Source organism: Pseudomonas sp. LBUM1643, from assembly GCF_059716215.1.
The window spans coordinates 1,491,479-1,605,648 of the sequence record NZ_CP166813.1; the positions used below are offsets into that span (position 1 = coordinate 1,491,479).

Below are 114,170 nucleotides of genomic sequence, written 5' to 3' on the forward strand. Positions count from 1 at the left end.
CGATTTGCTGGCGTCGCGGCAGCCATTGAGCTTCGGGCATTTGCCCAAGAGCTTCCTGTTGCAGGGCCTTGAGCAGGCTGTTGAGCTGCATCGATGTCTGCTCCTGCCAATTCAACTGCAGCAGGCCTTCAATCAGCTGTTCCTGTTGTTCATCGAGCAGGAAGCGGTCCGCCAGGTCCAGATCAATGGCATCGCGACCATTCATGTGTGCACCGGTCAGCCCGAGAAACAACCCGAGCTTGCCGGGCAGGCGGGACAGGAACCAGCTGGCGCCAACATCGGGATAGAGGCCAATACTGATTTCCGGCATCGCCAAGCGACTGCTGGGCGTGACAATCCGGATACTCGCGCCTTGCAGCAGACCCATGCCGCCGCCGAGCACATAGCCGTGTCCCCAGCAGATCAGCGGTTTGGGATAGGTGTGCAGGTTGAAGTCCAATCGGTATTCCGCGGCAAAGAACTGCGCAGCCAGGGGCGGTACTTCACCTGGATGCGCGCGGCAGGCTTCTACCAGACTACGGACTTCGCCGCCGGCGCAGAATGCCTTGGCCCCGTTGCCGCGCAGCAGCACGCAGACGATTTGCGGTTCCTTGGCCCAGGCGTCCAGTTGATCGCTCAGGGCGTTGATCATCGGCAACGACAGGGCGTTCAGGGACTTTTCGGCATCCAGGCTTGCTACGCCGATGCGTGCGCCGTCGGTGCCGGTGAGTTCTTCGAAGTGCAGATTCATCGTGACCTCGATCGGGAATTTGAGCGTTCAGTATGATCGCTGTGCAAGAAAGTGCCGGTTCTGCGTCAGATCAATTGACAAGCGTGATGGGCCTTCTTAGGGTTCGCCCCATTGTTTTTGCCGGATGTAACCATGACTGCTGACGACCGTATCAAACTCGAACCGAGCTGGAAGGAGGCACTGCGTGCTGAGTTCGACCAGCCCTACATGACAGAGTTGCGCAATTTCCTGCAACAGGAACGTGCGGCGGGCAAGGAGATCTATCCGCCGGGACCGATGATTTTCAATGCGCTCAACTCGACGCCGCTGGACAAGGTGAAAGTCGTCATCCTGGGGCAGGATCCGTATCACGGCCCGGGCCAGGCCCATGGCTTGTGTTTCTCGGTGCAGCCGGGCGTGCCGGCGCCGCCTTCGCTGGTGAACATCTATAAAGAGTTGAAGCGCGACCTGAACATCGACATCCCCAGCCATGGCTACCTGCAAAGCTGGGCCGATCAAGGCGTGCTGATGATCAACACCACCATGACGGTGGAGCGGGCGAGTGCCAATGCGCACAAGGACAAGGGCTGGCAGTTTTTCACGGACCGGATCATCGAGGTGGTCAGCCAGCATCAGCCGCATCTGGTGTTCATGCTGTGGGGCGCACATGCCCAGAGTAAACAGAAACTGATCGATGCCACCAAGCACCTGGTGCTGACGTCGGTGCATCCATCGCCGCTGTCGGCTTATCGTGGGTTTTTGGGCTGCGGGCATTTCAGCCGGACCAATAAATTTCTTGAGCAGAATGGCGAGACGCCAATTGAGTGGCGGTTGCCACCGGTTTGAAAAGCATCGCCAGCAGGCTGGCTCCGACATTGGTTTACGGTTTTCACATAACCTGCGGGAGCCAGCCTGCTGGCGATGAATTCAACTCGGTCTTTACTCTGGACTGCGGTTCCAGTACTTGAACAACGGCTCTGCCAGAAACAACACAAACAACAGCCGCATCACCTGCATCGCCGTCACCAACGGTACCGACAGTTGCAGGGTCTCCGCCGTGAGGCTCATCTCGGCAATGCCGCCGGGCATCATGCCCAGTGTCAGCGAACGCAAATCCAGGTGGGTCAGCGCACTCAACCCCAGCGCCGCCAGGGTTGCGATCAACATGGTCAGCACCGTGCCGATCAAGGTGCGCCCCATGAACGATGGTGCGCGACGGAAAAACTGTCGATTGAAGTGACAACCCAAGCCGCTGCCGATCAGCCATTGGCCAATCTGGCTGCCGCCGTCGGGCAATCCGATGTGCAGATCCCAACCAATGCTCACCGCCGCACTCACCAGCAAAGGGCCGAACAGCCACGGGTTGGGTTGACGAAGACGTTCCCACAGCCAGGCAGCCAAGGCACCTGCCGGGAAAAGAACGGCCAGCCACCACCAGTTGACAGCAGAAGGGTGAAACACCGGTGCTCCGTCGCCCAGCAAATACTTGAACGCAGCCGGTACACACAGAACCACCACCAAGACCCGCAAACTTTGCCCGGCCGCGACACGACTGAGCACTGCACCGTTGCGGGCGCCGAGGTTGACCATCTCGCCTGAACCGCCTGGCATGCTGGAAAAAAACGCGGTGGCGCGATCTTCACCGGTACGGCGCATCAACCAGACCCCCACCACGGCGGACAGACTGGTGACCAACGCACCGAAGAAGATCAAACCGAAGTGGCTCAGCACCTGCTCCATCACCACCGGGGTGAAGTGCAGGCCGATACCGATACCGACCACCCACTGGCCGCATTTGCGGCCACCAGGGATTTCCGCCAGCTGCCAGGGTGTCAGGCAGCGCACCAGGATGATCGCCAGCAACGAGCCGACCATCCACGGCAATGGCCAGCCGATCAGACTGGCAAGGTAACCGCCCAGCGCGCCGACTAGCGGCGTACCCCACCAGGCGTTGAACGGTGTGCGATCAGACATCGGCGACAACGCGCCGGGCGACTGAACGTTTGCGCCAGATGCGCAGAAGCGGCATCAGCAACATCACTGCGGTCAGTACCCAGACACCGAACGTGATCGGGCTCGACCAGAGGATTTCCAGCGCACCGTTGGAAATCGACAAGGCGCGACGCAGGTTCTGTTCCATCAGGCCGCCGAGGATGAAGCCCAGCAGGACCGGTGACAGCGGGAAGTCCAGCTTGCGCAGGATGTAACCGAAGATACCGATCCCGATCATCAGGAACAGGTCGAACGTGGTGGCGTGCACCGCGTAGACGCCGATCCCGGTAATGATGGCGATCACGGGCACCAGTGCCCAGTTCGGCACGGCAAGGATGCGGGTGAAGATGCGGATCATCGGGATGTTGAGGATCACGAGCATGATGTTGGCGATGAACAACGACGCGATCAGGCCCCAGACGATGTCCGGTTGTTGTTGAAACAGCAGCGGGCCCGGGGTGATGTTGTACAGCGACAGCGCGCCGATCATCACCGCCGTGGTGCCCGAACCTGGAACGCCGAGGGTCAGCATCGGTACGAGTGCGCCGCAAGCCGACGCGCCGATAGCGGTTTCCGGTGCCGCGAGACCGCGCATGTCGCCCTGGCCGAACGTCCCTTTGGCGCCCGCGATGCGTTTTTCGGTCATGTAGGCCACGGCGCTGGCGAGGGTGGCGCCGGCACCGGGCAGCACGCCCATGATGAAACCCAGCAAGCCGCAACGAATGTTCACCACGAACACCGATGACGCTTCCTTGAAGTTGAACATCATCCGGCCGGTGGCTTTCACCGCTTCCTGGCCGCGATGGGTTTTTTCCAGCAGCAGCAGGATTTCGCTGATGGAAAACAGGCCCAGTACCAGCACGACAAACTGAATGCCGTCAGTCAGGTGGATGTTGTCTCCGGTGAATCGATACACGCCGCTGTTGGCATCGATCCCGACCGTCGACAGGAACAGACCGATCAAGGCGGCAATAAACGTCTTCAACGGACGATCGCCGGCCATGCCGCCCAGGCAGACAATCGCGAAGACCATCAGTACGAAGTATTCCGCCGGCCCGAAGGCAATCGCCCATTTCGCCAGCAGCGGGGCGAACAGCACCATGCCGCAGGTGGCAATGAACGCACCGATGAATGAGCTCCACGCCGACAGCGACAGTGCTACGCCGGCCAGGCCTTTGCGGGCCATCGGGTAACCGTCGAGGGTCGTCATCACGGTGGATGCTTCGCCCGGGATGTTCAGGAGGATCGAGCTGATCCGGCCGCCGTATTCACAGCCCAGGTACACAGCTGCCAACAAAATGAGCGCTGACTCTGGCGGCAAGCCAAGGGCGAATGCGATCGGGATCAACAACGCTACGCCGTTGATCGGTCCCAGGCCCGGCAACAGGCCGACGACCGTACCGATCAGGGTGCCGCAAAGTGCCGTTACCAGGTTGTACGGGCTCAGCGCGACGCCGAAACCCTGGCCCAAATAACCAAAAGTATCCATATCAGTTCTCCAGAACGTCGAGCAGGCCCAGAGGCAGCGGCACGTCCATCAACTTGTCGAACAGCAGGTAGAGACCAATGCTCATCAGCGTCGTCACGACGATGCTCGGCCCCCAGCGACCGCCATACAGGCGCGCCATCGGAATGCCGATCAGGATGCTGCTGAGAATGAAGCCCAGTGGCTCGAACAAGCCGGCGAAAATCAGTAGCAGTACGACGCAGATGCCGATTTTGGTCAGGGTTTCGCGGTCGAGTTTCGGGGCTTCTTCGCTGTGCACGATGGGCGTCGGGCGAAACAGCATGTACAGCAAGCCAACGCCCATCAGCCCGAGCATCAGCAATGGAAAGGCCCGCGGCCCCACCGGTTCGTAGGAAAAAGCGGCCTGGTACGGCCATGCCATCAGTGCCAGGCCGACGCAGGCCAGCAACAGCACCGAAGCAAAAATGCGTTGTAAGAGCATGAGGAACTCCTGTGCCGCGCCCCCTCGATCATCGGGGACGCAGCCGCTGGACAGAGGCGATTACTGAATCAGGCCGAATTCTTTGGCCAGCACTTTGTAATCCGACACTTGCTTCTTCACGTACGTGTCCAGTTCCGGACCGGTCATGGCGAACGGGAACAGTTCGCGCTGATCGCGCAGCTTGGCGAACTCTTCGGAAGCGAGCAGTTTGTCGAAGGAGTCTTTCCACCAGGCGTAGTCTTCATCGCTGACTTTTGGCCCGAGGTAGAAGCCGCGAACCACCGGCCAGACGATGTCGTAGCCTTGCTCCTTAGCCGTCGGAATGTCTTTCATTTCCGGCTCGTCCAGGCGTTTTTCGGAGAACACGGCCAACAGGCGCATGTCGCCGCTCTGGATGTGCGGCATGGAGTCGGAGATGTCCGTGCTGCCGACCTGGATATGGCCGCCGAGCAGTGCCGTGGCGATTTCACCGCCGCCTTCGAGGGCAACGTAACGCAGGTCGCGCGGATTGATGCCGGCTGCTTTGGCGATCAGCGCGGTTTGCATCCAGTCCTGACTGCCGACGGTGCCGCCGGAACCAATGACGACTTTGCTCGGGTCTTTTTTCAGTGACTGGACCAGGTCGTCCAGGGTCTTGTAGGGCGAGTCGTTTTTCACGGCGATGGCGCCGTAGCTGGTGCCGACAGCGGCCAGCCAGCGCACGGCGTTCTCATCGAAACGACCGAATTTGCCTTGCGCCAGGTTCAACAATGAGCCGCTGGACCACGCCACCAGGGTGCCGGCATCGGCCGGACGTTGAGCGACCACCGCGTTGTAGGCCACAGCGCCTACGCCGCCGGGCATGTAGGTCACACGCATCGGTTTGCTCAGCAGCTTTTCGTTGACCAGCGCGCTTTGCACCAGTTTGCAGGTGAGGTCGAAACCACCGCCTGGCGAGGCTGGGGCAATGCATTCCGGGCGTTTTGGTTCGGCCATCAGTTGGCCGGCAAAAAGCATGCAGCTCGCGGCGAGGGCGAAACGGCGCAGTGATCGATTCATGATGTCTCCACAGGAGTTATTGTTTTTCGAGATGGGTCAGGCGAGGCGGGTTCGCACCGTGCAACCGGTAGCGGCGCTGGCAAGCGGTGGAGATTCAGGGAAAGAGTAGGGCGGGACAGCCTGGCGCTGTAATAACGGCATGGTGCAGTACCTCGGTTATTGTTCTTATTGGCGAAAACGCATCGGGGCGTTTTTCGGGAGCTACATTTCAAAGCACGAGATGATGGCTTGCAGTCGAAACCATCCGTGGGCCGACTCTAACGGCTCAACCTTTCACTAACCTTTCAGCAGCCTTTCACGGTTTTCGGGCTTCACAGCGACGGATGCGGCTGTAAACTTCGCGCCAAAGAATGGCGTCGACCATCCCTGAACGAGGTAATGATCCATGCGTGTCCTGCTCGTCGAAGACCATCTGCAGCTCGCTGAAAGTGTCGCTCAGGCGCTTAAAAGCACAGGTCTGACTGTGGACGTTTTGCACGATGGCGTGGCCGCTGACCTGGCCTTGAGCAGCGAGGAATATGCCATGGCGATTCTCGACGTCGGTCTGCCGCGCATGGATGGTTTCGAAGTGCTGGCGCGTCTGCGTTCTCGGGGCAAAAACCTGCCGGTGTTGATGCTGACCGCGCGCAGCGACGTCAAGGATCGGGTCCATGGCTTGAACCTCGGTGCCGATGATTATCTGGCCAAACCTTTCGAGCTGACGGAACTCGAAGCGCGCGTCAAAGCCTTGTTGCGGCGCAGTGTACTGGGCGGCGAACGGCAGCAGACTTGCGGGGTGCTGGTCTATGATCTGGACACTCGACGCTTCACCCTCGGCGAAGAATTACTGACGCTGACTTCTCGCGAGCAAGCGGTACTTGAAGCGTTGATCGCGCGCCCCGGTCGGGTGATGAGCAAGGAGCAGCTGGCCTCTCAGGTGTTCGGGCTGGATGAAGAAGCCAGCCCGGATGCCATCGAAATCTATGTCCACCGTTTGCGCAAAAAACTCGACGGCCACCCGGTCGCCATCGTGACCTTCCGCGGTCTCGGCTATTTGCTGGAAAGTCGTGATGCATAAGCCCAGCAGCCTGCGTTGGCGGTTGCTGTGGAACCTCGCGCTGTTGCTGGTGGTGTTGATGCTGGCCAGTGGATTGAGTGCTTACTGGAACGGGCGCGAAGCCGCCGACACCGCTTATGACCGCACGTTGCTGGCCTCTGCGCGAACCATCGCCGCAGGTGTTTCGCAGCGCGACGGTACGCTCAGCGCCGATGTGCCTTATGTGGCCCTCGATACTTTCGCTTACGACAGTGCCGGGCGCATTTTTTACCTGGTCAACGACATCCACCAGAATTTGATTTCAGGTTACGAAAACCTTCCACCGCCGCCGCCGGGAACACCTCGCACGGATGACTATCCCGCACTGGCGCGCTTCTACAACGCCAAGTATCAAGGCCAGAACGTCCGTGTGGTCAGCCTGCTCAAGCCGGTAAGCGAGCCGAACATGAACGGCATGGCGGAGATTCGTGTCGCAGAAACCGATGAGGCACGGGTCAGCATGGCGCGCAGCCTGGCGGCGGATACTTTGCTGCGGTTGGGGATGCTGGCGATCGGTGCGCTGCTGATGGTGTGGTTTGCGGTCAGTGCGGCATTGCGTCCGCTGGAGCGTTTGCGCAACGCGGTGGAAGAGCGTCAGCCAGACGATTTGCGGCCGTTGCCGTTGGTGGAAGTGCAGCATGAGTTGTGGCCATTGGTGCGCGCGCTCAATCACTTTACCGAACGGCTGCGCGGACAGTTCGAGCGTCAGGCGCAGTTCATTGCCGATGCCGCCCATGAGTTGCGTACACCTTTGGCAGCGCTCAAGGCGCGACTTGAATTGGGTCTGCGCTCAACCGAACCGCAGACGTGGCGCAGCACGCTGGAAACGGCGGCCCAAGGTACAGATCGCCTGACTCACCTGGCCAATCAGCTGCTGTCGCTGGCGCGGGTTGAAAACGGGGCGCGTGCGATTGCCGAAGGTGGCGCGCAATTACTCGATCTCAGTCAGTTGGCTCGCGAGCTGGGCATGGCCATGGCGCCACTGGCTCATGCGCGCGGGGTGGCGTTGGCATTGGAGGCGGACGAACCGGTGTGGCTGCGCGGTGAGCCGACGCTGTTGAATGAGTTGTTGAGCAACCTGGTGGATAACGCGCTGGCTCACACGCCGCCGGGCGGCAACGTGATTTTGCGGGTGACGCCGCCTGCGGTGCTGGAGGTTGAGGACGATGGCCCTGGCATTCCACTCGAAGAGCGCGAGCGCGTGTTCGAGCGCTTTTATCGGCGCAATCAGCAAGTGGCCGGCTCGGGATTGGGGTTGGCGATTGTTGGGGAGATCTGTCGTGCGCACCTGGCGCAGATCAGCCTGCACGATGGCGAGCAGGCCGGGTTGAAGGTGCGGGTGAGTTTTATTGCGGGGTGAGGTTTAGTCAAAATCAGTGTGGCGAGGGAGCTTGCTCCCGTTGGACCGCGCAGCGGCCCCAGGACAACTCACTGCCTATATTCAGGGGGCTGCAGCTCAAAGATGACGACTGCTGCGCAGCCGAGCGGGAGCAAGCTCCCTCGCCACAGTGATCAGTAAAACATCGACCGCGATGCTTCCAGATCCTGGCAGACGGCCAAATTGTCCGGGTCGATCCCCAGCTTCTTGAAAGCCGGCACGTCGAACGCATTCACCCGCGCAATCGGATGGTCGGTGCCCTTGTGGCAGTACAAGCTTGCGACTTGCACCAGATCCACATAATCCACTCGCTCGGAATCGCGCTGGAAGTCCAGGTACTGTCCTGGCAAATTCACCAGCTTTTCCGGGAAGTCCCAGACCCTGAGCAGCTTGTCGCCGATCAACGGGTGAATCTGGTCGATCACGTGGTTGAGGCTGATGGAGTCAGCCAGCAGTTCGTTGTGATCTTCAGCGTACGTGAGGATCGGCAGTACGCCGATCTGGTGCACCAGCCCGCCGAGTGCTGCCTGATCCGGTTTGAGCTGGGTGTAGCGGCGGCACAGTGCATAGCTGATGCCGGCAATTTCCAGGCTCTTGCGCCAGACGTCGCGCATTTTCTGCTCAACCACGTCAGAGCGGGCATTGAAAATCTGCTCCATGACCAGGCCGATGGCCAGGTTGCTGCTGTAGTTGACGCCCAGGCGAGTGATGGCCGTGTGCAGGTCGGTCACTTCCTGAGCCGCGCGCAGCAGGGGGCTATTAACGACCTTGATCAGTCGCGCCGACAACGCGGTATCGCGGCCGATCACTTTGCTCAGGGCGCTGACGCTGATTTCCGGATCTTCAGCGGCCTTGCGAATCTGCAGGGCCACTTCCGGTAATGTTGGCAGAACCAGGTCATCATTGTTGATGGCCGCAACCAAATCCTGTTGGACCTTATCCGCCAGCTCGCTCATTTCGTCTTTCCAGGGGTATTGCGACAAGTGCTGCCTTCAACGCTGGATTTCGCGGTCGCGATCCAGTTGATAAGGCAGGTCGAGCATTTGCAAGGCAGGCCCTTCAAGCGCGCCGAGGTGGATATTGCCACCTTCTGCTGCTTCGGCTTGCAACACCGCCAGGAGTTCAATGTTTTGCTCGGTGCGTGCAGCAATGACCACTTCGCCGATGGAGCTGGCGTGGGTCGGCGAGAAAAGTTGTGCGCCGGGTTCGGGCAGTTCGCTGGCATCCAGCTGCAAGCGGTACAGACGGCGCTTGAGTTTGCCGAGGTATTGCATGCGCGCGACGATTTCCTGGCCGGTGTAGCAGCCTTTCTTGAAACTGACGCCACCGACGGCTTGCAGATTGAGCATCTGCGGGATGAACAGCTCGCGGGTAGCGGGCATGACCTGACCGATCCCTGCGCGGATCTGTCCGAGCAGCCATTGATTCAGATCGCGTTCGGGCAGAACGGCGGACAGCTTGCTTTTGATGTCATCAGCTTTATCGACGGCGACCCAGAGCTCGGCGCGGTTCGGCGAAACACGGATGGCGATCAGGCCGTCGTTGCGGACCACGCTGTCGGTGTCCGCTGGCAAGGCGAGGCCCAGTCCGGTAAGCGCGTCATCGCCATGATCAACGCCGAAACGAACCCAGGCGTGGCTTTCATCGGTCAGCTTTGATTTGGAAAACACCGCGTATTTTTTCAGATCCGCCAGTTGCGGCTCCAACAGCTCTGTCGCCATCGCCAGCAGAACGCCATCACCTTCGAGCAGGATGCGGAAACTCGACTGCATGCGGCCTTTCTGGGTACAGCGGGCGCCAAGGCTGGCTTGGGTGTCACTCAGGTAATTGAGGTTGCAGGTCAATTGGCCTTGCAGGAATTTGCTGGCGTCCGCGCCTCGAACCGCGAGAACGCCTTCGTGGGACAGGGTGCAGAAAAAAGCGGAATCGGCCATGGGTCATCGCAGGGTAAAGAGTCTGGGGGACATCATAAGGGCGCGCTCTTGAAATGGGTAGTTCACAAAAGCGGCGTATTGACCGACCAAAGCCGACTGTTCGCCCGGACACGGGGCTGTATACTTGCGGCCTATTTGAGGAGCGCTCCATGGTCGAAGATGTTGAACTGAATCGCCTCTACTGGCACAGCCGCCGCGGCATGCTTGAGCTTGACGTGCTGCTGGTACCATTCGTAAAGGAAGTTTATCCGCACTTGAACCAGGTTGATCGCGACTGCTACGTCAGGCTGCTGGAGTGTGAAGATCAGGACATGTTCGGCTGGTTCATGGAGCGGGCCGAATCGGAAGATCCGGAGCTTCAGCGCATGGTTCGCATGATCCTGGATCGTGTCCAGCCAAAGTAATTCGTTTGAATGCCGCTGGCATGCCTCACGGCAGTTGCTGGCGGCTTATCTGATCGCCCAGCTGCTCGCGCTGGGTTCGCTTTTCCTGCTTTTTATTCCCCTCTGGGCAAGTCTGCTCGGCGCTTTAGCCTGTCTGATACATGGCGCATGGGTGCTGCCTCGGCAGATTTTGCTCAGTCATCCCCAGGCTTTTCGCGGTTTGCGTCGTGACGCCGACGGCTGGCAGTTATGGAATCAGGCGGCGGGTTGGCAGTCGGTACAGCTACGGCCGGACAGCCTGGCATTGCCATTGGTGGTGGTGCTGCGTTTTCGTCTGAGGGGGGAGCGGCGTGTGCGGTCGGTCTGTGTGCCTCGGGATTCGCAGGCGGCGGATGTGCACCGACGCCTGCGGGTTCGGCTCAAGTTCAGTCGACGTAGGTGGGCGGCACCAGAATAGTGTCCAGGGCGACCGGCAGCATGTTCGGGTAGTCGAGCGTGTAATGCAGGCCGCGACTTTCCTTGCGTTCCATCGCTGAGCAGATCATCAGCTCGGCTACTTGGGCCAGGTTGCGCAACTCGATCAAATCCCGGCTGACCTTGTAGTTGCTGTAGAACTCGTCGATTTCATCGAGCAGCAGGCGCACGCGGTGTTGCGCTCGCTGCAAGCGTTTGTTGGTGCGCACGATGCCGACGTAGTCCCACATGAATCGCCTCAATTCATCCCAGTTGTGCGCAATGATTACGTCTTCGTCGGAGTCGGTGACCTGGCTCGCATCCCAGACGGGCAGGGCGATCGGGATCGATACGGCGGGCAACTGTTCAAGAATGTCCGCCGCAGCCGACCGCGCGTACACAAAACACTCCAGCAACGAATTGCTGGCCATGCGGTTGGCGCCGTGCAGGCCGGTGAAGCTGGTTTCGCCAATGGCGTACAGACCGGGCACGTCGGTGCGACCGTTCTGATCAACCATCACGCCGCCGCAGGTGTAGTGCGCGGCCGGGACCACTGGAATTGGCTGCTTGGTAATGTCGATGGAAAACTCGAGGCAGCGTTCGTAGACCGTCGGGAAGTGCGTCTTGATGAACGCCTCGGGCTTGTGGCTGATGTCCAGGTAGACGCAGTCAACACCCAAACGCTTCATTTCATGGTCGATGGCCCTGGCGACGATGTCCCGTGGCGCCAGTTCGGCTCTTGGGTCGAAGCGGTGCATGAAGCGTTCGCCATTAGGCAGTTTCAGGTGCGCACCTTCACCGCGCAGGGCTTCGGTGATCAGGAAACTCTTGGCTTGAGGGTGATACAGGCAGGTGGGGTGGAACTGGTTGAATTCCAGGTTCGCCACTCGGCAGCCCGAACGCCAGGCCATGGCAATGCCGTCGCCGCAGGCACCGTCGGGGTTGCTGGTATAGAGGTAGACCTTGGCGGCACCGCCGGACGCGAGAATCACAAAGCGGGCGCCGTAGGTATCGACTTCGCCAGTGCCGCGATTGAGGACATAGGCGCCGAGGCAGCGATCGCCTTCCAGACCCAGGCGTTTCTCAGTGATCAGGTCGACCGCAACCCGCTGCTCCAGCAGTTCGATGTTGGGTCGTTGCCTGGCTTTGTCGAGCAAGGTTCTGAAAATCGCGGCGCCGGTGGCATCGGCTGCATGGATGATGCGTCGATGACTGTGCCCGCCTTCGCGAGTCAGATGGAATTCGAATCCGCCGTCTTCGGTGCCGGATTGTTCGTCGCGGGTAAAGGGTACGCCTTGGTCGATCAGCCACTGAATGGCTTCTTTACTGTGCTCGACGGTAAAACGTACAGCGTCTTCGTGGCACAGGCCCCCACCGGCATTGAGCGTGTCGTCGACGTGAGACTCAACGGTGTCGGTGTCATCCAGGACGGCAGCAACACCTCCCTGGGCCCAGAACGTCGAGCCATTGGCGAGGTCGCCTTTGCTCAGAACGGCGATGCGCAGATGACCGGGCAAGGTCAGCGCAAGGCTCAAACCGGCAGCGCCGCTGCCAATTACCAGAACATCGTGTTGAAACTGTTGGCTCATTTCAGGATTCCGCTCAATGCGACCCGGGTCGGGGTTGGCGCAAAACTCCCGCAACGGCGAGTCAAGGCAGCCACACAGCCCACTAGTATATAGAGGGGGGGAGCGGCACAATAGCCGAGCCTATATGGCATTGTGAAACTACTGTGACGGAAATCATCGGACGCTTCGTCGGATGTTTTTTTGACCGGTTCGGCGACAGCTGGACTGTATCGTGGATTTAACAGTCTTTTTCTGTTCATATCCGCACAATGTCGGTTCGCATGGCTATAAATATTTGGAACTTTTGCCAAAGGGCCAAGATCAATAGACCGTTGCCCGAATCAAGGGACAGTGTCGGCTTCAACGCGGGATCTGTGGTTGGATCCTTGCCGGCGAATCCGATGAAAAGACTATTCGCGCAGCCGGGCTAGCCCGCGCTGCGCTTTTCGTGCGTGCCAAATCAGAGCCCGCAGGAAACTTGCCTGGAGGGGGAGAACTTTTGCGAAAAGCCCGAGTCTATGTTTGCAAGTCTGGTCGTTTAGTTATGCAAGCCTCCTCCGAGCTTATCGAGGAGTGTTCATGCTAACCCAGGAAGAGGATCAGCAGCTGGTCGAGCGCGTTCAACGCGGCGACAAGCGCGCTTTCGATCTGTTAGTGCTGAAGTACCAGCACAAAATTCTCGGGTTGATCGTGCGTTTCGTGCACGACACCCATGAAGCCCAGGATGTGGCGCAGGAAGCCTTTATCAAGGCTTACCGCGCACTTGGAAATTTTCGCGGAGACAGCGCGTTTTACACGTGGCTTTACCGCATCGCCATCAACACGGCGAAGAATTATCTGGTTTCACGCGGCCGCCGGCCGCCGGATAGCGATGTAAGTTCCGAGGATGCAGAGTTCTACGATGGCGATCATGGCCTCAAGGATCTCGAGTCACCAGAACGTGCGTTGCTGCGGGATGAGATCGAAGGCACCGTCCATCGAACCATTCAGCAACTTCCAGAAGATTTGCGTACGGCCTTAACTTTACGTGAATTTGATGGTCTGAGTTACGAGGACATTGCGGCAGTCATGCAGTGTCCGGTGGGTACCGTGCGCTCCCGGATTTTCCGCGCTCGGGAAGCCATCGATAAAGCCCTGCAGCCGTTGTTGCAGGAAAACTAAAGACAGCGGCGATAGCCAAGAGAGGAACGCCATGAGTCGTGAAGCCCTGCAGGAATCGCTGTCCGCAGTGATGGATAACGAAGCGGACGAACTGGAATTGCGTCGGGTACTAAATGCCTTCGACGATGTTGAAACCCGTGAAACCTGGGCTCGTTACCAAATCGCTCGGGCAGTCATGCACAAGGATCTGCTGCTTCCACGCCTGGATATCGCGGCGGCCGTCTCGGCAGCTCTGGCTGACGAAACCGTACCGGTAAAAGCAACCCGTGGTCCTTGGCGTAGCCTGGGTCGCCTGGCAGTTGCTGCATCCGTTACCGTTGCCGTTTTGGCCGGTGTTCGCCTGTATAACCAGGACGAAATTGCCGGTGTCGAACTGGCTCAGCAATCCAACCAGCCGACGTTGGCCGTTCCTCAGGTCAAGGGTCCAGCTGTTTTGGCAGGCTATAATGAGAGCTCGGAAGCGACTGGTCCGATGGTCAATGGCGTTCTGCAAGGTCAGCCAGGCTGGCACGATCAGCGTTTGCCAAGCTATTTGCGCCAACACGCGCAACAGGCTGCCTTGAAAGGCACTGAAAGTGCACTGCCGTATGCTCGTGCAGCAAGCTTGGAAAACCGTTAAGGAGGATCATGCGCGCCATACCTCTACTTTCGCTTCTGCTCAGTGGCTGGTTCGTTGTTCCAGCCCATGCCGATGAAGCCCAGGACTGGTTGACCCGCCTGGGCCAAGCTGAGCAACAGCAAAGCTTCTACGGTACTTTCGTTTACGAGCGTAACGGTAGTTTTTCTACCCACAACATCTGGCACCGCGTCCAGGATGGCAAGGTCCGCGAGCGTTTACTGCAGCTCGACGGTTCGGCTCAGGAAGTCGTGCGTGTTGATGGACATACTCAATGCGTCAGCGGCACCCTGATTGCGGGGCTTGGGGATTCTCCAAATTCCACCGCTCGTGCACTCGACCCTCAAAAGCTCAAGAATTGGTATGACCTTGCCGTCATCGGCAAGTCGCGTGTGGCTGGGCGTCCGGCGGTGATCGTTTCGCTGACGCCGCGTGATCAGCATCGATATGGTTTTGAGCTGCATCTGGATAAAGAAACCGGCCTGCCGCTTAAATCGTTGTTATTGAACGATAAGGGCCAGTTGCTGGAGCGGTTTCAGTTCACTCAGCTGAACACTGCAGATGTCCCCTCTGACAGCGACTTGCTGGCGGGGACTGATTGCAAGACCGTTAACCTGGACAGTGACAAGGCTTCGGCTGCCAAGGTGACCCAAGCCTGGCATTCGGATTGGTTACCTCCGGGCTTCGAATTGACAAGTAGCAGTGCTCGAAAAGACCCTGAAACCAAAACCCAGGTCAACAGCCTGCTGTATGACGACGGGCTTGCTCGTTTTTCGGTGTTCCTCGAGCCGTTGAACGGTGCAACTGTCACCGATACGCGCACCCAGCTAGGGCCGACCGTTGCCGTTTCTCGGCGCTTGACCACCCCTCAAGGCGAAATGATGGTGACCGTAGTCGGTGAAATTCCAATCGGCACCGCAGAACGGATTGCGCTGTCCATGCGCACCGATGCCACTGCAACCAAGTAGTGAGCCGATATCGAAATGTTTGGTGAGCATTTCAATTTGCAAATACCCCCAAAGTTTTTTATAGGTCAGGGCCTCTCGGCTCTGGCCTTGTTTGTTGTTCCCGGAACAAAAATACCGGCGTATCGTTCCCGGTGTTCCTTGCTCCATATCGCTTAACCATGCTCGTCGTAACGGGAGCCGTATGTCGATACCACGCTTGAAGTCTTACCTTTCCATCTTTGCTACCGTGCTGGTGCTCGGTCAGGCGGTTGCTGTCCAGGCGGCCGAATTGCCTGACTTCACGCAACTGGTCGAGCAAGCCTCGCCCGCCGTTGTGAACATCAGTACCACGCAGAAATTGCCGGACCGTAAAGTGTCCAGTGAGGATATGCCCGACCTTGAAGGCTTGCCGCCGATGTTGCGCGAGTTCTTTGAGCGCGGTATGCCTCAGCCTCGCACGCCTCGTTCACCAAGGGGTGATCGCCAGCAGGCCCAATCCCTGGGGTCTGGTTTCATCATCTCGTCTGATGGCTACATCCTCACCAACAACCACGTAATTGCCGATGCCGACGAAATTCTGGTTCGTCTCGCCGACCGCAGTGAATTGAAAGCCAAGCTGATCGGCACCGATCCACGTTCTGACGTGGCGCTGCTGAAAATCGAAGGCAAGGATCTGCCGGTACTCAAGCTCGGCAAATCCCAGGACCTGAAAGCTGGCCAGTGGGTCGTAGCCATCGGCTCACCTTTCGGTTTTGACCACACGGTGACGCAAGGTATTGTCAGCGCCATCGGTCGTAGCCTGCCGAACGAAAACTACGTGCCGTTCATCCAGACCGACGTGCCGATCAATCCGGGTAACTCGGGTGGCCCGCTCTTCAACCTGAATGGTGAAGTAGTGGGTATCAACTCGCAGATCTACACCCGCTCCGGCGGCTTCATGGGCGTGTCGTTTGCAATCCCGATCGACGTGGCCATGGATGTGTCCAATCAGTTGAAAAGCGGTGGGAAAGTCAGCCGTGGCTGGTTGGGTGTAGTGATTCAGGAAGTCAACAAGGACCTGGCCGAGTCGTTCGGTCTTGATAAGCCGGCCGGCGCACTGGTCGCGCAGATCCAGGACGATGGCCCGGCTGCCAAGGGTGACTTGCGAGTCGGTGACGTGATCCTCAGCATGAACGGTCAGCCGATCGTCATGTCTGCCGATTTGCCACACCTGGTCGGTGCGTTGAAAGCGGGCTCGAAGGCCAAGCTTGAAGTGATTCGTGACGGTAAGCGTCAGGATGTCGAGCTGACCGTTGGCGCCATTCCAGAAGAAGGAAAAGAGCTGGATGCCTTGCCGAAATCAGGTGTTGAGCGCAGCAGCAATCGCCTGGGTGTTTCGGTGGCCGAGCTGACCGATGAACAGAAGAAGACGTTTGATCTCAAAGGCGGCGTAGTCATCAAGGAAGTCCAGGACGGTCCTGCCTCCCTGATCGGCTTGAAGCCTAATGATGTGATCACTCACCTGAACAATCAGGCGATTGGTTCCACCAAGGAGTTCACTGAGATCGCCAAGGCATTGCCGAAGAATCGCTCGGTGTCGATGCGAGTCCTGCGTCAAGGTCGCGCGAGCTTCATTACCTTCAAACTGGCTGAATAAACCGGTTGTTGGCTCAATAAAAAACCGCCTCGAAAGAGGCGGTTTTTTTGTGTCCGGTGATCCCACTGTAGCCACGGCTACATCCGCTCAGCCCATCATGTCCTTGACCATGCGCTCCTGCTCCATCAACTCGCGTTGGCGAGCGTCGATTCGCGAAGCCAGCGGGAAGTTGCTGCCGGCCTTGCGTTTGGCAAAGTCCAGCTGCTGGATGGCCTGACGATAGTCGCCCACAAGGGCAAAGTATTCAGCACGTGCCTGATGCAGGCCGATGATATTGCCAGACAGGCCACGAGTCTCGGCCACCTGATACCACACGTCCGGATCATCCGGGCGCGATTTAAGCAGGCCTTCGAGGGCTTTTTCAGCATCGGCGGCGCGATTCTGTTTCAGCAACAGGTCGACACGCACCTGGTTCAGCGGATAGTTGCCGGGGTACTGGGCCAGCATGCGATCAACCCGCGACTGAGCATCCGCCAGACGATTGTTGGTGATGTCCAGGTCCACCTGCGCCAGGTTGTAGATGATCTCGTTCGGCGCCTTGTCCAGCAGCAGCTTGAGACTCTCCCGCGCTTCATTCAGCTGGCCACCCTTGATCTGGGCGATTGCCAAACCATAGCGCGCAACGTCGTTTTTCGGATTCTCATCAAGCTGGGCCCGGAAGCGTTTCGCACCAAGACCTGGTGTTTCTTCGTAGATCAGTTGAACCCGTGCACGAATCAGCTGATAACGCAGGGTGTCTTCTATACCGCCGGGCTTGGCCTGTTCTGCACGGTTTCGGGTGTCGGCAATACGCGATTCGGTGACCGGGTGAGTCAGCAGGAATTCCGGTGGTTTGGCGTCGAAGCGGTATTGACGCCCCAGACGTTCGAACATGCTTGGCATCGAGCGCGGGTCATACCCGGCTTTTTCCAGGTTGAGAATGCCAATGCGGTCGGCTTCCTGTTCATTCTGGCGCGAGAAGCGCCGCTGTTCCTGGATCGCCGCTGCCTGCGTGCCGGCAATCGCCGCGATACCGGCATCGCCGGCACCTGCCGCAGCAATCACGATCCCGGCCAGCAGTGCAGCCATCATTGGCACCTGCATGCGCTGTTGTGCTTCAACACCGCGAGCAAAGTGGCGTTGCGACAAGTGAGCCAGTTCGTGAGCGAGTACCGAGGCATATTCGCCTTCGGTCTGGGCATTGAGAAACAAACCGCCGTTGACCCCAACGATCCCGCCCGGCGCCGCAAAGGCGTTGAGCTGCGGGCTGTTGATCAGGATGAATTCCAGGCGCCGGTCATTGACCTGGCTGGTTTCGACCAACCGGTAGACGCTGGATTCGACGTAGTCCTTGAGCTGAGGATCGTTGAGCTGCGAGACCTGGCTGCGCAACAGGGCAAGCCAGGCGCGGCCCAGTTGGTATTCCTGTTGCGGCGAGACGATGGCAGAACTGGCGTCGCCGAGTGACGGCAGGTCGTCGGCGAAGCCCGGAGAGGCGAGCAGGCAAGCGAGCGTCAGCAGGGTAGGGCGCAAAAAAGTCATGCACAAAGCCTTAGTCGACAAAGACCTTACTGTAGCCGGACACTTCGCTTCGGACCAGATATTCTAATCCGCTCAATCGTCTGACCCGGAGTGACGCAATGACCGACGCTGTAGCCCATGATGCCGAACTGGACGCCAGTGGCTTGAATTGCCCGTTACCGCTGCTCAAGGCCAAGCTGGAACTCAATCGCATGGCCAGCGGCGCGGTACTCAAGGTGATCGCCACCGATGCGGGTTCACAGCGCGACTTCCGCACCTTTGCTCGTTTGGCCGGTCATACGCTGCTTCGCGAGGAAGATGAAGCAGGCGTATACCGCTACTGGTTGAAAAAAGCCTGAAAACCGCAGCGTTCGTTTCTAAGGATTTTTGATGTTCAAAGTGTTACGCGACTGGATCCAGCGCTATTTTTCCGATGAAGAAGCGGTGGTGTTGGCGGTCCTGCTGTTTCTGGCGTTCACCGCTGTATTGACCCTGGGCGGCATGCTCGCGCCCGTGCTGGCTGGCATGGTGCTGGCGTACCTGATGCAAGGGTTGGTGGTAACCCTCGAACGCCTGCGCGTGCCCGGTGGGGCGGCTGTGGGATTGGTGTTCGCGCTGTTCATGGGGGTGTTGCTGGTGTTCATCGTGGTGGTGTTGCCGTTGCTCTGGCATCAGCTGATCACACTGTTCAACGAGCTTCCCGGCATGCTCGCAAAATGGCAGTCGTTGCTGTTGCTGCTGCCGGAGCGCTACCCGCATCTGGTGTCTGATGAGCAAGTGTTGCGGGCCATAGAAGTGGCGCGAGGCGAGATCGGCAATTTCGGCCAGTGGGCGCTCACGTTCTCCCTGTCGAGCTTGCCGCTGCTGGTGAACATCATGATCTACCTGGTGCTGGTGCCGATCCTGGTGTTTTTCTTTCTCAAGGACCGGGAAATGATCGGCCAGTGGGTGCGCGGCTATCTGCCTCGCGAGCGGGCGCTGATCACCCGTGTCGCCCATGAAATGAATCGACAGATTGCCAACTACATTCGCGGCAAGGTCATCGAGATCTTCATTTGTGGTGGCGTGACCTACATCGGCTTCGTCGTTCTGGGGCTCAACTATGCGGCGTTGCTCGCGCTGTTGGTGGGTGTGTCGGTGGTCGTGCCGTACGTCGGCGCTGTGGTGGTGACCGTGCCGGTACTGCTGATTGCGCTGTTCCAGTGGGGCTGGAGCGATCAGTTCATCTATTTGATGGCGGTCTACGGAATCATCCAGGTCCTGGACGGCAACGTACTTGTACCACTGCTGTTCTCGGAAGCCGTGAACCTGCATCCGGTGGCAATCATCTGTGCGGTGCTGTTGTTCGGAGGGCTGTGGGGATTTTGGGGCGTGTTCTTTGCGATTCCGCTCGCGACGCTGTTCAAGGCTGTGCTGGATGCCTGGCCTCGGAAGGAACCGGTGGTGGCGCCGCTGCTTTAAGCGTCATTCTTGGTTCTTAAATGAGCCTGAGGGCCTCATCGCGAGCAGGTCGAATCGTCGCACCGTCGCTCCTACATTAGTTCGCGTATGAACGGACAACGCGATCAACAGTGGGAGCAAAGCTTGCCCGCGATGGCGTCCTGAAGGACGCCAGAAAACTCAGGCCTTGTTCAGCGCCTGAGCCGCCGCCAAAACGGCATCCACATGCCCCGGCACTTTCACGCCACGCCATTCCTGACGCAGCACGCCATCCTTGTCGATCAGGAACGTGCTGCGATCAACACCCATGTATTCCTTGCCATACAGCTTCTTCAGCTTGATCACATCGAACAGCTGGCAAAGGGCTTCTTCCTTGTCGCTGATCAGCTCGAAGTTGAACGCTTGCTTGGCCTTGAAGTTTTCATGGGATTTCAGGCTGTCACGGGACACGCCGAACACTTCAGTGTTGGCAGCCTTGAACGCGTCAAGCTGATCACGAAAACCTTGACCCTGAGTCGTGCAACCCGGCGTGCTGTCCTTCGGATAGAAGTAGATCACCACCTGCTTGCCTTTGAGACTGGCGAGGCTGACGGTCTGCCCGCTGGTGGCAGGCGCTTCGAAGTCGGCAACCGGTTGGTCGATGGCAACGGCCATGAAAAGCTTCCTTACATTGGGTTTTGTGGGCGCCACGGTTCGATCAGGGCATCCAGGTTCAGCGCGTCGGCAAAATCCAGGAACTGATCGCGCAACCAGCTGATCTGCACGCCGGCAGGCAACGTCACGGTAAACGTGGCATTGAGCATGGTGCCGCCGGTTTGAGGTGCCTGATAGGTGTCGCAGGTCAGGTTTTCCAGCTCGACGTTGTGGTCCATGAAGAACTGGCACAGCTCGTTGATGATGTCCGAGCGATAAGCCGAGCTGACATAAGCGACGTACGGCAGGGCCTGGGGACGATTCTCCAGGGCCGCACTGCGCACTACGTTGACGGTGAAAGCGTGCTTCTTGGCCAGGCTCGGCAGGCTGCCTTCCAGACGCGCCAGGGCGTCCCAGCTGCCGGAAATCTCGAGGACCAACGCGCTGCATTCGCCATGACGCGTCAGGCGAGAGGTGACCACGGCGCAGCGATTTTCATGGCTGGCGCGGCACAGGACGTTAGTCAGCTCCATAGGGTTGGCGCCGAGGGCACTGATGACAAGGAATTGTTCGCGAACTGTGGGGGTGGACATGCAGCATTCCTAAAGCGATGAGCGGTCGATACTTCGATGGGCTCTTATTACCGGAAACGGGCCTGCGGATGCGAATTCAGAAAACCCGAGTGGCAGGTTGCAACGTGCTCCAGTGTGGCAAGAGCGAAGGGTGGCAACGCTGGATCGGGGCTTGTGATGCCGAAAAAGGAGGCTGAAACACGGCGTACGAGCTTATCAGTACCGATCAAAGTCTGAAGGGTAGCGAAAAGCAGCGCCAAGGGGAATGGCAGCAGCGCAGTACTTCGCTTGTACAAGCATCTTGGCGCCAGTACCATTACCGCTCTCTTTTTCCGGCAGGAGCGGTTGCATGATTGCGGGCAGTATGGTGGCACTGGTCACACCCATGGATGCACAGGGTAGTCTCGACTGGGACAGCCTGAGCAAACTGGTGGACTTTCACCTGCAAAACGGCACCCACGCCATCGTGGCGGTCGGTACTACAGGTGAATCGGCCACCCTCGACGTGAACGAGCACATCGAAGTGATTCGCTTCGTGGTGAAGCAGGTTGCGGGGCGCATCCCGGTGATCGCCGGCACAGGTGCCAACTCCACGCGCGAAGCCATCGAGCTGACCAGCAATGCGAAGTCTGCCGGTGCCGATGCCTGCCTGCTGGTGACTCCGTATTACAACAAGCCGACTCAGGAAGGCCTTTACCAGCACTTCAAAGCCATCGCCGAAGCCGTCGACATTCCGCAGATCCTGTACAACGTGCCAGGCCGGACGGCATGCGACATGTTGACCGAGACGGTGATCCGCCTGTCGACAGTCAAAAACATCATCGGCATCAAGGAAGCCACCGGCGACCTGAAGCGTGCCAAAGCCATCATCGACGGCGTGAGCGACGACTTCCTGGTGATTTCGGGTGACGATCCTACGGCTGTCGAGCTGATCCTGCTGGGCGGCAAGGGCAATATTTCCGTTACTGCCAACGTTGCCCCGCGTGACATGGCCGACCTGTGCAACGCCGCGTTGAAAGGCGATGCCGTCACGGCCCGTGCGATCCATGAAAAGCTGATGCCGCTCAATAAAACCCTGTTTATCGAATCCAACCCTATTCCCGTGAAATGGGCACTGCATGAAATGGGCTTGATGCCGGACGGTATCCGTCTGCCGCTCACCTGGCTCAGCACTGCCTGTCACGAACCGCTGCGGCAGGCCATGCGCCAGTCCGGCGTCCTGGTTTAATTGAGGAAGCACTACGCATGAAGCGATTGGCCGGACTTTCCGCACTTGCCTTGATCATCTCCAGCACCAGTGGCTGCGGATGGGTCTGGGGCCCGGAAGGTTATTTCCGTGACCGTGGTAGCGATTACCTCGAAGCGCAACAGACTGCACCGATGCAATTGCCGCCGGATGTCACCACTGCCAAACGTCTGGATCCGCTCTTGCCGATCCCGCGCAACGTGGCTGATGACACCGTCAAAGGTGAATACATCGTTCCTCGTCCGCAACCGCTGACGGCATCGGCTGATGCCAGCGCCTACTCGCTGCAGAAGAGCGGTGATACGCGCTGGATCGTTGCCCAGAACCCGCCGGCCGAAGCTTGGCCAGTGGCGGTGCAATTCTTCCAGGACAACGGTTTCCGTCTGGACGAACAGCGCCCGCAAACCGGTGAATTCACCACCACCTGGCAGCATTCCGACGAACTGTCCGCCGCCATGGCCAAGCGCCTGAGCGCCGCAGGTGTCAGCACTGACAGCGAAACCCGCGTGCGGGTGCGCATCGAGCCAGGCGTGCAGCGCAACACCAGTGAAATCTATGTGGTGAGCGCCGAGCGTCCTGCTGGCAGTACCGCAGACGTAGACTTCCCTAACCGTTCGGTCAACACCGGGCTGGATGCTGCTCTGGTAGATGACATGCTCGCGAGCATGAGCCGCATTTCCGAGAAGGGCGGCTCCGTCTCCATGCTGGCCTCCCGTGATTTCGATACCCCTAACCGCGTCAGCCTGAGCGAAGACGGTAGCGGTAACCCGGTACTGAACGTCGGTCCTGACCTGGATCGCGCCTGGTCGAGCGTCGGCCGTGCGCTGGAACAAGGCGAATGGCGCGTTGAAGACATCAACCGCAGCCTGGGCCTGTACTACATCAACTTGTCTGAGAAGGCCGAGAAGAAGGACGACAAGCCTGGTTTCTTCAGCAGCCTGTTTGGCAGTGCGCCGAGCAAGGAAGAAGTTGAAGCCCGTGCCGAGCGTTATCAGGTTCGCCTGAGCAAGGTTGGCGAGAACGTCCAGGTCACCGTCGAGAAGAACATCAACACCGTCGCGCCTGCAGAGGTTGCGCGCAAAGTGTTGAGCGTTATTCAGGACAACTTGGGCTGATCACATGCGCTTTGCCGTTCTCGGCAGCGGTAGCCAAGGGAACGGCACGCTGATCGCCAGCGCTGACACGTATGTGCTGGTGGATTGTGGTTTCTCTCTTCGGGAAACCGAAAAACGCCTGTTGCGCCTGGGTGTAAACCCGGCGCAACTGAGCGCGATACTCGTAACCCACGAACATGCCGACCACGTGCATGGCGTGGGTTTACTGTCTCGGCGTTACAATCTGCCTGTCTACCTCAGTCGCGGCACCCTGCGCGGGATGCGCAAACCGATTGAACCTGCTGGCCTTCTGGCTGGCGGCGAGCAACTGCAGATCGGCGCTCTGAGCATCGGCGTCATTGCCGTGGCCCACGATGCACAGGAGCCGACGCAGTACGTCTTCAGCGATGGTGAGCGGCGCTTCGGCCTGTTGACCGACCTGGGCTCGTACTGCAACAAAGTGCTGGACGGCTATCGGGACCTCGATGCGTTGATGATCGAGTCCAACCATTGCCGTGACATGCTGGCTCGCGGTCACTACCCGTACTTTCTCAAGCAGCGGGTAGGCGGGGAATTGGGACATTTGAACAACCACCAGGCGGCATTCCTGGTGTCCGAGTTGGGCTGGCAAGGCCTGCAACACCTGGTCCTGGCCCATCTGAGCAGCAAGAACAACCTGCCGCAGCTGGCCCGGCAATGTTTTGTCGACACCCTCGGGTGCGATCCGGACTGGCTGCAACTGGCCGATCAAGATTCAGGGCTCGACTGGCGACATATCGCCTAGCCCACCTACTTAGCAAGCGGAGCCCATCATGGAAAAACGTGAAGAACTCTACCGCGGCAAAGCCAAATCGGTTTTCAAGACCGACGACGCTGACCGCTTGATCCTGCTGTTTCGCAACGACACCTCGGCGTTCGACGGCAAGCGCATCGAACAGCTCGACCGCAAAGGCATGGTGAACAACAAGTTCAACGCCTTCATCATGCAGAAACTCGAAGCGGCCGGCGTGCCGACCCAGTTCGACAAGCTGCTCGGCGACAACGAATGCCTGGTGAAAAAACTCGACATGATCCCGGTCGAGTGTGTCGTGCGTAACTACGCCGCGGGCAGCCTGGTCAAGCGCCTGGGTGTCGAAGAAGGCATGAAGCTCAACCCTTACACCTTCGAACTGTTCCTGAAGGACGACGCCAAGGGCGACCCGTTCATCAACGAATCCCACGTCGTGGCATTCGGTTGGGGCACCGCCGAGCAATTGGTTCGCATGAAAGAACTGTCGCTCAAGGTCAACGAAGTCCTGAATAAACTGTTTGACGACGCCGGCCTGCTGCTGGTCGACTTCAAACTCGAATTCGGCGTGTTCAGCGACGGCTCCATCGTCCTGGGCGACGAATTCAGCCCGGACGGCTGCCGCCTGTGGGACAAGGCTACCGGCAAGAAAATGGACAAGGACCGCTTCCGTCAGGGCCTCGGTGACGTCATCGAAGCCTACGAAGAAGTCGCCAACCGTCTGGGCGTACCGCTTTAATCGACGCAAGCATCTGATAGCACAGAAATATTTCGCTTAGGGGGTTCGCTTCCGGCAAAAGTGTTGTTATGATGCGCGCCGTTGGAGAGATGCCAGAGTGGCCGAATGGGACGGATTCGAAATCCGTTGTACCTTCACCGGTACCTAGGGTTCGAATCCCTATCTCTCCGCCATACATAGAAAAGCCCCATAGATCAAGGTCTTGGGGCTTTTTGCATTCTGCGATTCTACGTAGCGATTCTACGTAAATACTTGCCGCTACAGACCCTCCTGAGCGCTCCTGTAGCGCGTACCTTCCAGTCGTACACAGCCCCCAATTGATCGCCCTCAGCCCGCCTGTAGAGTCGTGGGGCGTAACTTCGTCAGCGCAATGGATGAGCTGGAAGCGCACAAGGGGACCACGAGTGAGAAGCCTGTGCAGCTCGTGCCAACCAAGCCGGGAGAGTGAGTCGTACAGCAGCGCGACATCTGTATTAAAGTCAAAAACTTCCAGTTCTACGAATAGACATCACCGGGTGCTCCCTGATGAATCAGCCTTCAATTTAGCAGCTTTTCTTGCTAATCGGACCTTGGCACTCGTCAAAGGACGTCGTACATAGGCAAGTGATGGCGGTTTGCAATAATTGCGGATAGTCTGAGGGTGCTACAGGACGTTACGGCATGACAATGTGCTGACTAGTTTGATTAAGTTGAGGGCGGGTATGGACAAGCTTTTGATTAACGGCGGTAAGGAATATATCTCTGTAGATGTACTACCAGATTTCTGTCCGATATGTCATTTTGGCGTTAATCCTAATTTCATAACAGGCTTCCGTTGCGATTCTAGTGAAAATGTGGATGTTTTGTACGTATGTCCCAAAACTGACTGTAAAAAAATGTTTATAGCGTCATATAGAATGGATTTTATGAAGGGGAGTTTTTTATTGAGGTCATTGCTGCCTCGAACACCCAAAGCCGTTGCTGTTGTTCAGGAGATTGCAGATATATCACCGCAGTTTGCGGAAATTTTTAAGCAGGCGTCTCAAGCTGAATCTTATGGCTTGGGGGAAATAGCCGGAGTTGGATTCAGGAAGTCTCTAGAGTATCTCATTAAAGATTATTGTACCGCTCAGAATCCCGAAAAAGAAGAAGATATTAAAAAGCGTCCGATTGCACAGGTGATTGAAGTTTTCGTTTCAAATGAGAATGTTAAGCAGTGTGCTAAGCGGGCGATTTGGCTGGGCAATGATGAAACCCACTACGTGAGGAAGTGGGGAGGTAAAGATATCAAGGATTTGAAGTTGTTGATTCAAGTTACTGTTAACTGGATTCAGCAGGAAGTGATTACAAAGAAACTACTAGAGGATATGCAATAGATTGTAATTGCTGCGGAGCGTTACGTATGGTCGTTGAGTTAACTTACACTGCAGTTTGCCGTAACAATAAACTATTCATATTTGATGGTCTGAGTGAAGGCGAAAGTCAGACTGGGCGTCGCCTGCATGAAGATGTTACTGACTTCGCAAACAGCATAGGTCGATACCAATACTGTACACGATACGTAATCAAAAATAGAACTATGCTGGTAGCCGTCTTGAAGGCTATGGAGAATGAATGCAAGGCCGGGGTTTTGCTGCCGGCTTTACATTTTGAATGCCATGGAGATGAGGAGAAAGGCTTGTTACTTGCTTCCAGTAATGAGTTTATACCATGGCCTGAATTAGCCGCCCTCATCGCTCCACTCAATGCTGTTACCCGGAATAACATTGCTGTTGTGCTCGCGTCGTGTCACGGCTTTACGCTTTGGAGGTCAGTAAATATAAAAGCTTCCTGCCCATTCCATTTCATGATTGCACCCAATCAAGAGATTAGTGCAGGTGCCATTCATGATTCTCTTCTTCCATTTTATAAGGAGGTCATATCAACCGGAGATCTGAGTTCGGCACTCCCACAGCTTGATAGTAAATTCCAACGCTTCATTGCAGGTGAATGGTTTTATTCAATAATCGCTTCTTTTTTTACTCACAACTACAGTTTGAAAGACAAGGAAGAGATCATGAGCCGGATGATTGACAATGAAGTGGCCAAAGCGGGCTACTCCAACCGCCAGTTGATTCGGAAAAGCAGGGTGAGAATCAAGAAGTTCCTTAAAGATCCCCGGGTTTTTTATCAAGCAGTAGAGAAGCTCTTCTTTTATGGGCAAATGCAAGTGCCCTACGAAGATTTTAAAAGATTCGTAGACTCTCAGAAAGGTACACCATAACCCGACCCGCGAGTTGTGAGTAACTTTGATGCTCGTCTGACTCTCAGTTTGAAAGAGTAATGCATAGCGATTAACGTTGGTATTTGGCACGATCACAGAAAATCTCTCCATCTCCTTTATTAAGGATGAGGAGGAGCTTGTTTCGGTAGTTTTATTGGGTGCAGTCGCGAGCGTTAGCGATGTAACTCACTCAATGCAATGCCTCTTGACAAAACAGGGTCAGCAGGCGTATAAAGGCCACTCTTTCCAGCAGTCCGCACCGAACGTTCTCGACATACCCAGTGTATTGTCAGGCGTCGGTTTTCTGCCGTCTGGAATTTGACCCTAATCAATCCACAACGGGGCATCTGCCTATGAATTGAACCGAATACAGGAGATACAAAGATGAGTAACCAATTGCACCTTTCGAAACAATGTCACACCAGCAATATTGATGGTTTCCAAGTCGATCAGGAGACCGGAGAAATCTACGGTGAGTACATCACCAATCCATACTCAGTTACAGCTGATCCGCTCAAGCCAGAACTTAGCAAATGCCGAAGCGTTGACGACTTTCGCGACTTTCTTGAACATGTCGATCTACGCACACTTCCCAGATTTTCCAGATTTGATCTCATAGATGCACAAGATCACGCTCTGGGTCAGTGGAAACGAACCGGTGTGGATTGTCGTATCACCCTTCCAATGATGAATACCCTTTGCACTCTTCATGGCCTTGTAAAGTACGCAAACATCATTGTGATGACTAAGGCAGCCTTAGCGAAGGTGTTAGGCGTCGCCGAATCCAACCTGACCAAGAAACTTTCACCTCTCGTCAATGCCAAGCTATTGAGGGTGTGTACCTCTCGTGACGGCATCCGCAAAGGTGAGATCAAGCTTCTGGTCAACCCTCGCCTGATCTTCCGTGGATTCGACAATGTTCGAGAAGCGTATGTAGAGGGATGGTACTTAGAAGAGGCGAGAAATAGCTGCCCACTCATTGGGCGAGTCAGCGTAGCCGCTGCTGCGTAAGAATCTTAAAAAAATTACGCGAAAAATGGGCTGCAAGCCTTTGTATTCAAGGGGTAGTCAAAAGTCCTCCTATATATAAAGAACTTTCTCAGTGCGGAGCACTACAGTTTAAACACGTTGATGGACAATAGCCGCATCGTCCCGATTCAGGATCAGCCCACCGTCAAATACAATAATATCAACACACATCAAAGCTCTTCGCTTTTGATCTGCTACACCGAAGAAGGTGACGTGCAATAGCTGTCAGCGACCGCTGACGGGGTGACTACTGAATGCGTCCGCGTTCGTTTATGCACCGAAGCAAAAGGCAAGATCAAAGGCAAGAGCTAGATTTTTGTTTATTTGTATTTGTGTCGAGGTACACCCGAAGGGTAGTCGGCGATCACGCCATAGCTGAGTCAAGATGAAAGCTAAACGCTTTCGGTGCGACCACTCCTAATGGGGTAACAGCCTATAGCAGAGCTATGAACCCGTACCGCCGAATGAAAATCCCTATTTGGTTGGGATTTGCTCTCGCTTTGCCGCTACACTCGAATCTCCTCAAAGAGGTGACACGGATGGCCAAGAAGAGTAACGAAGATGACAAAATCCCACGCGATCACTCTGTAATTGGCCGTGCTATTGGAGTGATCGACCATTTCACCATCAGTTACGATGCTGACACTGGTGTTCCTCATATCCACGAACTCGATCCTGCGTCTCTGCGTAGCGAGATTTCCTACCAGAAGAAAAATGGCAAAGACAAAGTAGTCTATTCAACACCAGTTGAAGACTTCTGTGCATTGGGCGAAAGCTTCATAGAACAGTTACAGAAGAAGTTCGATTACCTGATTGCCGTGGATACAAATACCATAAAAGAACCGCCACGCACCAACGGGTGCAGGATTAGCGTTGCTGCCAGTTGTGCAATACCGATTCCGTTGTCCGAAGTAACTGATCAGGTTGCATTCAATCCGGTAGGCGCTCATTTTATTTATGATTCTGGGCCTGTGGTCAATGCTGAGCCTTTGGGCTGGCATTTGATAATACAAAAGCTTTCGCATATTCCGTCTTTGAGTGCCAAGCGCATCGGTATCATTGTGGATAGTGAGCTGGGTCTACACCTCGATATCAACGCTCGTAACATCCCCTACTATGGTGCGCATATTCTCCCCTCCAACATGACCCTGATCTACGCTTCCAGCGATAAACCGGAGATATTCGCCAACGCCATGCTCAAGCATTGTGACTCCATGGCAGAAAGGATAATCGAGGATTTCAGGAAGAAAGACCCTGATTTAATCTTCCGCATGGAGGGTCAGAAGTTTGGTACTGCCACTTGCATCCCTATCAATGTTAAACCATCTTCCATGCCGATTATCTATGGGAAGGCGCCTGACCCTACCCAGAAATAATATTGCTCGCCGCCCATACTAACGCCGTCCAGCTGGAGCCTAGAGCAAGCATGAGCCAACCCAATTCATTCGCGCTCAAGGTGTTTCCTGCTCCAGTGAGCTGCTGGCCTCTGGTGATGAAGATGAAGGCAACAAAGTAGTAACGTCAGTATCGACAACACTCGGCGTAAACCACGCAAAGACACCCACACCGCTATCAGCCATAGCGCAGCAGCAAGCAACATGATCACGGCCAAGGTTCGGGTTTTCACGGTGTCCTCCTGTTGTCGATTGTGCCGACTGAGAGCGCTGGAGAATGATTTTAGTTCATGGGTGAAACCCCGACGGAAACCTCAGGGAAACCCTGATTAACCCCATGGAAACCATGCTCCTATTCCCGGTTATAACCACGCTACTGGTTAGACCATCGGCCTATATGCCAGTGTATACGCGGGGTCTGGTGAATTTACTAAGCCGGACTCTGAGATTCATCCCACATATTGGGACAATTATTAAAAATGCAGTTTTCCGCGCCGAATCACCAAATTCTGCAAAACGGCCACACCCACCGAGGACGACAGTCATGCCAGACAAAGACGAAGCCAACATCGCCACAGCAGATGCGCTCACATTGCTTTTGCAAAATCAACACGCCTTGGGCGGGGCTCTTGAAGAGATTACCAAGTGGCTTTCCGAGAACGGGGTGGGGAGTGTCGCCGCCAACGCTCTGTCCGCCATGGAGACATTGGACACAAACGCCAAGGCCCTCACCGATGCGATCAACCAACTACGCAAATCCTAGGTATCATCAAACGACCGTTAAACGATACCGTCTATCCGATACCTATGCCGGTATCATCAAGTGCGGGTTTACGCGTTGTTGATACCAATGCAATATGATCCCTCCATTGTTGATACCTCGGAGGGTGAGAAAATGAGCCGTCTATTCGGATACGGTCGTGTCAGTACGACAGAACAGAACACCGACAACCAACTAGTAGCGCTCACCTCCAAAGGTTTCGATATCCAGCCTGCTCGCTGGTTCTCCGAACAAATCAGTGGTGGTGTGCCAGCTCTCCAGCGTCCCCAGTTCAGCAAGATGGTCGAGCGCATGGAAGCAGGCGATACGTTGGTGGTGTTGAAGCTGGATCGATTGGGCCGGGACGTGCAAGACGTGCTCGGCACAGTGTCCCAGTTGGCTACTGCTGGTATCCATGTCCGTAGCCTCGATCTCGATGGCGTAGACCTCACCAGCGCAGCCGGGAAGCTCCAGCTAACCGTTCTCGCAGCAGTTGCAGCCTTTGAGCGTGATCGCATCAAGGAACGCACCAGAGAGGGCCTTGCACGGTCTGACAAGAAGGGTGGTCGTCCGGTGGCTGTAGACACTACGGAAGCAGTGCAGAAGCTCAAGGCTAAAGGCATGACACAGGCTCAGGCAGCAGCCGAACTGATGGTGAGCTTGCCAACGATCAAGAGACATTGGAACAAGGTTTGAAGTAGGCGTGTAGCCTCTTAACAGCCCGCCTAGAGCGGGCTTTGTCGTCTCTGATATCATGTGATTCAGATTGCTACAACGTGGCCTGTAGAGCCTTGGAGAGCGCCACAGGGGGGGTAGGTTATTTCTGAATTTCAGGTGTTTGGATAACCCATTGTCGTTCGGCGTTAAGCACCGCTAGCATTTCGCTGGAAAATCCGCTGTTGATACAATCCTTCCCTGTGCTCGCTTGCACCGTTATTCTGGGGACAGTCCAGAGGTGCAGGTGAGCCACCAGATTATTTTCCAGCGGTAAAACTCAAGTCAAAACGAAGTTGGTTGGTTTTTCCAGCAAAAATTTAACTTCTATGATTATTAATATTGAATGCGTGGTATGTTTTGGTATGAATTATCATTCAATATAGATTGTAGTTGAGTTTAACTTCTTTTAGTGTTGAGCTAAATTCTTGGTTTGATTTAAGATATTCTGTAGGTGGAAGTCCTGTAAATTGAGCGGAAAGCATAATGAGTCGTAGTAGAGAAAAATCTGTAAAGTTTATCAATGTAAGATAGTGAGACTTTCTATCCTCTGCAGAGAACTCATTGGCGTCGCTTAATTTTTCGGAGATAAGCTTCACAATGTTGTAAAAGGTCCTTGTGAGGCCATAAATTTGATCGGTAGGATCAGCCGCCTCTAAGTATGCGTTGACAATTTCGACATCAAAGCTTTCTCTCAAGCGTTCCACTTCTGTTTCAATAACGATAACCGCTTCAACTCCCATTCTTTTGGAAAGGGATTGATATGATACATCGTTAACTTTTAAAGAGTTAAATAGTTCTCTTTGAGAAGCGATCATATGGAATAGCTGGGTTTCAAATGATCGCAGTTTTTCAGTCTTTCTAGTATTTTTTACTTCTTCTCTCAAACCTATGTTCGCTTCATTCTGGAGGCTGAGAGATTTTATGATGAATACCAGCGACGTGAAGCTTAAAATAGGATTGATTAAGCCGCCTACAAAGTCTCCTAGCTGTCCCCATGCTTCTGGCTCATCTGAGATTACATAACTCAACTTTACGTAAAAATTAAGCACGTATGACAAGCAAACGATTGCAATAAGGGTGATCGCGATGAAGATGTATCTATTGGTCTTCATGGAGTCCGGCTACTACATATTTAATGACTTTGTCGTCAAAGCGTTTAATAGGATACACCTCGATTTCCAAATATTTCCAACGTTCTATCTCAATTCCATTGTTGTAGTCTAGATTTTCTGAGAATCTTTTTTTGGTGGCAAACCTAACTTCCCTGTAGACTTTTTCGAAGCCGAATGCGATGGTCTCTTCTTCGTCCTGAATTTGTAAACGTCCATTTCCGGTATTAGTGTTGAATCGTCGTACGGCTGCGATGATAGTTTCTCTCACATCCGAGCGTACCGCCTCCAATGCGTGTGCTGTGGTCTCGTCAAATTCGGCAATCAATATCTTTTGTACTGAGTTTTTTCGAAAGTTAACCTTGACGTCATATCCGAATTTTTTCGAAACTTCATGTGCGTCTTTCATAATTGAAGTTCGTAGTTGTCTGACAAGTCTTTCAGCATTGTCACCGAGACTCTCAACTATTTTTTCCGCTTTTGCGGATAGTTCCTTAGTTTCTAAGTCTAGAGCTTCGTTCATAAAGAAGGCCATCAGCTCTGCGAAAGCCGCATTGCCAATTTTTCGATACTCCTTTTTTAGCTCTTCATCAGAGATGTTCAGGCTGAAGATTTGACCGTAAGAACCCTCGAACGTTTTTTTTAGCATTGTCCGAACATTGCTCTTACTGTTTTTTCGCTGGGGAACATTGCCAGTGAGTAGCGTTTCCGCAATAGTTCTTGTCGCGTCAGAAACACCTTGTAAGGTGTCGAGGCCGGTTTTCATGTCTACTTCGTAGTCAGGTGTCTCAATTACGACGTCGAAATTTATTGCCATGATGCAGTTGTCCTCAGGTGCCAGCAATGCTCACATTGCCCCTAGCTAAAAATCCCGTCCTTGGAAGCCTCCATGCCAACTGTGGATCTCGGCTACCTCAGAAAATAATGGCGCTAGGCCATCTTTTCGTAGTTATACTTTAACCTTTACGTTAGCGCACGTCCGTTTTTAGATTTTACCTCTCAGCTTCAAACCCGTCGGTATGGCGGGCAGCTTCGCGACGGCGTCGAACTTCTGTTTCGGTGATGAACCATCCGAGTACACATCGAAAGTCACCGTGCCGGTTTCATGGCCCACAAGCTCCTTGATCAGCCTGTCTGCCACGTCTGCTCGCACCAACTGGGTGATTACCGTTGCACGGATCGAATGGAACACGCGGGTTCTATCAAAGCCCATGGCCGTCTTCAACCTACCGAATGCTTTGCTCAGTGCATCCGAACGAATCCCGTATTTGTTGTTGCTGTCGGTAGGCACCAGATAGCCGTCCGTGGAAGCTTTGGCGAGTCGATCCACGAGCGCCGTTAGCTTGGGATGCACTGGCACTTGCCGAATGCCTGCAACGGTTTTCGAATCCACGATATCGAACATCTTCACCCCATCGACGGAGATCAGGTGTTCGTTGCGAAGCTGGCACAGTTCCTCGATCCGAGCGCCGGTATATGCACCCAGCTGTATCAAGTCTGGGAGGGCGCCTAGATTCTGTTCCTTCGCTGCTTTGTACAGGGTGCCGACTTCCTCGATGGTGAAAGCCTTCCGTTTTGCGTCAAGCTTGGCCTTGCCTTTGAGTGTAGGTAGCGTGTGTTTCTCGAATGGGTTCACGTGCCCTTTGAAGGTCTGTCGCCACTGTGGCTCATGCTGCATCGCCCATTGCCAGAACTGACTACCGGCAAGCAAATACTGTTGCTTGGTCTTGCTGCTGAGCTTCATGCCCTGTAGCCATGCACTCGCAGAATCAAAGTCGAGCTTGGTGCTGGTGGTTTGCAGATGCTCCGACAGATTCAACAGCTTCGACTCTTGTTGATTCACCGTCTTTAGGGCTACGTGATGCTCAAGCCTGTAAGTGCGGAACGATGCTAAACGCGCTGTCGTGATTGGCGACCGAGCCTTGTAGCTAGCGGGGTCTTTGACCAGTGTTTCCAGTTCCTCGCCCTGCTCGCTGGTGAGCTTGTAGTCAGTGCCAAGGAGCTTTTGCAGCATTTCCTTGAGTCCTCGATTCAGTTCATCCTGAATCTTGATACGTCCCTCGATACCATCCTTGAGGTGATCGCCTACAAGCATCCGTATGGATTCCTTGAACCGGGGGCTGTTCATCAGCTTCGCTTTGAAAGCTGGATCGACATATGGCAAGGGTGGGGCAGGCTCGCCAACGAGTGCTCTCTTCTGGCCGAGCGTCAGCGCATCTAAATCCTCAACAGTCAGAACCACTTCTTCCTGCCAGCCGTCTCCCAGTTGCTTGCCTTCGCGTGCGGCTTTTATCTGGCTCTTCCATGCGTGCAGGATGGGCAATCGGCGGAGTAGGGCTTCTGGGCGTGATCCGGTTTTGAGCGACAGCGATAGAATGCGACGACCACCGAAAGCCTCTCGCACGTCCTTGGGAACATCCATACGCACGTGGTAGGTGCCGCCCTGAAGTTCGAGGTTGTTGGCTTTGGGCATGGTCGATTTCTCCGCTAGTTTCTACGTAATTATTCTACGTAAAATCACCGTGGAAGCCAGTAATTACAGAGTTTGTTGGGCTTCGTGTCTAAGTATGGTGAGTCCCTATCTCTCCGCCATTACATAGAAAAAGCCCCGTAGCTGAAAAGTTACGGGGCTTTTTCGTTTTCCGATGGTGCAGTTCTGATGCACTGGCAACACCTCTAAGCGTGAGATCGGGCGCCTGCCACCGCATCAGTGCCTGGCGCCAGAAATCACGCAAGCCCCATACTTGGATACTCACAAAGCTCGCGCAATTAACGGAGTAGTTGTCACGATGATTTTGGTTGTTGAAGGTATCAGCGCCAGCGGGAAAACCACCTGGTGCGCCAGGCATGGAGGGCAACAGGTCATTGCTGAAAACGGCCGTCTTGAAGATGTGCCGGATCGGAAAAAAGATCCCGTAGAAGCCGCCACTTTTTGGGCAGAGCGAAACGTGGAGCGCTGGCAAAAGGCGCTGGCGATGGAAGACATTTCTTCGTGGGCTTTGTGTGACAGCGACCCCCTCAAGCTCCACTACATTTGGTGTCTTTGGCAGATTGGCGAGGCGAGCGAACGCGACTGGCAATTCGAGTTGAACGCCACGAGAGAAACGATCGCGCAAGGACGAATTGGCTTTGCTGACTGTTACATTGTTGGTCGCATCGATCCTCAGCTTGCGCGCGAGAGAGCCAAAGCCGACACCACCCGTCGACGGAGTGGCTTCGAGCTGCACGTACGCCTGCAGCAAGCACTGCTGACCTGGTACTCAGCCATCAATGAAGTGCTTCCCGGCAGAGTGCGATTCGGTTTCCCTGCAGCAATGCCAACCTTGGAAAACCTTGATGGGCGATATGCATTGGCGGCCTTTGATCAAATGATTGAATTGCTCCCACAACCTGCTGACGTCGCTTAGCCGTACGAAAATTCAGCGCATCCCGAAGAAAACATACCTCCCCAAGACGCTTGATTTACCCACCTTCGTAGTCCTTGTTCTCCTGAGTAATCAACCCAAGCTCCTGGAAATATCCCCTGACACTGAACCCCGCTACCCGGACAGATCTTCATCTACTCTGGTTTTCGCAGATCACGCATCTGTCCTCACCAGTAATCGCAAGGAGCGAACAATGTATTTTGAGATCTACAGGCAGACCCGTGGCACAGAACAGACGGGCAAAGGCCAATGGCGGTGGCGTTTGAGGGCGGGAAACCATGAAACGATTGCCAGCGGGGAGTCCTATATCAATAAGGCTGACTGCGTGCATGCCATCAATTTGATCATCGGGACTGACGGTCAGACTCCGGTTAAGGAAATTTAGATGTCACTCGGTGGAGCTGCTCGATCAGAGCAGCTCCACTGCCAATTTTTTTGGCTTAAGGCTGCGTGTACCCCAGTTTCCTCTTGATCAGCTCGTACACGTCCTGATGGGTGGAGTTGTGCAAGGAGTTATCCTTGCAAGCAGACGCCAGGAAGGTTTTGACCTCTTCCTTCGCATGAGGGTAAAGCCCCGCCACGTAGTCGGCCTCGTGTGCCTGAGTGCAGTTGAAGTGCTTGTCGTCTTTTGCTTTGTCTCTAGCCATGATGAAACTCCTTTCAAGTTCTGATGATTGTTGATGCCAGGGCGTTTATGCCCCAAACGTTGCTGAGCTTAGGGGCAAATTTGAGTCATGTCTGGCGATCAGAAAAATCAGGAAGAAGATGTCAGAAGAAACTGGCGTTCGCCATAGAGTTAAACGAAAAAGCTCAGCAATTAAACAAATCATTGAGCTTTTGTTTCCCGCGATCGTTGCGATTTCCGAGCCTAGTCAAAGCTGCGCCCAATGGCTTCGCCCGTAAAAAAGAAGGTGGTAGAATGGAGTTGCCTCGTAATTTAAGTTAGCGTCTTTCCTATGTGTCGGAACACAATCATAGCAAAGATAAATAATAAACCGGCGATCCACGGCAGAATTAGCTTGTTTCTGAGATTGGTTGGCATATTCGAAAGTTCCTCTGCGTCGATCATTCCGCGTCTCTCAAAATATTTTGGTGCTAAAAACATCAGGGCTATCGGACCGTTTCTTGCGACTTTTCCAAATATTCCAAAGCTTTCGAAAGTTTTTCGATTGTTCTCTACGAATTTGCTTTTCTTTAAGTGACTTTCGGCTAGTTCAGTTAGTTTGTGTGCTGCAATAAAGATCCAAATGGCGGTCAACAGTTGTCCGGAAATTATAGATATCCCGGCGATGATAAAAGTTAAAATACTCATTGTGATGAGTTTTCATAGATAATCTCGCCGAGATTCTCTCCGTTTTCGGCACCGAATTCGCCTGCCGCCCAACCTCCCAAACCTCCACCGACCAATGCGCAGGCGAAAAGGCTACCTCCGAACGTGACTGGACTAAATGCGACAGCGCAACCAGCAATAGCCACTGTGGTTCCGATTGTGCCACCAAGTATTCCACCAGCTATGCCCCCCGCCAACTTGCCACCCTCCGTATATTTGGCCTTTCGGCACTCTTGTTCTCGACCACTGGAGCACGCTGTGTAGATAGATGTCCCGGCTGCTGCGACGTTTAGGCCAACTCCCAGGTATGTGCCTTTTTTTATCAGGCTCGAAGCTTTCGCCACACCGCTGATCGTGTCCGCGTAGCCCGTGATGATTCCCTTATGTAAAAAGCTCTTGGTAGAGATCCCAAGCATATTTTTGATTGGACCTTGGTTCCGCATCCCTGAACCATAGCCCGCAAAGCTTTTCAATTGTCTGTCGAGTTTGTCAAACAGCACTCTGCGCCTTGAGTAAAAATCATCTCTACTCTGCTTTGTACCACTCCTCAATTGTTCGTTATGTGCTGCTTCAATATCGAGCAGGGTGCTCTGGATGCCCTCAAGGTGTTTGCTCCATGCACCACCCACCGTACCAATACCAAGTGAAGAGTAGCCGAGCATTTTAGTCAAAAATTGGTGGTTTTCAATTAGGAAGCCATCACTTTGCATTCCGTTTGTCATTAGTGCGATATGGGTTTCAGAAGCTTTTCGCATATAAAAAGCTTCTTCAGTCGTACAAGACGGGGTCGAGTTATCCCCGATAATTACAATCTCACCCGGCAATACCACGGTGTTGAAAATATGCGCGTTCAGAATGTCGAATTTTCGGCTCGCATTTTTTCCAAGCTGTAGATTCGATTTCAAATACGAATAGGGTTGCACTCGTGGATTAATAAAGCTGTAGACCTCAGACATAAGTTAACGCCTCAGGAATATTTTCTGTTATTAATTCGGTCCCAACCACCTGCGACGTTACCTCCCCCAGCGCCATCCGCGCGTTTTTGCTGAGTGTAAGTCGTTTTGATACGCCCATAGTTCAAACTGATCGTTTCGGTTGGGACGCCATCGTTCGCAACTTGCGAGTAATTTGAAATAATCACTTCTTCAAGTGTGATCTCAAAATATTTTAATTTATCTCCGCCCGCCCTGTGTAGGGACAAAACTACTTCTTTCAGGTGCTCGCCTGCACAGCTGGCTTCGATCAGCTTGCAGCTGGATTTGTCCAGAAGTTTGGTAATGGTTAAATCGGTGACGGTCGTTCGACCTGAGGAAGCCCCTCCCGCGGAGCTTGCGGTAGCCGAAGTGCTCTGATGGGTGCCAAAGCTGTAACCTGTAGTTTCTATCCAGTCCTTGTGCTGCTCATCCAGAGCTTCACCGGGAATACCTTCTATCTTCAGGTATGCGTCGAATGCCATTTCCTTTTGTCCTTGTCGTGATAATTATTTAACAGTGAATCATTAGGATCTCGTGGGCGCAGATCTTAAGTGTTAAATAAACTCCCGCCAGTAGTTGGGAAAAATCAGGAAGTGACTGTAGGAAAAAACTTCGTTCCCCCATCTAAAAAAAAGCCCCGAAACTAACAAAGCTCCGAGGCCTTTCCATCGCATCCACTCCGTCAAAACGTAGGCGGCGTAATCACCCAAATCACCACCGCATCCACGTCCCCAGGATTGCCATACCGATGCGGCTCCTGACTGGAAAAACTGAAACTATCTCCCTCACTCAACTGAAAGTGCCGTTCCCCCACCCACAACTCAAAACTCCCCGACAGCAAATACCCGGCTTCTTCCCCTTCATGGCTGTAACTTTGCTGGCTGTAGGTGCCGGGCGGAAAACGTGAGTGCAGCATCTCCAATTGCCGGTTCGGTTGCGGTGTCAGCAACTGATCAACAATCCCGTCTTCGTAATGCACGCTCATTCGCGTGTTCTTGCGCACCACCACACCATTGTCCTCCGGCGCGGTGTTGGCTTCGCTGGCGAAGAACCACTGGATGGTCACGCCCAGGCTGCGGGCGATATTGAACAGGGCAGGGATGGAGGGGTAAGCCAGGTTGCGTTCTAGCTGGCTGATGTACCCCGCCGTCAGTTCGCTCATTTGCGCCAGTTCAGCCAGGGTCATGCCCCGGCGTTTGCGCAGGCCGCGAATGCGCGTACCCAGGAACTGCGGCTCTGCCGGGGAGCTGTCCTGTGTGGGCGCGCTGCGGGCAGGCGGCATCTTGCTGCTGTTGCTCATGGCGTGCTCCGAACCGGGGTGAGGCTCGCGCGCGAGCCTGCGTGTAAAAGCCCCGGAGTATAAAACAGGCTCAAAGCTCCCAGGCGACTTTCAAACCTTCGTAAATCGCCTCTTCGGCGGTGCGCGGTGCCAGGCAGTCGCCGATGCGCCGAATCTCCACCAGGCCTTGCAGTTCTGCGCCGAGGGTATCGACGGGTTGATGTCCCTGACAGAGCACCAGCGTGTCGACGTTTTCGAACAGCATCGGCTCGCCGCTGGCGGTGTGCTGCAGGTAAACGGTGTTGTCGTCGCAACCATACAGTCGCGCATACGGCGTAATCGGAATGCCCAGTTTGTGCAGTTCGCCAGCCAGTTGATCGCGCACGTACAGCGGCAGGTTTTCCCCGCAGTGCGTGCCGTTCACCGCGAGTTGCACCTGATGCCCTGCGCGGACCAATCGTTCGGCAATACCGGGGCCGATCCAGTCGCAACGCCAATCGACCACCACCACCGAACGCCCGATCTGCACGTCATCGCGCAGTACTTGCCAGGCGTCTACAACCTGCAACTCGCCGCCGCGTTCGAAGGCCGGCCAATAAGGCTCGGCGCCTGTCGCGACGATCACCATGTCGGGGCGCTCGCGCTCCACCAATGCCCGGTCGACACGGGTGTTGCGCACGACGCGTACGCCGGCCAATTCCATCTCCCGTTGCAGGTTGGTGCTGGCGCCGCCGAATTCACTGCGCCGGGGTAAAAGCTGCGCCAGCAGAACCTGGCCGCCCAGCTGCGAACTGGCCTCATAGAGGGTGACGTCGTGCCCACGCTGAGCGGCGACCGCAGCGGCTTTCATCCCGGCAGGTCCGCCGCCGGCAATCATGATGCGTTTACGCTGCCCCGTGGGTTGCTGCTGGCCAAAGATCAGCTCGCGCCCGGTCTCCGGAGCTTGAATGCAGGAGATCGGCAGACCTTTATGGAAGTGGCCGATGCACGCCTGATTGCAGGCGATGCACGCCCGTACATCCTCGACGTGCCCGCTGTCGGTCTTGTTGGGCATTTGCGGGTCGCAGATGAGTGCGCGGGTCATGCCGCAGACGTCGGCCTGACCGCGCGCCAGGATCAACTCGGCTTCCTGAGGTTGATTGATGCGTCCGGTGACGAACAGCGGGATCGACAGGCTGGCCTTGAACGTCCCTGCCTCCTTGGCCAGGTAGGCGGCTTCGATGGCCATTGGCGGCACGATGTGCACTGCGCCACCCAGCGACGCCGATGTTCCCGCGACGATGTGCACGTAATCCAGCAGTGGTTGCAGCGACTGTACGGCGGCCAGGGATTCGTCCTCGGTCAGCCCTTCGGGATCCCGCTCATCGGCGGAGATGCGCAGGCCAATGATGAAATGTTCGTCGGTGCTGGCGCGCACTGACGCAATCACTTCACGCAGGAAACGCAGTCGCTGTTCCAGCTCGCCGTTGTAGCCGTCGGTGCGACGGTTGACCCGCGGGTTGATGAATTGCGCCGGCAGATAGCCATGGCTGGCGACCACTTCCACGCCATCGATCCCGGCCTGATACAGACGTTTCGCCGCAGCACCGTAACCGGCGACGATCTCGTCGATCATCACCTGATCCAGCGCCCGTGGCATCACCCGAAACCGCTCGTTGGGCACCGCTGAAGCGGAGTAGGCAACCGCCAGCAGGCCATCACTGGATTCCATGATCTCACGCCCCGGATGGAACACCTGCGACAGCACCACCGTGCCGTGTTCATGACAGGTTTGCGCCAGTTTGCGGTAACCCTCGATGCACGCGTCATCGGTGGCCATCAGCACGTGGGAGGTGTAACGGGCGCTGTCATGCACACCGGCCACTTGCAGCACGATCAGCCCGGCACCGCCTTCAGCTCGCGCTTTGTGGTACGCGATCAATTGATCATTGACCAGATTGTCGGTGGGCATCGAGGTGTCGTGACCGCTCGACATGATGCGGTTTTTCAGGCGTTTTCCACGCAACTGCAACGGTTCGAAAAGGTGCGCAAACGCGCTGGACGAGGTCGGCATGGTGCAGGTACTCCAGGCAGGCTGAAGCCGAAAGGCCGTTTTTCGGCAATTATTATTTTTCTATAAGAATTTACCTCCAGTAAAAAATCAACAGATTTCTTTACTGGTGGCTTTTTGTCGGATCAACGGGCAGAAGTGTTCGAGCGGGTTGTAATAACGAACTTACATGCTGTTACTTGACTTACACAGGACGATCAAATCTCAACATCTTAGTGCTATTCATGACAAGAACAGCCTGCCTAACATTGTCGGGTAGAGGCGTGACAGACAACAATAATAAACAAAGCCCTGAGGTCTACAATGAAGCTGCGTTCCGTATTAGGTGTCGTTGTCTTTTCGGTGTCCGGAAGTTATTTGAAAGTGCAGGCGGAAGAATCCTCTGGTGGTTTTATTGAGGACAGTACGGCAAAAATTATCGCAAGAAACATGTATTTTAATCGAAACTCGCTGTCCCATTATCCCGATGCTCGAGGATGGGGGCAGGGTTTCCAGATGGACTATCAATCCGGATTTACCCAAGGGCAGGTCGGATTCGGCATTGATGCAAGTGCCTACACCGCTTACAAACTGGACGGTGGTCGCGGTACGGTTGGAACAGGGATGTTTCCTGCTGACGGTGACGGTGAAAGAACCGAGTCATCAACATTCAATGCGTCGGTAAAAATGAAAGTGTCGAACACGGTTTTAAAGTACGGCGACTTGCGTCCTTATAACCCGGTGTTCGCAACGCCCGACCTGCGACTGATGCCCATGACCACCCGAGGCATCCAGTTGTTAAGTGATGATATCGACAAGGTCAGCATTGATATCGGGCACTTTTACTCCTCAAGAGGCTATACAAGCACTGGCCACGACGGTGGTTTCATTGCCGGCTACGCCGGGGTAGAAGCCGGCGATGTGGATTACGCCGGTTTCACTTACACGCCTGTGGAAGAAGGCAGCGTCGGCTTCTATACCTCTCGTGCGCAGGATCTGTGGCGCCAGTACTACGTCAACGGAAATTACAGCCTGGCGTTGGGTACCGAACAATCCCTGAGCTTCGACTTCAACCTGTATCGCTCTCTGGATGAGGGCCAGGCTCGCGCCGGAGACATCAACGTAACGGCCTGGTCGCTATCGAGCGCTTACGCCAATGGTCCGCACACGGTCACGGCGTCTTATCAAAAAATTCATGGCAGTCAGCCGTTCGACTATTTGGCGGCGTCGGATGGTACTTTCATGGACTCTATCTACCTGGCCAACTCTTCGCAGTACGGGGATTTCAACGGTCCCGGGGAACAGTCGGTTGGATTAGCGTATGAATATGATTTTGGCTCGACGGGTTTCTTACATACCACGTTGTCGTTCAAATATATTTATGGGTTTGATATTGATAACGAAAAAGTCGATCCGGATGGACTCTATGCATACTTCGCTCATGCGGATAAGCAAATAGAGCGAGATGTGGACCTTAAGACCGTTGTTGAAAGTGGTCCGTTGAAAGATCTGTCTGTTCGAGTGCGGTATGCCGATCACGCTTATACGGGTGACAGCGTCAAACAGCTAAGAATCATCACCCAGTACCCGATCGATATTTTTTGATGTGTGTGGCTGCGTCCTATAAAAATAAAAGAGGTTTCACATGAAGAGCTTTCAGATCAAATCCATCGCATTGGCGATAACGCTCTCGTCGCTGGCGTTATCCGCGCACGCCGATACCCTATACATCCATGCCGGTCGCTTGATTGATGTAGAGCGGGGCAAGGTGCTCAACGATCAGCGCATCAAGGTGGATGGCGATCGCATCGTGGCCGTGGAACCGTGGAGCGCGCCACCGGCCGACAGCCAGGTGATTGATTGGTCGACCAAGACTGTCTTGCCGGGACTGATCGATATGCACACGCATATTTCCGACTGGGACATGACCAACAACGTGGCTGAACCGCTCCTGCACTCGCCTCAGGATGTAGCGTTGATGGGCGCCAAACATGCCTACCAGACACTGCGCGCAGGCTTCACGACGGTGCATGACCTGGGCACCTACCGGGCATTTACCGACGTCGCACTGCGCGATGCGATCAATGCCAACCGCGTGTTGGGCCCACGCATGAACGTCGTCGGGGCTTACATCACAGTGGCGGGCGGCGGTGGCGAGGTGACAGGTTTTGCACCCGGCGTGGAGATCCCAGCAGACATGCGAGTCGGTGTCTACAAAGATGCCAACGACGCAAAACTCAAGACCCGGTATATGTTTCAGCACGGCGTAGACACCATCAAAATGATGGGCACCGGCTCTGTGCTGGCCGAAGGTACCGAGCCGGGCCAGATGGAAATGACCGAAGAAGAAATGCGCGCCGTGGTGCAGGAAGCCAAGGTTCACAAGAGCTACGCCACCGTCCATGCCCATGGCGCAGAGGGTATCAAGGCCGCCATTCGCGCCGGCGTGAAATCTGTTGAACATGCCTCGCTGCTGGATGATGAAGGCATAAAAATGGCGAAAGACAACGGCACTTACCTGGTGATGGACATCTACAACGGTGACTACATCGACGAAGTGGGCCACAAGGAAAACTGGCCTGAGAGTTACCTGCGCAAGAACACCGAAACCACCGATGTGCAGCGCCAGGCCTTTCGTAAAGCCGTCAAGGCCGGGGTGAAAATCGCCTACGGCACCGATGCCGGTGTGTACCCGATTGGCACAAACGCAAAACAGTTTGCGTACATGGTGAAGTACGGCATGACCCCTATGCAGGCTATCCAGTCCGCAACCGTGGTGGCCGCTGACCTGCTCAATTGGCAGCAGGATGTTGGGGCCATCAGTGCCGGTCGATTTGCCGACCTGATTGCCGTGGACGGTGATCCAATCGCAGACATCTCGATCCTTGAGAAAACGCCCGTTGTCATGAAGGGCGGTGCGATTGTTCCTCCAAACATACTTCCCGATATGTAAACACGATCAACATCTGGAGTCGGCGAGGGTAGTTGCTGTACAGTCGTTCAGTTCGTGAACGGCTCGCTCAGGGCTCAACTCTCGCCTCCAGGAACGTCCTCCAATGACACAGGAAGTCCGATTCTCCAGAATGGCGCCAGAACTGCGCAAAACCAATCTCATCGAGGCAACGCTCGTTTGCCTCAAGCGCCATGGCTTTCAGGGCGCCTCCATACGCAAGATTTCCGCCGAGGCCGGTGTCTCCGTCGGCCTCATCAGTCATCACTATTCCGGCAAAGACGAACTGGTCGCAGAAGCCTATCTGGCGGTGACCGGCCGGGTCATGGGCTTGTTACGCGCCGCGATGGAGCAGGCAGCACCTAATGCCCGCGAGCGTTTTTCGGCCTTCTTCCGGGGCTCGTTTTCCGCTGAACTGCTGGACCCGCAACTGCTCGATGCCTGGCTGGCGTTCTGGGGCGCGGTGAAGACGGCGGAGGCGATCAACCTTGCGCACGAACACTCCTACGGCGAGTACCGCGGCATCCTGCGCAAAGTGCTGAACGAACTGGCACAGGAGGAGGGCTGGGAAAACTTTGATTCCGACCTGGCGGCCATCAGCCTCAGTGCATTGCTCGACGGCTTGTGGCTGGAATCCGGACTGAACCCCGGCACCTTCACCCCGGAACAGGGCATCCAGATTTGTGAAGCCTGGGTCGATGGATTGCAAGCCGGCGGTCGACAGAGATTTTGCGTCCAGACGACGGGCTGTTGATCGATCGTTCAGCAGTGGATACTCTCTGGCGCCAGTGCAGGAAAAAACTCTAATAAGAAACACGCCTTCGGGCATAAGCAGGACACCTAGCGATGACTCCTCGGGTATTGATCGTCGACGACGATCCGCTGATTCGCGAACTGCTGCAGGCCTACCTGTCCCAGGAAGGTTATGAAGTGCATTGCGCCGCCACCGCGGAACTGGCCGAAACCTTTCTGGCGAGCCATTCCGTCGACCTGGTGATGCTCGATATCCGCTTGCCGGGCAAGGACGGCCTGACCCTGACCCGAGAACTGCGGGTCCGCTCGGAGGTCGGGATCATTCTGATCACCGGTCGCAACGATGAAATCGATCGTATCGTCGGCCTTGAGTGCGGCGCCGATGATTACGTGATCAAACCCCTCAATCCACGCGAACTGGTCTCCCGGGCGAAGAACCTGATTCGCCGGGTTCGTCATGCCCATACGCCGCAACCGGTGACGAGCATTTCCCGGCCCGTCAAACAGTTCGCGGCCTGGGCGCTAGACACCGATCGCCGACGGTTGATCGACCAGACCGGCTGCGAAACCCTGCTCACCCACGGCGAGTATCAGCTACTCAGCGTGTTCCTGCGCAACAGCGGCCACACCTTGAGCCGCGATCAGTTGATGGACCAGATCCGCAACCGGGAATGGGTGCCCAACGACCGCTCCATCGACGTGCTGGTCGGACGCTTGCGCCGCAAGTTGCACGACGACCCGGCCGAGCCGCAATTGATCATTACCATCCATGGCGCCGGTTATCTGTTCACCGCCAGCGCGGCGGCCTGAGCACCATGTGGCGATGGTTTTGGCTGCTGTTGACGCTGGCGACTTGCAATGTGATGGCTGCGCAAACAGTTCGCTATTGCGACTACCCGGTGTACCCGCCAATTTCCTGGAGCGATGGCACACACGTGCGTGGCGTCGCCCCCAATGTCATCAAGAAACTGTTCGGGGAATTGGGTTACGACGTCGAGATCGTCGAACTCGACAACTGGAATCGCTGCGTGCTGGACGCTGCCGAGGGCCGGGTCGACGTGGTGCTGATGTACCAAACCGCGGAGCGCGAGCAGCGCATGGTTTTCTCGACAGTGCCGGTGTTGCGCGAAGACGTCGCCGTGTTCATCAACCCCCAGCACCCGGTAAAGATCGAACGCCTGGAAGACCTGGCCAACTACCGGGGCGGGATGTTGTTCGGTGAAAGCTACGGTGTGGCTTTCGACCGCTTCGTCGCCGAGCATCAGAACTTCGAAAGGGTCTCTGACAGCCGGCAGAACTTCGGAAAACTGATTCGCGGACGCATCGACTTCATCGTTTCCGAGCGCCGCACCGGACAGATGCGTGTGGAGACCTTGCCGGGGGCGCAGGACATCGTCGCCTTGCCCGAATCCTTTGGCGTGGATTATCTGCGCGTAGCCGTATCACGCCGTTCTCCACTGGCCAGCCGAATGCCGGACATCGACACACAGTTGCAGCGCATGGTCGACTCAGGAGAGATCGACCGTTTGCTTCATGAAAGTGAAATCACCTACCGCGACATGATCAACCTGCCGGCAAACTCGCCATGATTCGAGTGCGGCCGGTCGGACTGCTACGGCGTCTCCTGCTGTTTATTCTGTTGTTCAGCCTGTGCTTCACCGTGCTGGCGAGCAGCGTGCAGCTGTACTTCGAATACCGCCGCGAGATGCGTGAAATCGACTCGCGAATGGAGCTGATCCGCGCGGGCTACCTGGCCAGTCTCGAGCGCAGTCTCTGGGACCTGAACCAGGATCAACTGAATGTGCAATTGCGTGGTCTGGTGGACTTTTCCGACGTGGCGCGTGTTCGCTTGATCAGCCCTGATTTTGATTTGTTGCAAGGTAACCCGAACCCGGTGGGGCCATTACGTATCGAGCGTTTTGAACTGGACTACCAGCCTCCGTCAGGGCCGTTGCGCCATTTGGGTCAGCTGGAAGTCAGCACTGACCTTGGCGCGGTGCACGAACGCCTTTACACCACCGGGTTGACCAGCCTGTTGTGGATGAGCGTGTTTCTGTGCGGACTGGCCGTGACGCTGTCGGGGTTGTTTTATCGTTTGGTCACGCGGCACCTGCAAGTGATGGCCGACTTCGCCCGCCGTATCGCGGTAGGTGAATGGCACGAGCCATTGCATCTGGATAAAGCGCGCCACCCTGACGAAGACGAAATCGACACCGTGGCCTACGCGCTGGACGACATGCGTCGAGCGATACTCAGCGATATCGCCCGGCGCGAAACCGATCGATTGGCCCTGCAGACCAACCGCGATGAACTGCAGCGAAGGGTCGAGCGCCGAACCGCCAGCCTGATGCGCGCCAAGGACGAAGCGGAAGCGGCCAATCTCGCCAAGTCGCGTTTCCTCGCGACCATGAGCCACGAACTGCGCACACCGCTTAACGGCATTCTTGGTATGGCCGAATTGCTGCGCGACGCCCGTCTGGACGAGCGCGACGGCAAACGTCTGGATGCGTTGTACAAGGCTGGCGAAGGGTTGCTGTCGATCCTCAACGAGGTGCTGTATTTCGCCCGGCTGGAAGAGGGCGAAAGTCATCCCGAGCCGGTCAATTTTTCCCTGCGGCAATTGCTCGACGAAGTGTTGACGCTGCTTGAGCCACGGGCATCGAGCAACGACACGATGCTGCAATGCCGGGTCGATCCCCAGGTGGCGGACCGACATCTTGGGGCCGAGCAATTCCTGCGTCAGGTGCTCAGTAACTTGCTGGCGAATGCGATCAAGTTCACCGAAGGCGGCGAGGTCACGGTGGAGGTCATCCTGCTGCCTGCCGTTTCTGATCACGCTGCTCAGTGGCTGCGCGTGAGCGTGACCGACAACGGTATCGGCATCGCGCCGGCGATGCAGGAAAAGATCTTCGAACGCTTCACCCAGGCCAGTGAAGAAGTCGCGCAACGCTTCGGCGGCACGGGGCTCGGGCTGGCGATCAGCAAGCACCTGGTGGAGCAGTTGGGCGGGCGGATCGGCGTTGACAGTGAAGTCGGGCGGGGCAGCTGTTTCTGGTTTGAACTGGCGTTGCAACCGACCGCTGCGGTGGCCAGTGTGAGGCTGAGCAGCGTCCCGGGCCGCGCGCTGAACATTCTGGTGGTCGAGGACGTGGCGCTGAACCGCGAAGTGGTCAACGGATTGTTGCGGCGGGACGGGCATCAGGTCTGGTTCGCCGAAGAAGCCCGGCAGGCACTGACGCTATGCACTGCGCAGAGGTTCGATTTGATCCTGCTCGACGTGCATTTGCCTGGCATCAGCGGCGTCGAGTTGTGCAAACAGCTGCGCAGTGAGGACGGGCCCAATCGCCACAGCCGAATCTTCGCCCTGACCGCCAGCGTGCAGCCGGCCCTGGTGCGCGGCTACCTGGATGCCGGCATGGACGCCATCCTCGCCAAACCGCTGAAGCTCGACAATCTGCGTCAGGCATTGTCCGGTCAATTGCCGTTGCCGGTGCCGCAACGTGATGACGACGCGATGGATTGGCCGCTGCTGGACACGCATCGCACCTTGCTCGGAGAACAGAAACTCCTGGGCTTGCTGGAGGTGTTGCGCGACTCGATCAAGCAGCACAGCGAAGCACTGACGGAAGCCATTGATGCCGGCGATTGCACCGAGGTCGCGCACCTGGCGCACCGGTTGGCCGGCAGCAGCGATTCGCTTGGGTTCCGCGCATTGGCCAACGTACTGCGAGCGCTGGAGGAGGCGGCGATAATCAATGACGAAGCGGCGTTGCGAGTGCTGGCACCGCAGGTTCATGAGCAACTGCGGCACTCCCGCCAGACCTTGCGCGAACTGTTACACGCCTGACGTACAAGTTTGTTACGACTTTTTACATCTTTGATCCTTGCGTACAACTCCAGCTTACATGGTCTTCCAATAATCGACGGCAACCGCCGCAAGCGGTCTTCGAAGCTTATTGGAGATAATAATAATGAAACGCCGTAATGCTGACTCTTCCCCGCGCCGTGACGTCCTGTCATTCGCCATGCACCTCGTCAATTACTGAGGTGCCGATATGAGCAAAACTATCGAACGCGAAGGCATCCACCTCACCCGAGCCCTGAAAAGCCGGCATATTTTCATGTTGTCGCTGGGCGGCGTGATCGGCACCGGATTGTTCATGGGGTCTGGCGTCATCATCAATCAAAGTGGCCCGGTGGGCGCAATTCTGGCTTACCTGGTCGCCGGTTTCCTGATGTACCTGGTGATGGTCTGCCTGGGCGAACTGTCCGTACAAATGCCAGTGTCGGGATCCTTCCAGACCCACGCCACCAAATTCATCGGACCGGCCACAGGCTTCATGATTGGCTGGGTGTACTGGATGAGCTGGGCCACCACCGTCGGCCTGGAATTCACCGCCGCAGGCATGTTGATGCAGCGCTGGTTTCCAGACATCCCGATCTGGTACTGGTCAGCATTGTTCGTGGCAGTGTTGTTCGGCCTGAATGCGCTGGCGACCCGTGCCTTCGGTGAGGCGGAGTACTGGTTCTCCGGCATCAAGGTCGCGGCGATTCTCGGGTTCATCGTGGTCGGTATCCTGGTGATCTTCGGCGCTATCCCGTTGACCAGCGGCGCACCGGCGCCTCTGTTGACGAACCTGATGGGCGACTCGCTGTTCCCCCACGGCCTGTCGGCGGTGTTCGCGGTGATGATGACCGTGGTCTACGCGTTCCAGGGGTGCGAAATCATGGGGGTGGCGGCTGGCGAAACCGATCAGCCGGAAAAAAGCATTCCCCGTGCGGTCCGCAATGTCGTGTTTCGTGTGTTGATATTCTATGTGCTGGCCATCGTGGTGCTCTCGGCCATTGTTCCGTGGGAGCAGGCGGGGCTGATGGAAAGTCCGTTCGTGCAGGTGTTCGACATGGTCGGCATTCCGTACGCCGCCGACTTGATGAACTTTGTGATCCTTACCGCGATTCTGTCGGTGGGTAACTCGGGTCTGTATGCGTCGACGCGCATTTTGTGGGCCATGTCGAAAACCGGCATGGCGCCAAGAGGCCTGTCGACGTTGAGCAAACGTGGCGTGCCATTGCGGGCGCTGAGCATCACCCTGTGCTTCGCGCTCGTGTCACTGATGACCAGCTTCATTGCGGCGGACACGTTGTTCATGGTGTTGATGGCGGTCAGTGGCATGTCGGGCACCGTGACCTGGATCGTCATCGCGCTGGCGCAGTACAAATTCCGCAAAGCCTTCCTGCGTGATGGCGGAAAACTCAGCGACCTGAAATACCGTGCGCCGTTGTTCCCGCTGATTCCGCTGACGTGTATTGCACTGTGCTGCTCGCTGTTTGTGTTCCTGGCACTGGATGAGACGCAACGTCCTTCGCTGTATTGGGGCTTTGGTTTCATCATGGTCTGCTACAGCGCTTATTTCCTGATCTACCGTAAACGCCAAGGCGTGCTGGCGCCGAGCTTGCCGACCGTGTAACTGCGCAAGCGCAAACTGAAAAACGCGACGGATGACCGTCGCGTTTTTTTATGTCCGCAAAATCGAGATGACCCTCTCTCCCAACCCAACCCAACCCAACCCAACCCAACCCAATCCCCTGTAGGAGCTGTCGAGTGAAACGAGGCTGCGATCTTTTGACTTTTGCCGTTCCGTTCGCAATCACAGCAACCACGGTATCGACCGCAGAAAAGAAAGTTCAAAAGATCGCAGCCTCGTTTCACTCGACAGCTCCTACAGGGGGGAGGCGCAGGTATCAGCAATCGGGGATTTGGCCCCTTGGTGTACCCAGTTGTTCAAAGTTGTAACAAACCCATCCCTGATTTCGCCTTTTCAAATAAAAAAGCCTTTAAAAACAAAAACATAGTTTATTAGCGCAGCTGTTACAGCCGTTCATCCCCCCAATTGCCGCCTTACTGAACACTCGTTTAGTATGGCCGCAAGTCGCATCACCTCATTCCAATCAAAATAATTCGAGGACTCGCAATGACTACTCAACCTTCTTTGCTCAGCCAGGTCGAAGCAGGCGTTGCCTGGATCACCCTCAATCGCACCGCTCAGCGCAACGCGCTGGACATCCCGACCCTGAAAAACCTCCACGCCCTGCTCGACGAATTCAACGCCGATCCTGCCGTGCGTGTTGTCGTTTTGACCGGCAGCGGCCGCAGTTTCTGTGCCGGTGCCGACCTCGCTGAATGGGCCGAAGCGGAAGCCCGTGGCGCGCTCGAAAGCTACGGCTGGACCGAAACCGCCCACGCCCTGATGAGCCGGCTGTACAGCCTGGAAAAACCGACCATTGCTGCGATCAATGGCACCGCTGTGGGCGCCGGGATGGACCTGACGCTGTGCTGCGACCTGCGCATCGCCGCGCAAACGGCACGCTTCAAGGCCGGCTACACCAGCATGGCGTACTCCCCGGACGCCGGTGCCAGCTGGCACCTGCCTCGCCTGATCGGTACCGAACAAGCCAAGCGCCTGCTGTTTCTCGATGAGTTGTGGGGGGCAGACCGTGCCCTGGCGACCGGACTGGTGGGTGAAGTGTGCGCCGACGAGCAACTGCTCGACGTCGCCGGTGAGTTGGCAACCCGCCTGGCCCACGGCCCGACCTTCGCCTTCGTCCAGACCAAAAAACTCATGCGCGAAGGCGACCGGCGCAGCCTGCCGGAACAACTGCAAGCCGAGCTCGCCGCCGGCCTGCTCTGCGGTCGCAGCGAGGACGGCGCCGAGGCCTTGCGCGCTTCCGTGGAAAAACGCCCGGCCCGGTTTGTCGGTCGATAAAACCGCTTCTGCCTTGCACCTCTAACCCGCATACGAACAACAGGTAGCACCCATGAATTTCCAACTGACCCAAGAACAAGAAATGTTGGTGGACGCAGTACGCAGCTTCGTTGCCAAAGAGCTGCTGCCTCACGAGGATGCGGTTGATCGTGCCGACGAAGTCTCCCCGGAATTGGCGGCCGAGATCCGCGGCAAGGCCATCGCCGCAGGATTCTATGCCTTCAACATGCCGGAAGAAGTCGGCGGTGGCGGTCTCGATTACCTGTCCCAGGCGCTGATCGAGCGGGAGCTGTCCAAGGTGTCATGGGCGCTGCACGTGTTCGTTGCACGTCCTTCAAAAATCCTCATGGCGTGTACCGGCAGCCAGATTGGCGACTACCTGCTGCCGTGCATTCAAGGCGAGAAAATCGACTGCTTCGCGCTCACCGAACCGGGTGCCGGTTCTGATGCCAATGCGATCAAAACCCGTGCCGTGCGCGACGGTGATGACTTCGTCCTGAACGGCAGCAAGCACTTCATCAGCCACGCTGGCCACGCCGATTTCGCCATCGTTTTTGCGGTCACCGACACCTACGAACACAACGGCAAAAAGCGCAACGCCGTGACCTCGTTCCTGGTGGATCGCGACACGCCGGGCATGACCATCCGCCGTGGCCCCAAATGCGTGAGCAACCGCGGTTACCACACCTTCGAAATGTTCTTCGACGACTGCCGCGTACCCGCGAGCAAAGTCCTGGGTGAAGTCGGCAAGGGCTGGGAAGTGGCCAACGCCTGGCTGACGGCCGGGCGCGTGATGGTCGCCGCCAACTGCGTCGGCCAGGCCCAGCGGGCACTCGACGTGTCGCTGCAATGGGCGGCGGATCGCAAGCAGTTCGGGCAGCCGATCGGTAGCTACCAGGGCATCTCGTTCAAGCTCGCGGACATGGCCACGCAGATTCGCGCGGCAGAGCTTCTGACCCTGCACACCGCCTGGAAAATGGACCAGGGCACCATGACCGACGGCGAGGCCGGCATGGCCAAACTGTTCGCCAGTGAAGTGCTCGGTCGCGCGGCTGATGAGGCGGTGCAGATCTTCGGCGGCATGGGCCTGATGGATGAAGGACCGGTGGAGCGTATCTGGCGTAACGCGCGGATCGAGCGGATCTGGGAAGGCACCTCGGAAATCCAGCGTCACATCATTTCCCGCGAGCTACTGCGGCCGCTGCTGCGCTGACCGGCCTGGAGAACAAGCATGTCGCAGACTATTCGTGAAAACCTCAAACGCCTGCTTGCGCCGCGCCACCTGGCGTTCGTCGGTGGCCGCAGCATGGCGCGCGCGCTCAAGCGCTGTGCCGAAGGTGGCTACCAGGGGCAAATGTGGCTGGTGAATCCGCAACATGAAAGCCTTGAAGGTGTGCCCTGTGTGCGCAGCATCGCAGATCTGCCCTGTGGCCCGGACGCGGTGTTCGTCGCCACCAATCGCGAGCTGACCCTGACCGCCGTGGCGCAGCTGGCGGCAAAGGGCGCGGGCGGCGCCATCTGTTACGCCTCCGGGTTCGCCGAGACCGGCGCGCAAGGTCAGGCCCTGCAGCAACAGTTGCTTGAGGCGGCCGGCGACATGGCCCTGCTCGGTCCCAACTGCTACGGCCTGCTCGACTACCTGCACAGCTCGGCGTTATGGCCGGTGGCCCATGGCGGCAAGCCGGTGGAGAAGGGTGTCGCCGTGCTGACCCAGAGCGGCAACTTTGCCTACAACCTGTCCATGAGCGACCGCTCGCTGCCGGTTGCGTACATGGCGTCGGTGGGTAATCAGGCACAACTGGGCGTCGCTGAATTGATGGACGTGCTGCTAGACGAACCTCGGGTCACCGCCATCGGCCTGCACATGGAAGGGCTGAAAAACGTTCCGGGATTTGCCCGGGCCGCGCACAAGGCGCTGGAAAAGGGCATTCCGATTATTGCCCTGAAAACCGGTGTGTCGCAGATCGGCGCCGAACTCGCGCTCAGCCACACCAGTTCGCTGTCCGGTTCCGATGCGCTGTACGACAGCCTTTTCGCACGTCTTGGCGTGATCCGCGTCAGTGGCCCGGTGAGCTTTGTCGAAACGCTCAAGGCCGCTGCGTGCGGAAAATTGCCCTCGGGCAATAGCCTGATTGCACTGGCCTGTTCCGGTGGCGACGCCGGGCTGATTGCCGACTATGCCGAACGCAACGACCTGACGTTGCCCAAGCTCGATGAAGCTCAGCGCGAAGAGCTGGCCCAGGTTCTGCCGAGCTACGCCAACCTGGTCAATCCGCTGGATTTCACCACGGCGATCTGGGGTGACGGCGAAGCCCTGAACCGCATGCTCGACAGCGCCCTGCGCACCGAGGCCGATGCGGCCATGCTGGTGCTCGATTACCCGACGGAGTCCACCGGTGAACGCAAGGAATGCGACCTGTTGCTGGAGCTTTACTGCGCCGCGCTGGTCCGTCACGGCAAGACTGGTTTTGTCACCTCGGCCTTCCCTGAACTGCTGCCAGCCAGCGCGCGTGAATTGCTGCATGCCCGAGGCGTCGCTGCGCTGCAAGGTGTGGAAGATGGGCTGACCGCCTGGGGACTGATCGCCGGTTATCAGCGCAACCGTGAGGCGCTGCTCGCGCTGGGTGAATCGGCACTCGTGCCGTTGTGCCCACAGGCACTGGAGGGGGAGGGTCGCTTGCTCAACGAGTGGGACTCCAAACAGGCGCTGCGTGCCTTCGGCCTGCCGACACCCAACGGTGTACTGAGCACGCCGGAAAAGGCACTGACCGACGCCAACGCGTTGGGTTACCCGCTGGTGCTCAAAGCCGTCAGCGCGCAGCTGCCGCACAAAACCGAAGCCGGTGCCGTCGCACTCAATTTGAAGGATGGCGCAGCCCTGACCGCCGCGCTGGAAAAGATGCGCGCGAGCATCGCCGATTACGCGCCGCAGGTGCCCTTCGATCAGGTGTTGCTGGAACCCATGGCGTCAGCGCCACTGGCTGAATTGATCGTCGGCATCAAACGCGAAAATGACTTCGGCCTGGCGCTCGTGATCGGCGCTGGCGGCATTCTGGTGGAGCTGCTCAAGGACAGTCGCAGCCTGCTGCTGCCGACCACCGATGGTGCCATTCGCGCCGCGTTGCTGAGCCTGCGCAGTGCCGCATTGCTGCAAGGTTTTCGCGGTCGTGAAGCGGCTGACCTGGAGGCGCTGGTCGGGGCCATTCGCGCGGTGGCCGATTACGCCTGCGAGAACGCCGATCAATTGCTGGAACTCGATGTGAACCCATTGTTGGTCGGTGCCCATGGCACGACTGCGGTCGACGCGTTGATTCGCCTTGGCCACGAGTGAGGATATGAACATGCAAACCACGACATTGACCGGCGGCCAGGCCCTGGTCCGTCTGCTGGCCAACTACGGCGTCGACACCGTGTTCGGCATTCCCGGCGTGCACACGCTGGAACTGTATCGCGGCCTGCCGGGCAGCGGCATTCGCCACGTCCTGACCCGCCATGAACAAGGCGCCAGTTTCATGGCCGACGGGTATGCCCGCGTCAGTGGCAAACCGGGTGTGTGCTTCATCATCACCGGGCCGGGCGTGACCAACGCCGCGACCGGTATCGGCCAGGCGTACGCCGACTCGATTCCGATGCTGGTGATCTCCAGCGTCAACCACACGGCCAGCCTCGGAAAAGGCTGGGGATGCCTGCACGAAACCCAGGATCAGCGCGCCATGACCGCGCCGATCACGGCGTTCTCGGCGGTTGCGTTAAGCGCCGAGGACCTGCCCGAGCTGATCGCCCGTGCCTACGCCGTGTTCGACAGCGAACGCCCGCGCCCGGTGCACATCTCGGTACCGCTGGACGTGCTGTCAGCGCAAGTGACCCGCGACTGGAGTAATGACGTTGTGCGCCGTCCGGGTCGTGGCCCGGCTTCGACCCGCGCATTGGACGAAGCCGTCGCCACGCTGCAAAACGCCAAACGGCCGATGATCATTGCCGGTGGCGGCGCACTCAATGCGGCGCAGGAACTGCAGACACTGAGCACCCAGTTGGCCGCGCCATTGTTCACCAGCGTTGCAGGCAAAGGCTTGCTGCCACCGGACGCGCCGCTCAACGCCGGCTCGTCCCTGTGCGTGGAGCCTGGCTGGAACCTGATCGCCGAAGCTGATGTGGTGTTGGCAGTCGGTACTGAAATGGCCGATACCGATTTCTGGCGCGAGCGCTTGCCGCTCAACGCCCAACTGCTGCGCGTGGACATCGACCCGCGCAAGTTCAACGACTTCTACCCCTGCGCGGTGGCGCTGCAAGGCGATGCGCAGCAGACCCTCGCGGGCTTGATTGAGCGCCTGCCCTCCGCACCCCGCGATGCCTCGGCGGCGATTGACGCGGTCACCCGGTTGCGTGAGGCCGTCAAAAACGGCCACGGTCCGTTGCAGTCGATTCACCAGGCCATTCTCGAGCGCGTCGCTGCCGAGTTGCCGCTCAATGCCTTCATCAGCACCGACATGACCCAGCTCGCCTACACCGGCAATTACGCCTTCGACAGCCTGGCGCCGCGCAGCTGGTTGCACCCGACCGGCTACGGCACCTTGGGTTATGGCCTGCCGGCGGGTATCGGCGCCAAGTTCGGTGCGCCAACGCGACCTGGCCTGGTGCTGGTCGGCGACGGTGGTTTTCTCTACACCGCACAGGAACTGGCGACGGCGGTGGAGGAACTGGACAGCCCGCTGGTGGTGCTGCTGTGGAACAACGACGCCCTGGGGCAGATTCGCGACGACATGCTGGGCCTGGACATCGAGCCGATCGGCGTGCTGCCACGCAATCCGGACTTTGCCGCCCTGGGCCGCGCGTTCGGTTGCACCGTGACCCAGCCGCAAAGCCTGGCCGAACTGCAAACCGATTTGCGCCATGGCTTCAAGCGTAACGGCGTCACGCTGATCGAACTCAAGCATGCCTGTGCGCATTGATTTCCATTTTTCGGCGCTTTTCAAAAGGAGCAGGCCATGCGCTTTTCCGATCTGACACAACGAATCTCCGGTGACGGTGCTGCCGCGTGGGACATTCATTACCGCGCCCTGGCACTGCAAGAGCAGGGCGAAGACATCCTGCTGCTGTCGGTGGGCGATCCGGATTTCGACACACCGGTGCCGATCGTTCAGGCCGCCATCGACAGCTTGTTGAACGGCAACACTCACTACGCCGATGTCCGTGGCAAACGTGCCCTGCGTGAAAGCATCGCCCGGCGTCATCAGCAGCGCAGCGGTCAGGCCGTATCTGCCGATGAAGTCACGGTGTTGGCCGGCGCCCAATGCGCACTGTTTTGCGTCGCCCAGTGCGTGCTCAACCCCGGGGATGAAGTGATCGTCGCCGAGCCGATGTACGTGACCTACGAAGCGGTGTTCGGGGCGTGCGGGGCGGTGGTGATTCCGGTGCCGGTGCGTCCGGAAAATGGCTTTCGGGTGTTGCCCGAAGACGTCGCGGCGCGCATCACTCCGCGCACTCGCGCCCTGGCGCTGAACAGCCCGCACAACCCGTCCGGTGCCAGCCTCCCGCGGAGCACGTGGCAGGCACTGGCCGAACTGTGCATCGCCCACGACCTGTGGCTGATTTCCGATGAGGTCTACAGCGAATTGCTGTTCGAGGGTGAGCACATCAGTCCGGCCAGTTTGCCGGGCATGGCTGAGCGCACCGCGACGCTCAACAGCCTGTCGAAATCCCACGCCATGACTGGTTGGCGCGTGGGTTGGGTGGTCGCGCCGCCAGCGCTGTCCACGCACCTGGAAAACCTCGCGCTGTGCATGCTGTACGGCTCACCCGACTTCATCCAGGACGCCGCTATCGTGGCGCTGGACAGCCAGCTTCCAGAGCTCGACGCCATGCGTGAAGCCTATCGCCAGCGCCGCGACCTGGTCTGCGAAAGCCTCGCCGATTGCCGGGGTCTGCGTGCCTTGAAACCTGATGGCGGGATGTTCGTGATGGTCGACATTCGTGACACCGGGCTTAGCGCACAGGCCTTCGCCAATCGCCTGCTCGACCGTCATGGCGTCTCGGTGCTGGCCGGTGAAGCGTTCGGCCCGAGCGCGGCCGGGCATATTCGCTTGGGGCTGGTGGTGAACGCGCAAGCCTTGAGTGATGCCTGCCAGCGCATCGCACGTTGTGCCAGTGAACTGATGGAGACGCCGATTTATGCATGACTACACCACACTGTTTATCGATGGCCGCTGGCAGACCCCGTCTGGGCAAGGTATCGCCGAGGTCATCAACCCGGCCACCGAAGCCGTCGCAGGGTCGGTGCCGCTGGGCGATGAGCGCGATGTCGACCACGCGGTAGCCGCCGCCCGTCGCGCCTTTGTTTCATGGTCGCGCACGCCTTCGAACGTACGCGCCGGCTACATTCGCGCCCTCGCCGAGCAACTGCGTCAACGTGCCGACGAGATGGCCTCGGTGATCACCGCCGAGCTGGGGATGCCGGTGCAATGGTGCCGTTCGGTTCAGGTCGACGGGCCGATCGAAGGGCTCGAGCAATACATCGAACTCGCAGGCCTGATGGACGAAGTGCGCGAGGTCGGCAACTCGTTGGTGATTCGCGAAGCGGTGGGCGTGTGCGCGTTCATCAATCCGTGGAATTACCCGCTGCACCAACTGATCGGCAAACTCGCCCCGGCACTCGCCGCCGGTTGCACCGTGGTGGTCAAGCCCAGTCAGGAAACCCCGTTGCACGCGTTTTTGCTGGCGCAGATGATTGAAGCGATCGGCTTGCCGGCGGGCGTGTTCAACCTGGTCAGCGGGCCCGGTTCGAAGGTCGGTGAAGCCCTGGCCAAACACCCGGACGTGGACATGGTGTCGTTCACCGGCTCCACCGGCGCGGGCGTACGGGTGGCGCAAGCTGCGGCACCTTCGGTCAAGCGCGTATGCCTGGAACTGGGGGGCAAGTCGGCGCTGCTGATTGCCGAGGACGCCGACCTGGCCGCCGCCGTGCGCTACGGCGTGCAGGACGTGATGATCAACTCCGGGCAGACCTGCACCGCGTTGACCCGCATGTTGCTGCCGGCCAGTCGCTACGCCGAAGCCGTGGAACTGGCGATTGCCGAAACCCAAAGCTTGAGCATGGGTGATCCGCTGGACCCGCAAAGCTTCCTCGGGCCGATGTGTTCGGCGGCCCAACGGCGCACGGTACTCGATTACATCCAGACCGGTCTGCAGGAAGGTGCGCGATTGGTGTGCGGTGGCGAAGCGGCGCAAGAATTCGAGCGCGGTTTCTATGTCAGTCCGACGGTGTTCGCGGATGTCGATAACCGCATGCGCATCGCCCAGGAAGAAATTTTCGGCCCGGTGCTGTGCCTGATTCCCTACGACGACGAAGCGCAGGCAATCCAGATCGCCAACGATTCACCGTTCGGCCTGTCCAGCGGTGTCTGGGCCGGCAGTCACGAGCGGGCCTTGAACCTGGGGCGGCAACTGCGCGCGGGGCAGTGCTTTCTCAATGGCGCGGCGTTCAATTATCAAGCGCCGTTCGGTGGCTACAAACAATCGGGCAATGGCCGTGAATGGGGGGAGGAGGGGCTCAACGAATTCGTCGAAGTGAAGGCGATTCAGGTGTGAGTCCTGATGAGGTAAACGATTGACGCACCGGGCCAGGGCCCGGTGCTTTGCGTGGTTTCGAACCGATATTTCATTACTTTTGGCAGCGTTTGATCAGGGGCAATGCAATGAGCGATAACAACAACAAAATTACTCAAGCGAACCAGACTTTCAGTTTTCCTCGCAGAGACTTTCTGAAATACAGCGCCACGGCAGCAGCAGTCGCCGGCGCGTTTTCCATGGGCTTGCCGATGGGGGCCTTCGCCGAGGAAGCAACGCCAAAACCAGGCGGCGTCTTGCGCCTCGGGCTGGCCGGTGGCAGCACCACGGACTCTCGGGACCCCGGCACCTGGGTCGATACCTTCACCTTCGTCGGCTTCTCCGCGATCTATAACACCCTCACCGAAATCGCCGTGGACGGCACGGCAATTCCGGAACTGGCCGAGAGCTGGACCTCGACACCGGACGCACGCATCTGGACCTTCAAGTTGCGTCCGGGCGTGACCTTCCACAACGGCAAAACCCTGACGGCCGAGGACGTCGTTGCTTCGATCCAGCATCACCTCGGTGAAAAATCCACGTCCGCCGCCAAGACTGTATTGGGCGACGTCGCCAAGGTCAGCGCCCAAGGCACCGACAGCGTGGTGTTCGAATTGCACTCGGGTAACGCCGACTTCTCGTATGTGGTCGCCGATTACCATCTGGTGATCATGCCGAGCAAAGACGGCGTGCCGGATTGGCAGGCCGGCATCGGTACCGGTGGCTATCGCCTCAAGGATTTCGAACCGGGTGTGCGCATGGGCCTGGAGCGCAGCCCCGACTACTGGAAACCTGGCCGCGCGCATTTCGCCAGTGCCGAACTGCTTGGGATTGCCGACGGCGCCGCGCGCATCAATGCGCTGGTCACCGGGCAGGTCGATGTGATCAACAAGGTCGACCTGAAAACCGTGGCATTGCTCAAGCGCAATCCAAACCTGGTGATCGAAGAAACCAAAGGCGCCCAGCACTACACCTTCCCGATGCTGTGCGACGCCCAGCAGTTCCAGGACAACAATGTTCGCATGGCCATGAAACACGCCGTCAACCGCGAGACGCTGCTGGCGTCGGTGCTGTATGGCTATGGCCTGGTGGGTAACGATCACCCGATCCAGCCCGGCAGCCGTTTCATCAACACAGCGCTGGAACAACGGACCTACGACCCGGACAAGTCGCGTTTCTACTTGCGCCAGGCCGGTGTCGATTCTCTGAAAGTCCGCTTGCAAGCCTCCGACGCCGCTTACTCCGGCGCGGTGGATGCATCGGTCCTGTTCAAGGAGCAGGCACGCCAGGCAGGGATCGACATTGATGTGGTCCGCGAACCCGTCGATGGCTACTTCTCCAACGTCTGGATGAAACAGCCGTTCACCACTTCGTTCTGGTACAGCAGCCTGACGGCCGACCGCATGTTCAGCATCGGTTACGCCAAGGGCGCCGCCTGGAACGAAACGCACTGGGACAACTCGCGCTTCAACCAGTTGCTCAACGCTGCCCGGGGCGAGATGAACGAGCCGCTGCGTCGCGAGATGTACAACGAAATGCAGTCGCTGTGCCGGGATGACGGCGGGGCGATCGTGCCGTTGTTCGCCAGTTCAGTGGCGGCGCGTTCAAAACGGGTCGCGCATGGCGGACAAACCGCGCCGTATGGCGAACTGGACGGCCTGCGCGTCATCGAGCGCTGGTGGCAGGCGTAAAGATCTTCCGACCACCGAAGATCAAATGTGGGAGCGGGCTTGCTCGCGAAGCGGTGTGTCATTCAACGCCCATGTTGAATGTAAAACCATCGCGAGCAGGCTCGCTCCCACATTAGAAATTTGCTGTGTGCAATAGCGTGCCCACTTCAAGGAACTGCACGATGAACAGTATTTTAAAATTGCTGGCGCAACGTCTGGCACTCGGCCTGTTATCGCTGTTCGCGGTATCGGTCATCATTTTCCTGGCCGTCGGCATGCTCCCGGGAGACATCGCCCAGGCCATGCTCGGCCAGTCCGCCACGCCGGAAACCGTGGCGGCCTATCGCACTCAACTGGGTCTGGACCTCCCACCGCTCACCCGCTTCGGGCACTGGATCTGGAACGTGGTGCAAGGTGATCTTGGCGTCTCCCTGGCCAATCAACGGCCCATCGCCGATCTCGTCGCTTCGCGCCTGGGCAACACCTTCAGCCTGGCGCTGCTGGCCGCGCTGGTGTCAGTGCCGCTGGCCCTGTTGCTGGGCATGCTCGCAGCGCTCTATCGCAACAGCTGGTTCGACCGCGTGCTCAACACCTCGGCCTTGAGCGCGGTGTCGTTTCCCGAGTTCTTCGTTGCCTATCTCCTGATCCTGGTGTTCGCGGTAAAGCTCAACTGGTTCCCGAGCATCTCCAACCTCGCGCCCGACGCCTCGCTGGGCACGATACTGGAACGTTCGGTGTTGCCAGTCGCCACCCTGAGCCTGGTGGTGATTGCGCAGATGATGCGCATGACGCGCGCCTCGTTGATCAACCTGTTGGCCAGCCCCTACATCGAGATGGCGCGGCTCAAAGGCATCAGCCAGTCCCGCATCATCTTCCGTCACGCTTTACCCAACGCCCTGGCGCCCATCGTCAACGTGGTCGCGCTGAACCTCGCGTACCTGGTGGTGGGCGTGGTGGTGGTCGAAGTGGTGTTCGTCTATCCGGGCCTCGGCCAATTACTGGTGGACTCGGTGGCCAAGCGCGACATCCCGGTGGTTCAGGCGTGCAGCCTGATTTTCGCCGCGACCTACATCCTGCTCAACACCTCCGCCGATGTGCTGTCCATCGCCAGCAACCCACGCCTGATGCATCCGAAGGGGTAGTACATGAGCCTGCTCAAACAGATATTCCGGGCGCCTGCGAGCGCCAAGTTCGGCCTGCTGGTGATCGTCCTGTACATCCTCGTCGCGCTGTTCGCCCCGATCCTGGCGCCCTATGGCGAAACCCAGGTGGTGGGCGAAGGTTTTGCGCCCTGGAGCAGCCAGTTCCTGCTGGGCACCGACAACCTCGGTCGCGACATGTTGAGCCGCCTGCTCTACGGTGCGCGCAATACCCTGGGCATCGCCTTCCTGACCACGACGCTGGCGTTCCTGCTCGGCGGCTTGAGCGGGTTGATCGCTGCGATCAAGGGTGGTTGGGTGGATCAGGGATTGTCGCGGGTGGTGGACATCCTGATGGCGATTCCGCAGTTGATCTTCGCCTTGCTGATCCTCAGCGTGGTCGGCACCACGGCTACGTCGCTGGTGCTGGTGATCGCCCTGCTGGACGCCACTCGGGTGTTCCGCCTGTCACGGGCAGTGGCGATGAACGTGGTGGTGCAGGACTTCGTCGAAGCCGCGCGCCTGCGGGGTGAAGGCCTGTGGTGGCTGGTGACGCGCGAAGTGTTGCCCAACGCCGCCGCCCCCTTGATTGCCGAATTCGGCCTGCGATTCTGCTTTGTGTTTTTGTTCATCAGCGCGCTGTCCTTTCTCGGCCTGGGCATTCAACCGCCGACCGCCGATTGGGGCAGCATGGTGCGCGACAACGCGGTGCTGATTACCTTCGGCGACATCAGTCCATTGCTGCCAGCCCTGGCGGTGGCGTTGATCACCGTCAGCGTGAACTTCGTCGTCGACTGGATGCTGCATAAATCCAGCGGCCTCAAGGAGTGCTGAACATGACCACGCTCAACAATGAAAAGCCGCTGCTGGAAATACGTGATCTGCACATCGAAGGTCATTACGAGGATGCATGGCATCCGCTGATCAAAGGCATCGACCTGACCCTGCAACGAGGTGAAGTGCTGGGGCTGATTGGCGAGTCGGGTGCCGGCAAATCGACCCTGGGTCTGGCCTCCATGGGGTACACCCGGGACGGTTGCAGGATCACGGGCGGCTCGGTGCATTTCGATGGCATCGACCTGCTGCAGGCCAAACCTGAAGCGCTGCGCAAATTGCGTGGCCTGCGCATTGCTTATGTGGCGCAAAGCGCGGCGGCGTCGTTCAACCCGGCCCATCGACTCATCGACCAGCACGTCGAAACGGCAGTCAAGAACGGCGGCATGAGCCGGGCACAGGCCATGGCGGAAGCGGTGGAGCTGTATCGGGCACTGCGTTTGCCCAACCCGGAACAAATCGGCCAGCGTTATCCGCACCAGGTCTCCGGCGGGCAGTTGCAGCGGGTAATGACGGCCATGGCGATGGCGTGCCACCCGGACCTGATCATCTTCGACGAGCCGACCACCGCCCTCGACGTCACCACACAAATTGAAGTGCTGGCGGCCATTCGCGATGCCGTGGCGACCTTCGGCAGCGCGGCGATCTACATCAGTCACGACCTGGCGGTGGTGGCGCAGATGGCCGACCGCATCATGGTTCTGCGTCACGGCAAGCTGGTCGAAGAAGCCGAAACGCGCACCATGCTCGCCGATCCTCAAGAGGACTACACCAAATCGCTGTGGGCGGTGCGCAGTTTTCACACCGAACCCAAGCCATGCCCCCAGCAGGAAAAACCGCTGCTGGAATTGCGCATGAGCTGCGCCAGTTACGGCCATCAACCGGTGCTGCACGATGTCTCGTTGAGCCTGTACCGCGGCCAGACCCTGGCGGTCATCGGCGAGTCCGGCAGCGGCAAGAGTTCCACCGCACGGCTGATCACCGGCCTGCTGGCGCCGACTTCCGGCCAGGTGCTGTACGACGGCGAAGTGCTGCCGGCAGACTTTCGCCAACGCAGCAAAGAGCAACTGCGGCGCATCCAGATGATCTACCAGATCCCCGATACGGCGTTGAATCCGCGTCAGCGCATCGTCGACATCATCGGCCGGCCATTGACGTTTTACCTGGGCCTCAAAGGCAAGGCGATGCGCGCGCGGGTGGCCGAGTTGCTGGAAATGATCGAACTCGATCCTGCGACGTTCATGGAGCGCCAACCCCGGGAGTTGTCCGGCGGGCAGAAGCAACGGGTGTGCATCGCCCGCGCGTTGGCGGCCGATCCGCAATTGATCATCTGCGATGAAGTGACGTCGGCGCTGGATCAACTGGTGGCCGAAGGCGTGCTCAAACTGCTCAACCGGATTCAACAGCAATTGGGCGTCTCCTACCTGTTCATCACCCATGATGTCGCCACCGTGCGGGCGATCGCCGATGAGGTACTGGTGATGCAGCGGGGCAGGGTGGTCGACCACGGTTCGCGCAGTGCGATTTTCACGCCGCCACACAAGGATTACACCGGGCTGTTGTTTTCATCCGAACCGCAAATGGACCCCGACTGGCTTGACCGGTTGCTGGCCTCGCGGGCGGAGTTATCTACTCAGACACTCTCTTCCAACACCAAGCTTGAAAGCGTTTAAGGAACTGCCATGAAAGTACTGATCGTTCACGCTCATCCGGAGCCGAACTCCTTCACCGCCGCCCTGCGTGACCAGGCTGTCGCCACTCTCGAAGCCCAAGGGCATGAGGTCAAGGTCAGTGACCTGTACGCCATGAACTGGAACCCGGTAGCCAGCGCCGAGGACTTTTCCTCGCGGGAAAACCCGGAGTACCTGGTCTATGCCCTGGAGCAACGCCTGGGCGTCAAGAGCCAGTCGTTGGCGCCGGACATCCAGCAGGAACTCGACAAGCTGCTGTGGGCTGACCTGCTGATCCTCAACTTCCCGATTTTCTGGTTCTCGACCCCGGCGATTCTCAAGGGCTGGATTGATCGCGTGCTGGTGTCCGGTGTCTGCTACGGCGGCAAGCGCTTCTACGATCAGGGCGGCTTGAGCGGCAAGAAAGCGCTGGTGACCGTTACCTTGGGCGGACGAGAGCATATGTTCGGCGACGGCGCGATTCACGGTCCGCTGGAAGACATGCTGCGCCCGATCCTGCGCGGCACGCTGGCGTACGTCGGCTTCGACGTCCTGCAGCCATTCGTGGCCTGGCACGTGCCGTACATCAGCGACGATGCTCGCAAGGGGTTTTTGCAGGATTACGCGCAGCGTCTGGATCACTTGAGCGACGAGCAACCGCTGACGTTCCCGCGTCTGTCGCAGTTCGATGAGGCGCTGTATCCGCTGCCTGTCTGAGCGGGAAATCCCCGAGCTGCAGTGAGGCGAGTTGCACTCCGGTGATCATGCCGATGGACGTTACCCCCCGGCCTTCCTAAACTGGCAACAGTCTGGGGACGGGGGGCAATGGATGAATCGCAATGAGCTACGCAAGGCCGACATCAATCTGATGGTGGTGTTCGAGACATTGATGCTCGAGCGCAACGTCACCCGGGTCGCCGAGAAACTGTTTCTCGGCCAGCCGACCATCAGTTCGGCACTCAACCGTTTACGGGCCATGTTCAACGATCCGTTGTTCATCCGCGTCGGTCACCGCATGGAGCCCACGGCCCGAGCGGAAGAGCTGATCAAGTACCTCTCGCCAGCCCTGGATTCACTGTCGATCGCCCTGAGCCTGACCCACGATTTCGATCCTGCAATCAGCACCATGACCTTCCGCATCGGCTTGTCCGATGACGTCGAGTTCGGCCTGTTGCCACCGCTGTTGCGAGTCTTGCGCCAGGAAGCACCGAAGGTGGTGTTCGTGGTTCAGCATGTCGATTACTGGCGCATTCCCGACCTGCTGGCGTCTGGTGACATTACCGTCGGTATCAGCCAGACCCGCGGCCTCCCGGCCAATGCCAAGCGCAAACTGTTGCGGCACATCCAGCCCAGCATCTTGCGCGCCGATGCCTCCGACACACCGCTGACCCTCGATGAGTATTGCTCACGTCCTCATGTGCTGGTTTCCCACACTGCCAACGTCAGTGGCTACGCCGATGAATGGCTGGCAGAGATCGGGCGTACGCGCCAGGTCGTGCTGTCCGTGCCGCAATACAGCGCACTGCCGGCCTTGCTGGCCGGCACCGACCTGATCGCCAGTTTGCCGGACTACACCGCCGAAGCCATGGCGGCATCCGGACTGCTGTTCAAAGAGCCGTTCCCGTTCAAGACACCCACCCTGGACCTGTCGATGGTGTGGCTCAGCCACGTCGACACCGACCCTGCCGAACGCTGGCTGCGCAAGCGCCTGGAAACCTTCATGAGCGATCGGGAACTGGTACCCACCCCGCCTTGAGTCGGACAACTCTGTGATATACGTAGGACCTTTCCGCCACCCTTCAGGAGCACCGTCATGCCCCACCTGCACATGGAATACACCGCCAACCTGCCCGGCCTGAACGCCGATGTGGCCCTGATCCGGCTCAACAACACCCTGGTGGGTTCCGGTCAGTTTGCGTCTGAATTCGACATCAAAAGCCGCGCGGTGAAGGTCGACACGTTCAAGGTGGGCACGGCAATGGGTGAGCGAGCGTTCGTGCACGTGAAACTCGCGTTACTCAGCGGACGTTCGCCGCAGATCAAGCTGCAATTGTCCGAGAGTCTTTTGGCGGTGGTGCAGGATCTGTGTGAATGGCCGGCGGGGGTGGAAGTGCAGGTGTGTGTGGAGATTCTGGATATTGATCGGGAGTCGTATACGAAGATGGCGATCAGTCTTTAACTCTGCTTTTCAGAGCATGCCCAGACGATTTGCTCACGCAACCAGGCGTTCGCGTTGTCTTTATCAACGCGCTGACACCACTGCATATCGAGGCTAAACCCCGGTAACCCTGGCGGGGCTTCGCAGACAGCAAATCCCGAATCACTCGCCAGCAATTGCTGTATCCGCCGCGGTAACGTCACCACAAAGTCCGTCCCGGTGATCATCTTCAATGCCGCGCCATAGCTATTCGCCCGCGCAACGATCTGCCGTTTCTGCCCTTGTTGCGCCAACCAGCCATCGACCATGTTGGTGGTGGATGTCCACGGCGTTGGAAACACATGCCGGCGTTCGACGAACTCGTCCAGGCTTAAGCGCGATCCATTGCGTGCTGCGCGACTATCAAAGACACACACCAGATCATCTTCCAGCAAGGTCTCGGATCTGAAGTCGCCGTGGCTGCGATGAAAGTCCGGGCCGAAGCACATCACCAGGTCGAGGCTGCCGTCACGTAGCGCTTCGACCGGAATGTCGGTGTCGAACTTGTGCATGTTGACCATCACCGGCCAATCCGCGGAAGCAAAACGCTTCAACAGCCGTGGCAGGATCAACTGCTCGAAGTATTCCGGTGCGCAGAGGTTGAACGTGACGGGTTGCGATGTCGGGTCGAAGGTGGCGTCGCCGGCGTGGCACAGGTTGATGTGTTCCAGGATCTTAAGCACGTGTGGGTACATGCGGTCGGCTTTGTAGGTGGGGTGCATGCCCGTGCGGGTGTTGACGAACAACTCGTCGTCGAAACTGGCTCGCAGTTTTTTCAGGCAGTAACTCACGGTCGACTGGCTGACGCAGAGGGTCTCGGACGTACCCGTGACGTGCTTCTGCTCATACAGGGTGACGAACACCATGAAGTCCTGCATGTCGAGTTTTCTAAGCGCGTTACTGTTGAGCATCCATTGCCTCTCGCTGCGCGTCCTGCATTGGTGAGCGCATGACTGTGCGAAAGATCCTAACGGAACGAAGGAGTCAGGTGAACGCTTTGTCGGAATTCAGCTGTGAGCGACGGCTGGACAGCAACAACGCCAACATGCCAGCGGCTACCAGCACTGCACCGACGATTTCCTGAGGCAGCGGCGACTGACGCAGCCACAGCCAATGGAAAAGCGTAATGAACAGTGTGCTCAGGTAAATGTAGGAAATGACCGAGGAGGGCGCGATGACGCCAATGGCCCGGTGCAACAGCCAGAAGGTGGCAAGGGTGGCGAACAGCGCCAGGTAGATAAGCCAGTAAAGGTCATTGAGGGTCAATAACGGCGCCGTGCGCCAACCGCCGCTGAAGCCACACAACGCCAACAAAAATACGGCGCCGAACAGCATGTTCCAGAAGGTCATGGCCACCGGCCCGCGCCCCTTCAGATTGTTGGCCTTGAGCCGCTGACTCAGGGGTGAGTAGAGCGCCATCGCCAGGCAACCCACGCCATACACCAGCATCGCGTAGAGCGACGGCCATTCGCCGGGACCGGACCCCTTGAGCACCAGCAACACCGCGCCGCCGGCCGCTATCAGCATCGGCAGTACTTGTCGTTTCTGGCGCTCGTCGGGCATCAGTACGGCTTCAAACAGCAGGGTCAACAAAGGCACCAGCGTGTACATCGTTCCGGTATTCACCGCCGAGGTGTAGCGCAGCGCTTCGAACAGCGAACCGAAATACACCGCCAGCAACAAGCCGAGCGCGGCATGGCTGATCAGTCCTCGGACGGTCATGGCGGTGTCGCCCTTGAACAGCAACAGCGGCAGGAACACCACGGCGCAGAGCAGCAGGCGCAGGGCGGTGAGCAGGATCGGGTCGATGGCCTGACTGACCTGCGCCGCCGCGGAAAACGAGCCTGCGATCAGCAGCGCCCAGAGCAGCATGCCGAAGTGGGCGCTGGCGAAAGAGTGTTTCATGCAGGTGTGCCCCGGTCAGTGAATGTGGCGGGCGTAATGCCGCGGATCGAAACGCAGGACCATCAGGATCATCAACGCCATGACCCCGGTCAGCGACCACCAGGCCCATTCGAAACTGCCAAGCTGATCGCGGATCATGCCGGCGATCAGGGGGGACAGGCCGGCGATCAGGTAGCCGATGCCTTGTACGAACGCGGTCAGGCCACCAGCGCGCTGCGGGCTGTCCAGGTGATCCATCGACACGATCAGGCTCATCGGGAACAGCCCGCCGATACCCAGCCCCAGCAGGCAGGGCCACAGCAGGCTCAGGTATTGCGGGCTGAGGATGAGTCCACAGAAACCGGCCATGATCAGCACCAACAACACCACCAGCACCCGACGTCGGTCACGACTGCGGTTGGCAATGGCGGGCGTCACCAGGCCGGATATCACTTCCATGGCGGTGAGAAATCCCAGCAGCAATCCGGCGTTTTGTTCGCTCCAGCCTTTTTCCATGTAATACGGTGCAAGCCAGGCCAGCACACAGGTGTAGGACGCTGTGCCCAGGCCGAAAAAAATGGCGAGTAGCCAGGCGCGGGAATTGCCGAAAAAGGAGGCATTGCTGGAGGGTTTCGATTCCAGCGCGGGCCTCTGTGCAGGTTGTGCAATCCAGAACAGCAATGCCACCAGCGCCAGCACGGCCCAGATCGCCAGGCCCGCGCGCCAGCTGCTGGTGTGCGTCATCACCAACGGCGCGAAGGAGGCGGCGATGGCTGCGCCGCCCATGATCGAGGTGACGTAGAGGCCCATGCACAGGGCAACGTTATCGCGGAAACGGGATTTGATCAGCGCCGGCATCAGCGCCTGGATCAAGGCGATACCGACGCCTGCAATCACGGCGCTGAGGATCAGTTCCGCCGCAGAGTCGAGGAACAGCCGTGAAGCGGTGGCCAGGCCGATGATCAACAATGACAGCACCACCGTGCGCTGCTCGCCCAGTCGCTGGCTGACTTTAATGCCGAAGAACATGGCCAGCCCCATCGCCATCACCGGCAACATGGTGAGTAACGACGCCAGGCTGAAGCTCAGTACGATGTCGCCGCGAATGGCTGACAGCAGAGGACCGACGGCGGCCATGGAAGGGCGCAGATTAAGGGCGACCAGAACAATGCCAAGCATCAACAAGACGGCGGGGCGGGTGATTGCGCGAACGTGTTCCATCAATCGGACCTTGAATGAAAGGAAACGATTAGGCGCGCGAGGGCCGAAACGCCGCAAATCAGAAAGTCCGCACCACTATTTAAAAACTAAATACCGCTCGGGAAAACACCGCCATCTATGAAAACCACACCGACCCTGTAGCAGCTGCCGAGCCTGCGAGGCTGCGTCCGGCTGCGAAGCAGTCGTAATCCAGGTGACGCGATCCATCTGAATTACGCATCGTCTGATTTCACGACTGCTTCGCAGCCGGACGCAGCCTCGCAGGCTCGGCAGCTGCTACAAGGGCGAAAAGGCTCCGATTGTTTAGCCAATCCGCACCCAAAGTTCTTCAAATGCCGATTGAACGACGCAACCGCCCGTGTGACGCTGCTGCATCTGTTCTCTGCGGTCTCTTCTATGGACGGTTGCGCCGTCACACTTCCATCCGATCTAGCCTTCTGGGCGCTGTGGCACTGCCGTCACGCGCGCCCGCCGGATTCCTGCGTTTCCCGTTGATTGTTCTTACAGGTCTCGACTGATTCGTCGGGATCAACAGGGCAGCGCTTGCGCGTTTGCCTGACACGGAAACAAGAGAATTCCCATGAGCAGTGCCACGATTCCCTTCGCCACAAAACAAGAAGCCCTGACCTTTCTGGAACAGAACCCGGATATCGAGATGTTCGAACTGTTCATCCTCGACAACAACGGCGTCCCTCGGGGCAAGTTGCTCCATCGCGATGAACTGCTGGCGGTGTACGACAGCGGGCGACCGTTGCCGAGCACCATTCTGGGACTGACCATTAACGGCGATGACGTTGAAAACTCTGGCCTGGTGTGGGACGTGGGCGACATCGATTGTCGGGCATACCCGGTCAGTGGCAGTTTGACGCGCATGCCGTGGCGTTTGATCCCGACGGCGGCGGTGCAGGTCAGCATGCACCCGACAGAAGGGATGCCGGCGACCATTGCCGATCCGCGGCATTTACTGGCGAAGGTCATCGATGGCCTGCAGGCTGACGGTTACTACCCGGTCATGGCGGCGGAACTCGAGTTCTATTTGCTGGATCAGCAACGCGACAGCAACGGTCGTCCGCAACCTGCGCGAGACGTCGATGGTGGTCGCCCGCGTGGCACTCAGGTGTATGGCCTGCGTGAACTGGAGCAGATCGAGCCGTTTCTGGCCGACCTCTACAGTGCCTGCAAACTCCAGGGCATTCCCGCCCGCACGGCGATCTCCGAGTACGCACCGGGGCAAGTGGAAATTACCCTCGAACACCGCACCGACGCGTTGCAGGCGATGGACGAAGCGGTGCGTTACAAGCGCCTGGTCAAGGGTGTCGCGCACAAGCACGGGATGACAGCGTGCTTCATGGCCAAACCCTTCGATGACCTCGCTGGCACCGGCATGCACATGCACGTCAGCCTGGCGGACAAGGACGGGAACAACCTGTTCGCCAGCGAAGCCCCGGACGGCACGCCGCTGCTTAAACACGCGGTCGGCGGAATGCTCAGTACCTTGCTCGACTCGTTGCTGTTGTTTTGCCCGAACGCCAACTCTTACCGCCGCTTCCAGACCAACAGCTATGCGCCGCTGGCGGCCACCTGGGGCGTGGACAACCGCACCGTCAGTTTGCGCGTGCCCGGCGGACCGGCGTTCTCCCGACACATCGAGCACCGCATCTGTGGGGCCGACGCCAACCCTTACCTGGCCGCTGCAGCGATTCTGGCCGGTATTCATCGAGGCATTCGTGAACAACTCGACCCTGGTGCGCCAGTGGAGGGCAACGGTTACGCCCAGGCGACGGAACTGCTGCCGACCGATTGGCTGACCACCCTGCGGGCACTTGAAGGTTCGACGTGGGCCCGTGAAGCATTCGGCGGCGAGTTTCTCGGTGTTTACCTGGCGGTGAAACGTGCCGAGTATCGGCAGTTCATGGGCGAGGTAGGGGAACAGGACTGGCGTTGGTACTTACATCAAGCCTGAACAAAAGCTGAACCATTCTCAAATAAGTTAAAAGTTTTGGCCTAGTGCCATCAGCCAACTAATCGTTGGCTTCTTTTTCACAAAAAATTGATGGTTGGCTGCCTAAAGTTAGTGTTGTCGCGGTAAATGAAATTTTCACATTTACCGCAGGCACTTCTTTCAGGAACAGCCAACCATCATGTTGAAGTTAAAAGCCGTTCGCCCCGAGTGGGTGACTCTGATTGCCAGCGCGTTTTTATTAACGGGTTTCAATTTCGTGCTCTGGCAGCACCTGTTCGACATCACCACCGCAGACGGCAAGGGCATCGTCATGCGCGTGGCGTTCGGGCTGATGATCCTGGCGGCGTTCAACATCGTATTGACCCTGCTGGCTTTCCGGCCGGTCTTGAAACCCGTGTTGACGCTGATTTTCATGTGCAGTGCCGGCGTGGCTTATTTCATGAGCCAATATGGCGTGCTGATGGACATCGGTATGCTGCGCAACTTCGCACAAACCAACGCCACAGAAGTGCGTGACTTACTGTCGGTAAAGTTGCTGGTCTATATATTATTTCTCGGTGTTTTGCCGTCCTGGTTGTTATGGAGAGTTCCGGTTAGTTACCGTCGTTGGCACCGTGAGTTAGTCAGCAAAGTTCTGGTGAGCGTTGCGTCGGTTGCCGTCATCGGCGGTGTCGCGCTGATTAACTATCAGGGCCTGTCCTCACTGTTTCGCAATCACCATGAATTGCGCCTGATGGTCGTACCGAGTAACTACATCGGTGCGTCAGTGGGCTTTCTGCGTGAGCAAGTCGTGTCGGCACGGCAACCCTTTGTCAAGATCGGTGAAGACGCCCAGCGCAACCCGGCCTGGGAAACCCATGGGCGCAAATCCCTGACGGTGCTGGTCGTGGGTGAAAGTGCTCGTGCGGAAAACTTCGGCATCCTCGGTTACGACCGCGATACCACGCCAACACTGGATAAAGAGCCGGGGCTGATCGCTTTCACCGATGTGCATTCCTGCGGTACGGAAACAGCCGTTTCGGTGCCCTGCATGTTTTCCAATATGGGCCGCAAGGACTACAACGCCAGCAAGGCGAAAAACGAGGAAGGCCTACTGGACGTGCTCAAGCGGGCGGGCCTAGACGTGATCTGGCGTGACAATCAATCCGGCTGCAAGGGTACGTGCGACCGCGTGACCCTTGACGATGTGAGTAATCTGAAAGACCCGGTGCTGTGCGCCAATAGCGAATGTCGCGATGAGATTCTCCTGCAGGGTCTGCAGCATTTCATCGACAACCTGGACAAGGACACCGTGCTGGTCCTGCACCAGATGGGTAGTCACGGTCCGGAATACTTCAAGCGTTATCCGAAAGAATACGAACGCTTCACACCGGTTTGTGAGAGCAATGCGCTGAATAATTGCAGTCGCGAAAGTATCGTGAACGGGTACGACAACACGCTGGTCTATACCGACCATGTGCTGTCGTCACTGATTGATGTGCTGCGTAGCAACCAGGACAAAGTTGATACCGCCATGCTCTACCTGTCGGACCACGGAGAATCCCTGGGCGAGTACAACCTGTTCCTCCACGGCACGCCCTACATGCTGGCGCCGGAACAACAGAAGCGCGTGGCGATGCTGGCCTGGTTCTCCGACAGTTATCAAAAATCGTTCTCGGTAGATACCCATTGCCTGCAACTGAGTCGGGAAAAACCCTTGAGCCAGGACAACCTGTTCCATTCGATGCTCGGGCTGCTGGAAGTCAGCAGCAAGGTCTACAACCAGGACCTGGATATGTTCGCCGGTTGCCGTGGCGCCGTGATCGATGGCGTCCTGGCCAAAGAGTAAGTGCTCGACCTTTTTTCACGCGACGGCCGCTAATCGGCGGCCGGTACTTATTTCCCGAAGAGTCATGCACATGTCCGCGTTGCCACCCTCTGCTGTCGAGCTTGAGTTCGCCCGGCGCTACGACCAGGAACATGCCCGCGTCTGCCGACAGGCGCAACCGCGTGGTCTGGCGGAGCGTTTGACGTTCTGGCGGTCCGAGCAACTGGTGCGTCACGCGTTGAAAGTGGCGGGCGAACCGGGACTGATCCTGGATGTGGCCTGCGGTGCGGGGCGGTTCTGGCCAGTGTTGGCCGAACATGCCAACCGGGTGATTCTTGCCTGCGATCCGTCCCAGGACATGCTCAATCACGCCCAGACCCACCATCCGCACGACGTGCTCAAACGGATCAAGACGTTTCAGAGTTCTGCGTTTTTGATTGGCTTGTCAGCGAATGCGGTCGACAGCATTTTTTGCATGCAACTGTTTCAGCATATCGACGGTGCCGAGTATCGGCTGGCCATGCTCAAGGAGTTTCATCGGGTCGGTCGCGATACGGTCATTGTCGCGGTGCGGGTCGAAGCCCGATTCAAGGGGCTGCGATCCCGCTCGCAGGTCTCACCCGCACAAGGACCGGTCAGCCGGGCCGAGGTAGAAGCCCAGTTCAAGGAAGCCGGTTTGCGCATCGTCAGTCATCAGGACTATCTGCCCGGTTGCATGGGGATGCGGGTCTACGTCCTTCGTAAGGCTAGTTAACGCCCGCCTGTCAGACATTTCTTGCTGCCAGGTGCGTCTTTTCGCTAAAGCTCTTGTTCAGTGGATGCGCGGAAATCGCCGGTCGCGATATATACTGCGCGCCATTCTTCAAGGGAGAGCCGTGTGGCCATCGATATTCACTGGATTCGCGACAACGATAGCCTCGGTCAGTTTTGCGCCGAGTGGCAGAAACTGCCATTCGTTGCCCTCGACACCGAATTCATGCGGGTCGACACCTTTTATCCGATTGCAGGCTTGCTGCAGATCGGTGATGGCGTACGCGCTTACCTGATTGACCCGCTGACCATCGACAACTGGCAGCCGCTGGCCGCGTTGCTGGAAAACCCGGCCGTGGTCAAAGTCGTTCACGCCTGCAGTGAAGACCTCGAAGTGTTGCTGCGCCTGACCGGCAGTCTGCCGGCTCCGCTGTTCGACACCCAGCTGGCCGCCGCCTACCTGAACCTCGGGTTCTCCATGGGCTATTCGCGGTTGGTGCAGGAAGTGCTCGGCATCGACCTGCCCAAGGGCGAAACCCGTTCCGACTGGCTGCAACGCCCGCTTTCCGACACTCAGATCAGCTATGCCGCCGAAGATGCCCTGCACCTGGCGGAAGTTTTCGTACGCATGCGTCCGAAGCTGTCTGACGACAAGTACAACTGGGTGTTGGAAGACGGCGCTGAACTGGTCGCCAACCTGCGCCGCGAGGTGGACCCCTACGAGCTCTATCGCGAAGCGAAGCTGGCCTGGAAACTGTCCCGCGCCCAACTCGCCGTATTGCGTGAACTGTGCGCCTGGCGTGAGCGCGAAGCCCGCGCCCGCGATCTGCCGCGCAACCGTATCGTCCGCGAACATTCCCTGTGGCCATTGGCACGTACCCAGCCGGATAGCCTCGGTGCCCTGGGGAAGATCGAAGACATGCACCCGCGTACCGTGCGTCAGGATGGCGAGTTTCTGCTTGATCTGATCAAGCGCTCTGGCAGTGTGTCGCCTGATCAGTGGCCGCCCGCCGTGCCTGAGCCGTTGCCGGTGGATGCTGCTGCGTTGATCAAGCAGTTGCGCGCGATCGGTCAGGCTGAAGCCGAGCGCCTGAACATCGCGCCGGAATTGATGCTGCGCAAGAAAACCCTGGAAGCGCTGCTCAAGAGCGGCTACCCCGATGGTCCTTACCAATTGCCTGATTCGCTGCGTGGCTGGCGCCGCGAATTGATGGGCCAAGCGCTGCTCGACAGCCTGGCCACGCCCGGAGAACAGCCTTGAAACGTATTTGCTCCATCTACCGAAGCCTGAAGAAAAACGAGATGTACCTCTATGTGCTCAAAAGCGATGCACTGGAGCGTGTCCCGGAATCGCTGATGGCCGCCTTCGGCAAACCCCATCATGCGTTCGACCTGGTGCTGACCCCCGAGCGCAAATTGTCGCGCGAGGACATCACCGTGGTCCTGGAGAATCTCGAGAAGCAGGGTTACCACCTGCAGATGCCGCCGGCTGAGGACGAGTACATCGAACACCTGCCGGAAGAGTTGCTGCGACGCAACGATCCGATGTGATCGGCTGGGGCGCTTCACATCACCTGTGAAGCGTCCTCTCTTGAAAGACTGGAACTGAATTCTTGCCGATGGCCGCGATGACGGAGCACGACTCCGCCGACGGTCGTCTGCGCTGCTTTTGAAAGGTTTGAACCATGCGCGTTCTGATTGCTGAACACGACCACCCCGTGTATGCCCAACTGTTGCGTCAGGCTGCGCCTGAGCTGGAAGTACTGACCAGCGGTGACTCTGCCGAACTGGCCAGCCTGGCGGCGGATTGTCCGATCTGGCTCGGACAGCCGGATCTGCTGGCCACCCTGTTGCGTCAGGGGCATGAACCTCAATGGCTGCAATCGACCTGGGCGGGCATTACGCCGTTGCTGGCCGACGGCTTGCCACGCCACTATCGCCTGACTCGCGCGGTAGGGATTTTTGGCCAGGTCATGGCGGAATACGTCCTCACCTACATGCTCGGCCACGAGCGTGAAGTGCTGCCCCGGCTGGTCAGCCAGGTCGAGCGCAAGTGGGATAACCGCCAGGGCCAGAGCCTGGCAGGTCGCAAGGTATTGATCGTCGGTACGGGCGACATCGGCCAGACGGTGGCGCAGTTTCTGCAGCCATTTGGGGTGGAGCTCTACGGCATCGCCAGCGAGGCTCGCGAGCAGGCCCCGTTCAAGCAAGTGGGCGTGCTGGCGGACTTGCCGCGCCTGGTCGGTGAAGTGGATTACGTGATCAACCTGCTGCCAAACACCCCCAATACCCACGACCTGTACGACGCTGCGCTGTTCAAGCTGTTCAAGCCAACCGGCTTGTTCATCAACGTTGGACGCGGCGTGGCGGTGGTCGATGCGGACCTGGTCGAAGCCTTGAAAGAAGGGCATCTGGCCGGCGCCGTGATCGATGTCTGCCGTCAGGAACCGCTGCCGCAACGTCATCCGTTCTGGACGGCGTGGGGGCTGTTGCTGACCGGGCACAGCTCGGCACCGACTTCGCCTTCGATGATGGTGAATCTGTTTGTCGAAAACCTGCGGGCGTATCAGGCGGGCGAAGCGTTGCGCGGGGAAGTGGATTTCGATCGCGGATATTGAATCCTCACGGAGCCCTGTGGGAGCGAGCCTGCTCGCGATTGCGGTCGAACAGGCAACTTAAATGTTGAATGTGCTGGCCTCATCGTGAGCAGGCTCACTCCCACATTTCGTTTTGCGATGTGATTAAAGGCTGAAATCACCCTCGGCAACCAGCTCGCTCAACGGACGACGCGGGCTCGGTACTTCACGCGCTTGCAGGTAGTCCGCCAGGGTCGACTTGTCACCCAGCTTGCCCACCGCAACCGCCGCATGCAGCGCATAGCCCTCGGGAATGTTCAGCTCCTTGCGGGTCAGTTCCTGATCAAAACCGGCCATGCCGTGGGTGTGCCAGCCGCTGATGCTCGCCTGCAGCGCCAGATGGCCCCAGGCCGAACCCGTGTCGAAGGTGTGCCACAAGGCTGGCGTTTCTTCGGTTGCGCCGGGTGCGGTAAAGGTGGTTTTCGAGATGACAATCACCAATGCCGACGCATGTTGCGCCCAACCCCGGTTGAATTCGTTCAGCAGACCCAGATAACGCTCCCAGTTTGGCGTGTCGCGACGGGCGTACAGAAACCGCCACGGCTGAGAGTTGTAAGCCGACGGCGCCCAGCGAGCGGCTTCGAAGAAGCTCAGCAGGGTTTCTTCAGGAATGGCTCCGCCGGTAAAGGCACGGGGCGACCAGCGATCAGTGAACTGTGGGTGGATGACGTAATCGGCAACGCGAGGGTTGTTACTCATGCAGAGATTCCTTGCTACGTGTGAGTCAGAAAATCGAATGAAAACCGGCGGGCGCAGTTGGGCTGGGCGATGAGGTTTTTCGTGAGCCTGGCACTTCATCTGAATGCAACGCGGTCGGGCGTTAATGGCACGCAGATCTGGCTCGATGCGATTCGCAAAACTACTTGGCGGCGCCCTGGCTGACAAGTCCCGATCTACCGGCAGTCGCCAATGCTTGGCCCGCGAGGCTGCGCGCACTAGACTGGCGGCCTTTTCACCACCTGATGTCGATGCTCGAACCCATGGCCACCCACGTCGAACCGTTCTGGAAACACAAAACCCTCGATCAACTCGATCAGAAGGAATGGGAATCGCTGTGCGACGGTTGTGGCCTGTGCTGCCTGCAAAAGCTCGAAGACGAAGACGACAACAGCGTTTATTACACCCGAATCGCCTGCAAACTGCTGGATCTGAAAACCTGCCAGTGCAGCGATTACCCCAATCGCCGTGAGTCGGTGCCGGACTGCATCCAGCTCACGCCGGGCAAAGCCGACGAGTTCAAATGGCTGCCACCCACTTGCGGTTATCGCCTGGTCAGTGAAGGCAAGGACCTGCCATTCTGGCATCACCTGGTGAGCGGTGATCGCGATGCGGTGCACCACGAACGAATTTCACAATCGGGACGCATGCTCGCCGAAGGCAGCGTGGCCGAGGACGATTGGGAAGACCATCTGATTTTTCGCGCAGGGTAAGGTCAAGCGCCGGATGTTTTAACCTTTCACGAAGGAGTGTGTATGGCTGTGGGATTGCGGCTGGCGTTGGCGGTTGGGTTACTGGCCCTGAGTTCGTCCGTGTGGGCAGCGAAGAAGGTCGATCTGGATTATCACGTACGCCTGTTGCCACAAAGCGATCAGGCGGAGGTGCGGTTGACCCTGGCCCAAGGCTCGGCGGTTCGCAGTCTGGATTTCGATCTCGGTGATGGCAGCCATTACAGCGATTTCAAGGCCGACGGCCAATGGCAGCTCAGCCCTGGCAAGCACACGCGTGGCGTCTGGCGCCCCATTGCGGACAAGGCCAGCCTGACCTACCGCGTGCGCATCAGCCACGGGCGCAAGAGTGGCAGCTTCGACACACGCATGACGCCGACCTGGGCACTGATGCGCGGCGATGATCTGGTTCCCGCCGCGAAGCTCGATCAGCAGGACGGTATCGAACTGGTTTCGCGCCTTGAATTCGAATTGCCCAACGGCTGGAAAAGTGTAGAAACCTCCTGGCCGAGGATCGGCAAAAACAAATTCCGCATCGATAACGTCTCCCGCCTGTTTGACCGACCCACGGGCTGGATGCTCGCCGGCCACCTCGGCACGCGTCGCACACGCCTGGGGGAAACCGAAGTGACGGTTGCTTCGCCTCAGGGGCAGGGCATGCGGCGCATGGATGTGCTGACGTTGCTGACGTTTGTCTGGCCGCAGGTACAGGCTGTATTTCCCCGTCATCCCACCAAGCTGCTGATTGTCGGCGCGAACGACCCGATGTGGCGCGGCAGCCTTGCCGCGCGGGAATCGATCTACCTGAACACGCGTCTGCCGCTGGTCAGCGAAAATGGCTCGAGCGCGCTGGTGCGCGAGTTGGCCCAGGTGTTCGGACGCATCAACGACAAGCAGCGCAGCGACTGGATCAGCGAGGGGTTTGCCGAGTATTACGCCATCGAACTGGTGCGGCGCGCCGGCGGCATGAGTGATGAGCGGTATGCGAACTTGCAGAAGAAATTGGCCAGGGATGGCCAGAAAGTCTCGACCTTGCGGGGGGAACAGGTCAATTCGGCACAGGTTGGCAAAGCGGTGTTGTTGCTGAGTGAGCTGGATCAGGAGATCCGGATCAAGACGCGTAACAAGCGGTCGCTGGATGATGTGCTGCGCGGGGCGATGCGTCTGGAGAGTGTCGACACCAGAGAATTTGTGCAACTTGCCGAAAGCGTCATCGGCGAACCTTCCAAAGTCCTCGATAGCGAGTTGCTCGAGTAAAAATCAAAAGATCGCAGCCTGCGGCAGCTCCTACAGGGGTTCGAGTACTCACCTAACTGTAGGAGCTGCCGCAGGCTGCGATCTTTTGATCTTAAAAAATCAAACCCCGGTTTTAGGGGATTTCAACGAATCATTTCCGGTGACCGTCGCGGTGTTGGTCGCCGCCTCGGCATTCGCCTTCAATCGGCTCAACTCTTCCCCGGCCCGCTCAATCTTCGCCCGCACGTTGTTCATGTCCTGACGGCTTTTTTCCAGCAGGCTTTTGGCCGAACTGTGCCCGGTAATGCCACGTGCCAGCGCCACGCCGCCAATCGCCACTTGAATCAGACCGAAAATACCGCCACGGCGCAGGCCTTTGCCCATCATCACGACACCACCGGCGAGGGAACAGATGCGCTCCCAGCCATGGACGTTCTGGTCCGGGTAGGTCTGGAACGGGGTGGATTCGATGCGTTCTACGCGTTTGAGTTCGCTCATGATCTGTCTCCTGGCGGAAATGGCTGCTTCAAGAATAGATAATTAAGCTGACTGCCGAAGCGGCCGGCTTGTTCCATTGGATGTGCGGCGATTCAGCGGAATTTCGGCCCCGAGCGGGTATTCAGGCCCTTGGCCATGCGGTCATAGAGCACGACATTGACCGTGGCAGCGAGGTTCATGCAGCCGGTAGTCGGGATGTACACCACGTCTTCGCACCAGTCGCGAATCTCTTTATCCAGCGAGCCGTCTTCCGGGCCGAAGATGTACAGCGCGCGGTCCGGGTGGGTGTATTCGGGCAGCGGGCGGGCGCCTTCAACCAGTTCCACGGCGACCGGTACGCAATTGAGCGGCAGGATTTTCTTAAGGTCATCGATGCCGATCAGCGGGATGTCGTAATGGACGCGCTTGGTGTCGGTAACGAAGTCGGCGGCGCGTTCATAACGCTTGCCGGTGTAGAACACTGAGGCCACGCCATAGCAGCCGGCGGCGCGCATGACCGAACCGACGTTTTCCGGTGATTTGGGGTTATACAAACCAATGCAGCTGTACCGTTTGTCTGCCACGAGCGGGGTGCCTTCGGGGAAAAAACGGCGATTATACGGGGATTGGGGGAGGGGTGTTTGGTTTGAGATTGATGGTGTCTGGCCTGCCCTCATCGCGAGCAGGCTCGCTCCCACAATGGATCTTCAGTGCTCACAAATACTTTGGGCACAGGTGATTGCCTGTCGGGACAGGCAGGTCCCCAGTGGATCTTCAGTGTTCGCAAATATCCAGGTCACAAAAGATCCCCTGTAGGAGCGAGCCTGCTCGCGATAGGGCCCGCCCAGGCACTGAAGATATTAATCTTCCTTCTTCATCAACCCAGCCAACGCCGAAAACGGGTTATGCGTCGCCTTGGCAATTTTCGGCGAGCCCAACGACCCCTCGCTGAAATACTGCTGGTCGGTGTAACGCGAGTGCTCGTTATCGTGGCAGTACAGGCACAGCAACTCCCAGTTCGAACCGTCCTGCGGGTTGTTGTCATGGTTATGGTCGCGGTGATGCACGGTCAGTTCGCTCAGGCGCTTGCCGGAAAACTCACGGGCGCAGCGGCCGCACACGTGCGGGTACATCTTCAGAGCCTTGTCGCGGTAACCCATTTCCTTGTCGCGCTGGTTATCGGCAAGGATGCGGTCCAACTTCGACGTGTTGGTTGGAGGCGTTGACGAACTCATGGGTTCACCTTTGTAAAAAGACTAATGACGGTTATAGAGGGAGTTTAGCTCAGCCCTTGAGCTTCTCGGCAATCCAGATGGTATGGCGGGTCCCTTTGTTTCCGTGGGCGAAGACCTGCACTTCCTCGGCCTTGAAGCCGGCTTTTTTCAGTTTGTCGGAAAACTGCCGATCGGCGCTTGCCGACCAGACGGCCAGCACGCCTTTAGGGCGCAGTGCCTTGGCGCAGGCACTCAACCCACCCGCAGAGTACAGCCAGCTGTTGGCTTTTTGGGTCAGGCCTTCAGGGCCGTTGTCGACGTCGAGCATGATCGCGTCAAAGCCCTGGGGTTCGGCTTGCAGGACCTTGGCCACGTCTTCCATGCGGATGACGGTGCGCGGGTCGAGCAGCGGGTTGCCGGCCTTCTCGCCGAGCGGTCCGCGGTTCCATTCAACGACACCGGGCACCAGTTCGGCGACGACCACTTGCGCGGTTTTGCCCAGGTGCTTGAGGGCCGAGGCGAGGGTGAAGCCCATGCCCAGGCCACCTATCAATACCCGCGAGTCCGGCCGGCCGGCGACCTTGCGGCAGGGAATCTCCGCCAGGGCATCTTCCGAACCATGCATGCGGGTATTCATCAGCTGCCCGCCATCGCCGCCCTGGATCTTGATGACGAAATCCTCACCGTATTCGAACAGGCACAGGGCACCGCCATTTTCAGGAATCGGAGTGGTGTCGAGCAGTACGAAACGTTTCATGAGGCTCTCTTGAGAAGATTGGGCATTGGGGAGGGCAAACACACGCAGTTGGGAGTAGCCTGCAAAAAGACAACAAGGCTAACGGAGCCATTGATGAAGCGCACCATTCTAACGGTCATTGCCTTGGCCGCGCTCTCGATTCCTGCAGTGCAGGCCCAGGAGCTGCAAGTCATTCCCACCAGTCCCGCGCCGATGTCCGGTTCACCTGGCACCGCGACACCGACACCGTACCCGCAGATTACCCCGACCAGTGTGCCGAGGGCCGGTCCTGGCAGTGGCAGCGCGCCCTTGTTGCCGCGGATTGAAATGCCCAATCCGCCCAAGGACCAGACCTTGCCGGGGCTTGAGCAGAACAACACCAGAATCAAATCCCCTGGCGGTTAAATTTGCTGGGACAGCAGCTGTCCATCCGCCATGCGCAGGCGTTTGGAAAGTGAAACGGCAAGGGCGCGGATGATCTTGGCGGCGATTTTTGGCGAATCGTTGAGCATCTTCTCCAGCGAATCCTTGCCCAGGTTAAGCAACTGACAGTCGCTCGCCGCCACGCAACTGGCCGAGCGGCGTTCACCATCCAGCACAGCCATTTCGCCGAACGCCCGGCCGCTGCGCAAGGTGGCCATGGTCACGGCTTGCCCGTCACTGTTGGTCTTCTGTACGGCCACCTGGCCGCTGTGGATGATGCACATGAAGCTGCCGGCATCGCCCTCGTGGAAAATCACTTCGCCCTCGGGGACGGTACTGATACTGAAGTAGCCGGACGCCGCCGCGAAGTCCGCTGGCAGCAAGTGATCGAAGAGGCCGCAATCCATCAGCCAGTAGCGGATTTCGTTGTTCAACTGAGTGTTTTCTGACATGTCGTTGTGTCTTTATCGGGTTCTATTGCGGGTTCAGGCCTGACGACACCAATGATGCGGAGTACCACAACCCTGTAGCAGCTGGCGAAGCCTGCGTTCGGCTGCGCAGCAGTCGTAAAACCAGTCACCGTGGTTTTCCATTTACACCGCGTTATCCGAATTTACGACTGCTGCGCAGCCGAACGCAGGCTTCGCCAGCTGCTACAGGGGTTGCGTCAGGCAGGGCTTGGTGTGCGGGTATTAACACCCGCACGCCGGGCCAACTTCCTCAGGCAATCCCCAGCACCTTGAAGACAAATGCGTATTCCAGCGCGACGTCACGCAATCCCTGATAACGCCCGCTCATCCCGCCATGTCCGGCGCCCAGTTCGGTCTTGAGCAACAGCGGATTCGTGTCGGTTTTGGTCGCGCGCAACTTGGCCACCCATTTGGCCGCTTCCCAATACTGCACGCGGCTGTCGTTGTAGCCGGCGATCACCAGTGTCGCCGGGTAGGCTTGGGCGGTGACGTTTTCATAAGGAGCGTAAGCCTTGATCCGCTCGTAAACCTCCGGCTCTTCGGGATTGCCCCACTCGTCGTATTCGGTGACGGTCAGCGGCAGGTCCGGGTCGAGCATCGTGTTCAGCACGTCGACGAACGGCACTTCAGCAATCGCAGCGCCGAACAGATCCGGGCGCTGATTGAGCACCGCACCGATCAACAAGCCACCCGCGCTGCCGCCACTGATCGCCAGTTGCGGGGCGGTGGTGTAGCCGTTGGCGATCAAGTGTTCGGCACACGCGATGAAGTCGCTGAAGGTGTTGTGCTTGTGTTCCTGCTTGCCTGCGCGATACCAGGCTTCGCCCAGTTCACCGCCGCCGCGCACATGCGCAATCGCAAACGCCACGCCGCGATCCAGCAGGCTCAGGCGTGCGTGGGAGAACCAAGGGTCGAGACTTTCGCCGTAAGCGCCGTAGCCGTAGAGATAAAGCGGTGTCGGGTTGCCCAGCGCTTCGCGTTTGACCACCAGGCTGATGGGCACTTGCGTCCCGTCGGGCGCGGTCGCCCATAGGCGCTGACTGACGTAGGCATCGGCATCGAACGGACCCAGTACCGGGGTTTGCTTGAGGACTTTCTGCTCGCCATTCGCCAATTCCAGCTGGCGGATTTGCGCCGGTCGGTTCAACGCTTCATAGCGCAGGCGGATGCGCTCGCTGACGAACTCCAGGCTGTTCTGTACATGCAGGCTGTAGGCCGCATCCGGCAGGTTGACGCGGTAGCTTGGCAGGTCTTGCGGGTGAACCTCGATGATGGGCAAACCGCCTTCGCGCAGGCTCAGGGTCAAGGCCCCCGCGTTGAGGCTCATGCCCTCGATCATCGTGGTATCGCTGTGCGGGATCAGTTTCTGCCAATCGGCCTCGGTCGGTGCAACGCCGGTATCGACGGCGCGGTACAGCGCGAAGTTGATCCCGTCGCGGTTGGTGCGAATGAACCAGGTCCATTCACCGTCGAGCGCGCCGTGATCGACATCGTATTCATGATCTTCCACGCGTGGTGCAACACAGGTGAACGCTTGCTGGGGCTGAGCAGCGTCGAGGACCCACACTTCACTGGTGGTCTTGCTGCCCAATGCCAGCAGCAATTGCAGCTCGGAACTCGAGCGATAGCAATGGAGGAAGAATCGACCGTCCGTCTCATGGAACACTTCTTCGGCCGCAGTGCCATCCAGTCGATAGCGGAACAGCTTGTGCGGGCGATGGGTGTCGTCCAGTTCGCCGAAAAACAGCGTCAGGCTGTCGTTGGCCCAGGTCATGCTGCCATCGCAGTCCTGGAACTCCAGCTCACTGACCCGGCCACAGGACAGTTCCTTCACGAACAGCGTGTACACCTCATCACCCGTGGAATCGATGCTGTAGGCCAGGCGCTGGTGGTCCGGGCTGATGCTGAACGCCCCAAGAGAGAAGAAACCGCCGTTGGCCAGTTCGTTCGGGTCCAGTAGCAGCTGTTCCTGACTTTCATCCAGCTGCAGGCCGTCATCGGCCGGGCGCGGGCAGCGGTAATGGCGCGCGTACTCGTCGCCAGCGGTGGTGCGGGTGTAATACAGATACGGACCCCACGGGGAGGGCAGGGACAGGTCAGTCTCGAGGATCCGGCCCTTGATTTCTTCGAACAGGGTTTCACGCAGTTCGGCTTGATCGGCGGTCTGCGCTTCCTGATAGCGGTTCTCAGCCTTCAAATAGTCGAGCACCGCGTCGGTGTCCCGCTCCTGCAACCAGGCATACGGGTCGGAACCTTCAGCCCGGTGGGCTATGGGTGCATCGGAAACGTTGGCGGATAGGGGCATGAAGGGCTCTCGGGCAATTAGCGCAATAGGGTTTCGCAACCTGTGGGAGCGAGCCTGCTCGCGATGGGGCCAGCACAATCAACATTGTCGTTGACTGACGCACCGCCTTCGCGAGCAGGCTCGCTCCCACAGGGATTAAGCTTGGGACAAGCCTGATGGGTGAAAAGTCGTTACTATAAGCGCCTCTTTGCCTCCCTTGCCATGGACACCATGACCGAGAACGACTATCTGATCGCTTGGGGCCTCTACGCCTTCGCCGCTATAGGCTGCCTGTTGGTGTGGATGCGCCTGACCCGCTGGATGTGGCGCTGGCTACGCGAGCCGCTGCGGCTGCTGGTGGCCGTGTTGCTGTTCAGCCCGACCATTATTGATCCCGTGAAGGAAAAAGTTGCACCGGCGATCGCCATTACCGCCCTCGACCTGATGTTCAAAGTCGGTAATAACGCCTGGCGGGCGATTTCCGACCTGTTCATGTACGGGATGATCGCCTTCGCCATCTACCTCATCTTTGTGGCTATACGCTTCCCTATCGAGCGCGCCGCCAACGCTCGCAAGGAACAGGCCGCCGCTGCACGGGAAGCTGCCCGGGCGGAAGAACCTGAAGATGAGCATCTGTTCGGCGGTGCCGGGGATGATCGTTACGGCCGTCCACCGCTACCGAGCAACCCTCAGCGTATGCGGGTTGAACCGCGTTTGTAATACTGGCCCCAGCTTTTCATCGAGAGACCGAGCATGTGTGAGTTATTGGGCATGAGCGCCAATGTCCCGACCGATATCGTGTTCAGCTTCACGGGGCTGATGCAGCGCGGCGGACGTACCGGCCCGCACCGTGACGGTTGGGGTATCGCGTTCTATGAAGGTCGCGGGTTGCGCTTGTTTCAGGATCCGGCGGCGAGCTGCGAGTCTGAAGTGGCGAATCTGGTGCAGCGCTATCCGATCAAGAGCGAAGTGGTCATCGGGCACATTCGCCAGGCCAACGTCGGCAAGGTCTGCCTGTCCAACACTCACCCGTTCGTCCGCGAGCTGTGGGGACGCAACTGGTGTTTCGCCCACAACGGCCAATTGGCGGATTTTCAACCGATCACCAGCTTCTACCGTCCCGTGGGCGATACCGACAGCGAAGCGGCGTTCTGTGACTTGCTTAACCGCGTGCGCGCCGCCTTTCCTGAGCCGGTCGACGTCGAAGAACTGTTGCCCGACCTGGTCGCCGCCTGCGCTGAATACCGCAATAAAGGCGTCTTCAACTGCCTGCTCAGTGATGGCGACTGGCTGTTTTGTTACTGCTCGACCAAACTTGCCCAGATTACCCGCCGCGCACCGTTTGGCCCGGCGCGCTTGAAAGATGTCGATGTGATCGTCGACTTCCAGGCCGAAACCACGCCCAACGACGTGGTGACCGTGATTGCCACCGAACCCTTGACCGAAAACGAAACCTGGACCCGGTACGAACCGGGCCAATGGAGCCTGTGGCGACGCGGTGAATGCGTCAGCCAGGGCAAGACCCAATAAGGACCGTCCCGATGTTGCTCAGTTATGTACGACTGGTATTGTTCGCGGCGGGCCTGTTGATCGGCGTGCAGGTGCCGGGTTTCATCAGCGATTACGCCAAGCGGGTCGAAGCGCATCTGATTGAGGCGCAGACCGGCTTGAGCGGTTTTCAAGGCACCGCCAATCAGTTCTTCAAAGGCGACATGCAGGCACTGGTCGCGCATTACCGCGCCAGTGAAGACCCGATATTCCGCAGCGACGCCGACAGCCTGAGCACCTTGCTCACCCGCCAGATCGCCCTCGATAAACAGTTCCAGGCCATGCAGGGCCCGTGGTACATCCGCGTCCTGCAAGTGGCCCTGGCCGCCGATCCGGATATCCGCAAGGAAACCTGGAATGGTTACAGCTACCAGATTCTGCTGACCCCGGAAGCGATGATCTGGGGCATGAGCGGCGCCTTGCTGCTGTCGTTCGGAATCGAATGCCTGTTCCGCCTGATCGACTGGGTGGTGCTGGGCGGCAAGCGCCTGCGCCAGAGTCGGCCGATTGAAGATCGGGATGTGCGGGGGTTGTAACTAGATTGCACCAGATACACCCAATTCCCTGTAGCAGCTGGCGCAGCCTGCGTTCGACTGCGAAGCAGTCGCTGTCCAGGCACCGTGATACCGGTTTGAAAATCAGGTCCGCTTCGCGCCCCAACGCAGGCTTCGCCAGCTGCTACAGGTTGTCGTGAGGCTTGACTGATCGGCATGCCTGCTTAACTTTCACCAATCTACCGAATAACTCATGCTCAGCGTCCGGCCTTGAGCGTTCGCGTAAGGCGCTCGCGCATTGGCTTGAGCAAACAGGTTTTTGTACGTGCGGTCAGTCAGGTTGTACACCCCGCCTTCAAGACGCCCGACCGGCAAGTGCACCGAACCGAGTAAATCCACCAGCGTATAGCCATTGATGTCTCGCCCGTTGTTGTCCTTGGCGGCGGCATCGTAGTTGGCCAGGCGCATGCCTTGCAGACGCAGGGCGTAATCATCCTTGGCGTAGCCGGCAAACAACGTGGTTTTAGCGGGTGAAATACGGGTGGCCGGCAGGTCGATCCATTTGCCGTTCTGTTCGGTTTCCCCTTTGGCCCAGGCGTATGTGCCGCCGAGCGACCAGTCATCAGTGACACGATACGTCAGGCTGCTTTCGATACCTCGAACCCGCTCTTTCTGATTGATCAGACGTAAAACCCGATTATTGGCATCGTAGAACTGGGTCACATCCGACGTGTTTTCATACGCCGTGACATCGGCTTGCCACTGGCTCCAGTTGCCACGCCAGCCCAGTTCATAACTGTCCACTTTGATTGCTTGAGCATTGAGGCTCTGGATGTCGAATGTGCTGCTGACATCGCGCATGAAGCGCTGGATGTCTGGCAGCGAAAACCCCTGGCTGTAATTGACGAAGAGGTCCTGGTTTTCGCTCAGGTGATACACCGCGCCCAGGTTATACAGCGTGGCGCTGTACTGAAGGGTGTCGCCGGGCAACGTAGCGCGTACTCCCGTCTGAACGATTTCACCGTAAGCAATACTGTCGGCGACCTCGCTTTTGATCCATTCACGGCGAATACCGCCACGCAACGTCCAATCACCGATTTCCCATGACATCTGCCCGAAAAGCGCTTTGGTGGTGGTTTCGATGTCAGGTCCCATTTCGTAGGTCGTGCCGGTTTTTGTGTAGGTCAAACCATTGAGCGTGTACTGGTCGCCACGCTGGCGCGAACGCTCGTGATCGTAGTCGGCGCCCCACACCAGATTACCCGTGGCATTGCCAATTGATGGAAGCGCCGAGTCAATGGCTGCACGCAGGCCGTAGACATCCTGCACGCTGTTGTTGTCGGCTATGCCGGCCTTGCCCCGCGACAGGTCCGGAAAAAACAGCGCGTCGGCCTTGCGCCAGTAGCTTTCCAGTTGCAGACCCTGGTTGTAGAAGTCCTTGTCGGTGTAATTGAGGTTGACTGCCTGATTATGGGTATAAGGCTGATCGCCCAGTTTCAGTCCCTTGACCGCAACGGCTTGCTGCCGGTTTCTCGGGTCTTTGGTGTAGTCGGTATCTTGCTGGTCCTTGTAGTTCTGCAGCGACAGGCTGAGTTTCTTGTCAGCATCCAGCTCATACCCGAATCGACCTTGCAGGTCATAGGTTTCGGTGTCCATGTTGCTGCCCTGGGACGTGTCCTGAGGGATACGCTTGCCGCTGCCGTCGTATTGGTCGTTGCGCTGGGTCAGGTCGGCGGACACGTACCAGTCCAGCGCATCCCTGCGCCCGGTCGCGCTCTGGAAGACTTCATAGGCGAGGCCTTTTGCATTGAAGTGGTTGCCGCTGCTCAGGCCCAACTTGCTGCTATAGGCGATGTCCTGACCCTGATTACGCTTGGTGATGATATTGATGATGCCGCCTGAGGCACCGGCACCGTAGACGCTGCTGGCGCCGGAGATCACTTCGATGCGTTCGATGCTCGCCGGCGCAACGCTGTTGAGCTGACGAAAATTATCGCGCGTGGCGTTCTGTGACACGCCATCGATCAGCACCAGCATGTTGCGCCCGCGCAGGGTCTGTCCAAAGTTGCTCATTCCGCCGCTGGAAGGTGCAAGCCCGGGAACCAGTTGCCCGAGAATGTCGGAGACCCGACGACCTGCGCCGCTTTGCTCGCGGACCTGCTGTTCATCGATGACCTGCACAGAGCCAGGAATCGAGGCAATGCTCACTTCGTTGCGTGTAGCGGAAACGACGGTGGCCTGAATGTCCAGGGTGCCGGGCGGCGGCTCGATCTCCTCGGCGAGGCTGGAGGGGCTGAAAGCGCCGAGCAGGGGAATAAGGTACGAAAGTCTGGATTGGGTCATGTTGTGGTCTTTTTTTATGATTGAAGTGGTAGAAAGCGTTTTGCTGCCGGGTGCTGAGGCGAGCTAACGAATCCAGCGAATCCCGAAAGCAGCCAGTGCGTAAGCCACCGCTACCAGCCAGAAACTGTGAGCCAGGCCGATCACACCCATGCCGACGCCGCCGACAACAACGCCTAGCAAGGCACCGGCTTTTGCCGCGCTGTTTCCAAGGCCCAAGGCAAAACCGAGTTGATTTGGGGTGACGGTGCAGGCGATCAATGCATAAGCGACGGGAAGCAGGGCGCCTTGCCAGATGCCCCAGATGAGCCGGCTGACGAGAAAACCCATCCATTCGTTAGCCAGTGCTGTCGCGGCGAGCGTCAGGGCGCAAAGCCAGGCCACACTTTCGATAACGCGCAAGGTTTGAGCCGGCGCCCAACGATCGAACAAGCGCCCCCACATCGGTGCGGACAGTGCAAGGGTCGCGGCGCTTGCCGCGTAAGTGGCCCCGATCAGCCAATTGGGTGCTTGTAAAATGTCGGCGACATACAGGGCGTAAAACGGCTGCGGTATCGTCTTCGCGGCCTGGATCAGTACGATCACCAGCAGCATCGAGCCGAGCCAGCCTTTGGGCAGATTCACGGGCGCAACAGGTTTTTCACGCGAACCTCGAGTGGTGTCGGCCGGCAGGAAAAGACTTCCCGCCGCGCACACGAGGCACATCGCCGTGGCGCCATAAAAAAGAAGGGCAACTGCACATATCAGGGTTGATCAGTTTCTCTCGAAACAGCGCCTGCATCAGGCGCTGAAAGCTCCGTTGGATGGCGGGTTCCAGCGCTTTCATCAGATGGTCAAGCGTGATGCGATGGCTCTGAAACGCCTCTGTTTCGAGGGCTTCACTCCAGTGCGTGAGCAATTGCTGCTGTAGTTGCGTGTAGGCGCGCATCGAGTTCGACTCCTTGTCGACAGTCGTTAGCTGAAAGCGCGCAAAGAGTATTATTTTTCGAAAACAATGGTAATGAAGACGATTCCTATTATCGTGTAGGAGGCTTCCTGTTCATACGTTTGGTAACGGTTTGCTCAAGCGGACATACCCTTCACCCACCTGCTGCGCATACGCCTCCAGCACCTGCTGACACAACGCCACAATCTCCTCGACCCATTCCACGCCCACCCGCCACGACACCACCACCTGCAAGTTCGGCGGCCGTTGATCGACGTTCAACAGCGTCAGTTCACCCCGCGCCAATTCCTCGGCGACCAGCACCGGCGGCAATGCACCGATACCAAAGCCATCGCGCAGCAAACGGGTGATGGCCGACACCGAATTCACGCAATTCAGCCGCGGCGCCATCACTCCATTCGCTTGCATCAGGCTCAAAATATCCTGATGCGGATGGGAGTTTTTCGAGTAGGTGATGATCCGTTCCCGCGCGAGGTCGGCGATGCCCGAATACTCCCGGTTGTAGAGGGAATTGCTGGCCGCGATCCAGCCAATGGGATGACTGGCCAGCTCCAGGCTGCGTACGCTTTCCTGGCGCAGCAGATCGGTTTGCAGGATCACGTCTAGAAAGCCTTTTTGCAGCTGATCGCAGAGATTGAGCGAGGTATCGGCGACCAACTCGATTTCCACCAGCGGATAGTGGTCCGTCATCTGCGCCACCAACGGGCTGAGCCAGGTGTGAATCACCGTGTCCATCACGCCGATGCGGATCCGTCCGACTTTGCAGGAACGGGTCTCGATCGAGTGCTTGAGCGCCTGCATGGTGTCCATCATCTGCTCGGCGTATTCGAGTACTTTCAGGCCTTCGGGCGTCAGGCTGACGCCGCGAGAATCGCGCAGGAACAATTTCACGCCAAGCTCGGTTTCGAGCACCGCGATCCGGCTGGAAATCGATGCTTGAGTGGTGAACAGCTTGTCTGCCGTCAGGCGGAAACTCTTGAGTCGGGCAACCCAGACAAACGTCTCGAGAAACTTCAAGTTCATGGAATCAACTCGCGGGCTTGAATCGGGGGATAAATTTTTCTTATGCCTAAGGCGGGTTTTTATTAGTTGGACGCAGTAGGGGCGGGCGTCCAAAAATCGACGCATCCGGTTCCCACGATAGGCGTCGTCGGGGCTCAGAACAATACCAATAAAATTTGCGCGGAGATTCGCCATGAGTGCGCCCGACACGCTCGATACCCCGAAGGCCACGGCTCGCCCGGGACCATTCGACTGGTATCACAACATCAATCAGCAGGAACGTCGCACCTTCTGGAGCTGCAAGATCGGCTATGGCCTGGACGGCATGGACACCCAGATGCTCAGCTTCGTGGTGCCCACCCTGATTGCCATGTGGGGCATTACTACCGGTGAAGCCGGGCTGATTCACACCAGTACCTTGATCGCTTCGGCCATTGGCGGCTGGGTGGCGGGGATTCTGTCCGATCGCATCGGTCGCGTTCGCACCTTGCAGCTGACGGTGCTGTGGTTCGCCTTCTTCACCTTCCTCTGCGGCTTTGCGCAAAACTACGAACAACTGCTGATCAGCCGCACGTTGATGGGCTTCGGTTTCGGCGGCGAATGGACCGCTGGCGCGGTGTTGATGGGCGAAGTGATTCGCGCCAAGGACCGTGGCAAAGCAGTGGGCATGGTGCAGTCGGGATGGGCGCTGGGATGGGGCCTGACGGCAATTCTGTATGCGTTGCTGTTCTCGGTATTACCGCCAGAGGACGCCTGGCGCGCGTTGTTCATCCTGGGGATTGTGCCAGCGATTTTCGTGATTTTCGTTCGACGGCTGGTCAAGGACCCGGAGATTTATCGCGAAGCCAAGGCCAGGCAGGAACCGGGTAATCAGGCGAAGTTTTACGAGATCTTCGCTCCCGGAATCCTGTTCACCACGATTCGCGCTTCGGTGCTGACCACGGGCGCACTCGGCGGTTACTACGCCATCACCTCCTGGTTGCCGACTTTTCTGAAGAACGAGCGCGGCTTGAGCGTGCTCGGTACGGGCGGCTATCTGGCGATGGTGATCGTCGGCTCCTACGTCGGCTATGTCATCAGCGCGTATTTGACTGACATCCTCGGCCGCAAGAAAAACTTCATTCTGTTTGCCGTCGGCTCTTTCACCATTGTGCTGCTCTATACCCAGTTGCCCGTCAGTAATGGCGTGATGCTCTGGCTAGGCTTCCCGCTGGGCTTCTTTGCCTCGGGGATTTTCAGCGGCATGGGGGCGTTTCTCACGGAGCTGTTTCCGACACGGATTCGCGGTTCGGGCCAGGGCTTTTGCTACAACATCGGCCGGGCGCTGGCGGCATTGTTTCCGCTGTTGATCGGCTTGCTAAGCCAGAAGGTACCGTTGAGCGTAGGTATCGGGGCGTTTGCGGCAGTGTCCTACGGGGTGGTAATACTCGCGGCATTGAGTCTGCCGGAAACACGTGGCAAGCAATTGGATGCGCAGTAATCTGCCTGCATCTGAAAAGAATAAAGCCTACAGGAGTGTTCACCGTGAGCCGCCTGCTATTGAACTGCGACATCGGCGAGAGTTTCGGCAACTGGACCATGGGTCTGGACGCCGAGGTCATGCCCTTCATTGATTGCGCCAACATTGCCTGCGGCTTTCACGCCGGCGACCCGAGCATCATGCGCAAGACCGTCAGCCTGGCCGTGAGCAATGGCGTGCTGATCGGTGCGCATCCGGCTTATCAGGACCTGGTGGGTTTTGGTCGGCGTTCCATGGCTTACACCGCCGAGGAACTGCAAGACATCCTGCATTACCAGATCGGTGCACTGGATGGCATTTGCCGCGCTCAGGGCGGGCGGGTGAGCTACGTCAAACCCCACGGCGCGATGTACAACGACATGATGGCCAACCCCGCGCAATTGCGAGCGGTGCTGCAGGCGGTAGCCGCGTATGACCGGACGCTGCCGCTGATGCTGATGGCGACTCGTGACAACAGCGTCGCGCAGCAGCTTGGCAATGAATACGGCATCACGCTGTGGTTCGAAGCGTTCGCCGATCGCGCCTACGACAGCGCGGGCAGGCTTGTTTCGCGTCAACAGCCAGGCGCCGTGCACCATGACCCGGAAAAAATCATCGAACAGGCGCTGACCATTGCCCGGGGCGGCGACCTCACTGCCAGCGATGGCAGTGCCTTGCATCTGCAGGCCAACACCCTTTGCGTTCATGGCGACAACAGCAGTTCTGTCGCTGCCGTGCGACGTATCCGCGAAGCCCTCGATCAGCAGCGTGCGTCATGAAGCTGCGGGTGGAAGTGGTGGCGCTGGATTGCCTGATGGTCCGCCTGTTCGATGAGATCGCAGAGGCCAACATGCCCTGGATGCTCGCGGCCAGCGAAAGTCTGCGGACGGCGTTCGCCGGGCATCTGATCGACCTGGTGCCGTCCTACACAACCTTGATGGTGCATTACGACCTCAGCGCATTGAATCCGTCCCAGGCTCGAGAGTTGATCAGCGCCGCGTTGATCGATCTGTCGCCCAACGCGCGCACCCGCGGCACCTGTCATGTATTGCCGGTCTGGTATGACCTGATCGTCGGCCCGGAGTTGAACCTGTTATCGCAACGCAGCGGGTTGGCGGTGGCTGACGTGATCCGCCGTCACAGCGAGCATGAATATCAAGTATTCGCCCTGGGCTTCGCGCCGGGATTTGCCTTCATGGGGCTGGTCGAGGAAGTGCTGGCGGCGCCGCGTCTGGATACGCCACGGAAAAAAGTCGCGGCCGGCAGCGTGGGTATTGCCGAGCGGCAGACTGCGGCCTACCCGGTCGTGTCGCCCGGTGGCTGGAACCTGATCGGCCGAACCCCGGCCAAATTGTTCGACCGTGAACGCGATGGCTACAGCCTGATGCAACCGGGCGATACGGTGCGCTTCGAGGCGATCAGTCACGCCGAGTTCCTCAACCTGGGTGGCGATGACACGCCACTGGAGGCACAGGCATGAGCCATCTATCGATTGAAGCAAGCACACCGTTGTGCCTGTTGCAGGACGCAGGTCGGTTCGGCGTGCGGCATCTGGGTGTGACACAGGGCGGGGCGCTGGATTGGCGTTCGATGTCGTGGGCGAACTGGCTGCTGGGCAATGAGCTGGATGCCCCGGTGATAGAAATCACCCTCGGCGGGTTTACCGTGGTCGCGCAAGAGGATTGCGTGCTGGCGCTTGCCGGAGCGGACCTCGGCGCCCAAGTGGATGGCGAGGCGCTGGCGCCATGGCGCAGTTTCAGGCTGAACAAGGGGCAGCGCCTGCAACTGACTCAGCCGCTGCTTGGGGCTCGGGCTTATTTGGCGGCACCGGGAGGGTTTGATGCGCCGAAGGTATTGGGCAGCAGTTCAACCGTGGTTCGAGAGGCGCTTGGCGGGCTGGACGCAATGGGTCGGGCGCTGGCCAAGGGCGCGCAGTTGAGTTATCGGGGGAGCTCGCTGTTACTGCTGCGAGAATTGCCTTCGACACATCGACCGGACTTCCACCAGAACAGGCCGTTGGACCTGGTACTGGGCGCGCAGATTGGCGAGTTCAGCGGGCAGAGCTCGTTCGATGCGTTCAACACTGTCTGGACCCTGGACAGCCGCGCGGACCGGATGGGCATTCGCTTGCTGGGAACGGCGCTGGAGTATCAGGGCAAGCCAATGATCTCCGAAGGCATCCCGCTCGGTGCCGTTCAGGTGCCGCCGGATGGTCAGCCGATTGTGCTGCTCAATGATCGGCAGACCATTGGCGGGTATCCACGATTGGGCGCATTGACGCCGTTGGCGTTGGCGCATTTGGCTCAGTGTTTGCCGGGGGCGAAGGTGCGCTTACGGCCGGTGGTGCAGGAAGCGGCGCATCGGGAGCAGATCCAGTACCTGAAACGCTTCTAATTGTGGCGAGGGAGCTTGCTCCCGCTGGGCTGCGAAGCAGCCCCGCACTTTTACGTGACAAAGCAAGGGGCTGCTGCGCAGCCCAGCGGGAGTGAACTCCCTCGCCACAAATGTCATGCATTATTTGGACAGATACCGCATCCCTTCCTCCAACCCCCGCAACGTCAGCGGGTACATCTGATCATCAATCAAGTCCCTCACGATGTTGGTCGATGAGGTATAGCCCCACGTATCTTTCGGGTAAGGATTGATCCAGATGACCTTCTTGTACTTCTCCATGAACCGCTGCATCCACACGTAACCGGCTTCTTCGTTCCAGTGTTCGACGCTGCCGCCGGCCTGGGTGATTTCATACGGCGCCATGGCGGCATCACCGATGAAGATCACTTTGTAGTCGGCACCGTACTTGTGCAGCAAGTCCTGGGTCGACGTGCGCTCGGAAGTACGGCGCATGTTGTTCTTCCACACCGACTCATAAATGAAGTTGTGGAAGTAGAAGTACTCCAGATGCTTGAACTCGGTCTTGCAGGCCGAGAACAACTCCTCGCAGATTTTTACATGGGCGTCCATCGAGCCGCCGATGTCGAACAGCAACAACAGCTTCACGGTATTGCGCCGCTCCGGACGCATCTGGATGTTCAGCAGCCCGGCATCACGCGCGGTGTGGTCGATGGTGCCATCGATGTCCAGTTCCTCCGCCGCACCCTGGCGGGCGAATTTGCGCAGGCGCCGCAGCGCGACCTTGATGTTGCGCGTGCCCAGCTCGACCGAGTCATCGAGGTTTTTGTACTCGCGCTGATCCCAGACCTTGACCGCCTTGCCCTGACGTTTGCCTGCATCGCCTACCCGAATGCCTTCCGGGTTGAAGCCACCGGAACCGAACGGGCTGGTACCGCCAGTGCCGATCCACTTGTTGCCACCGGCATGGCGTTCCTTCTGTTCTTCCAGGCGTTTCTTGAATTCCTCGATGAGCTTGTCCAGACCGCCCAGGGACTGGATCGCGGCCCGTTCTTCGTCGGTCAGGGAACGCTCGAATTCCTTGCGCAACCAGTCTTCAGGAATCAATGCCTGAAGGTGATCGTCGAGCTTTTCCAGGCCGTTGAAATACGCACCGAACGCTCGGTCAAACTTGTCGAAATGCTTTTCGTCCTTTACCAGAATCGCCCGGGACAGGTAATAGAACTCGTCCATATCGGCGAAGGTCACGCGCTGTTTCAGCGCGTTGATCAGGTCCAGCAGCTCACGCACCGAGACCGGAACCTTGGCAGCACGCATTTCATTGAACAGGTTGAGCAGCATGGCTATCGCCCTCTATCTTGTTAAAAGAGGGATCAGCGAGTGCCGCGACGGCTCATGAACGCCAGGCGCTCAAGCAATTGCACGTCCTGTTCGTTCTTCACCAAAGCGCCGGCCAGGGGCGGAATGGCCTTGGTCGGATCACGTTCACGCAGCACCGCTTCGCCAATGTTGTCGGCCATCAGCAGCTTCAGCCAATCCACCAGTTCGGAGGTCGATGGCTTCTTTTTCAGACCAGGCACTTTGCGCACGTCGAAGAACACGTCCAGCGCTTCGCTTACCAGCTCTTTCTTGATGTCCGGGTAGTGCACGTCGACGATTTTCTGCAGCGTGGTGCGATCTGGGAAGGCGATGTAATGGAAGAAGCAACGGCGCAGGAAAGCGTCCGGCAGCTCTTTCTCGTTGTTGGAGGTAATGATGATGATCGGGCGTTTCTTGGCCTTGATGGTCTCGTCGATCTCGTAAACGTAGAACTCCATCTTGTCGAGTTCTTGCAGCAGGTCGTTCGGGAACTCGATATCGGCCTTGTCGATTTCATCGATCAGCAGGATCACCCGCTCGTCGGACTCGAAAGCCTCCCACAGCTTGCCCTTTTTCAGGTAGTTGCGAACGTCGTGGACCTTGTCCGTGCCCAGTTGCGAGTCGCGCAGGCGGCTGACCGCGTCATACTCGTACAGGCCCTGATGGGCCTTGGTGGTGGACTTGATGTGCCAGGTGATCAGCTTGGCGCCAAAGGATTCGGCCAGTTGCTCGGCGAGCATGGTCTTGCCGGTGCCTGGCTCGCCCTTGACCAGCAGTGGCCGCTCCAGGGTGATGGCGGCGTTGACCGCCAGCTTCAGGTCATCGGTGGCGACATAGGCCTGGGTGCCTTCGAACTTCATCGGGTAATCCTCGAACGGTGACGCCGACCTGGACGATGCAGGGCGGGGCGGGCGAATTCATTGTGATGCCCGACTATAACTCGCAGGCCGGTCGACTGTGAACGCAGACGGCTTATTCAGTCTCTGAATGGCGCGTCACTTCCTGACTTGTTGCGAGGCGGCGCAATAACTACCGTTACGCAAAAAACCTAACCCGCCTCCGGCTTCGGCCGCTCGTACCGGGCATTGAACGCCTGGACGAAACCGTTGCGCAAAATCTGTAAAAACGCCTGAAATGCGCTGATGTCCTGGCGATGCACGTTGCCGCTGAGCTCCACGCGTGTGGCAAACTGGTTCTTGACCTGGTTCTTCAGCACCGTTTCGGAGCCCCCGACGATGGCTTCCCAGATTGAGCGGAAGATCCCTTTGTCCTTGTTCTCCACGTCCTGCTGCCAGTTGAAAACGTCAACGTCTTTTAACAACGGTTTGATGTAGCCCTTGAGCCGCCCCTTGTTAGCCTCGGCTTCAATCACCACATCGCCATGACCGGCATTGAAGTCGAACTTGCCATAGGCCGACGCAAAGTCATTCATGCGCTTGAGTTCGATGTCCCTGGCCCGCAGGCGAAATTCGAAATCCTCGAAATTGCTTAACGGGTCGAACGTGGCGGTGGTTTCCAGCGGTGCATGCCCGAGCAACAGTGCTTTGCCTTCAAAGCGAGCGTCACGTTTGCCTTCCTTATCAACCACGTTGGTCAGGTTGTAGATGCTGGCATTCACCTGGGTCGCGTTCATGTTCACCGGCGGCTTGGAGTTGAAGTTGCGAAAACTGATCTTGCCGTCATGTATCCGGACTTCGTCCAGGGTGATCGGCAACAGTTTGCTCAACTGAGCGCGCCAGTCAGTACCCTGACCGGTCTGGGAGTTCTGTTTGTTGGCACCGCCGTCGACGAAGTTCACTTCGGGATTGAAGAACTGCGCCTGGGCCACCACCGCATGGTCGGACCAGAGCGAGTGCCAGCTCACGGCCAAGTCGATCAGCGGCGCATTGACGAACGGGACCGGGACCTTGCCGTCAACCTTGACGATTTTAAGCCCGTTGATTTTGTAGGCGCCGCGCCACCACGCCAGGTCGACGTCGGTGATCTGGCCGCGGTAGTCGCCCATGTCCGCCAGCTTGTCGTTCAGGTAGTCGCGCACCAGATAGGGCAGGGCGATATGCAGCGCTATCAGCAGTACGACGAGGCCTGCGAGGGACCACAAGGGCCAACTGTAACGACGTTTCATGATGGCAAATCTCCGGCGATGTAAAGCCATTGACTGTTCTTATTACAGGACGTTCGACCTGACTGGACGACCACGAGCAACAGGCTTACCTTTGAGCGCTATTTCAACGCTGTACAAGGACCCAGCCATGAGCCGTATCTACGCTGACAACGCCCATTCCATTGGCAATACGCCGCTGGTGCAAATCAACCGGATCGCTCCGCGCGGCGTCACCATCCTGGCCAAGATCGAAGGGCGCAACCCGGGTTATTCGGTCAAATGCCGGATCGGTGCCAACATGATCTGGGACGCGGAAAGCTCCGGAAAACTCAAGCCCGGCATGACCATCGTCGAACCCACCTCCGGCAATACCGGCATCGGCCTGGCCTTCGTGGCGGCCGCACGGGGTTACAAGCTGATGCTGACCATGCCGGCCTCCATGAGTATCGAACGCCGCAAGGTGCTCAAGGCCCTGGGTGCCGAGCTGGTGTTGACCGAACCGGCCAAGGGCATGAAAGGCGCCATTGAAAAGGCGGCCGAAATCGTTGCCAGCAATCCCTCCGTGTTCTTCATGCCGGCGCAGTTCGAGAATCCGGCCAACCCGGCCATCCATGAAAAAACCACCGGGCCAGAGATCTGGAACGACACTGACGGTGCCGTCGATGTACTGGTGGCTGGCGTTGGAACCGGTGGAACTATTACCGGCGTTTCGCGGTATATCAAGAATACTCAGGGTAAACCCATTATCTCGGTAGCCGTGGAGCCGGTCGTGTCCCCGGTGATCACGCAAGCGCTGGCGGGTGAAGAAATCAAGCCGAGTCCGCACAAGATCCAGGGCATCGGTGCTGGTTTCGTGCCGAAAAACCTGGACCTGTCGATCGTCGATAGGGTTGAGCTGGTGACGGATGATGAGTCCAAAGCCATGGCGCTGCGCCTGATGCAGGAAGAAGGGATCCTGTGCGGTATCTCCTGCGGTGCTGCCATGGCAGTGGCGGTTAGATTGGCCGAAACGCCGGAAATGCAGGGCAAGACGATCGTGGTGATTTTACCGGACTCTGGCGAGCGCTACCTGTCGAGCATGTTGTTCAGCGATCTGTTTACCGATCAGGAAAACCAGGCGTAGGAGACTAGTACCTGCCCATCAGGAATTGCGCAGGCAAACGTGCTTTTTGTTGCAGCCAACGCAGGCTGCGCCAGCTGCTACAGATAGTAAGCCGGATTTGAAATAGGAACGGGGGCTGACTCAGGTCAGCCCCCGTTCAGGAATCCCGTGATATGAAGTGTTTTGTTACGCAATCTTCAATACTGAATGTTGAATAAAGTGGGTTTTTCCAGAGGCCGGTAGTGATTATCATGGCCGGCTGCCACGTCGGGTAAATGGCGTTGCGCAGAGTTGCCTATTCTCAAGGAGTTGTTGATGACCTTTTCCTTTGCCGCGAAGGCGTCGCTGTTGTTGCTGTTTTTGGGCAGCACCCTCTATGTGCATTTGCGCGGCAAGGCGCGATTGCCTGTCCTGCGTCAGTTCGTCAACCACTCAGCCTTGTTCGCCCCTTATAACGCCTTGATGTATGTGTTCTCCGGCGTGCCGTCCAAACCTTATCTGGACCGCAGTAAATTCCCGGAGCTGGACGTGCTCAAGGACAACTGGGAAGTCATCCGTGACGAAGCGATGCACCTGTTTGACGAGGGCTATATTCGCGCCGCGGAAAAGAATAACGACGCCGGTTTTGGCTCTTTCTTCAAGAAGGGCTGGAAGCGTTTCTACCTCAAGTGGTACGACAAACCGCTGCCTTCTGCCGAAGCCCTGTGCCCGAAAACGGTGGCACTGGTCAGCAGCATCCCCAACGTCAAAGGCGCGATGTTCGCGCTGCTCCCCGGGGGGAGTCACCTGAACCCGCACCGTGATCCGTTCGCGGGCTCCCTGCGTTATCACCTGGGTCTGTCGACACCTAATTCCGACAGCTGCCGGATCTTCGTCGACGGCCAGGAATACGCCTGGCGGGACGGCGAAGACGTGATGTTCGATGAGACTTATGTCCACTGGGTCAAGAATGAAACCGAAAAGACTCGAGTGATCCTGTTCTGTGACATCGAGCGACCGCTCAGCAATCGCTTCATGACCCGTATCAACCGCTACATCAGTGGCTGGCTCGGCCGCGCCACTGCGCCGCAGAACCTTGATGACGAACGTGTTGGCGGGATCAATCAGGTGTACGCCTGGAGCAAGAACTCCAGCGACCGGTTCAGTGGTGTGATCAAACAGTGGAAGCGTCGTCATCCCAAGGCTTACCGAGTGCTGCGACCGGTATTGGCGGTGGTGGTGTTGGTGGCGTTGGGGTATTGGCTGTTTGGATAAAGTCGAGCACAAAATACAACCGCTCCCTGCGAGAAATACCATTCCCTCAGACGCGACACTTTACCTGTGGCGAGGGAGCTTGCTCCCGCTGGGCTGCGCAGCAGTCCCCTGCTTTTCAGGTAAAAGAGCGGGGCCGCTTCGCGACCCAGCGGGACGGTGCGACGATTCGACAAGCTCCCTCGCCACAATTAGCCTGTCGCGCTTGAGCGAGCAGTGATTGCAATCTGTACCCACCGCTGGTTATAGTCGCCGCTCGGTGTTCTCCAACCCGCCGTCCACTCATCAAAAAAGATCAGCCCATGCCAGCTTCCTTCCTCAACGCGGTAGTCGATTCAGCGGTCAACGCTGGCGTCGTGCCTTGCGGGAATCAGCAGCCTGTGCAGATCAGTCATTACCCCCCACCTGTTCGTAGCACGCCGGTGTACGCAGTCGTATCACCGCCGGGCGTCGGCGTTTCGGGCTGATCAGCTTCGTTTTGCTGTTCCCCGCGCCCGCCTGAAAAAACCTACTGAACTTCAGCTTCGGCTGGATTGGCTTTTTGCCTGACTACAGGTGGTATTCATGTTTGTCCTTTCGAAAAAAACCGCGCTCGCGGCGGCGTCCACGAGCCTGTTCGTTCTGCTGTGGAGCAGCGGGGCGATCTTCTCCAAATGGGGGCTGGCCCACGCGTCACCCTTTGCCTTTCTGCTCATTCGCTTCGCCATTGCTCTCTGTGGATTGGCGCTGCTGACGCCGTTGCTCAGGCTGAAACTGCCCAAGGGCGGCAAGCCGATGTTGTATGCGATGGCCACGGGCGTGGTGCTGTTGGGGGCCTATCAGATTTTTTATCTGCTGGCCCTGGACCTCAAAGTCACGCCTGGCGTCATGGCGACGATCATGGGCGTGCAGCCGATCCTGACCGTGGTGATCATGGAGCGGCAGCGCTCCATCAGCCGGATGTTCGGGCTGACGTTGGGACTGGCCGGATTGATCATGGTGGTTTACCAAGGTATCGGCCTGGCCGGGATGTCGCTGGCCGGCATGGTCTTCGGCCTGCTGGCGCTGGCGAGCATGACGTTCGGTTCGATCATGCAAAAGCGCATCACTGAATATCCCCTCGGCACGTTGCCTGTGCAATACCTCGCGGGCCTGTTGCTGTGCGGGATTTTCGTGCCGTTCCAGCCATTTCACTTCGAGCACAGCAGCGGGTTCATCGTGCCGGTGTTGTGGATGGGGTTGGTGGTCTCGGTGCTGGCGACGTTGCTGCTGTACCGCTTGATCGCTCGGGGCAATCTGGTGAATGTCACCAGTCTGTTTTACCTGGTGCCCGCGGTGACGGCGGTGATGGATTACCTGTTTTTCGGTAATCGGTTGGCGACGCTGAGCATGCTGGGCATGTTGCTCATCATCGTCGGGCTGGTGTTTGTGTTCCGTAAAACCACATAAACCCATCCCCCTGTAGGAGCTGTCGAGTGAAACGAGGCTGCGATCTTTTGATTTTTAAAAGCAAGATCAAAAGATCGCAGCCTCGTTTCACTCGACAGCTCCTACAGGGGAGGGTACCTATCCAGAGCCTGGTCGGCCGCCGGGCCTTTTTTATTTGGTCAGCGCGTGCTCGGCCCGCACCGAATTCATGAACGCCTGCATGGCCGATGATTGAATGCGATGCCGCCGGGTGATCAGACCAAAAGGCGGCAGCCGCGCTTCGAACTTGATCGGCAACACCGCCAGCAAGTCTCGACCGGCATAATCCTCGACCACCGACACCGGCGTGACACCGAGCATGTCGGTCTGCTGGATCAACGACAGCAGGGTCATGATCGACGTGGTTTCGACAATGCTGCTGGGGATATCCACCCGCGCATTGTGGAACACCTGATTGATGATCGCGCGCATCGGGCTTGGCTGCTGCTGCAGCACCCAGGTCATGTTCTGCAATTCGGCCCAGCTCAGTTGTGTCTCTTTTGCCAACGGATTATGCGCGCCGGCGATGACGCACAACGCCTCTTCGCCGAGGCTGTCGAACAGCAATTCTTCGGCCCGGGCACCCGCCGGAATCCGCCCCAGTACGATGTCCAGTTGATCCTGCAACAACGCCTGCACCAGCACGTCGCTGGTGTCGACCTGGATGCTCATGGACAACCGGGGATGGCTTTGTTTCAAGGTCGCGATGGTTCGGGTCAACAGCCCCGAGGCCAGCGCGGGGATCGCGCCGACGGCAACCCGACCCAGATTGCCGGACTGGAGCGCCACCAGTTCTTCGCGCATGCCGCTGAGTTCGGCGAACACCATGCGGGCGTAATAGGTGACGGTTTCCCCGAACGGGGTAGCGCGCATGCCCCGAGGCAGACGTTCGAAGAGCTCGACGCCCAGCAGGTCCTCGGCTTCATGGAGCATCTTGGTTGCGGCGGGTTGGGTCATGCCGATGTGGTCAGCGGCGCGGCGCAACGAACCGAATTCCTCCAACGCGAGCATCAGCCGCAATTGGCGCAGACGCAGTCGACTGTGGATCACATTGGCTTCTGGAATTCGGGTCATGGGCTCGACTCGCAAAAAAGACTGCGGCAAGCCTGACAACAATTGTCAGGCGTTGCCAGCATTGCTGTGTCACAGCACCGATTTTGGTTTGGCGACAGCGGGTTTGCGCAAGCCCATCAGGGTTTGCAATGCCTTGGAAATCAGTGGCCAGAACAGCATCAGCAGCGCCGCCGTCGTCAGGCAACCCACCAACGGGTTGGACCAGAAAATCCCCAGTTGTCCGTCTGAGAACAGCATCGATTGACGAAACGCATCTTCAGCCTTGTCCCCCAGAACAGCGGCCAGTACCAGTGGCGCAATCGGGTAACCGAGCTTCTTGAACAGGTACCCCAGCGCACCGAAGCCCAGCATCAGCACCACGTCGAAGAACGAGTTGTGCACCGAGTACGCACCAATGGTGCAGACCATAATGATGATCGGCGCAATGATGGAAAACGGAATGCGCAGGATCGAAGCGAACAATGGCACCGTGGCCAATACCACGATCAGGCTCACGACGTTACCCAGGTACATGCTGGCAATCAGTCCCCAGACGAAATCGTGCTGCTCGACGAACAGCGTCGGCCCAGGGTGCAGGCCCCAGATCATCAACCCGCCAAGCATCACTGCCGCCGTGGCAGAACCGGGAATGCCCAGGGTCAGCATCGGCAGCAGGGCACTGGTGCCCGCTGCATGGTCTGCGGTCTCCGGGGCAATCACGCCTTCGAGTTCGCCCTTGCCGAAGTTGTCGCGGTTCTTCGAGAAGCGTCGCGCCAGGCTGTAGCTCATGAACGATGCCGCCGTCGGACCGCCAGGCGTAATGCCCATCCAGCAACCCACCAGCGTGCTGCGCAAAATGGTCCACCAGTAACGCGGCAACTTGGCCCAGGTACGCAGTATCACCATCGGTGTGATACGCGCATGCTCGCCGCGAAAAACCAGGCCTTCCTCGACGGTGCAGAGAATTTCACCGATACCGAACAGGCCGATCACCGCCACTTCGAAACTGATGCCGGTCATGAGGGCCGGTTGATCGAAAGTCAGGCGCAGGTTACCTGACACAGTGTCCATGCCAACTGCGGCCATGGCGAAACCGATCATCATGGCGACCACGGTTTTCAGCGGTGGATTTTTGCTCATGCCAATGAATGTGCAGAACGCCAACAGGTACACCGCAAAGAATTCCGGCGAACTGAAGGACATGGCGAATGCGGCAATACGCGTCGACAAAAAGGTCAGCAGCAACACGCCAGCCAGCGCGCCGATCAGTGCCGAGCTGAACGCTGCGGTGAGGGCTTCGGCGGCGCGACCTTCACGGGCCATCGGATAGCCGTCGAAGGTGGTCGCCACCGATGAGGGCTCACCGGGTATGTTGAACAGGATCGAGGTGATCGAGCCGCCAAACAGCGCGCCCCAATACATGCACGACAACAGGATGATCGCCGAAACCGGCGACATGGTGAACGTCAGCGGCAACAGCAGCGCCACGCCATTAGGAGCACCCAGACCGGGCAACACGCCGACCAGAATGCCCAGCAGCACGCCGATCACCATCAGGCCGATATGGCCCGGGGTCAGGATCAGGTTCATGCCTTGCAACAGGGAATCGAACTCGCTCATTTGAAAGATCTCCCGACCTGGGCAATCCAGTCGCCCATCGGGCCGGCATCCAGCGGGACCTTGAACCACAGTGCGAAAATCAGATAGCTGGCAAGCACGGCACCGAGGGACACGGTGGCGATCATCAACTTGCTGTAGGGCTGGGTACGGACCTTGTCACGCCACATGAACCAGGCGATGAAACAGGCTGAGGCGACATAAATGCCCGTCAACGGCATGGCCGCCACGAACAGCGCAATCGGGATAAACACCGATATCACTTGCTTGAACGCGCTTCGGCTGACGAATGAAATGCTCAGGGCTTGCCAGCGCACCAGGGTCAATACGCCGTTGCCCACACTGGCCGCGCTCAACATCAGGCCGATGTAGAAGGGGAAGTAACCCGGCTCGGGGCCGGAATCGCCCCAGCCGATACCTTGTTCGATACTGCCAAACATCACCACCGCGCCGATCAGCGTGGTGAACAATGTCAGGCCGAGTTCGACCCAGCGGGTGCCGACCAACGCGGGTGAATCCGAAGAATGAGACATGAAAGCACCTCCAGAAGGTGACGGCCGTGCGCAGGCGGACGGCCGTGGGCAACTCAGTTTTTCAGCCAGCCGGCTTCCTTGAACACCGGGGTCACGCGAGCGGTGTCTTTTTCAATGTAGGCGGTCAGTGGCTCGCCCTCGAGGAAGGTCGGCACCAGAGCGTTCTGTTTGACGTACGCCTTGAATTCAGGCGTCTCGGTGACTTTGCGCATCAACTCGACATAGAACGCGCGCTGTTCGGCGGTGACTTCGCCAGGCATGAACACGGTGCGCGGGAAGCGGTACTGATCGACTCCCAGGCCTTCTTCATGGCACGTCGGCACATCGGCCCACGACTTGTCGCCAGCGACTTTCTCGGTGTAGGCCATGCGCTCTTTACTGAACACGCAAAGCGGCTCGACCTGATCGCCACGCCATTGGCTGATGCTTTCGCTGGGATTGTTGACGTTGGCGGCGATGTGTTTGCCGGCCAGTTGAGTGGCCGCTTCACTGCCGCTTTTGAACGGGATGTACACCAGTTTGCTGTTGGTGGTCTGGTTCAGCAGCAGGGTAAGGGTCTGGTCGACATCCTTGGACTGACTGCCGCCCATGCGCAGGTTCGACGGGTCAGCCTTGACGGCTTCATAGAATCCCTTGGCGTCCTTCCAGGGCGCCCCTTTGTAACTCCAGAGGATGAAGTCGTCTTCAGCCACTGCCGCCACGGGGGTCAGTTCCTGCCATTGATAACCGAGCTTGGATACCAGGGGCAGCAGGTAGATGTTGTTGGTGCCGATCACCAGTTTTTCGGGATCGCCTTTGTTCATTTTCAGGTCGAGAAAGGCTTCGGCGCCATTGCCGCCACCCTTGTTGAGGACGATGGTATTAACGTCGAGCAGTTTGTGAGTGGTGATGATCGACTGGATCAGACGGCCGAGCTGGTCGGTGCCGCCACCAGGACCGCCGGCGACGACGATTTCGACGTTCTTGTCCGGTTGCCAGGCCGCGTGAGCGAGTGCAGGAAGGGCGCCGGCGGCGACCAGTGTGCAGCCAAGAAACAGACGGGACGTACGACGGACGAATGCATTTCGCATGGAAGGGCCTCGTTTTTGTAGTTGTTATGAGTGACTTGTCTGCGCTCGAAAGCCGCAAGCCTGGTCCGAGTGTGGGAAGGTGTTTGCCTCGCGTCTAGTCAAAACAATACATACACCGATAGCCTGTAGTTATAGGTCGTAACATCGAAAATGACAGTTTTCCCTCAGAGCGTTGTGCCAGAGCATTTTGCGATGAAAAGCGGTCGCTGCGGGGCAGTGAAAGCGCGGTGAAAGCAGGGTATGCAATAACCCAAGGCTATCGCCTGATTTCAAGTATTGATTAGACGGTTATCACTGGGCCTTCGATAGTGCTCACCAGGCGCCGTATAAAACGGTGTCGTTGCATCCACAAAAATAATAAACAGAGGTACGCACCATGGCTCGTCCCAGTGCTTCCCTGCATCTGCCTGGCGCAGATGTTCAGTCAGCGGCAGTGACAGCGGCAACACCGCAGGCGACCACTCGCACCGCCAGCCATGTGCGCTGGAAAATCTTCGCGATTGTGTTCGCGTTGACCATGGTCAACCTGATCGACCGGGTGTCGTTGTCCATCGCGATGCCGACCATCGCCCATGAATTTTCTCTGTCACCGAGCATGCAAGGACTGATCCTCAGCAGTTTCTTCTGGGCGTATGCCTTACTGCAAATTCCTGGCGGCTGGCTGATCGATCGCTTCGGTCCGCACCGCGTCATCAGCTGGTCCACCGGGTTATGGGGCACCTTTCAGGTGATCGCGGCATTCGCCACGGGAGGGCTGTCATTGTTGTTCGCCCGGGTTGCCCTGGGCGCCGCAGAGGCCCCGTTGTTTCCCTCCGGCGGCAAGCTGATCTCCTTGTGGCTGGCCCCAAGCGAGCGCAGCCGTGGCGCGGTGCTGATGGACAGCGGCAGCCCGTTGGGCGTGGCGGTTGGCGGGTTGATCATTGCCTACCTGATCGCATCGCTGGACTCCTGGCGCCTGGCCTTTGTGATTGCCGGCATCGCGACACTGGTGCTGGCCTGGGTGGCGCAACGTTACCTGCGCGATGACCCGGCCACGCACCCGCAGGTGAACGCCGAAGAGCTTGAGAAGATCAACGCCGGACGCGCCACCCCTGCCGCTGAGGCCGCGCGAATTCCGGTCAAAGGCCTGGGCATTGCCGCGCGTTCCCTGAGCGGATTGCTGATCGGTCGCGCCAGCTGGGCGATGGTGTATTTCGGGCTGCTGACCTGGGGGCCAAGCTACCTGGCACAGGCCCGCGGGTTCGATATCAAAGGCATCGGCGCCGCCACCTTCGTGATCTTTGTGTGCGGCGCACTGGGTTCGTTGACCGGCGGTTTCCTCTGCGACGGCCTGATCCGCAAGGGCGTCAGCCGAGGAGTTGCGGTCAAGAGCCTGCTGGCGTTTTCCGGTCTGGTGGCCTTGGGTGCATTCCTGTTGCTGCCGACCCTGAGCGATCCTTTTGCAGCCGTGGCGCTGTTGGCCATGACCGCCTTTTTTCTTATGTGGGGCAGCCTCTACTGGAGCTTCCCGGCGTTGTTGGCCGCGCCGGCACGGGTCGGTTTGATCGGCGGCGTGATGAATATGGCGGGCAGTACCGGCGGCATCGCGGTGCCGATTCTGGTGGGCGTGATCCTGCAGATGTCGGGTGGTTTTGCGCCGGTCCTGGGTTTCTTTGCGGTGTGCTCGGCGATCTTCGTGCTGGCTACGCTGTTCATCAGTCTCGATGAGGTGCGTCATGGGTGAGGTGTGGAACGGCCCGATTATCGATGCCCATCATCATTTCTGGGACCCTGCAATCAACGACCATCCCTGGCTCGCCCCGGAGGCCAATATTGCGTTTCGCTACGGCGACTACAGTGCGATCAAGCGCCGTTATTTTCCCGACGATTACTTCGCTGATGCCGGTCCTCATCACGTCGTGCAAACGGTGTACATCGAGACCGAATGGAACCCGCAGGACCCGATTGGCGAAACCCGCTTCATTGAGGGCCTGGCCGCTCGCTATGGCGTACCGAATGCGATCGTGGCGCAAGCCTGGCTCGATCACCCGGACGCCATTGCGGTCCTGACCGAACAGGCCGGGTTCAAGTGCGTACGCAGCGTGCGTCACAAGCCTGGCGGACCCAGTACCCCAGAGCAAGTGGGTCATGTGCGCAGCTTGATGAGTGATGAGCGCTGGCGTCGCGGTTACGCCGCGCTGGAAGGGCTGGGGCTGCATTTTGATTTGCAGTCACCCTGGTGGAACCTGCACGAGGCCGAACGTTTGGCCCGGGATTTTCCTCGCACCACGCTGATTCTCAACCACGCCGGTTTGCCCAATGACCGTAGCGCCGAAGGCTTGGCGGGGTGGCGACTGGCGATGTCGCGACTGGCCCAGTGGCCCAACGTGCAGGTGAAGGTTTCCGGACTCGGTCAGGCCGGCCAGCCTTGGCGCGCCAAGGACAACGCCTGGATCGTGCGCGAAGTCATCGCAATGTTTGGCACCGATCGAGTGATGTTCGCCAGCAACTTTCCGGTGGACAGCCTGTGCGGTTCGTTCGATGACATTTACAGCGGATTCAAATCCATCGTGGCTGATCTGCCGAGCGCCGATCAGCAACGACTTTTCTACAGTAACGCGCAGCGGGTTTATCGCTGCGAGCCTTGCGCCATTGAGCGGACATGGCCAGAACCCTTGAGGAGTGAAGCATGAACAAGACAACCATCGCCATGGTCCTGGGTGACCCGGCGGGCATCGGCCCGGAACTGATCGCACGCCTGCTTGCGGAGCCTGCCGTACGCAGCCAGGCCAATGTGATTTTGATTGCCGACGAGGCGGAAATGCAGCGCGGGATGCGCATTGCCGGCGTGGAGTTTCCCTACCGTCGTGTGGCGTCGCTGGAGCAGTTGTCGTTCACCGATGACACGCCGTTGTTCTACGATTTTCGCGGCGACACCCTGGGAGAGTTTCCCCGCAGTGAAGCCAGCGTCATCGGTGGTCGCTACAGCCTCGATACCCTGGAAAAAGCGCTGCGCCTGACCGAGGCCGGGACGACCGATGCCGTGCTGTTCGGGCCACTGAACAAGACTTCGCTGCACATGGCTGGCATGGCGCATAACGACGAGTTGCACTGGTTCGCCGAGCTGCTGGATTTCCACGGGCCGTTCTGCGAATTCAATGTGCTCGATAACCTCTGGACGTCGCGGGTCACGTCCCATGTGGCCTTGTCCGAAGTCCCGGGCATGCTGACTCAAGCGCGTGTGGTGGAGGCGATTCAGCTGATCGACACCGCGCTCAAACGCAATGGTCTGGAAAAACCACGCATCGGCGTCTGCGGCTTGAACCCGCACAACGGTGACAACGGTTCGTTCGGTCGCGAGGAGCTGGACATCATCGGCCCGGCGGTTCGTTCAGCGCAGGAACTCGGTATTGCCGCAGACGGACCTTATCCGGGGGATACGATTTTCCTAAAGGTTCAGGGCGATGCCAGTGTCTTCGACGCGGTCGTGACCATGTACCACGACCAGGGCCAGATCGCGATCAAGTTGATGGGATTCTCCCGCGGCGTGACCGTGCAGGGCGGCCTGCCGATCCCGATCACCACCCCGGCCCACGGCACCGCGTTCGACATCGCCGGCCAGGGCAAGGCCAACGTCGGTGCAATCCGCCAGGCGTTCGAGATTGCCTGCCGGATGGGGACCAACAGCTACTGATCCTCGATCGCTAAACCAACAGAAATCTCCTGTGGGAGTGAGCCTGCTCGCGATAGCGCAGTGTCAGACGGCATATATGTCAGCTGACACGGCCCCATCGCGAGCAGGCTCGCTCCCACAGTGATGGGTGGTGCTAGCGGGCTCTGTGATCAACGCATTACCCCTGTGGGAGTGAGCTTGCTCGCGATAGCGGAGTGTCAGACGGCATATATGTCAGCTGACACTGCCCCATCGCGAGCAGGCTCGCTCCCACATTTTTTTGTGGAAAACCTGATAACCCTACTTGGCCCATAACCCGTTGTTGCGATCACCTCAGGTTATCGTCGGATACGCATAAGTGATTATCCGCCACCCCCTGGCGCTGGCTACAGTCGGTCCATCGAATGCCTGGAGCCCGCCATCCGAGCGGCTTTGCGCACACGACCCAACAATGACAAGAAACCGGCAGCGCAAGGAAACTGTATTCATGAAAATCAAAGCGATCCGTACCCGCGTTTTCGAGTGGAAAGGCAAAGTCGTTCCCCCTCAAGCGCACTTCTGCACCAATGCCAGCGACATCCTGTTCGAGCGTGGCGATGCCATGGGCTCGTTCCGTTTCCATGGTTGGCTGGTGGTGGAAGTCGAGACCGATACCGGTCTTGTCGGCATCGGTAACTGCGCCCTGGCCCCGCGTGTCGCCAAGGAAATCATCGACACTTACCTGGCCCCGATCGCCATTGGCGAAGACCCGTTCGACAACGAATACATCTGGCAGAAAATGTACCGCCAGAGCCACGCCTGGGGCCGCAAAGGCATCGGCATGGCGGCCATCTCGGCGATCGACATCGCCATCTGGGACATCATGGGTAAAGCCGTGAACAAGCCGGTGTTCAAGCTGCTCGGTGGACGCACCAAGGAAAAGATCTGGACCTACGCCTCCAAGCTCTACGCCAACGACAACCTTGACCTGTTCCTCGAAGAAGCCCAGGGCTATCTGAACCAGGGTTTCACCGCGCTGAAAATGCGTTTCGGCTACGGTCCGAAAGACGGCCCGGCGGGCATGCGCAAGAACATCGAACAAGTGCGCGCGCTGCGTGAACTGGCCGGTCCTGACGTCGATATCATGCTCGAATGCTACATGGGCTGGACCTTGGAATATGCCCGCCGGATGTTGCCAAAACTCGCCGAATTCGAACCACGCTGGCTCGAAGAACCGGTGATCGCCGATGACATCGAAGGCTACATCGAACTGAAAAAAATGGGGATCATGCCGATCTCGGGCGGTGAGCACGAATTCACCTCCTACGGCTTCAAGGATCTGCTGGAACGTCGCGCCATCGACGTGATCCAGTACGACACCAACCGCGTCGGCGGCATCACCGCTGCGCGCAAGATCAACGCCATGGCTGAAGCCTGGTCGGTGCCGGTGATCCCTCACGCCGGGCAGATGCACAACTACCACCTGACCATGTCCACCACCGCGTCGCCGATGGCCGAGTTCTTCCCGGTATTCGACGTTGAAGTCGGCAACGAACTCTTCTATTACGTGTTCAAGGGCGAGCCGCAACCGGTCAACGGTTACATCCAGCTCGACGACAACACGCCGGGCCTGGGCCTGGAAATTTCCGATGAATACTTGAGCGACTTCAACATCATCGAATGACCGTGTAGTGGAACTCCTGTGGTGAGGGGATTTATCCCCGTTGGGCTGCGAAGCGGCCCCAGCACCCATTCAGACGGACTGGGTTGGACCGGATTCACGACTGCTTCGCAGCCGAACGGGGTGATGCGGCATTCCGATAAATCCCCTCGCCACAGAACGGATAAATCTCCTCGTCAAAATCATGACTTTCCGGAGGGCCGACATGCGCCTGATTCAATTTGAAAACTCAGCCGGCGAACGCCAGGTCGGCCTCGTCGATGGGGCACAGGTCCAGGTGCTGCTGAATACGCGCAGCACCCGTGAACTGGCACTCGCGGCGATCCGCGCCAATCGCAGCCTGCAGGAAGAAGCCGCAACGCGCGGCACCGTGCCGGGCCCGGACTACGCGCAACTGCTGCAGCAGGGCAACGTCCTGCCGCCGCTGGATCACGAAGACCCGGCCCATTGCCTGATCAGTGGCACCGGCCTGACCCATCTGGGCAGCGCATCGGCGCGGGACAAGATGCACCAGCAAGAAGGTGCGGTTGAAGCCGGCATGACCGACACCATGCGCATTTTCAAATGGGGTCTGGAAGGTGGGAAGCCAGAAGCTGGCCAGGTCGGGGCGCAACCGGAATGGTTCTACAAGGGCGACGGCAGCATCGTCGTGCGACCCGGTGCAGACTTCCCGGTGCCGCCGTTCGCCGAAGACGCCGGCGAGGAGCCGGAACTGACCGGCCTCTATGTCATTGGTGACGATGGCCTGCCGTACCGCGTCGGTTATGCCTTGGGCAACGAGTTCTCCGACCATGTGATGGAGCGGCGTAATTACCTGTACCTCGCGCACTCGAAGCTGCGCTTTTGCGCCTACGGTCCGGAACTGCGCGTCGGTGAGTTGCCCCGGCATCTGGCCGGCACCAGCCGCATCAAACGCAACGGCGAAGTGATCTGGGAAAAAGAGTTTCTCAGCGGCGAAGACAACATGTGCCACAGCCTCGCCAACCTTGAATTCCATCACTTCAAATACGCCCAGTTTTTGCGTCCGGGGGATGTTCACGTGCATTACTTCGGCACCGCCACGCTGTCGTTCGCCGACGGGGTCAAAACCCAACCGGGTGATCGGTTCCAGATCAGCCTCGACGCGTTCGGTGCGCCCCTGGAAAACGGCATTGGCGAGAGCTCCCAGCCGTTGGCCATCGGCCAGGTGCGTGCGCTTTAAGTCTTCAATTACCGGTTTTTTTACCCGGTCAAGGAACCTCCCATGAACACGTTATCAGGACACAACTACATCGGTGGCCGTCGCAGCGCCAACGGGACATTGCAGCTGCAAAGCCTCGATGCAACCACGGGCGAGCCGCTCCCCGGTACCTTCTTTCAAGCCAGCGAAGCGGAAGTGGACGCCGCCGCCAAGGCTGCAGCCGCTGCGTACCCGATCTATCGCAACGTCAGCGCCGACAGGCGTGCGTTGTTCCTGGAGGCGATCGCCGATGAAATCGACGCCTTGGGTGATGACTTCGTCGCGACTGTTTGCCGTGAAACGGCATTGCCGGCGGGGCGCATTCAGGGTGAGCGCGGACGTACCAGTGGCCAGATGCGCCTGTTCGCCAAGGTCCTGCGTCGCGGCGATTTCTATGGCGCGCGCATCGACCAGGCATTGCCGGATCGCCAGCCGTTGCCGCGTCCGGATCTGCGCCAGTACCGCATCGCGTTGGGGCCGGTGGCCGTGTTCGGAGCCAGCAACTTTCCGCTGGCTTTTTCCACGGCCGGTGGCGATACCGCTTCGGCGCTCGCCGCCGGATGCCCAGTGGTGTTCAAGGCGCACAGCGGGCACATGGCAACTGCTGAATGGGTGGCGGATGCAATCATCCGCGCGGCCGAACGTACCGAAATGCCTGCGG

General features: G+C 58.2%; 108 protein-coding genes, 1 tRNA gene and 2 pseudogenes (2 of these 111 running past the window's edge). 70 read left to right on the plus strand and 41 right to left on the minus strand.

What is annotated here, in order from left to right; genetic code table 11:
- On the minus strand, positions 1-730 hold the 5' portion of the coding sequence (gene dspII, locus ACA063_RS06655; RefSeq protein ID WP_497665238.1) for an enoyl-CoA hydratase/isomerase DspII. The gene continues 383 nt to the left of window position 1, outside the view; the window shows 730 of its 1,113 coding nt (coding positions 1-730); it begins with the start codon at positions 728-730; its stop codon lies off the left edge, out of view.
- A 132-nt stretch (positions 731-862) separates the two neighbouring features.
- Between dspII and ung the strand changes: the two genes are divergently transcribed.
- On the plus strand, positions 863-1,555 hold the full coding sequence (gene ung / locus ACA063_RS06660) for a uracil-DNA glycosylase (protein WP_162439451.1): 693 nt from the start codon (positions 863-865) through the stop codon (positions 1,553-1,555).
- A 93-nt stretch (positions 1,556-1,648) separates the two neighbouring features.
- Here the strand turns inward: ung and ACA063_RS06665 are convergent, their stop codons facing one another.
- The 4 genes from ACA063_RS06665 to ACA063_RS06680 are packed head-to-tail and all read right to left on the minus strand — an operon-like array spanning position 1,649 to position 5,688.
- Positions 1,649-2,683 (minus strand): AbrB family transcriptional regulator, encoded by a 1,035-nt coding sequence (locus ACA063_RS06665; protein ID WP_497665239.1) that lies wholly within the window; start codon positions 2,681-2,683, stop codon positions 1,649-1,651.
- Positions 2,676-4,190, minus strand: a complete 1,515-nt coding sequence (locus ACA063_RS06670) for a tripartite tricarboxylate transporter permease (protein WP_497665240.1) — start codon at positions 4,188-4,190, stop codon at positions 2,676-2,678. Before ACA063_RS06670 ends, ACA063_RS06665 begins: the two co-directional genes overlap by 8 nt.
- Before the next feature lies 1 nt (position 4,191).
- On the minus strand, positions 4,192-4,650 hold the full coding sequence (locus ACA063_RS06675) for a tripartite tricarboxylate transporter TctB family protein (protein ID WP_497665241.1): 459 nt from the start codon (positions 4,648-4,650) through the stop codon (positions 4,192-4,194).
- A 60-nt stretch (positions 4,651-4,710) separates the two neighbouring features.
- The gene (locus ACA063_RS06680) at positions 4,711-5,688 is read right to left on the minus strand and encodes a Bug family tripartite tricarboxylate transporter substrate binding protein (RefSeq protein ID WP_497665242.1); all 978 of its coding nucleotides are present in this window, start codon (positions 5,686-5,688) and stop codon (positions 4,711-4,713) included.
- Between the two features lie 385 nt (positions 5,689-6,073).
- On the opposite strand from ACA063_RS06680, the gene ACA063_RS06685 reads away from it, so the two are divergent.
- Positions 6,074-6,745: a response regulator gene (locus ACA063_RS06685; RefSeq protein ID WP_497665243.1), complete on the plus strand. Its 672-nt coding sequence runs from the start codon at positions 6,074-6,076 to the stop codon at positions 6,743-6,745.
- The gene (locus tag ACA063_RS06690; protein ID WP_497665244.1) at positions 6,738-8,123 is read left to right on the plus strand and encodes a sensor histidine kinase; all 1,386 of its coding nucleotides are present in this window, start codon (positions 6,738-6,740) and stop codon (positions 8,121-8,123) included. Before ACA063_RS06685 ends, ACA063_RS06690 begins: the two co-directional genes overlap by 8 nt.
- Positions 8,124-8,275: 152 nt before the next feature.
- Here ACA063_RS06690 and ACA063_RS06695 read toward each other — a convergent pair whose 3' ends face one another.
- Both ACA063_RS06695 and ygfZ read right to left on the minus strand, forming a co-directional pair.
- Positions 8,276-9,097, minus strand: a complete 822-nt coding sequence (locus ACA063_RS06695; protein WP_497665245.1) for an HDOD domain-containing protein — start codon at positions 9,095-9,097, stop codon at positions 8,276-8,278.
- Between the two features lie 36 nt (positions 9,098-9,133).
- Positions 9,134-10,075 (minus strand): CAF17-like 4Fe-4S cluster assembly/insertion protein YgfZ, encoded by a 942-nt coding sequence (gene ygfZ / locus ACA063_RS06700; RefSeq protein ID WP_497665246.1) that lies wholly within the window; start codon positions 10,073-10,075, stop codon positions 9,134-9,136.
- 149 nt (positions 10,076-10,224) lie between these two features.
- Between ygfZ and ACA063_RS06705 the strand changes: the two genes are divergently transcribed.
- Positions 10,225-10,479 carry an FAD assembly factor SdhE gene (locus ACA063_RS06705; protein ID WP_028624454.1) on the plus strand — a complete coding sequence of 85 codons (255 nt, stop codon included), beginning with the start codon at positions 10,225-10,227 and terminating at the stop codon, positions 10,477-10,479.
- Positions 10,463-10,915: a protein YgfX gene (locus ACA063_RS06710; protein ID WP_497665247.1), complete on the plus strand. Its 453-nt coding sequence runs from the start codon at positions 10,463-10,465 to the stop codon at positions 10,913-10,915. The genes ACA063_RS06705 and ACA063_RS06710 overlap by 17 nt, the downstream gene beginning before the upstream one ends.
- On the opposite strand, the gene nadB is transcribed toward ACA063_RS06710, so the two are convergent.
- Positions 10,884-12,500, minus strand: a complete 1,617-nt coding sequence (nadB, locus tag ACA063_RS06715) for an L-aspartate oxidase (protein ID WP_497665248.1) — start codon at positions 12,498-12,500, stop codon at positions 10,884-10,886. The genes ACA063_RS06710 and nadB overlap by 32 nt on opposite strands.
- Positions 12,501-13,058: 558 nt before the next feature.
- On the opposite strand from nadB, the gene rpoE reads away from it, so the two are divergent.
- The 4 genes from rpoE (at position 13,059) to ACA063_RS06735 (ending at position 16,839) form a co-directional block, all read left to right on the plus strand.
- Entirely contained in the window at positions 13,059-13,640 is a 582-nt protein-coding gene (rpoE, locus tag ACA063_RS06720) for an RNA polymerase sigma factor RpoE/AlgU (RefSeq protein ID WP_007944079.1), read from the plus strand.
- Between the two features lie 31 nt (positions 13,641-13,671).
- Complete coding sequence (locus ACA063_RS06725) at positions 13,672-14,259, plus strand: sigma-E factor negative regulatory protein (RefSeq protein WP_497665249.1); 588 nt, start codon at positions 13,672-13,674, stop codon at positions 14,257-14,259.
- Positions 14,260-14,267: 8 nt separating this feature from the next.
- Complete coding sequence (locus tag ACA063_RS06730) at positions 14,268-15,224, plus strand: MucB/RseB C-terminal domain-containing protein (RefSeq protein ID WP_497665250.1); 957 nt, start codon at positions 14,268-14,270, stop codon at positions 15,222-15,224.
- 181 nt (positions 15,225-15,405) lie between these two features.
- A complete protein-coding gene (locus tag ACA063_RS06735) occupies positions 15,406-16,839 on the plus strand; it encodes a DegQ family serine endoprotease (RefSeq protein WP_497665251.1) in 1,434 nt (477 codons plus the stop codon).
- Positions 16,840-16,926: 87 nt separating this feature from the next.
- Here the strand turns inward: ACA063_RS06735 and ACA063_RS06740 are convergent, their stop codons facing one another.
- On the minus strand, positions 16,927-18,360 hold the full coding sequence (locus tag ACA063_RS06740; RefSeq protein ID WP_497665252.1) for a M48 family metalloprotease: 1,434 nt from the start codon (positions 18,358-18,360) through the stop codon (positions 16,927-16,929).
- Between the two features lie 98 nt (positions 18,361-18,458).
- Here ACA063_RS06740 and ACA063_RS06745 point away from each other — a divergent pair, with 98 nt between their 5' ends.
- Together ACA063_RS06745 and ACA063_RS06750 are read left to right on the plus strand one after the other, a co-directional pair.
- Positions 18,459-18,698 carry a sulfurtransferase TusA family protein gene (locus ACA063_RS06745; RefSeq protein WP_028621876.1) on the plus strand — a complete coding sequence of 80 codons (240 nt, stop codon included), beginning with the start codon at positions 18,459-18,461 and terminating at the stop codon, positions 18,696-18,698.
- Positions 18,699-18,729: 31 nt separating this feature from the next.
- Complete coding sequence (locus tag ACA063_RS06750; RefSeq protein ID WP_162439466.1) at positions 18,730-19,800, plus strand: AI-2E family transporter; 1,071 nt, start codon at positions 18,730-18,732, stop codon at positions 19,798-19,800.
- Positions 19,801-19,959: 159 nt separating this feature from the next.
- On the opposite strand, the gene ACA063_RS06755 is transcribed toward ACA063_RS06750, so the two are convergent.
- Together ACA063_RS06755 and ACA063_RS06760 are read right to left on the minus strand one after the other, a co-directional pair.
- Positions 19,960-20,433: a peroxiredoxin gene (locus tag ACA063_RS06755; RefSeq protein WP_497665253.1), complete on the minus strand. Its 474-nt coding sequence runs from the start codon at positions 20,431-20,433 to the stop codon at positions 19,960-19,962.
- A gap of 11 nt (positions 20,434-20,444) precedes the next feature.
- Positions 20,445-21,005 carry a glycine cleavage system transcriptional repressor gene (locus ACA063_RS06760; protein ID WP_162439468.1) on the minus strand — a complete coding sequence of 187 codons (561 nt, stop codon included), beginning with the start codon at positions 21,003-21,005 and terminating at the stop codon, positions 20,445-20,447.
- A gap of 328 nt (positions 21,006-21,333) precedes the next feature.
- Here ACA063_RS06760 and dapA point away from each other — a divergent pair, with 328 nt between their 5' ends.
- The 11 genes from dapA to ACA063_RS06815 all read left to right on the plus strand — a co-directional run bounded on the left by dapA (position 21,334) and on the right by ACA063_RS06815 (position 30,971).
- Positions 21,334-22,212: a 4-hydroxy-tetrahydrodipicolinate synthase gene (gene dapA / locus ACA063_RS06765; RefSeq protein WP_497665254.1), complete on the plus strand. Its 879-nt coding sequence runs from the start codon at positions 21,334-21,336 to the stop codon at positions 22,210-22,212.
- A gap of 17 nt (positions 22,213-22,229) precedes the next feature.
- Positions 22,230-23,345: an NlpB/DapX family lipoprotein gene (gene bamC / locus ACA063_RS06770; protein ID WP_162439470.1), complete on the plus strand. Its 1,116-nt coding sequence runs from the start codon at positions 22,230-22,232 to the stop codon at positions 23,343-23,345.
- Between the two features lie 4 nt (positions 23,346-23,349).
- Complete coding sequence (locus ACA063_RS06775) at positions 23,350-24,108, plus strand: MBL fold metallo-hydrolase (protein WP_008153089.1); 759 nt, start codon at positions 23,350-23,352, stop codon at positions 24,106-24,108.
- A 28-nt stretch (positions 24,109-24,136) separates the two neighbouring features.
- Positions 24,137-24,850: a phosphoribosylaminoimidazolesuccinocarboxamide synthase gene (gene purC / locus ACA063_RS06780; protein WP_092271820.1), complete on the plus strand. Its 714-nt coding sequence runs from the start codon at positions 24,137-24,139 to the stop codon at positions 24,848-24,850.
- A gap of 83 nt (positions 24,851-24,933) precedes the next feature.
- A tRNA-Ser gene (locus ACA063_RS06785) sits at positions 24,934-25,023 on the plus strand.
- Between the two features lie 528 nt (positions 25,024-25,551).
- Positions 25,552-26,205 carry a hypothetical protein gene (locus tag ACA063_RS06790; protein ID WP_497665255.1) on the plus strand — a complete coding sequence of 218 codons (654 nt, stop codon included), beginning with the start codon at positions 25,552-25,554 and terminating at the stop codon, positions 26,203-26,205.
- A 26-nt stretch (positions 26,206-26,231) separates the two neighbouring features.
- Positions 26,232-27,092, plus strand: coding sequence for a hypothetical protein (locus ACA063_RS06795; protein ID WP_497665256.1), 861 nt, complete (start codon positions 26,232-26,234; stop codon positions 27,090-27,092).
- Positions 27,093-27,476: 384 nt separating this feature from the next.
- Positions 27,477-28,103 carry a hypothetical protein gene (locus ACA063_RS06800; RefSeq protein WP_497665257.1) on the plus strand — a complete coding sequence of 209 codons (627 nt, stop codon included), beginning with the start codon at positions 27,477-27,479 and terminating at the stop codon, positions 28,101-28,103.
- Between the two features lie 557 nt (positions 28,104-28,660).
- Positions 28,661-29,497: a hypothetical protein gene (locus tag ACA063_RS06805; RefSeq protein WP_497665258.1), complete on the plus strand. Its 837-nt coding sequence runs from the start codon at positions 28,661-28,663 to the stop codon at positions 29,495-29,497.
- A gap of 562 nt (positions 29,498-30,059) precedes the next feature.
- Entirely contained in the window at positions 30,060-30,278 is a 219-nt protein-coding gene (locus ACA063_RS06810) for a hypothetical protein (protein ID WP_497665259.1), read from the plus strand.
- Between the two features lie 132 nt (positions 30,279-30,410).
- Entirely contained in the window at positions 30,411-30,971 is a 561-nt protein-coding gene (locus tag ACA063_RS06815; protein WP_497665260.1) for a recombinase family protein, read from the plus strand.
- Positions 30,972-31,366: 395 nt separating this feature from the next.
- On the opposite strand, the gene ACA063_RS06820 is transcribed toward ACA063_RS06815, so the two are convergent.
- From ACA063_RS06820 to ACA063_RS06830, 3 genes are all read right to left on the minus strand, one after another.
- Entirely contained in the window at positions 31,367-32,104 is a 738-nt protein-coding gene (locus tag ACA063_RS06820; protein WP_497665261.1) for a hypothetical protein, read from the minus strand.
- Positions 32,091-32,918 carry a hypothetical protein gene (locus tag ACA063_RS06825; protein WP_497665262.1) on the minus strand — a complete coding sequence of 276 codons (828 nt, stop codon included), beginning with the start codon at positions 32,916-32,918 and terminating at the stop codon, positions 32,091-32,093. Before ACA063_RS06825 ends, ACA063_RS06820 begins: the two co-directional genes overlap by 14 nt.
- 168 nt (positions 32,919-33,086) lie before the next feature.
- Positions 33,087-34,574, minus strand: coding sequence for a tyrosine-type recombinase/integrase (locus tag ACA063_RS06830; protein ID WP_497665263.1), 1,488 nt, complete (start codon positions 34,572-34,574; stop codon positions 33,087-33,089).
- A 316-nt stretch (positions 34,575-34,890) separates the two neighbouring features.
- Between ACA063_RS06830 and ACA063_RS06835 the strand changes: the two genes are divergently transcribed.
- Both ACA063_RS06835 and ACA063_RS06840 read left to right on the plus strand, forming a co-directional pair.
- Positions 34,891-35,508, plus strand: coding sequence for a hypothetical protein (locus tag ACA063_RS06835; protein WP_497665264.1), 618 nt, complete (start codon positions 34,891-34,893; stop codon positions 35,506-35,508).
- Positions 35,509-35,719: 211 nt separating this feature from the next.
- Positions 35,720-35,911: a YegP family protein gene (locus ACA063_RS06840; protein ID WP_497665265.1), complete on the plus strand. Its 192-nt coding sequence runs from the start codon at positions 35,720-35,722 to the stop codon at positions 35,909-35,911.
- A gap of 55 nt (positions 35,912-35,966) precedes the next feature.
- Here ACA063_RS06840 and ACA063_RS06845 read toward each other — a convergent pair whose 3' ends face one another.
- The 6 genes from ACA063_RS06845 to ACA063_RS06870 form a co-directional block, all read right to left on the minus strand.
- A complete protein-coding gene (locus ACA063_RS06845; RefSeq protein WP_497665266.1) occupies positions 35,967-36,173 on the minus strand; it encodes a hypothetical protein in 207 nt (68 codons plus the stop codon).
- A 290-nt stretch (positions 36,174-36,463) separates the two neighbouring features.
- Complete coding sequence (locus tag ACA063_RS06850; protein WP_497665267.1) at positions 36,464-36,838, minus strand: hypothetical protein; 375 nt, start codon at positions 36,836-36,838, stop codon at positions 36,464-36,466.
- Positions 36,835-37,812 (minus strand): hypothetical protein, encoded by a 978-nt coding sequence (locus ACA063_RS06855; RefSeq protein WP_497665268.1) that lies wholly within the window; start codon positions 37,810-37,812, stop codon positions 36,835-36,837. Before ACA063_RS06855 ends, ACA063_RS06850 begins: the two co-directional genes overlap by 4 nt.
- An 11-nt stretch (positions 37,813-37,823) precedes the next feature.
- The gene (locus ACA063_RS06860) at positions 37,824-38,312 is read right to left on the minus strand and encodes an Hcp family type VI secretion system effector (protein WP_162439476.1); all 489 of its coding nucleotides are present in this window, start codon (positions 38,310-38,312) and stop codon (positions 37,824-37,826) included.
- Positions 38,313-38,512: 200 nt separating this feature from the next.
- Positions 38,513-39,112, minus strand: coding sequence for a cupin domain-containing protein (locus ACA063_RS06865; protein ID WP_497666481.1), 600 nt, complete (start codon positions 39,110-39,112; stop codon positions 38,513-38,515).
- A gap of 88 nt (positions 39,113-39,200) precedes the next feature.
- Entirely contained in the window at positions 39,201-41,162 is a 1,962-nt protein-coding gene (locus tag ACA063_RS06870) for an oxidoreductase (protein ID WP_497665269.1), read from the minus strand.
- A 300-nt stretch (positions 41,163-41,462) separates the two neighbouring features.
- On the opposite strand from ACA063_RS06870, the gene ACA063_RS06875 reads away from it, so the two are divergent.
- From ACA063_RS06875 to ACA063_RS06970, 20 genes are all read left to right on the plus strand, one after another.
- Positions 41,463-42,743, plus strand: coding sequence for an OprD family outer membrane porin (locus tag ACA063_RS06875; protein ID WP_497665270.1), 1,281 nt, complete (start codon positions 41,463-41,465; stop codon positions 42,741-42,743).
- 40 nt (positions 42,744-42,783) lie between these two features.
- Positions 42,784-44,091 carry a Xaa-Pro dipeptidase gene (locus ACA063_RS06880; RefSeq protein WP_497665271.1) on the plus strand — a complete coding sequence of 436 codons (1,308 nt, stop codon included), beginning with the start codon at positions 42,784-42,786 and terminating at the stop codon, positions 44,089-44,091.
- Positions 44,092-44,194: 103 nt separating this feature from the next.
- Entirely contained in the window at positions 44,195-44,842 is a 648-nt protein-coding gene (locus tag ACA063_RS06885) for a TetR family transcriptional regulator C-terminal domain-containing protein (protein ID WP_162439479.1), read from the plus strand.
- 92 nt (positions 44,843-44,934) lie between these two features.
- Entirely contained in the window at positions 44,935-45,651 is a 717-nt protein-coding gene (locus tag ACA063_RS06890; protein WP_497665272.1) for a response regulator, read from the plus strand.
- Between the two features lie 5 nt (positions 45,652-45,656).
- Entirely contained in the window at positions 45,657-46,430 is a 774-nt protein-coding gene (locus ACA063_RS06895) for a substrate-binding periplasmic protein (RefSeq protein WP_497665273.1), read from the plus strand.
- Positions 46,427-48,688, plus strand: coding sequence for an ATP-binding protein (locus ACA063_RS06900; protein WP_497665274.1), 2,262 nt, complete (start codon positions 46,427-46,429; stop codon positions 48,686-48,688). Before ACA063_RS06895 ends, ACA063_RS06900 begins: the two co-directional genes overlap by 4 nt.
- Positions 48,689-48,896: 208 nt before the next feature.
- Entirely contained in the window at positions 48,897-50,309 is a 1,413-nt protein-coding gene (locus ACA063_RS06905) for an amino acid permease (protein WP_497665275.1), read from the plus strand.
- A 504-nt stretch (positions 50,310-50,813) separates the two neighbouring features.
- Positions 50,814-51,605, plus strand: a complete 792-nt coding sequence (locus ACA063_RS06910) for an enoyl-CoA hydratase/isomerase family protein (RefSeq protein ID WP_497665276.1) — start codon at positions 50,814-50,816, stop codon at positions 51,603-51,605.
- Between the two features lie 52 nt (positions 51,606-51,657).
- The gene (locus ACA063_RS06915) at positions 51,658-52,818 is read left to right on the plus strand and encodes an acyl-CoA dehydrogenase family protein (RefSeq protein WP_497665277.1); all 1,161 of its coding nucleotides are present in this window, start codon (positions 51,658-51,660) and stop codon (positions 52,816-52,818) included.
- A gap of 18 nt (positions 52,819-52,836) precedes the next feature.
- On the plus strand, positions 52,837-54,936 hold the full coding sequence (locus tag ACA063_RS06920) for an acetate--CoA ligase family protein (RefSeq protein WP_497665278.1): 2,100 nt from the start codon (positions 52,837-52,839) through the stop codon (positions 54,934-54,936).
- Between the two features lie 10 nt (positions 54,937-54,946).
- Positions 54,947-56,554, plus strand: a complete 1,608-nt coding sequence (locus ACA063_RS06925; RefSeq protein ID WP_497666482.1) for a 5-guanidino-2-oxopentanoate decarboxylase — start codon at positions 54,947-54,949, stop codon at positions 56,552-56,554.
- Between the two features lie 36 nt (positions 56,555-56,590).
- A complete protein-coding gene (locus tag ACA063_RS06930; RefSeq protein ID WP_497665279.1) occupies positions 56,591-57,781 on the plus strand; it encodes a pyridoxal phosphate-dependent aminotransferase in 1,191 nt (396 codons plus the stop codon).
- Entirely contained in the window at positions 57,774-59,189 is a 1,416-nt protein-coding gene (locus tag ACA063_RS06935; RefSeq protein ID WP_497665280.1) for an aldehyde dehydrogenase family protein, read from the plus strand. Before ACA063_RS06930 ends, ACA063_RS06935 begins: the two co-directional genes overlap by 8 nt.
- Before the next feature lie 107 nt (positions 59,190-59,296).
- Positions 59,297-60,898, plus strand: a complete 1,602-nt coding sequence (locus tag ACA063_RS06940; protein WP_497665281.1) for an ABC transporter substrate-binding protein — start codon at positions 59,297-59,299, stop codon at positions 60,896-60,898.
- A 161-nt stretch (positions 60,899-61,059) separates the two neighbouring features.
- Positions 61,060-62,019, plus strand: coding sequence for an ABC transporter permease (locus ACA063_RS06945; protein ID WP_497665282.1), 960 nt, complete (start codon positions 61,060-61,062; stop codon positions 62,017-62,019).
- 3 nt (positions 62,020-62,022) lie between these two features.
- On the plus strand, positions 62,023-62,850 hold the full coding sequence (locus tag ACA063_RS06950; protein WP_497665283.1) for an ABC transporter permease: 828 nt from the start codon (positions 62,023-62,025) through the stop codon (positions 62,848-62,850).
- 2 nt (positions 62,851-62,852) lie between these two features.
- Complete coding sequence (locus ACA063_RS06955) at positions 62,853-64,523, plus strand: ABC transporter ATP-binding protein (protein WP_497665284.1); 1,671 nt, start codon at positions 62,853-62,855, stop codon at positions 64,521-64,523.
- Between the two features lie 9 nt (positions 64,524-64,532).
- Complete coding sequence (locus ACA063_RS06960; RefSeq protein WP_497665285.1) at positions 64,533-65,237, plus strand: NAD(P)H-dependent oxidoreductase; 705 nt, start codon at positions 64,533-64,535, stop codon at positions 65,235-65,237.
- Positions 65,238-65,349: 112 nt separating this feature from the next.
- Positions 65,350-66,276, plus strand: coding sequence for a LysR substrate-binding domain-containing protein (locus ACA063_RS06965; protein ID WP_497665286.1), 927 nt, complete (start codon positions 65,350-65,352; stop codon positions 66,274-66,276).
- A 57-nt stretch (positions 66,277-66,333) separates the two neighbouring features.
- Positions 66,334-66,699 (plus strand): 5-carboxymethyl-2-hydroxymuconate Delta-isomerase, encoded by a 366-nt coding sequence (locus ACA063_RS06970; protein ID WP_497665287.1) that lies wholly within the window; start codon positions 66,334-66,336, stop codon positions 66,697-66,699.
- On the opposite strand, the gene ACA063_RS06975 is transcribed toward ACA063_RS06970, so the two are convergent.
- The 3 genes from ACA063_RS06975 to ACA063_RS06985 all read right to left on the minus strand — a co-directional run bounded on the left by ACA063_RS06975 (position 66,696) and on the right by ACA063_RS06985 (position 69,822).
- Complete coding sequence (locus tag ACA063_RS06975; protein ID WP_497665288.1) at positions 66,696-67,628, minus strand: LysR family transcriptional regulator; 933 nt, start codon at positions 67,626-67,628, stop codon at positions 66,696-66,698. The two genes, ACA063_RS06970 and ACA063_RS06975, sit on opposite strands and share 4 nt — an antisense overlap.
- Before the next feature lie 73 nt (positions 67,629-67,701).
- Positions 67,702-68,622: a DMT family transporter gene (locus tag ACA063_RS06980; protein ID WP_497665289.1), complete on the minus strand. Its 921-nt coding sequence runs from the start codon at positions 68,620-68,622 to the stop codon at positions 67,702-67,704.
- Positions 68,623-68,637: 15 nt separating this feature from the next.
- Positions 68,638-69,822, minus strand: coding sequence for a cyanate transporter (locus tag ACA063_RS06985; protein WP_497665290.1), 1,185 nt, complete (start codon positions 69,820-69,822; stop codon positions 68,638-68,640).
- 595 nt (positions 69,823-70,417) lie between these two features.
- On the opposite strand from ACA063_RS06985, the gene ACA063_RS06990 reads away from it, so the two are divergent.
- The 6 genes from ACA063_RS06990 (at position 70,418) to ACA063_RS07015 (ending at position 76,960) form a co-directional block, all read left to right on the plus strand.
- The gene (locus ACA063_RS06990) at positions 70,418-71,785 is read left to right on the plus strand and encodes a glutamine synthetase family protein (RefSeq protein WP_497666483.1); all 1,368 of its coding nucleotides are present in this window, start codon (positions 70,418-70,420) and stop codon (positions 71,783-71,785) included.
- Between the two features lie 178 nt (positions 71,786-71,963).
- Positions 71,964-73,613, plus strand: coding sequence for a phosphoethanolamine transferase (locus tag ACA063_RS06995; protein ID WP_497665291.1), 1,650 nt, complete (start codon positions 71,964-71,966; stop codon positions 73,611-73,613).
- A gap of 70 nt (positions 73,614-73,683) precedes the next feature.
- Positions 73,684-74,346: a class I SAM-dependent methyltransferase gene (locus tag ACA063_RS07000; protein ID WP_497665292.1), complete on the plus strand. Its 663-nt coding sequence runs from the start codon at positions 73,684-73,686 to the stop codon at positions 74,344-74,346.
- 123 nt (positions 74,347-74,469) lie between these two features.
- Positions 74,470-75,603 carry a ribonuclease D gene (rnd, locus tag ACA063_RS07005; protein ID WP_497665293.1) on the plus strand — a complete coding sequence of 378 codons (1,134 nt, stop codon included), beginning with the start codon at positions 74,470-74,472 and terminating at the stop codon, positions 75,601-75,603.
- Positions 75,600-75,893 carry a YcgL domain-containing protein gene (locus ACA063_RS07010; protein ID WP_007898694.1) on the plus strand — a complete coding sequence of 98 codons (294 nt, stop codon included), beginning with the start codon at positions 75,600-75,602 and terminating at the stop codon, positions 75,891-75,893. The genes rnd and ACA063_RS07010 overlap by 4 nt, the downstream gene beginning before the upstream one ends.
- A gap of 134 nt (positions 75,894-76,027) precedes the next feature.
- Positions 76,028-76,960 (plus strand): D-2-hydroxyacid dehydrogenase, encoded by a 933-nt coding sequence (locus ACA063_RS07015; protein ID WP_497665294.1) that lies wholly within the window; start codon positions 76,028-76,030, stop codon positions 76,958-76,960.
- 123 nt (positions 76,961-77,083) lie between these two features.
- Here ACA063_RS07015 and ACA063_RS07020 read toward each other — a convergent pair whose 3' ends face one another.
- Positions 77,084-77,677 (minus strand): nitroreductase family protein, encoded by a 594-nt coding sequence (locus ACA063_RS07020; protein ID WP_497665295.1) that lies wholly within the window; start codon positions 77,675-77,677, stop codon positions 77,084-77,086.
- 281 nt (positions 77,678-77,958) lie between these two features.
- Here ACA063_RS07020 and ACA063_RS07025 point away from each other — a divergent pair, with 281 nt between their 5' ends.
- Both ACA063_RS07025 and ACA063_RS07030 read left to right on the plus strand, forming a co-directional pair.
- Positions 77,959-78,408, plus strand: coding sequence for a YcgN family cysteine cluster protein (locus tag ACA063_RS07025; RefSeq protein WP_497665296.1), 450 nt, complete (start codon positions 77,959-77,961; stop codon positions 78,406-78,408).
- A 42-nt stretch (positions 78,409-78,450) separates the two neighbouring features.
- Positions 78,451-79,680, plus strand: coding sequence for a hypothetical protein (locus tag ACA063_RS07030; RefSeq protein ID WP_497665297.1), 1,230 nt, complete (start codon positions 78,451-78,453; stop codon positions 79,678-79,680).
- Between the two features lie 99 nt (positions 79,681-79,779).
- Here ACA063_RS07030 and ACA063_RS07035 read toward each other — a convergent pair whose 3' ends face one another.
- The 4 genes from ACA063_RS07035 to ACA063_RS07050 form a co-directional block, all read right to left on the minus strand.
- Complete coding sequence (locus ACA063_RS07035) at positions 79,780-80,157, minus strand: YgaP family membrane protein (RefSeq protein WP_497665298.1); 378 nt, start codon at positions 80,155-80,157, stop codon at positions 79,780-79,782.
- A gap of 92 nt (positions 80,158-80,249) precedes the next feature.
- A complete protein-coding gene (locus ACA063_RS07040; protein ID WP_007911337.1) occupies positions 80,250-80,720 on the minus strand; it encodes an RNA methyltransferase in 471 nt (156 codons plus the stop codon).
- A gap of 276 nt (positions 80,721-80,996) precedes the next feature.
- Entirely contained in the window at positions 80,997-81,371 is a 375-nt protein-coding gene (locus ACA063_RS07045; RefSeq protein WP_497665299.1) for a YajD family HNH nuclease, read from the minus strand.
- A gap of 49 nt (positions 81,372-81,420) precedes the next feature.
- On the minus strand, positions 81,421-82,107 hold the full coding sequence (locus ACA063_RS07050) for a spermidine synthase (protein ID WP_162436927.1): 687 nt from the start codon (positions 82,105-82,107) through the stop codon (positions 81,421-81,423).
- A 93-nt stretch (positions 82,108-82,200) separates the two neighbouring features.
- Between ACA063_RS07050 and ACA063_RS07055 the strand changes: the two genes are divergently transcribed.
- Complete coding sequence (locus tag ACA063_RS07055; protein ID WP_162436926.1) at positions 82,201-82,491, plus strand: hypothetical protein; 291 nt, start codon at positions 82,201-82,203, stop codon at positions 82,489-82,491.
- On the opposite strand, the gene ACA063_RS07060 is transcribed toward ACA063_RS07055, so the two are convergent.
- Both ACA063_RS07060 and ACA063_RS07065 read right to left on the minus strand, forming a co-directional pair.
- The gene (locus tag ACA063_RS07060; protein ID WP_497665300.1) at positions 82,488-82,961 is read right to left on the minus strand and encodes a Crp/Fnr family transcriptional regulator; all 474 of its coding nucleotides are present in this window, start codon (positions 82,959-82,961) and stop codon (positions 82,488-82,490) included. The two genes, ACA063_RS07055 and ACA063_RS07060, sit on opposite strands and share 4 nt — an antisense overlap.
- 268 nt (positions 82,962-83,229) lie before the next feature.
- Positions 83,230-85,284, minus strand: a complete 2,055-nt coding sequence (locus tag ACA063_RS07065) for a S9 family peptidase (RefSeq protein WP_497665301.1) — start codon at positions 85,282-85,284, stop codon at positions 83,230-83,232.
- 201 nt (positions 85,285-85,485) lie between these two features.
- On the opposite strand from ACA063_RS07065, the gene ACA063_RS07070 reads away from it, so the two are divergent.
- Genes ACA063_RS07070 through ACA063_RS07080 form a run of 3 tightly spaced genes read left to right on the plus strand, consistent with a single transcriptional unit; the run spans position 85,486 to position 87,347 of the window.
- Complete coding sequence (locus ACA063_RS07070; RefSeq protein ID WP_497666484.1) at positions 85,486-85,983, plus strand: MFS transporter; 498 nt, start codon at positions 85,486-85,488, stop codon at positions 85,981-85,983.
- Positions 85,984-86,016: 33 nt separating this feature from the next.
- Positions 86,017-86,793, plus strand: a complete 777-nt coding sequence (locus ACA063_RS07075; RefSeq protein WP_497665302.1) for a class II glutamine amidotransferase — start codon at positions 86,017-86,019, stop codon at positions 86,791-86,793.
- Between the two features lie 11 nt (positions 86,794-86,804).
- Positions 86,805-87,347, plus strand: coding sequence for a DUF2937 family protein (locus tag ACA063_RS07080; protein WP_162436922.1), 543 nt, complete (start codon positions 86,805-86,807; stop codon positions 87,345-87,347).
- A gap of 189 nt (positions 87,348-87,536) precedes the next feature.
- Here the strand turns inward: ACA063_RS07080 and ACA063_RS07085 are convergent, their stop codons facing one another.
- From ACA063_RS07085 to ACA063_RS07100, 4 genes and pseudogenes are all read right to left on the minus strand, one after another.
- The gene (locus ACA063_RS07085) at positions 87,537-89,648 is read right to left on the minus strand and encodes a TonB-dependent receptor (RefSeq protein WP_497665303.1); all 2,112 of its coding nucleotides are present in this window, start codon (positions 89,646-89,648) and stop codon (positions 87,537-87,539) included.
- Positions 89,649-89,711: 63 nt separating this feature from the next.
- Positions 89,712-90,389: pseudogene (locus tag ACA063_RS07090) on the minus strand (MFS transporter); the annotation flags it as partial.
- Positions 90,382-90,573: pseudogene (locus tag ACA063_RS07095) on the minus strand (IucA/IucC family protein); the annotation flags it as partial. The pseudogenes ACA063_RS07090 and ACA063_RS07095, both read right to left, overlap by 8 nt.
- Before the next feature lie 111 nt (positions 90,574-90,684).
- The gene (locus ACA063_RS07100) at positions 90,685-91,614 is read right to left on the minus strand and encodes a LysR family transcriptional regulator (RefSeq protein ID WP_497665304.1); all 930 of its coding nucleotides are present in this window, start codon (positions 91,612-91,614) and stop codon (positions 90,685-90,687) included.
- A gap of 172 nt (positions 91,615-91,786) precedes the next feature.
- Between ACA063_RS07100 and ACA063_RS07105 the strand changes: the two genes are divergently transcribed.
- Genes ACA063_RS07105 through ACA063_RS07120 form a run of 4 tightly spaced genes read left to right on the plus strand, consistent with a single transcriptional unit; the run spans position 91,787 to position 95,485 of the window.
- The gene (locus tag ACA063_RS07105) at positions 91,787-93,073 is read left to right on the plus strand and encodes an MFS transporter (protein WP_497665305.1); all 1,287 of its coding nucleotides are present in this window, start codon (positions 91,787-91,789) and stop codon (positions 93,071-93,073) included.
- A 44-nt stretch (positions 93,074-93,117) separates the two neighbouring features.
- Positions 93,118-93,870 (plus strand): 5-oxoprolinase subunit PxpA, encoded by a 753-nt coding sequence (locus ACA063_RS07110; RefSeq protein WP_497665306.1) that lies wholly within the window; start codon positions 93,118-93,120, stop codon positions 93,868-93,870.
- Entirely contained in the window at positions 93,867-94,571 is a 705-nt protein-coding gene (locus tag ACA063_RS07115; RefSeq protein WP_497665307.1) for a 5-oxoprolinase subunit B family protein, read from the plus strand. The genes ACA063_RS07110 and ACA063_RS07115 overlap by 4 nt, the downstream gene beginning before the upstream one ends.
- On the plus strand, positions 94,568-95,485 hold the full coding sequence (locus tag ACA063_RS07120; RefSeq protein ID WP_497665308.1) for a 5-oxoprolinase subunit C family protein: 918 nt from the start codon (positions 94,568-94,570) through the stop codon (positions 95,483-95,485). Before ACA063_RS07115 ends, ACA063_RS07120 begins: the two co-directional genes overlap by 4 nt.
- Positions 95,486-95,605: 120 nt before the next feature.
- Here the strand turns inward: ACA063_RS07120 and ACA063_RS07125 are convergent, their stop codons facing one another.
- From ACA063_RS07125 to ACA063_RS07135, 3 genes are all read right to left on the minus strand, one after another.
- On the minus strand, positions 95,606-96,784 hold the full coding sequence (locus ACA063_RS07125) for a vWA domain-containing protein (protein WP_122837858.1): 1,179 nt from the start codon (positions 96,782-96,784) through the stop codon (positions 95,606-95,608).
- A gap of 32 nt (positions 96,785-96,816) precedes the next feature.
- Positions 96,817-97,662, minus strand: coding sequence for an AAA family ATPase (locus ACA063_RS07130; RefSeq protein WP_497665309.1), 846 nt, complete (start codon positions 97,660-97,662; stop codon positions 96,817-96,819).
- Between the two features lie 188 nt (positions 97,663-97,850).
- The gene (locus ACA063_RS07135) at positions 97,851-98,927 is read right to left on the minus strand and encodes a DUF748 domain-containing protein (protein WP_497665310.1); all 1,077 of its coding nucleotides are present in this window, start codon (positions 98,925-98,927) and stop codon (positions 97,851-97,853) included.
- A 127-nt stretch (positions 98,928-99,054) separates the two neighbouring features.
- Here ACA063_RS07135 and cysK point away from each other — a divergent pair, with 127 nt between their 5' ends.
- From cysK to ACA063_RS07155, 4 genes are all read left to right on the plus strand, one after another.
- On the plus strand, positions 99,055-100,029 hold the full coding sequence (gene cysK, locus ACA063_RS07140) for a cysteine synthase A (RefSeq protein ID WP_497665311.1): 975 nt from the start codon (positions 99,055-99,057) through the stop codon (positions 100,027-100,029).
- Positions 100,030-100,323: 294 nt separating this feature from the next.
- Entirely contained in the window at positions 100,324-101,262 is a 939-nt protein-coding gene (locus ACA063_RS07145; protein WP_497665312.1) for an aspartyl/asparaginyl beta-hydroxylase domain-containing protein, read from the plus strand.
- 299 nt (positions 101,263-101,561) lie between these two features.
- Positions 101,562-101,726, plus strand: a complete 165-nt coding sequence (locus ACA063_RS07150; RefSeq protein WP_194690716.1) for a hypothetical protein — start codon at positions 101,562-101,564, stop codon at positions 101,724-101,726.
- A 97-nt stretch (positions 101,727-101,823) separates the two neighbouring features.
- Positions 101,824-102,687: a DMT family transporter gene (locus ACA063_RS07155; RefSeq protein WP_497665313.1), complete on the plus strand. Its 864-nt coding sequence runs from the start codon at positions 101,824-101,826 to the stop codon at positions 102,685-102,687.
- A gap of 150 nt (positions 102,688-102,837) precedes the next feature.
- Here ACA063_RS07155 and ACA063_RS07160 read toward each other — a convergent pair whose 3' ends face one another.
- From ACA063_RS07160 to ACA063_RS07175, 4 genes are all read right to left on the minus strand, one after another.
- Positions 102,838-103,779, minus strand: coding sequence for a LysR family transcriptional regulator (locus ACA063_RS07160; protein WP_162436906.1), 942 nt, complete (start codon positions 103,777-103,779; stop codon positions 102,838-102,840).
- A 69-nt stretch (positions 103,780-103,848) separates the two neighbouring features.
- Positions 103,849-105,378: a tripartite tricarboxylate transporter permease gene (locus ACA063_RS07165; RefSeq protein ID WP_497665314.1), complete on the minus strand. Its 1,530-nt coding sequence runs from the start codon at positions 105,376-105,378 to the stop codon at positions 103,849-103,851.
- Positions 105,375-105,908: a tripartite tricarboxylate transporter TctB family protein gene (locus ACA063_RS07170; RefSeq protein ID WP_162436904.1), complete on the minus strand. Its 534-nt coding sequence runs from the start codon at positions 105,906-105,908 to the stop codon at positions 105,375-105,377. Before ACA063_RS07170 ends, ACA063_RS07165 begins: the two co-directional genes overlap by 4 nt.
- Before the next feature lie 53 nt (positions 105,909-105,961).
- The gene (locus ACA063_RS07175) at positions 105,962-106,978 is read right to left on the minus strand and encodes a Bug family tripartite tricarboxylate transporter substrate binding protein (RefSeq protein WP_497665315.1); all 1,017 of its coding nucleotides are present in this window, start codon (positions 106,976-106,978) and stop codon (positions 105,962-105,964) included.
- Positions 106,979-107,354: 376 nt separating this feature from the next.
- Between ACA063_RS07175 and ACA063_RS07180 the strand changes: the two genes are divergently transcribed.
- From ACA063_RS07180 to ACA063_RS07205, 6 genes are all read left to right on the plus strand, one after another.
- The gene (locus ACA063_RS07180; RefSeq protein WP_497665316.1) at positions 107,355-108,701 is read left to right on the plus strand and encodes an MFS transporter; all 1,347 of its coding nucleotides are present in this window, start codon (positions 107,355-107,357) and stop codon (positions 108,699-108,701) included.
- Positions 108,694-109,650, plus strand: a complete 957-nt coding sequence (locus ACA063_RS07185) for an amidohydrolase family protein (protein WP_497665317.1) — start codon at positions 108,694-108,696, stop codon at positions 109,648-109,650. Before ACA063_RS07180 ends, ACA063_RS07185 begins: the two co-directional genes overlap by 8 nt.
- Complete coding sequence (locus ACA063_RS07190; RefSeq protein ID WP_497665318.1) at positions 109,647-110,651, plus strand: 4-hydroxythreonine-4-phosphate dehydrogenase PdxA; 1,005 nt, start codon at positions 109,647-109,649, stop codon at positions 110,649-110,651. Before ACA063_RS07185 ends, ACA063_RS07190 begins: the two co-directional genes overlap by 4 nt.
- Before the next feature lie 466 nt (positions 110,652-111,117).
- Positions 111,118-112,293 carry an L-rhamnonate dehydratase gene (locus tag ACA063_RS07195; RefSeq protein ID WP_122476260.1) on the plus strand — a complete coding sequence of 392 codons (1,176 nt, stop codon included), beginning with the start codon at positions 111,118-111,120 and terminating at the stop codon, positions 112,291-112,293.
- A 202-nt stretch (positions 112,294-112,495) separates the two neighbouring features.
- A complete protein-coding gene (gene araD1, locus ACA063_RS07200) occupies positions 112,496-113,491 on the plus strand; it encodes an AraD1 family protein (RefSeq protein ID WP_497665319.1) in 996 nt (331 codons plus the stop codon).
- A gap of 42 nt (positions 113,492-113,533) precedes the next feature.
- On the plus strand, positions 113,534-114,170 hold the start of the coding sequence (locus tag ACA063_RS07205; RefSeq protein WP_497665320.1) for an aldehyde dehydrogenase (NADP(+)). It continues 944 nt past the right edge of the window; the window shows 637 of its 1,581 coding nt (coding positions 1-637); its start codon is at positions 113,534-113,536; its stop codon lies off the right edge, out of view.

Coding starts and splice junctions, on each gene's coding strand:
- ung (WP_162439451.1), top strand. CDS start 863: ATGACTGCTGACGACCGTATCAAACTCGAACCGAGCTGGAAGGAGGCA.
- ACA063_RS06665 (WP_497665239.1), bottom strand. CDS start 2,683: ATGTCTGATCGCACACCGTTCAACGCCTGGTGGGGTACGCCGCTAGTC.
- ACA063_RS06670 (WP_497665240.1), bottom strand. CDS start 4,190: ATGGATACTTTTGGTTATTTGGGCCAGGGTTTCGGCGTCGCGCTGAGC.
- ACA063_RS06675 (WP_497665241.1), bottom strand. CDS start 4,650: ATGCTCTTACAACGCATTTTTGCTTCGGTGCTGTTGCTGGCCTGCGTC.
- ACA063_RS06680 (WP_497665242.1), bottom strand. CDS start 5,688: ATGAATCGATCACTGCGCCGTTTCGCCCTCGCCGCGAGCTGCATGCTT.
- ACA063_RS06685 (WP_497665243.1), top strand. CDS start 6,074: ATGCGTGTCCTGCTCGTCGAAGACCATCTGCAGCTCGCTGAAAGTGTC.
- ACA063_RS06690 (WP_497665244.1), top strand. CDS start 6,738: ATGCATAAGCCCAGCAGCCTGCGTTGGCGGTTGCTGTGGAACCTCGCG.
- ACA063_RS06695 (WP_497665245.1), bottom strand. CDS start 9,097: ATGAGCGAGCTGGCGGATAAGGTCCAACAGGATTTGGTTGCGGCCATC.
- ygfZ (WP_497665246.1), bottom strand. CDS start 10,075: ATGGCCGATTCCGCTTTTTTCTGCACCCTGTCCCACGAAGGCGTTCTC.
- ACA063_RS06705 (WP_028624454.1), top strand. CDS start 10,225: ATGGTCGAAGATGTTGAACTGAATCGCCTCTACTGGCACAGCCGCCGC.
- nadB (WP_497665248.1), bottom strand. CDS start 12,500: ATGAGCCAACAGTTTCAACACGATGTTCTGGTAATTGGCAGCGGCGCT.
- rpoE (WP_007944079.1), top strand. CDS start 13,059: ATGCTAACCCAGGAAGAGGATCAGCAGCTGGTCGAGCGCGTTCAACGC.
- ACA063_RS06725 (WP_497665249.1), top strand. CDS start 13,672: ATGAGTCGTGAAGCCCTGCAGGAATCGCTGTCCGCAGTGATGGATAAC.
- ACA063_RS06730 (WP_497665250.1), top strand. CDS start 14,268: ATGCGCGCCATACCTCTACTTTCGCTTCTGCTCAGTGGCTGGTTCGTT.
- ACA063_RS06735 (WP_497665251.1), top strand. CDS start 15,406: ATGTCGATACCACGCTTGAAGTCTTACCTTTCCATCTTTGCTACCGTG.
- ACA063_RS06740 (WP_497665252.1), bottom strand. CDS start 18,360: ATGACTTTTTTGCGCCCTACCCTGCTGACGCTCGCTTGCCTGCTCGCC.
- ACA063_RS06745 (WP_028621876.1), top strand. CDS start 18,459: ATGACCGACGCTGTAGCCCATGATGCCGAACTGGACGCCAGTGGCTTG.
- ACA063_RS06750 (WP_162439466.1), top strand. CDS start 18,730: ATGTTCAAAGTGTTACGCGACTGGATCCAGCGCTATTTTTCCGATGAA.
- ACA063_RS06755 (WP_497665253.1), bottom strand. CDS start 20,433: ATGGCCGTTGCCATCGACCAACCGGTTGCCGACTTCGAAGCGCCTGCC.
- ACA063_RS06760 (WP_162439468.1), bottom strand. CDS start 21,005: ATGTCCACCCCCACAGTTCGCGAACAATTCCTTGTCATCAGTGCCCTC.
- dapA (WP_497665254.1), top strand. CDS start 21,334: ATGATTGCGGGCAGTATGGTGGCACTGGTCACACCCATGGATGCACAG.
- bamC (WP_162439470.1), top strand. CDS start 22,230: ATGAAGCGATTGGCCGGACTTTCCGCACTTGCCTTGATCATCTCCAGC.
- ACA063_RS06775 (WP_008153089.1), top strand. CDS start 23,350: ATGCGCTTTGCCGTTCTCGGCAGCGGTAGCCAAGGGAACGGCACGCTG.
- purC (WP_092271820.1), top strand. CDS start 24,137: ATGGAAAAACGTGAAGAACTCTACCGCGGCAAAGCCAAATCGGTTTTC.
- ACA063_RS06790 (WP_497665255.1), top strand. CDS start 25,552: ATGGACAAGCTTTTGATTAACGGCGGTAAGGAATATATCTCTGTAGAT.
- ACA063_RS06795 (WP_497665256.1), top strand. CDS start 26,232: ATGGTCGTTGAGTTAACTTACACTGCAGTTTGCCGTAACAATAAACTA.
- ACA063_RS06800 (WP_497665257.1), top strand. CDS start 27,477: ATGAGTAACCAATTGCACCTTTCGAAACAATGTCACACCAGCAATATT.
- ACA063_RS06805 (WP_497665258.1), top strand. CDS start 28,661: ATGGCCAAGAAGAGTAACGAAGATGACAAAATCCCACGCGATCACTCT.
- ACA063_RS06810 (WP_497665259.1), top strand. CDS start 30,060: ATGCCAGACAAAGACGAAGCCAACATCGCCACAGCAGATGCGCTCACA.
- ACA063_RS06815 (WP_497665260.1), top strand. CDS start 30,411: ATGAGCCGTCTATTCGGATACGGTCGTGTCAGTACGACAGAACAGAAC.
- ACA063_RS06820 (WP_497665261.1), bottom strand. CDS start 32,104: ATGAAGACCAATAGATACATCTTCATCGCGATCACCCTTATTGCAATC.
- ACA063_RS06825 (WP_497665262.1), bottom strand. CDS start 32,918: ATGGCAATAAATTTCGACGTCGTAATTGAGACACCTGACTACGAAGTA.
- ACA063_RS06830 (WP_497665263.1), bottom strand. CDS start 34,574: ATGCCCAAAGCCAACAACCTCGAACTTCAGGGCGGCACCTACCACGTG.
- ACA063_RS06835 (WP_497665264.1), top strand. CDS start 34,891: ATGATTTTGGTTGTTGAAGGTATCAGCGCCAGCGGGAAAACCACCTGG.
- ACA063_RS06840 (WP_497665265.1), top strand. CDS start 35,720: ATGTATTTTGAGATCTACAGGCAGACCCGTGGCACAGAACAGACGGGC.
- ACA063_RS06845 (WP_497665266.1), bottom strand. CDS start 36,173: ATGGCTAGAGACAAAGCAAAAGACGACAAGCACTTCAACTGCACTCAG.
- ACA063_RS06850 (WP_497665267.1), bottom strand. CDS start 36,838: ATGAGTATTTTAACTTTTATCATCGCCGGGATATCTATAATTTCCGGA.
- ACA063_RS06855 (WP_497665268.1), bottom strand. CDS start 37,812: ATGTCTGAGGTCTACAGCTTTATTAATCCACGAGTGCAACCCTATTCG.
- ACA063_RS06860 (WP_162439476.1), bottom strand. CDS start 38,312: ATGGCATTCGACGCATACCTGAAGATAGAAGGTATTCCCGGTGAAGCT.
- ACA063_RS06865 (WP_497666481.1), bottom strand. CDS start 39,112: ATGCCGCCTGCCCGCAGCGCGCCCACACAGGACAGCTCCCCGGCAGAG.
- ACA063_RS06870 (WP_497665269.1), bottom strand. CDS start 41,162: ATGCCGACCTCGTCCAGCGCGTTTGCGCACCTTTTCGAACCGTTGCAG.
- ACA063_RS06875 (WP_497665270.1), top strand. CDS start 41,463: ATGAAGCTGCGTTCCGTATTAGGTGTCGTTGTCTTTTCGGTGTCCGGA.
- ACA063_RS06880 (WP_497665271.1), top strand. CDS start 42,784: ATGAAGAGCTTTCAGATCAAATCCATCGCATTGGCGATAACGCTCTCG.
- ACA063_RS06885 (WP_162439479.1), top strand. CDS start 44,195: ATGACACAGGAAGTCCGATTCTCCAGAATGGCGCCAGAACTGCGCAAA.
- ACA063_RS06890 (WP_497665272.1), top strand. CDS start 44,935: ATGACTCCTCGGGTATTGATCGTCGACGACGATCCGCTGATTCGCGAA.
- ACA063_RS06895 (WP_497665273.1), top strand. CDS start 45,657: ATGTGGCGATGGTTTTGGCTGCTGTTGACGCTGGCGACTTGCAATGTG.
- ACA063_RS06900 (WP_497665274.1), top strand. CDS start 46,427: ATGATTCGAGTGCGGCCGGTCGGACTGCTACGGCGTCTCCTGCTGTTT.
- ACA063_RS06905 (WP_497665275.1), top strand. CDS start 48,897: ATGAGCAAAACTATCGAACGCGAAGGCATCCACCTCACCCGAGCCCTG.
- ACA063_RS06910 (WP_497665276.1), top strand. CDS start 50,814: ATGACTACTCAACCTTCTTTGCTCAGCCAGGTCGAAGCAGGCGTTGCC.
- ACA063_RS06915 (WP_497665277.1), top strand. CDS start 51,658: ATGAATTTCCAACTGACCCAAGAACAAGAAATGTTGGTGGACGCAGTA.
- ACA063_RS06920 (WP_497665278.1), top strand. CDS start 52,837: ATGTCGCAGACTATTCGTGAAAACCTCAAACGCCTGCTTGCGCCGCGC.
- ACA063_RS06925 (WP_497666482.1), top strand. CDS start 54,947: ATGCAAACCACGACATTGACCGGCGGCCAGGCCCTGGTCCGTCTGCTG.
- ACA063_RS06930 (WP_497665279.1), top strand. CDS start 56,591: ATGCGCTTTTCCGATCTGACACAACGAATCTCCGGTGACGGTGCTGCC.
- ACA063_RS06935 (WP_497665280.1), top strand. CDS start 57,774: ATGCATGACTACACCACACTGTTTATCGATGGCCGCTGGCAGACCCCG.
- ACA063_RS06940 (WP_497665281.1), top strand. CDS start 59,297: ATGAGCGATAACAACAACAAAATTACTCAAGCGAACCAGACTTTCAGT.
- ACA063_RS06945 (WP_497665282.1), top strand. CDS start 61,060: ATGAACAGTATTTTAAAATTGCTGGCGCAACGTCTGGCACTCGGCCTG.
- ACA063_RS06950 (WP_497665283.1), top strand. CDS start 62,023: ATGAGCCTGCTCAAACAGATATTCCGGGCGCCTGCGAGCGCCAAGTTC.
- ACA063_RS06955 (WP_497665284.1), top strand. CDS start 62,853: ATGACCACGCTCAACAATGAAAAGCCGCTGCTGGAAATACGTGATCTG.
- ACA063_RS06960 (WP_497665285.1), top strand. CDS start 64,533: ATGAAAGTACTGATCGTTCACGCTCATCCGGAGCCGAACTCCTTCACC.
- ACA063_RS06965 (WP_497665286.1), top strand. CDS start 65,350: ATGAATCGCAATGAGCTACGCAAGGCCGACATCAATCTGATGGTGGTG.
- ACA063_RS06970 (WP_497665287.1), top strand. CDS start 66,334: ATGCCCCACCTGCACATGGAATACACCGCCAACCTGCCCGGCCTGAAC.
- ACA063_RS06975 (WP_497665288.1), bottom strand. CDS start 67,628: ATGCTCAACAGTAACGCGCTTAGAAAACTCGACATGCAGGACTTCATG.
- ACA063_RS06980 (WP_497665289.1), bottom strand. CDS start 68,622: ATGAAACACTCTTTCGCCAGCGCCCACTTCGGCATGCTGCTCTGGGCG.
- ACA063_RS06985 (WP_497665290.1), bottom strand. CDS start 69,822: ATGGAACACGTTCGCGCAATCACCCGCCCCGCCGTCTTGTTGATGCTT.
- ACA063_RS06995 (WP_497665291.1), top strand. CDS start 71,964: ATGTTGAAGTTAAAAGCCGTTCGCCCCGAGTGGGTGACTCTGATTGCC.
- ACA063_RS07000 (WP_497665292.1), top strand. CDS start 73,684: ATGTCCGCGTTGCCACCCTCTGCTGTCGAGCTTGAGTTCGCCCGGCGC.
- ACA063_RS07015 (WP_497665294.1), top strand. CDS start 76,028: ATGCGCGTTCTGATTGCTGAACACGACCACCCCGTGTATGCCCAACTG.
- ACA063_RS07020 (WP_497665295.1), bottom strand. CDS start 77,677: ATGAGTAACAACCCTCGCGTTGCCGATTACGTCATCCACCCACAGTTC.
- ACA063_RS07025 (WP_497665296.1), top strand. CDS start 77,959: ATGGCCACCCACGTCGAACCGTTCTGGAAACACAAAACCCTCGATCAA.
- ACA063_RS07030 (WP_497665297.1), top strand. CDS start 78,451: ATGGCTGTGGGATTGCGGCTGGCGTTGGCGGTTGGGTTACTGGCCCTG.
- ACA063_RS07035 (WP_497665298.1), bottom strand. CDS start 80,157: ATGAGCGAACTCAAACGCGTAGAACGCATCGAATCCACCCCGTTCCAG.
- ACA063_RS07045 (WP_497665299.1), bottom strand. CDS start 81,371: ATGAGTTCGTCAACGCCTCCAACCAACACGTCGAAGTTGGACCGCATC.
- ACA063_RS07050 (WP_162436927.1), bottom strand. CDS start 82,107: ATGAAACGTTTCGTACTGCTCGACACCACTCCGATTCCTGAAAATGGC.
- ACA063_RS07055 (WP_162436926.1), top strand. CDS start 82,201: ATGAAGCGCACCATTCTAACGGTCATTGCCTTGGCCGCGCTCTCGATT.
- ACA063_RS07060 (WP_497665300.1), bottom strand. CDS start 82,961: ATGTCAGAAAACACTCAGTTGAACAACGAAATCCGCTACTGGCTGATG.
- ACA063_RS07065 (WP_497665301.1), bottom strand. CDS start 85,284: ATGCCCCTATCCGCCAACGTTTCCGATGCACCCATAGCCCACCGGGCT.
- ACA063_RS07070 (WP_497666484.1), top strand. CDS start 85,486: ATGGACACCATGACCGAGAACGACTATCTGATCGCTTGGGGCCTCTAC.
- ACA063_RS07075 (WP_497665302.1), top strand. CDS start 86,017: ATGTGTGAGTTATTGGGCATGAGCGCCAATGTCCCGACCGATATCGTG.
- ACA063_RS07080 (WP_162436922.1), top strand. CDS start 86,805: ATGTTGCTCAGTTATGTACGACTGGTATTGTTCGCGGCGGGCCTGTTG.
- ACA063_RS07085 (WP_497665303.1), bottom strand. CDS start 89,648: ATGACCCAATCCAGACTTTCGTACCTTATTCCCCTGCTCGGCGCTTTC.
- ACA063_RS07100 (WP_497665304.1), bottom strand. CDS start 91,614: ATGAACTTGAAGTTTCTCGAGACGTTTGTCTGGGTTGCCCGACTCAAG.
- ACA063_RS07105 (WP_497665305.1), top strand. CDS start 91,787: ATGAGTGCGCCCGACACGCTCGATACCCCGAAGGCCACGGCTCGCCCG.
- ACA063_RS07115 (WP_497665307.1), top strand. CDS start 93,867: ATGAAGCTGCGGGTGGAAGTGGTGGCGCTGGATTGCCTGATGGTCCGC.
- ACA063_RS07120 (WP_497665308.1), top strand. CDS start 94,568: ATGAGCCATCTATCGATTGAAGCAAGCACACCGTTGTGCCTGTTGCAG.
- ACA063_RS07125 (WP_122837858.1), bottom strand. CDS start 96,784: ATGCTGCTCAACCTGTTCAATGAAATGCGTGCTGCCAAGGTTCCGGTC.
- ACA063_RS07130 (WP_497665309.1), bottom strand. CDS start 97,662: ATGAAGTTCGAAGGCACCCAGGCCTATGTCGCCACCGATGACCTGAAG.
- ACA063_RS07135 (WP_497665310.1), bottom strand. CDS start 98,927: ATGAAACGTCGTTACAGTTGGCCCTTGTGGTCCCTCGCAGGCCTCGTC.
- cysK (WP_497665311.1), top strand. CDS start 99,055: ATGAGCCGTATCTACGCTGACAACGCCCATTCCATTGGCAATACGCCG.
- ACA063_RS07145 (WP_497665312.1), top strand. CDS start 100,324: ATGACCTTTTCCTTTGCCGCGAAGGCGTCGCTGTTGTTGCTGTTTTTG.
- ACA063_RS07150 (WP_194690716.1), top strand. CDS start 101,562: ATGCCAGCTTCCTTCCTCAACGCGGTAGTCGATTCAGCGGTCAACGCT.
- ACA063_RS07155 (WP_497665313.1), top strand. CDS start 101,824: ATGTTTGTCCTTTCGAAAAAAACCGCGCTCGCGGCGGCGTCCACGAGC.
- ACA063_RS07160 (WP_162436906.1), bottom strand. CDS start 103,779: ATGACCCGAATTCCAGAAGCCAATGTGATCCACAGTCGACTGCGTCTG.
- ACA063_RS07165 (WP_497665314.1), bottom strand. CDS start 105,378: ATGAGCGAGTTCGATTCCCTGTTGCAAGGCATGAACCTGATCCTGACC.
- ACA063_RS07170 (WP_162436904.1), bottom strand. CDS start 105,908: ATGTCTCATTCTTCGGATTCACCCGCGTTGGTCGGCACCCGCTGGGTC.
- ACA063_RS07175 (WP_497665315.1), bottom strand. CDS start 106,978: ATGCGAAATGCATTCGTCCGTCGTACGTCCCGTCTGTTTCTTGGCTGC.
- ACA063_RS07180 (WP_497665316.1), top strand. CDS start 107,355: ATGGCTCGTCCCAGTGCTTCCCTGCATCTGCCTGGCGCAGATGTTCAG.
- ACA063_RS07185 (WP_497665317.1), top strand. CDS start 108,694: ATGGGTGAGGTGTGGAACGGCCCGATTATCGATGCCCATCATCATTTC.
- ACA063_RS07190 (WP_497665318.1), top strand. CDS start 109,647: ATGAACAAGACAACCATCGCCATGGTCCTGGGTGACCCGGCGGGCATC.
- ACA063_RS07195 (WP_122476260.1), top strand. CDS start 111,118: ATGAAAATCAAAGCGATCCGTACCCGCGTTTTCGAGTGGAAAGGCAAA.
- araD1 (WP_497665319.1), top strand. CDS start 112,496: ATGCGCCTGATTCAATTTGAAAACTCAGCCGGCGAACGCCAGGTCGGC.